The sequence below is a fragment of the Rhodanobacter sp. DHB23 genome (assembly GCF_014842975.1).
GTDB lineage: Bacteria > Pseudomonadota > Gammaproteobacteria > Xanthomonadales > Rhodanobacteraceae > Rhodanobacter_A.
On the sequence record NZ_JACYXK010000028.1, the window covers coordinates 508,839 to 621,933 of the forward strand.

Sequence of the window (113,095 nt, forward strand, 5' to 3'; positions counted from 1 at the left end):
TGCATCACGCGCACGCCGATCAGGCCCAGCATCTCCAGCAGCATCACCACCGCCACCACCAGGCCCACCGGCAGGAAGCGCACGAAGCCTTCGCGCAGGTGCTCCATGTCGATGTCCAGCATCATCACCACGAACAGGAACAGCACCATCACCGCGCCCACGTAGACCACGATCAGGGCGATGGCGAGGAACTCCGCCTCGGCCAGCATCCAGATGCAGGCCACGCTGAAGAAGGTCAGCACCAGCGACAGCACCGCGTGCACCGAGTTGCGCACGCTGATCACCGCCAGCGCGGAAAGCACCGCCACCGCACCGAAGGCGTAGAAACAGACGAGTTGGAACAGGTTCGGATCAATCATGGCGTTCCGTCCTCAGCGATAGGCCGCGTCTTGCGCACGGTCGGCGGCGATCTCCGCCTCGAAGCGGTCGCCGATGGCGAGCAGCTGGGGCTTGGTCACCACGTTCTCGCCGCGGTGTTCGAAGTGGTACTCGTGGATGCTGGTCTCGACGATCGAGTCCACCGGGCAGCTCTCTTCGCAGAAGCCGCAGAAGATGCACTTGAACAGGTCGATGTCGTAGCGCGTGGTGCGGCGCTGGCCGTCGCTCTCGCGCGGCGCGGAGTCGATGGTGATCGCCAGCGCCGGGCACACCGCCTCGCACAGCTTGCAGGCGATGCAGCGCTCCTCGCCGTTCGCGTAGCGGCGCAGCGCGTGCAGGCCGCGGAAGCGGTTCGACTTGGGGATGTGCTCCATCGGGTAGCGCATCGTGTACTTCGGGCTGAACAGGTAGCGCCAGGTGAGCGCCAGGCCCTTGAGCAACTCGATCAGCAGCAGGCTGTTGAAATAGCTGATTACGCGTTTCATCGGAACCTCAGACCCCCGCGATGCCGTAGAACTTCATGCAACCGGCCACCAACACCCACACGATCGCGATTGGAATGAACACCTTCCAGCCCAGCCGCATGATCTGGTCGTAGCGGTAGCGTGGGAACGTGGCGCGCAGCCACAGGAACAGGAAGGCGAAGACGAAGACCTTGGCGAACAGCCACAACGGATTGCCGTGGCCGATCAGGCCCCAGCTCTCCGGGAACGGGCTGAGCCAGCCGCCGCAGAACAGGATCGAGGCGAGGAAGCTCACCAGGATCATGTTGGCGTACTCGGCCAGGAAGAACAGCGCGAACGCCGAGCCGGAATACTCCACGTGGAAACCGGCGACGATTTCCGACTCGCCCTCCGCCACGTCGAACGGCGCGCGGTTGGTCTCGGCCACGCCGGAGATGAAGTAGATGATGAACACCGGCAGCAGCGGCCACATGTACCAGCTGAGGATGCCCTTGCCGCCGGCCTGCGCGTTGACGATGTCGGTGAGGTTCAGCGAGCCGGCCAGCACCAGCACGCAGACCAGGCACAAGCCCATCGCCAGCTCATACGAGATCACCTGCGCCGCGGAACGCATCGCGCCGAGCAGCGCGTAGCGCGAGTTCGACGCCCAGCCGGCGAGGATGATGCCGTACACGCCGATCGAGGTCATCGCCAGCAGGTAGAGCAGGCCCGCGTTCGCGTTCGACAACACCAGCTTTGTGCCGAACGGGATCACCGCCCACGCCGCCAGTGCCGGCACCAGCGCGATCAGCGGCGCGAGGTAGTACAGCGCGCGGTTCGCGTTGGTCGGCAGGATCACTTCCTTCAGCAGCAGCTTCACCACGTCGGCGAAGGCCTGCAGCAAGCCGAACGGGCCCACCTTGTTCGGCCCCATGCGCACGTGCATCCAGCCGAGCACCTTGCGCTCCCACCACACGTACAGCGCCACCGTGACCACCAGCGGCAGCACGATGCACAGGATGTGGATGACCGGCCAGATGACCTGGTTGAGTAGCTGTTCGCCCATGTGCCTTACGCCTTGCTCAAGGTAATGGCTGCGCCGTAGGGCGGCAGCGTGGCGGTGGAATCCTGCGCGGCCTCGATCCACACGGCGCCGTCCGGCACGCTGTGATCGATGGCCAGCGGCAGCGTGGCGTCGCCGACGCGCACCGCGGCGCCATCGGCCAGGCCGAGGCGGGCGGCCACGTCCGCGTTGATGCGAGCGGCGGGCGCGCGGTTGAGCGGATGCGCGTTGAGCGCGGTGGCACGACGCAGCACCGCGTCGCTGCGGTAGATCGGCCAGGTGGCGATGCGCGCCAGGCCGGCCACCGGCTTGCGCGCGGCCAGCGAATCGCGCGCCACCACGGCACGCGCCGCGATGCCGTCGCGCAGGCCGGCGAGGTCGTCGAACTCGAAGCCGGCGAACTTCATCAGGCCGCCCAGCGCACGCAATACCTTCCAGCCCGGGCGGGTTTCGCCCGGCGCCTTGGCACCGGCCTGTACCGCCTGCGCCACGCCGTCGACGTTCACCAGCGTGCCGTCGGCTTCCGGCAGCAGCGCGATCGGCAGGATCACGTCGGCCACTTCACGCAGGGCGTCGCTGGCGTAGGCGCTGAACGCCACCACCTGCTGTGCGCCGCGCAATGCCTCGAGCACCAGCGTGCCGTCGGCGAAATCCTGCGGCGGCTCCACGCCGTACAGCACGTAGGCCTTGCGCGGCTGCACCAGCATCGCCTGCGCATCCAGCCCGCCGTTGCCCGGCACCACGCCGAGCTGGGCGAGGCCGACCGCGTTCGCGCCCACCGGCAGTTCGTTGTAACCCGCGCCGGTGGCCGTGGCGACGAAGCGCGCGATGGCGCGCAGCCACGAGGCCTCCGGATGGGTGGCCGCGGCTTCACCGAGGATCACCACCGCCTTGCCCGCCTTCAGCGCGGCGATCGCGGCGTGGTCGCCCGCGTCGCTGGCGGCGGCATTGATCGCATCGGCCAGCGCGACCGGTGCGGCGGAGCCCTCCGCCACCGCGGCACGGGCCAGCGCCAGCAGCGCGTCGACCATGCCCTGCGGCGGCACGATGGCGGCCCCGGCCAGCTTGTAGTTGAAGTCGAACGCGGCCGGGTTGACCGCATATACCTTGGCGCCCTTCTTGGTCGCCTGGTGCAGGCGATGGTTGAGCAGCGGCATTTCGCGGCGCAGGTCGGAGCCAACCAGCAACGCGGCCTGCACCTGCGACACCTCCGCCACCGGCAGGCCGAAGCGGGTGGCCACGGCGTTGTCGGCGAAGTCGAGCTGGCGCAGGCGGTGGTCGACGTGGGCGCTGCCCAGGCTGCGCGCGAGACGCAGCAGCAGGTCGGCTTCCTCGTTCGTGGTGGCCGGATGCACCAGCACGCCCAGCTCGCTGCCCGGCACGCCCTTCAGCGCTTCGGCGGCGACGGAAAGCGCGTCGTCCCACGTGGTCTGCTGCCACTGGCCGTTGCGCTTGACCTGCGGCGCGCTGACGCGGTCGGCTGCGTACAGGCCCTGATGGCTGTAGCGGTCGCGATCGGACAGCCAGCATTCGTTGACCGATTCGTTGTCGCGCGGCACGGTGCGCAGCACGTCGCCGCGGCGCGTGTGCAGCCACAGGTTGGAGCCCAGCGCGTCGTGATAGGCCACGGACGGCCTGGCGATCAGCTCCCAGGCGCGCGCCTGGAACTGGAACGGCTTGTTGGTCAGCGCACCCACCGGGCAGACGTCGATGATGTTGCCGGAAAGCTCGGTTTCGACGGTTTTTCCGATATACGTGCCGATCTGCAGGTTCTCGCCGCGGCTCATGCCGCCCAGCTCGTAACTGCCGGCGATCTCGCTGGTGAAGCGCACGCAGCGCGTGCACTGGATGCAGCGGGTCATCTCGGTGGCGACCAGCGGCCCGATGTTCTCGTCGGCGATGGTGCGCTTGCGCTCGGTATAGCGCGACACGCTGCGGCCGTAGCCCAGCGCCACGTCCTGCAGCTCGCACTCGCCGCCCTGGTCGCAAATCGGGCAGTCCAGCGGATGGTTGATCAGAAGGAACTCCATCACGTCCTTCTGGAACTTCAGCGCCTTGTCCGAACGCGTGGTGACCTTCATGCCCTCGCCCACCGGCGTGGCACAGGCCGGCTGCGGCTTGGGCATCGGGCGGCCGCCCATCTCCACGTCCACCAGGCACATGCGGCAGTTGGCGGCGATCGGCAGCTTGCGGTGGTAGCAGAAACGCGGGATGGCGATGCCGACGGCGTCGGCCGCCTCGATGATCATCGCGCCCTTGCGGATCTGCACGGGCTTGCCGTCAACCTCGATGTTGACGACGTCGGGGGCGGTGCTGGTGGGCTGCGCACTCATGCAGCGACTCCACGGTTGGCGGCAAGCCGGTCCTCGGTCATCGAGCGACCATGCTGCACGTAGTATTCGAATTCGTTCCAGAACTTGGCGAGGAAGCCCTGCACCGGCCACGCGGCGGCTTCGCCGAACGCGCAGATGGTGTGGCCCTCGATCTGGCCGGCGATGGCCTTGAGGCGATGCAGGTCGTCCTGCGTGCCCTTGCCTTCCACGATGCGGGTCAGCACGCGGAACATCCAGCCGGTGCCTTCGCGGCACGGCGTGCACTGGCCGCAGGATTCGGCGTGGTAGAACTGCGAGATGCGATGGCAGGCCTTCACCATGCAGGTGGTCTCGTCCATCACGATCACCGCGCCGGAACCCAGGCCCGAGCCCAGCTTCTGCAGGCAGTCGTAGTCCATGGTGGCGGACATCATCTCTTCGGCGTTGAGCACCTTCATCGAGGAGCCGCCGGGGATCACCGCCTTGAGCTGGTTGCCGTCACGCACGCCGCCGGCCATTTCCAGCAGGTCCTTGAAGGACGTGCCGAGGCGGATCTCGAAGTTGCCCGGCTTGGCGACGTGGCCGGAGACCGAGAAGATCTTCGGGCCGCCGTTGTTCGGCTTGCCGAGGCCGAGGAACCACTCCGCGCCGTTGCGCAGGATCGCCGGCACCGAGGCGTAGGTCTCGGTGTTGTTGATCGTGGTGGGCTTGCCGTACAGGCCGAAGTTGGCCGGGAACGGCGGCTTGAAGCGCGGCTGGCCCTTCTTGCCTTCCAGCGACTCCATCAGCGCGGTTTCCTCGCCGCAGATGTAGGCGCCGGCGCCGAGCGCGCCGTAGATGTCCACGTCGATGCCCGAGCCCTGGATGTTCTTGCCCAGCAGGCCGGCCGCGTAGGCTTCCTTCAGCGCTTCCTCGAAGTGCTCGAACGGCTCGTGGTGGAACTCGCCACGCAGGTAGTTGTAGGCCACGCTGGAGCCGGTGCAGTAGCAGGCGATCGCCAGGCCCTCGACCACCGCGTGCGGGTTGTAGCGCAGGATGTCGCGGTCCTTCGCGGTGCCGGGTTCCGACTCGTCCGAGTTGCAGAGGATGTACTTCTGCATGTTGCCCTTGGGCATGAAGGACCACTTCAGGCCGGTGGGGAAGCCCGCGCCGCCGCGGCCGCGCAGGTTGCTGTTCTTGACGATCTCGACCAGCGAGGCGGGATCGGGCTTCTCGGCGAGGATCTTCCGCCACGCCTTGTAGCCGTCCACCTTCTCGTAGCTGTCCATCGCCCACGGCTTGTCGAAATGCAGCGTGGTGTAGACGACCTGGTGTTCCTGGGGTGCGGGTCCGACCGGACCGTGGGTGCTTGCCATGTCGTACTTACTCCAGCCCGTCCAGGATCGCATCGAGCTTCTCGATGGTGATCCGCTCGTGGTAATGGCCGTTCACCGTCATCGCCGGCGCGTACACGCAGGCGGCGATGCACTCTTCCTCGCGCTTGAGGTAGATGCGGCCGTCCGCGGTGCTCTCGCCCAGCTTGATGCCGAGCTTCTTCTCGCAATGCTTCACCAGGTCCACGCCGCCGTTGAGCCAGCACGAGATGTTGGTGCAGATCGCCACGTTGTTGCGGCCGACCGGCCTGGTCTCCAGCATCGAGTAGAAGCTGGCCACTTCGTAGGCCCACACCGCGGGCAGGTCGAGGTACTTCGCCACCGCGGCGATCAGCTCGTCGGTGAGGAAGCCCTGGTTCTGTTCCTGCGCGGCGAACAGCGCCTGGATCAGCGCCGAGCGCTTGCGGTCCGGCGGGAACTTGGTCAGCCAATGGTCGATGTGCTGGCGCGTGTGCTGGTTGAGCACGGCGAGCGGATCGACGTTCTTGACCTGGTCGTAATGTCCGGTGGCTTTCATGCTTTGAGTTCCGGGATTCGGGATTCGGGATACGGGATTCGGAAAAGCAGGTCATCGGATCGGCGTGCCGCTCTTGCCAATCCCGAATCCCGAATCCCGAATCCCGCGCTCCTCATCGATCCACCTCGCCGAACACGAGGTCGTAGGTGCCGATCATCGCCACCACGTCGGCCAGCAGGTGGCCGCGCACGATGGCGTCGATCGACGACAGATGGGCGAAGCCCGGCGCGCGCAGGTGCACGCGGAACGGCTTGTTGGCGCCGTCGGAAACGAGGTAGCAGCCGAACTCGCCCTTGGGCGCTTCCACCGCGGCGTAGGTCTCGCCGGCCGGCACGCCGTAGCCTTCGCTGAACAGCTTGAAGTGGTGGATCATGGCTTCCATGTCCTCCTTCATCACCTCGCGCCTGGGCGGTGCGACCTTGAAGTTCTCCACCATCACCGGGCCGGGGTTGGCCTTCAGCCACTTCACGCACTGCTTGATGATGCGGTTGGACTGGCGCATTTCCTCGACGCGCACCAGGTAGCGGTCGTAGCAGTCGCCCTGGACGCCCACCGGGATGTCGAAGTCCATCTCGGCGTACTTGGCGTAGGGCTGCTTCTTGCGCAGGTCCCAGGCCACGCCCGAGCCACGCAGCATCGCGCCGGTCATGCCCCAGGCCTGCGCCTGCTCCGGCGAGATCACGCCGATGCCGACCGTGCGCTGCTTCCAGATGCGGTTGCCGGTGAGCAGTTCCTCGTACTCGTCCACCTTCTTCGGGAAGTCGTCGGTGAAGGCGTCGAGGTAATCGAGCATGGAACCTTCGCGCCAGCTGTTCAGGCGCTTGAGGTCCTTGCCCTTGTGCCACGGCGATTCGCGGTACTGCGACATGTGGTCGGGCAGGTCGCGGTAGACGCCGCCCGGACGGTAATAGGTGGCGTGCATGCGCGCGCCCGACACCGCCTCGTAGACGTCCATCAGCTCTTCGCGCTCGCGGAACGCGTAGAGGAACACCGCCATCGCGCCGAGGTCGAGCGCGTTCGAGCCCACCCACATCAGGTGGTTCAGGATGCGGGTGATCTCGTCGAACATGGTGCGGATGTACTGCGCGCGTTCCGGCGCCTCGATCCCCAGCAGGTTCTCGATCGCGCGCACGTAGGCGTGCTCGTTGCACATCATCGACACGTAGTCGAGGCGGTCCATGTAGCCGATCGACTGGTTGAACGGCTTGGACTCGGCCAGCTTCTCGGTGCCGCGGTGGAGCAGGCCGATGTGCGGGTCGGCGCGGACAATGGTCTCGCCGTCCATCTCCAGCACCAGGCGCAGCACGCCGTGCGCAGCCGGGTGTTGCGGGCCGAAGTTCATCGTGTAATTGCGGATTTCCTGGGCCATCGAATCAGTTCCTGCGCCAGTCGTCGGCGGCTTCGGCCTTGGCCTGCATGAGGTCGGCGTCGTCGCGGATCACGCGCGGCACGCCGACGCGCGGCACCACCGAGGTGACGGGTTCGTACACCACGCGCTTCTGCTCGGCGTCGTAGCGCACCTCGACGTTGCCGATCAGCGGGAAGTCCTTGCGGAACGGATGCCCCACGAAGCCGTAGTCGGTGAGGATGCGACGCAGGTCGGGGTGGCCGTCGTAGATGATGCCGTAGAGGTCGAACGCCTCGCGTTCGAACCAGTTCACGCCCGGCCACACCGCGGTCAGCGACGGCACCAGCGGCAGGCTGTCGTCCGCGCAGAACACGCGCAGGCGCAGGCGCTGGTTGTGCTCGATCGAGAGCAGCTGCATCACCGAGGCGAAACGGTGCGGGTGGTTCACGTCGTGCGGGCGGTCGGCCCAGTCGAAGCGACCCACCGCCTCGCCTTCCACGCCGCGCGAGAAACCGGTCCACGAGACGTCGCTGGTGTCCCACTCGGTCTGGCCGTAACCGAAGTAGTCGACGCCGCACAGGTCGACCAGCTCGCTGAAGCGGAAGCCCGGCTCGTCGCGCAGCGCGGTGGCCACGGCGAGCAGGTCGGCGGCCGCCAGTTCGGCGACGGTTTCATTGCGCACGACGCTGATCTTCAGCGTGTCGCCGAACCGCGCGGCGAGGCGCTCGGCCAGCGAGGTCTTTTGCATGTCAGTCATGGGCACGCCTCAGGAACGCGCAATGGTGCTGGTGCGGCGGATCTTCTTCTGCAACTGCAGGATGCCGTGGATCAGCGCTTCGGCCGTCGGCGGACAGCCCGGCACGTAGATGTCCACCGGCACGATGCGGTCGCAGCCGCGCACCACGGAATACGAATAGTGGTAGTAGCCGCCGCCATTGGCGCAGCTGCCCATCGAGATCACCCACTTCGGCTCGGGCATCTGGTCGTAGACCTTGCGCAGCGCGGGGGCCATCTTGTTGACCAGGGTGCCGGCCACGATCATCACGTCGGACTGGCGCGGCGACGGGCGGAACACCACGCCGTAGCGGTCGAGGTCGAGGCGCGCCGCACCGGCGTGCATCATCTCCACCGCGCAGCAGGCCAGGCCGAAGGTCATCGGCCACATCGAGCCGGTGCGCGCCCAGTTCATCAGCGCATCGACGCTGGTGGTGGCGAAGCCGCGCTGCATGACGGGGTTGTCGCCGGCCGGGCGCAGGATGTCGTCAACCACGCTCAACGGCTGCGGGTTGTGCATCACCTTGTCGATGGAGGAGATCACTCCCATTCCAGTGCTCCCTTCTTCCAGACGTAGGCGAAGCCGATCACCAGCAGCAGCAGGAACAGCGCCATCTCGATCAGCGCCACGATGCCGATCTGCTTGAACACCACCGCCCAGGGGAACAGGAAGGCGATTTCCAGATCGAAGATGATGAACAGGATGGCCAGCAGGTAGTAGCGCACGTCGAAACGCGCGCGGGCATCCTCGAAGGCCTCGAAGCCGCACTCGTAGGGCGAGAGCTTGTCCGCGTCGGGCCGGTGCTTGCCGGCCAGCATGCCGATCACCAGCAGGACGACGCCAAGGCCTGCGGCCACGGCAATGAAGAGCAGTACAGGCCAATATTCGGCAATCACGGTGCAACCTACCTCCGCGCCATCGGGGCGCATCAGCGACCGCGGGGAAACGGTCCGGCAATGCGTTTCGGGCGACCATGCTCCCACTTGGTGACAACCATGGGCGCCCGACTCTCCACGATCCAAGTCGTGAACCGACGCATTGTATCAGCGCCTGCCGACACCACAACAGCTTGACGTTCGTCGGATGCGCTGAAACAGCCGCTGGGTGCGCCTACGCCGGAAGCCGGCGATCACATGGTGTGCGTGGGCCGTTCGGAATTGAGCACGCCGGCCAGCATGTTCTCGATGCGCTGGCGCGCCACCTCGGCGTCCGGCGTGTCGTTGAAATGGATGCCGATGCCCGCGGTGCGATTGCCCTGCGCGCCGGTGGGGCAGATCCACGCCACCTTGCCCACCACCGACAGGCGCTCGCTCTCGTCGGCCAGGCTCACCAGCAGTACCACCTCGTCGCCGAGCGCATAGGTCTGCGCCGTGGGCGCGAACAGGCCGCCGTTGCGCAGGAACGGCATGTAGGCGTTGTACAGCGCGGCGGCATCCTTGATCTTCAGCGAGATGATGCCCTGGCGGGCGGCAGCGGCGACGGGATTCATGCGGGCTCCTGGACGGCTCTCGGCTGTCGATGCGACGCGCCCATGCTAGCGAGGGCCGCCCGCCGCGCAAAGCCTCACAGCTCGCGCCAGCCCCAGTGGTCGAAGATCCACGGCGAAGGCAGCGCCAGCGACAGGCGCGCGAAGCACGCCTGGCCTGCCCGCGCAGCCGGCCAATCGAGCCGCCAGCCACCCTGCCCGTCGCGTTGCAACGGCGCATCGCGCCATGGCCATTGCCGTGCCTCGCCGGAAGCGGTGGCCACGGTCAGGCGCAGGCGTGGCCGCAACAGCGGCGACGGGCGCCATGGCAATGCCAGCCCCGCATCGGGCGGCACGGACGCGATCGGCGCATGGCGCTCCGGACGCCTGGCCAGCCGGCGGAGTCGCCCGCCGCTCAGGGCCAGCTGGGTTCCATAGGCGGCCAGCGCTTCCTCCTTGGCGGCCTGCTGCGCGGCGGTGCCGATAGCTCCGCACTCCGGCGCGGCATCGCCACGCCCGTGTACCAGGTAACCGAGCAAGGCCGGCGCATGCCCCTGCCGCACCAACGCCATGCGCAGCAATACATGCGCCGCGCCGTGGTCGGGATGGCGATCGGCCAGCGCCGGCATGGCGATCAGGTCGGGACGGAAATCCGCCAGCGCCGCCGCGAGTTCGGCCGGCGCCTGCCAATCCGGCTGCAACAGGCGGTCGAGCACGCCCATGTCCGGCCAGCCCAGCGCCTGCAGCGCCGAGGCCGGCACACCCAACCGCCGCAGCGCCGCCACGCACTCGGCGCGGCGACGGCGGCCCCAGCGCGCGCGCGCGTCCGCGCCGATGGACCAGCGCCGTTCCAGCCAGCGTTGCGGCCAGGGATTGTTGTCGCCGTCGGTGAGCAGCAGCACGCGCACCGCGCCGCCCGCCGCGAGCACGCGCTGGATCAGCAGGCCGTTGGCGAGGGTTTCGTCGTCGGGATGCGGCGCCAGCACCAGCAGGCGGGTTTGCGCCGTGAGGGTCGGGAAGGCCGACGCGCTCAGCGCCATTGCGCCAGCAGTTCCAGCAGCAGGAGGTCGCCGCGCAAGGGACCGCGCAAGGCATCGCGGGTGCGGTTGGCGGCGTCGTACCAGTGCGCCAGCGCCTCGCCGTCCATGCTGCTGGCCAGCGGCGGGGTCGCCTGCACGGCCTGCGCGCGGCGTTCGTCGGCCACCGCCTGCGCGGCGAACCACAGGCGCTGCGCGGCCTCGTCGTCCAGCCAGCGCCGCGCCATCTCGGCCGCCTGCCCGCGGCCGGCAGCCAGCGCGGCCAGGTCGCGGCGCACTTCAACGCGACGTTCCAGCGCGCCTTCCTGCGCCCACGCCAGCGCCAGGCCGGGATTGCCCAGCGCCGCTTCCAGCGCCTGCTGCGGTTGCGCCACGCCCTGCCCCTGCAGCCAGGCTTGCGCCTCCGCCGGCGGCGGCAGGTTGAATTCGATGCGCTGGCAGCGGCTGCGTATCGTCTGCGGCAGGCGCCAGGTCGCATCGGCCAGCAGGACCAGCATCGTGCGCGCGGAAGGTTCTTCCAGCGTCTTCAGCAGCGCATTCGCCGCCGCCGCGTTCATCGCGTCGGCCGGATCGATCAGCGCCACCTGCCAGCCGCCGAACTGGCTGCTCATCGCCAGCCGCGCGGACAGGTCGCGGATCTGCTCCACCACGATCTCGGTGCGCGGCGTGCCGTCCTTGCGCAGGCCGAAGCCGAGCATGACCACGTCGGGATGCGTGCCCGCTTCCAGCAGCAGGCAGCTGCGGCATTGCCCGCAGGCTTCGCCGCCCTGCGCACGCCCGCACAGCAGGCCGCGCACGAAGCGCCGCGCGAAGGCGCGCTTGCCCAATCCGGCCGGGCCGCACAGCAGCAGGGCGTGCGGCAACGCATCGCGCTCGCGGCGCGCCTGCAGGCGCGCCCAATCCGCCGCGTGCCAGGGCATCGCGCTCATGCCGCCGTTCCGAAGAGATGCGTGGTGGCGGCGATCGCGTCGCGCAGCACGGCCTCCGGCGATTGGCCGGCGTCGATCACGCGGAACCGCTGCGGTTCGGCGGCGGCACGTGCGCGGTACGCGGCACGCACGCGCTCGAAGAAACCATCCGCCTCGGCCTCGATGCGATCCGCCTCGCCACGGCCGGCGGCACGCGCGCGGCCATCCGCCACCGGCAGGTCGAGCAGCAGGGTAAGGTCGGACTTCAGCCCGGCGCAGGCCCACTGCTCCAGCGCGGCGATCCGTTCGGCCGGCTGGCCGCGGCCGCCGCCCTGGTAGGCGTAGCTGGCGTCCACGTAGCGGTCGCACAGCACCCAGCGGCCTGCCGCCAGCGCGGGCTCCAGTGTTTCGCGCACCAGTTGCGCACGCGAGGCGAACATCAGCAGCAGCTCGCTCTCCGCGCACATCGCACGTTGCGCCGGATCGAGCAGGATGCCGCGCACCCGTTCGCCCAGCCCGGTGCCGCCCGGCTCGCGCGCGAGCAGCAGGTCGACGCCGCGGCTTTCCAGGTGTGCGCGCAAGCCCGCCAGCAAGGTGCTCTTGCCCGCGCCTTCGCCGCCTTCGAGGGTGATGAATCGGCCGCGTCCGGTCATGGGTTGCAGTGCTTCAACTGGTAACAGGCCACGTTGCTGTTTTGCTGGTCGAGGGTATCGGCGAACACGTGCGTGCCGTCGCCCTTCGCCACGAAGTACAACGCGGTGCCCGGTTCGGGATGCAGCGCGGCCATGATCGCCGGCTTGCCCGGCATCGCGATCGGCGTGGGCGGCAGGCCCGGACGGGTATAGGTGTTGTAGGGCGTGTCGGTGGTGAGGTCGCTCTTGTGGATCTTGCCCTGGTAGCTGTCGCCCATGCCGTAGATCACGCTGGGATCGGTCTGCAGCAACATGTGGTTCTGCAGGCGGCGCACGAACACCCCGGCGATCTTCGCGCGCTCGTCGGCGCGGCCGGTTTCCTTCTCCACGATGGAGGCGAGGATCAGCGCGTCGTAGGGCGCGGCCAGCGGCAGGTCCTTGTCGCGCTGCGGCCACAGCTCGTCCAGCGTCCTGGCCATCGCGGCGTGGGCGCGCTTGAGGACGTCGAGGTCGCTGTCGCCCTTCACGTAGGCGTAGCTCTCGGGCAGGAAGCGCCCTTCCGGCTGTTCGCCCGCGGCACCGATCTTCTGCATGATCGCGGCATCGCCGAGGCCGGCGGTGTCGTGCCTTAGCTTGTCCGCCTTGGCCAGCGCCGCCAGCACATCGCGGAAGGTCCAGCCGTCGACGATGGTGAAATTGCGTTGCAACACCTTGCCCGCGGCCATGCTGGCCAGGAGCTGGCGCGGCGTGATGCCGACGGGCGTGGCGTACTCGCCTGCGTGCAACCTGCCCGTCACGTGCATCTGCACCGCCAGCAGGCGCCAGTACAGCGGCGAGGCGTTGCTCAAGCGCTGCGCGCGCAACTGGCCCACGATCTCCTTGAAGCTGCTGCCGCGGCCGATGTCGATGCTTTCGCCACTCGCCGAGACGCCCAGCGGCGCGTCGCCGAAGCGGCTGAAGTCGCGCCAGCCCCATACCGCGGCGCCGATCAGCGCCAGCAGCAGTACCAGGATGGCGTTGCGCCAGACGACACGTCCGCGCGAGGTGGTGCTTCGAGTCATGCCTGCTCCATCGGAAAGCCGAGTCCGCGCCAATGCGCCTGCATCGTGCGGGCCACCGGGCCGGGAGCGAACACCCTATCGCCCACGGCCTGAACAGGCAGGATGCCGCGAACGCTGGAGCTTAGGAAGAGCTCGCCGGCAGCGAGGCACTCGGCCAGCGGCAGATCGCGCACCTGCGCCTGCGGCAGCACAGCCAGCAATTCGGCGCGCAGCACGCCGGCCACGCCGCAGCGATCCACGCGCGGCGTCACCGGCACGCCGTCGATCACCGCAAACAGGTTGGCCGCTGTGGCCGAGATCGCGTTGCCATGCAGATCGCACAGCAGGCCCTCGGCGATCGCCGGATCGTTCCACTCGGCGCGCGCCAGCACCTGCTCCAGCCGGTTGAGATGCTTGATGCCGGCCAGCAGTGGCTGCACGGCGAGGCGCGTTTCGCACAGATGCAGCCGCACGCCGTCGCGGTACGCCGCCACGGCCACTTCCGGCATGGCGAATGCGGCCACGATGCGGGTGGGCTGCGGCGCCGCGGGCGTCGCATAACCGCGTGCACCGACGCCGCGGGTGAGCGTGATGCGCAACACGGCATCCGCCATGCCTTGCGTTGCCGCCCTGGCTTCCCGCAACAGCAATGCGGCATCGGGCGCGGGCAGGCGCAGCCGCCCGCAGCCTTGCGCCAGCCGTTGCATGTGGCGCGTCCACAACGGGGCGGCGCCATCCACGAAGCGGATCGTCTCAAACAGGCCGTCGCCGTAGAGCAGACCGCGATCCAGCGCGGCGACGTCGTCTTGCTGCCGGCCATTCACCAGCATCATGCGTCCGTCGCTCCCAGCGCGCGCAGCAGGCCGCGCGCCTTGGCGCGGGTTTCGTCGAGTTCCTTCTCCGCCACCGAATCGGCCACGATGCCGGCACCCGCGCGCAGGCTCACCGTGTCGCCGGCCAGGGTCAGCGTGCGGATCAGGATGTTGAGGTCGAGGTCGCCGTTGCGATCCAGGTAACCCAGCGCGCCGGTGTAGGCGCCGCGCGGTGCATCCTCCAGCGCGGCGATGATCTCCATGCAGCGCACCTTGGGACAGCCGGTGATGGTGCCGCCGGGGAACACCGCGGCAATCGCCTGCCCCGGCGTCACGCCTGCGCGCAGGCGGCCGCGCACGTTGGAGACGATGTGGTGCACGTGGGCATAACTCTCCACCACCATCAGCTCGTCCACCTCGACCGTACCGGGCACGCAGACGCGGCCCAGGTCGTTGCGCTCGAGGTCGATCAACATCACGTGCTCGGCACGCTCTTTGGGATGCGCGGCCAATTCGCGGATGCGCGCCCCATCGTCGTCGCCGGCGGTGCGCGGACGGGTGCCGGCGATCGGGCGCGTCTGCGCGAGACCGTCGCGCACTTCCACCAGCCGCTCCGGTGAGGAACTGGCGATCGCCCAGCCCGGTTGTTGCAGCAGGCCCGCGAACGGCGCGGGGTTGGCGCGGCGCAAGGCGGCATGCAGCGCCGCCGGTGCCGGCCGTTCGTCGTAGTGCGCACGCCATGCGCGCGACAGGTTCACCTGGAAGATGTCGCCTGCGCGCAGGTGTTCGTGGATGCGTGCCACGCCGTCGAGGAAGCGTTGCGGATCGTCCTCGACCAGTTGCGCTGGGGAAGGCAAGGCGGGAACCGACGGCGTCGCCGCCAGATCGGCTTCCAGCGCATCAAGCAGGTGTTCGTTGCCCCGCTCGGCCACCAGCACGGTGCAGTCGCGCGCGTGGTCGACGATCACCGCCGCCGGGCAGCGCAAGGCCAGTGCCACCGGCAGCACGGCATCGGCGAGCAGCTGCAGCTTCGGTTCGATCTCGCCCGCCAGCTCGTAGCCCAGCAGCAGCGCCCAACCACCGTGGAACGGCAGGCCGTCGTCGTCGCGCGGCAGGCGTTCCGCCCGCCATGCGTCATCCAGCGCATCGAGGAAACGCGTGCCCACCACTTCACCGGCGGCATTGCGCACGACACCGTCCGCGGCCAGCGTCAGGCTGCCCTGAGGAAACGCGAACAGAATGTCGAAGCGTGCCTGCGGCGTACCGTGCAGCACGCTTTCGAGCAGGCAGGGATAGCGCTGCGGAAATGCAGCGGCCGGCGCGAGCAGATCGCGCCGGCCGTCGAGGATGCGACGATGCGTCACGTCAAACGCGACGGAACGCCAGCGTGCCGTTGGTGCCGCCGAAGCCGAACGAGTTGGAGATCACCACGTCGAGCTTGGCCTCGCGCGCGGTGTGCGCCACGAAGTCGAGGTCGCAGCCTTCGCCCGGCTCGTCGAGGTTGATCGTGGGCGGCAGCACCTGGTCGCGCAGCGCGAGGATGGAGAAGATCGCCTCCACGCCGCCGGCTGCGCCCAGCAGGTGGCCGGTCACCGACTTGGTCGAGCTCATCGCCAGCTTGTACGCGTGGTCGCCGAACACGCGCTTGGCGGCCAGCACTTCGCCGAGGTCGCCCAGCGGCGTCGAGGTGCCGTGCGCGTTGATGTATTGCACGTCGGCAGGGTTGAGGCCGGCGTCCTTCAACGCGCTTTCCATGCAGCGCGCCGCACCCTCGCCACCCTCGCTGGGCGCGGTGATGTGGTAGGCGTCGCCGCTCATGCCGAAGCCGACGAGCTCCGCGTAGATGCGCGCGCCGCGCGCCTTGGCGTGTTCGTACTCTTCCAGCACCAGCACGCCGGCGCCGTCGGACAACACGAAGCCGTCGCGGTCCTTGTCCCACGGACGGCTGGCCTTGCCCGGCTCGTCGTTGCGGGTGGACATCGCCTTGGCCGAGCAGAAGCCCGCCATCGCCGTGCCGGTGGTGGCGAACTCGGCGCCGCCGGCGATCATCACGTCGGCATCGCCGTACTGGATCATCCGCGCGGCCAGGCCGATGTTGTGCGTGCCGGTGGTGCAGGCGGTGACGCAGGCGATGTTCGGGCCCTTCAGGCCGAACATGATCGACAGGTGGCCCGACACCATGTTGATGATCGACGAGGGCACGAAGAACGGTGACACGCGGCGCGGGCCCTTGTCGTGCAGTTCGATCGAGGTGTGCTCGATGGTGTGCAGGCCGCCGATGCCGGCCGCCACCGCCACGCCGATGCGCGGCGCGTTGGCCTCGGTCACTTCCAGCCCGGAATCCTTCAGCGCCTGCGTGCCCGCGGCGATGCCGTAGTGGATGAAGGGATCCATCTTCTTGATCTCTTTCGGCGCGATCCACTGCGCCGGATCGAAATCCTTCACCTGGCCGGCGATGCGCGTGGCATAGGTGGCCGCATCGAAATGGGTCACCGGGCCGATGCCGCTGGCACCCTTGAGGATGTTGTCCCAGGCCGTGGGCAGGTCGTTGCCGACCGGCGAGATGATGCCCATGCCGGTGACTACCACGCGTCGCTTGCTCATGCTGTTTTCCTTCGTGTTGCGGGGAGCCGGCTCGCGGCCGTCGCCCTTCGTTCGCGGATGCACGCGGCCAGGCCGCACCATACGGGATCGGACGTTACAGATTGCAGAAACGAAAACTGCGCCATGTCGGCGCAGCTTCCGGTACCGCTTGCGAAGCAGTGGCGCATCGCGCCCGCCTGCGTCGCCCGATCAATCCTTGGAGTGGGCCTTGATGTAGTCCACGGCCTGCTGCACGGTGGTGATCTTCTCGGCGTCTTCGTCCGGGATCTCGGTCTCGAACTCTTCTTCCAGCGCCATCACCAGCTCGACGGTGTCGAGCGAGTCGGCGCCCAGATCGTCCACGAACGAAGCGTTCGCCGTGACTTCATCTTCCTTCACGCCCAGCTGCTCGACGACGATCTTCTTGACGCGCTCTTCGATGGTGCTCATTGCAAATCTCCCACGGGGAATGTGTTGTGCGCCGGCTTGCGGCCGGCAAAGACCGGCGGATTGTAGTGGCTAAGCCGCAGGGCCGCCATGCATCCCGCCAATGTTGCGGTACCGGCCTTGCGGCCGAAACGAAAACGCGATTGTCGCCGAAAATTCGACCATGCGCGACAGTTTTGGCATGCGTTGCCGTATGGACTCGGCGGCGTTTGAAACTGCCGCATCGCCTCCATCAGGGCATGTACATGCCGCCGTTGACGTGCAGCGTTTCGCCGGTGATGTAGGCCGCGGCGGGCGACGCGAGGAAGCCCACCGCCTTGGCGATGTCGCTGGCATCGCCCAGCCGGCCCAGCGCGATCTGGCCGAGCAGGCCTTCCTTCGCCGACTCCGGCAGCGCGCGCGTCATGTCGGTGTCGATGAAGCCCGGCGCCACCACGTTCACGGTGATGCCGCGCGAACCGATCTCGCGCGCCAGCGACTTGGAGAACGCGATGATGCCGGCCTTGGCCGCCGCGTAGTTGGACTGGCCCGGGTTGCCGGTGAGGCCGATCACCGAGGCGATCGAGATGATGCGCCCCTTGCGCGCCTTCATCATGCCGCGCATCACCGCCTTGCTGGTGCGGAACACCGAGCTGAGGTTGGTGTCGAGGATGGCCTGCCAGTCCGCCTCCGGCATGCGCATCAGCAACTGGTCGCGGGTGATACCCGCGTTGTTGACCAGGATGCTCACCGCGCCGAACTCCTTGGCGATGCCGTCGATCAGCGCTTCCACCGCGGCGGTGTCGACCACGTCCAGCACGCGGCCATGGCCGCCGCGCGCAGCCAGCCGCTCGCCGATGGCGGCCGCACCGTTTTCGCTGGTGGCCGTGCCGATCACGGTGGCGCCCATCGCCGCCAGCTCGTCCGCGATCGCCGCGCCGATGCCGCGGCTGGCGCCGGTGACCAGCGCGATTTCACCTTGCAGAATTGCACTCATGTCAGTTCTCGTGGGTTGTGTGATGCGACGGCCAGACCACGGCCTGCGCGACAATGACCGACTTGCCGTCGAAGGTTGCGGCAGGGGATCCGTACAGCGTATAGCCCAGCGCCAATGCTTCGCTCACCCTCCGGCAGAACGCGGAGTCGTCCGGGCCGGTAAGCAATCGATATGCAGGCAGCCCCTCGGGTGGCGATGATTTCACGCGTACGACTCCGGATCAGGGGTTCTGCCAGTCGCCTTGCGTCTGGGCAAGTTCGGCAGGCATACCGATGGCGCGCGCTTCCAGCGATTTGTCGATGCGCTTGACCAAGCCGGCCAGCACCTTGCCCGGGCCGCACTCGGCGATGCGCGTGGCGCCGCCGGCGGCCAGCGCCTGCACGCATTCGGTCCAGCGCACCGGCAGGTAGAGCTGGCGCTGCAGCGCGCCGCGGATGTCTTCGATGTTGTCGTAACGCTTCGCCTCGGCGTTCTGCACCACCGGGATCGCCGGCAACTGCCACGACAGCGCAGCCATGCGCTCGCCCAGCCTGTCGGCGGCATCGCGCATCAGCATGCAGTGCGAAGGCACCGACACGGCGAGCTTCACCGCCTTCTTCACGCCCAGCTCGGCGAGCCTGGCCAGCGCGCGATCCACCGCCTCGGCGTTGCCCGCGATCACCAGCTGGCCCGGCGAGTTGTAGTTGGCCGGCGCCACCACCTGGCCTTGCGCGACTTCTTCGCACACCTGTGCGATCTGCGCGTCGTCGCCACCGAGGATGGCCGCCATCGCGCCGGTGCCCGCCGGCACCGCCGCCTGCATCAGGCGACCGCGTTCAGCCACCAGCGCCGCCGCATCGTGCAGCGACAAGGCACCTGCGCAGACCAGCGCGCTGTACTCGCCGAGGCTGTGGCCGGACAACTGCACAGGCTGCGCGCCACCGAGCTTCTGCCACACGCGCCACACCGCCACGCTGGCGGCGAGCAGCGCGGGCTGCGTGTTCTCGGTGCGGTTGAGCTGGTCTTCCGGCCCCTGCTGGCTGAGCTCCCACAGATCCACGCCCGCGCCCTGCGAAGCCTCGTCGAAGCTCGCCTTCACCTCGCCATGCGCGGCGGCCAGTTCGGCCAGCATGCCGACCGATTGCGAACCCTGGCCGGGGAAGACGAAGGCGAGATGGGAATGGGCGGCAGTCATGCAGGTTTCTCCAACGGAAAAGCTCAAGGCCTCCGCCCCGGGTCCGCACCCACATTGCTGGAGATGGGGAAACCCGGGCTGGAGGTTTCGGACGAATCGCGAGTCGATCAGTAGCGCAGCAGCGCCGAGGCCCAGGTGAAGCCGCCGCCGAACGCTTCCAGCAGCAGGTTCTGGCCGCGCTGCACCTTGCCCGAGCGCACCGCGTAATCCAGTGCCAGCGGCACCGAGCCGGACGAAGTATTGGCGTGCTGGTCGACGGTGACGATCACGCGGTCCATCGGCATCTCCAGCCGCTTCGCGGTGGCTTCGATGATGCGCAGGTTGGCCTGGTGCGGGATCAGCCAGTCGATGTCGGCCTCGTGCATGCCGGCGGCTTCCAGCGTCTCGCCGACCAGCGAATCCAGCGTCTTCACCGCGACCTTGAACACTTCGCGGCCGGCCATCTTGATGCGCACGCCGTGGTTGGGCTCGTCCTTGAAGCCGACGGACACGCCCACCGGGTTCCACAGCAGTTCCTTGTAGCCGCCATCGGCGTGCATGCAGGTGGCGTAGATGCCGGGCTCGCTGGAGGCTTCCAGCACTACCGCACCGGCGCCGTCGCCGAACAGCACGCAGGTCTCGCGCTCGTTCCAGTCGACCATGCGGGTCAGCGTCTCGGCGCCGATCACCAGCACCTTCTTCGACTGGCCGCTCTTGATGAACTTGTCGGCGATGCCCAGCGCATACATGAAGCCCGAGCAGGCGGCATTGACGTCGAACGCCGCGCAACCGTTCGCGCCAAGGCGCTGCTGCACCAGGCAGGCGGTGGACGGGAAGATGATGTCGGGCGTGGTCGTGCCGAGCACGATCAGGTCCAGTTCGGCGGCCTTCACGCCGGCCGCTTCCAGCGCACGCTGGGCGGCGAGGAAGGCCAGGTCGCCCGTGGTCTCACCGTCGGCGGCAATGTGACGCTGGCGGATGCCGGTACGGGTGCGGATCCATTCGTCGCTGGTGTCGACGATCTTCTCCAGATCGGCGTTGCTGACGGCGCGCTCGGGCAGTGCGCTGCCGGTGGCGATGATGCGGGAGTAGATCGGGGCCATTCCGTTTTCCGTGGTACGCAAACCGTGCATTGAACGCCCTGCGCGGCGCATGCGCAACCGTCCGGACGGCGGGAGTCCGGGCGACGGGAAGCGCCCGGCGTGCCGAAACGCGAAACGGCGCGTCGCCGCGCCGTTTCGTTCGATGCCTGCAGCCGGATTCCGCGCAGGGAACCCGCGAGCGCGATCAGTCCTCGACCGACACGGCGCCCTTGGTCTCGATGACCTTCTTGCCGCGGTAGAAACCGTCGGCGGTGACGTGGTGGCGCAGGTGCACCTCGCCGCTGGTCGGGTCGGTGGACAGCTGCACGGTCTTCAGCTTGTCGTGCGCGCGACGCATGCCGCGGGTGGACGGGGTACGGCGGCTCTTGGCAACGGCCATGGTAGTTCTCCAACTGAACCTGTTTCGATGTTCACATGATCGGGGCCGCATGCCCCGACCGGCTTACTTCTTCAGTTCGCGCAACACCGCGAACGGATTGTTCTCGCGCGACTGCGCCTCGTCCTGTTCCGGCTCGCCGCCATCCACCAGCGCGTCGGGCAGGCTGCTGTCCGGGTTCACCGGCACCAGCGGCAAGGCCAGCAGCAACTCGTCCTCGATCACGTCCGCCGGATGCAGGCGACCGTCCTCGGGCACCAGCAGCGGCTCGCAACCCGGCGGCAAACCCGCCTCGTCGCGCTCCTGCCGGATCAGGCCGAGCCGGCTGTCCACCGCCACCGGCAACACGAACGGCTCAAGCGTACGCTGGCAGATCATCGCCAGCGACGCCTGTGCATGGACATCCACGTAGTCCGTGCCCAGCCCGTCGCGGCCGAAATCCAGCCGGTAACGCACCTCGCCTTCGTCGCCGGCCAAGGCGCTGCACAAGCGCCCCAGATCGGCTACCGGCATCGATCCTTCGAACGAACGCCGCGCCGAAACCATGCGCCAAGCGTCCACGGACTCTGGCAGTGTCACGGACATAATCGGCGAATGGTAAGTTCGTGGACGACCGAAGTCAACCGACAATCAAGCGCTTGCGTCGTCCGTTTCGTGCATTTTGCCTGATCCGCCCCGCATGCGGCAGACTGCACGCCCATCCCGTCCGAAGCCTTGCCGCGTGAACCTTCCCCTGACGCTGGGCGTGCTCGCGCTGCTGATCCTGGTCGCCGCGTCGATCTGGGCGCTGACCTCGCGCCGCTGGCAGAACCGGCGCGCCGCCGACCTGCAGCAGTTGCTGGACCTCGCCGATCGGCTGGAAAACGACCTGAAAAGCTGCCGCGCCGGCCTGCAACAGGCCCACGCGGTCATGGCGACCAACCCCGACCTGCCTGCCGCCAGCGAACAGGACGCCCGCCATGCGATCGACGCCGGCCTGCAGGCACTGCTGCGCCAGCGCATCTGGATCCGCGACCGCGCCGCCCGCGCCAGCCAGCAGGAACTCGACGAGACCGCGGCCGCCATGCGTGCCAGCCGCGACCGCCTGCAACCGCTGCAGCAGGCGCTGGACGCCGCCCAGCGCGACCTGGACAGCGCGATGCGCGAACACATCCACCGCGACGTCGAATGAACACTCCCGCGCCCCGCATCGTGCTCGCCTCCACCTCGCGCTACCGCGCCGAACTGCTGCGCCGCCTGCTGCCGGAGTTCGAGCAGCGCGCCCCCGGCACCAACGAGGCCGCCCTGCCCGGCGAAGCGCCGGCCGCGCGCGCGGCACGGCTCGCCCTCGCCAAGGCCGTGGCTGCCGCAGGCGATTTCCGCGATGCGCTGGTGGTCGGCTCCGACCAGGTCGCCGAGCTGGACGACGAGACGCTGGACAAGCCGGGCAGCGCGGCGAACGCACGCGCCCAGCTCGCCGCCAGCTCCGGCCGCGTGGTGCATTTCCACACCGCGTTGTGCCTGCTCGACACCCGCAACGGCCACCACCAGTCGCATGTCGACCGCACCCACGTGCACTTCCGCACACTCGACGCTGCGGAAATCGAACGCTACGTGGCACACGAACAACCGCTGGACTGCGCTGGCAGCTTCAAGTGCGAGGGACTGGGCATCAGCCTGTTCGAACGCATCGAGAGCGAGGACCCCAGCGCGTTGATCGGCCTGCCGTTGATCGCACTGGCGCGGATGCTGCGCTCGGCAGGCGTTGCCGTGCCCTGAGAGCCTGTTCACGGTCTCCCCATAGCCCGCGCGAGGAGCTGTTTGCACGCAGGCCCAGCCAAGGAAGAGTGAAGGTACGCGGGGAGAGTCCATGGATGGACTCGGCTTTGAGGAGCGAGGAGTGGACGTCCGTCCACGACTGAGTGATGACGCCGGCATGCCGGCAAGCTGACCCGGCCCTCCGGGTTGCCTGGCCATGGGGAGATCGTAAACAGGCTCTGAAGCCGCGCGTACCGCAAACCGGGTACGCTGCTGCATTCGCCGCCGCAGGGCGGCCACCACCCACGAACTGCCGCGAGTCCGCTTGATGAGCCAGCCCCTGCCCGCCATCCCGCCTGCCGACGAACTGCGCCAGCGCCTTGTCGCCGCCGAGGCACAGCTCAACCAGGTGGTGTTGGGCAAGGCGCGGCAGGTGAAACAGGCGCTGGCCTGCCTGATCGCCGGCGGCCACCTGCTGCTGGAAGACGTGCCGGGCGTAGGGAAGACCACGCTGGCGCACGCGCTGGCGGCCAGCTTCGCGCTGGAATTCCAGCGCGTGCAGTTCACCAGCGACCTGCTGCCCTCGGACATCCTCGGCGTCAGCGTGTACGAGCGCGAGACTGGCCAGTTCCGCTTCCACCCCGGCCCGATCTTCGGCGGCCTGCTGCTGGCCGACGAGATCAACCGCGCCACGCCCAAGACGCAGAGCGCGCTACTGGAGGCGATGGCCGAAGGCCAGGTCACCGTGGATGGCCAGACCCACGCGCTGCCGCAACCGTTCTTCGTGGTGGCGACGCAGAACCCGCTGGACCTGGCCGGCACCTTCCCGCTGCCTGATTCGCAGCTCGACCGCTTCATGCTGCGGCTGTCGCTGGGCTATCCCGACCCGGCCGCCGAGCGCGAGCTGCTCACCGGCAGCGACCGCCACGACCTGCTGGCCAGGCTGGCGCCCGCGCTGGACGGCACCGCCCTGCTCGCGCTGCGCAGGCAGGCGCAGGCCGTCACCACCAGTCCCGCCCTGCTCGACTACCTGCAGGCACTGCTCGCCGCCAGCCGCCGCCATGCCGACATCCGCAACGGCCTGTCGCCGCGCGCCGGACTGTCCCTGCTCGCCGCCGCGCGCGCATGGGCCTTGCTGCACAAGCGCGCCTACGTGCTGCCGGAAGACCTGCAGGCGTTGTTCGTGCCACTGGCCGCGCACCGGCTGGTGGCCATGCGCGGCGCCAGCGGCGATGCGCTGGCGCGCCAGCTCCTCGCCGAGGTGGCGGTGGACTGATGCGCGCCGCCCTGCGCCGGCTCGCGCAACGCGCCGAACGCCGCCTGCCCGCGCTCACCCGCCTGCGCCAGCCCGAGCCGTTGCCGATCGAACTGGACCGGCGGCGCATCTACATCGTGCCCAGCGCCTTCGGACTCGCCTTCGGCGTGCTGCTGCTGGTGATGCTGGTCGGCGCGCTCAACTACGCGAACAACGCCGCCCTGCTGCTGACCTGCCTGCTCGGCGCGGCCTGCGCGTCCAGCATGCTGCTCGCCTTCCGCACGCTGGACGGGCTGCGCCTGCGCGGCATCCGCGCCGGCCATGCCTTCGCCGGCGAACCGCTGGAACTGACGCTGGATTTCTCCGCGCCACGTCCGCGCCAGGCGGTGCGGCTGGACTGCGCGGGCGAAACGCACGCCTTCGCCGTGGACGGCAGCACCGAATTGAAACTGCACCTGCCCACCAGCTGGCGCGGCTGGCAGGAGCTGCCCCGGCTGCGCATCTGGAGCACCTGGCCGCTGGGCCTGTTCCGCGCCTGGAGCTGGCTGCGCCCGCAGCAGTCCGTGCTGGTGTGGCCGCGTCCGGAATCCGGCGGCCCGCCGCCGCTCCTGCCCTCCGGCGCCCAGGAACGACTGCGCCCGCAGCCGGGCGAGGAACTGGCCGCCCTGCGCGACTACCGCCGCGGCGACGCGCCCCGCCACATCGCATGGAAGGCCAGCGCGCGCCACCACGACCTGCTGGTGAAGGACTTCGATCGCCCCGCGCCCCGCGAAGCCTGGCTGCTGGATTGGAACGCCCTGCGTTCGTTCGACGCCGAGACACGCATCGCCCGCCTCGCGCGCTGGCTGGGCGAGGCGGAGGCGCAGGGCCGCCGCTACAGCCTGCAATTGCCGGGCGGACGCATCGACGTCGGCAGCGGTCCCACGCATTACGCGCGCTGCATGGACGCGCTGGCATTGTTGCCATGAACGCGACCGCCGCCACGCCGCTGGATACGCGCAGCTTCGATCTCGTGGCGCTGGCCTTCGCCGCCGCGCTGGCACTGCAGATGCCGCACCAGCCATGGTGGCTCGGCGCGCCGCTGGCGCTGGTCATCGGCCTGCGCTGGTGGCAACGCCGGCAACGTCGCGCGCACACGCCCATGTGGCTGAAGCTGCCGCTGCTCGCATTGCTGGTGCTGGCCGTCGTCGGCCGCTATGGCAACGTGTTCGGGCAGGCGCCCGGCACCGCCCTGGCGGTGGGCCTGCTGGCGCTGAAGCTGCTGGAAACCGAAACCATGCGCGACGCCCGCGTGGGCATGGGCTTCGCCTGCTTCACCCTGATGGCGGCGTTGCTGTCCGACCAGAGCCTGCTCGCCACCATCGCGGTGGCGCTGGGCCTGCTGCCGCCGCTGGCGGCGCTGCGCTCGCTGGAGCCGGGACGACGGGTGCCCGCCGCGCTGTGGCGCGAACTGCTGCCCGGCATGGCCCTGCTGGCGGCGGCGCTGCCGCTGGCCGCGCTGGCCTTCCTGCTGGTGCCGCGGCTCGGCTCGCCGCTGTGGGGGTCTCCGAACAGTGCCGAACAACGCAGCGGCCTTGCCGACAGCATGACGCCGGCCGGCTTCACCCAGTTGCTGATCGACGACAGTCCCGCGCTGCGCGTGAGCTTCGACGGCCCGCCACCGCTGCCCGAACAGCGCTACTTCCGCGCCTTCGTGATGGGCGATTACGACGGCGCCAGCTGGACGTATGGCGACGTGGCCGACCAGCCGCCGGTGGCCATCGAGGTCGCGCACAGCGTCCGCTACCACATCAGCCTGGAACCGACCCGCGGACGCGTGCTGCCCACGCTGGACGTTCCGCTGGCCGCGCCGCCCGAAGCCAGCCTGCGCCGCGATCGCGTGGTGATCGCCGACAAGCCGGTGGACACGTTGCGCGACTACACGCTGGCCTCCGCCACCGTCTACCGGCTGGAACCGCAACTGGGCCGCCACCGCGCGCGCTGGCTGCAACTGCCCGACGGCTTCAACCCCCGCACGCTGGCGCTGGGCCAGTCGTGGCGCCGGCAATACGGTGACGACGCTGCCGCCATCGTGCAGGCCGCGCTGACCTTGTTCCACGACGGCGGCTTCCGCTACACGCTGGCACCCGCGCCGCTGGGCCGCGATGCGATGGACGACTTCCTGTTCGACACGCACGAGGGCTTCTGCGAGCACTACGCGTCCGCCTTCACCGTGCTGATGCGCGCCGCCGGCATCCCCGCCCGCGTGGTCACCGGCTACCAGGGCGGCTACTGGAACGCGCTGGGCAACTACCTGCTGGTGCGCAACGCCGATGCGCATGCATGGAGCGAGGTATGGCTGGCCGGCCGCGGCTGGGTGCGCGTGGATCCCACCGCCGCCGTGCGCCCGCAGCGCATCGACCTCGGCGCCGCCGCCGCGGCCCCCGGCGGCCAGTTGCCGTGGTACCAGAGCGGCTGGCTGCAAGCGCTGCGCAACCACTGGGACATCGTCAACCGCTGGTGGAACCTGGGCGTTAACGGCTTCGACGCGTTGCGCCAGCGCGGCCTGCTGAGGCCGTTCGGCGTCAGCGAGACGGAGACCTCCACGCTGGCCGCGCTGCTCGCCGCATCCTGCGTGCTGGCCATGCTGGCCGGACTGGCGTGGGTGTGGCGGCGCAGCGAACCGGAAGACCCCGCACGCGCCGCGTTGCGCAGGCTGGAACGCAAGCTGGCACGCATGGGCGTGACGCGTGCGAACGGCGAAGGCCCTCGCGATTTCCTGCAACGCGCCGCGCGCAGCTTGCCGGCGCAGCGCGGCAGGCTGGTCCAACTGATGCAGCACTACCTCGAACTGCGCTATGCCCATGCCGAACCCACTGCTGAATCCCTTCGCGCACTGCAACGTGCGGTCCGGGATTTTCCTGTCAGCCGCGTGGTCAAATGAACGTTAACCGGATAGCCCCACAATCACGTGATGGAGAAAGCGCCATGTCCTCCCTGTATCGCCCTCTCGCACTAGTCGCAGGCGTCGCCCTGCTGGGTGGCTGCGCGACCATGCCGCAGCCGCTGCAAGGCAACTACGCCAACGTCACCAGCACCTCCGCCCAGCAGGGCGGCGCCAGCGGCACCCGCGTGCGCTGGGGCGGCGAGATCATCAAGACCGAACCGGGTGCGCAGGAAACCTGCTTCTACATCCTCGCCCGCCCGCTGGACGGCCAGGCCCGTCCCGAACCGGGCAGCGCGGGCGACAGCCAGGGTCGCTTCGTCGCCTGCCACAGCGGCTTCTACGATCCCGAAGTGTTCACCCGCGGCCGCGAGATGACCGTGACCGGCACCATCAACGGCACGGTGTCGAAGAAGGTGGGCGAATACAGCTATCCCTATCCGCGCGTGGAGGCCGACGTGGTGTACCTGTGGCCGAAGCGCCCGATCTACGTGGGCACGCCCTACCCGCCGGGCTTCTACGATCCGTTCTGGGGTCCGTGGGGTCCCTGGGGCTATGGCCCGTACTGGGGCGGCGGCCCGCGCGTGATCGTGGTACGACCGGCGCCCCCGCCGGCCAAGTGATCGGCATGCACACGAAAAAGCCGGCCCGCGTGGCCGGCTTTTTCGTGTGCCCGGGGCCACCGGCCGTCAGCCGGGCGGCCACCCCAGGTGCCGCCCGGCCAGCAGGTGCACATGCAGGTGGTACACGGTCTGGCCGCCGTATTCGCGGCAGTTGTTCACCACGCGATAGCCCTGCTCGGCATAGCCCTCGCGCCGCGCGTATCCGGCGGCGGCCAGCAGCAGGCGGCCCAGCAAGGCGGCATCCTCCGGCTTCGCATCGTCCAGCGTGGGGATGGCCTTCTTCGGGATGAACAGCACGTGCAGCGGCGCCTGCGGATTCAGGTCGCGGAACGCCAGCACCTCGTCGTCCTCGTAGACGATGTCGGCTGGGATTTCGCGCCGGATGATCTTGCCGAAAATCGTATCGCCCATGTCATCGTCCCGATTTTTTGAAGAGTGCGGCCAAGGATGGCCGCCCGTCTGATTTTCGCGATCATGGATGATCGCAAGGTCAGAGCAAAGTGCGGCCAAGGATGGCCGCCTGTTTGATCTTCGCGATCACGGATGTTCGCAGGGCCAGAACAAAGTGCAGCCAGGGATGGCCGCCCGTTTGATCTTCGCGATCACGGATGATCGCAGGGCATCCTTCCGCCGAACGCATGCGCCAGCGTGCCGCGGTCCACGTATTCCAGCTCGCCCCCCAGCGGCACGCCGTGCGCCAGCCGCGTGGGCCGCACGCCGCCGGCACGCGCCAGTTGCGCCAGGTAGTGCGCGGTGGCCTCGCCTTCCACGGTGGGATTGGTGGCGATGATGAGCTCTTCCACCTCGCCCTCGCCCAGGCGTTGCGCGAGTTGCGCCAGGCCCAGCTCCTCCGGCCCCAGCCCATCCAGCGGCGACAGCCGGCCATGCAGCACGAAGTAGTGCCCGCGGTAGCCGGTGGCCTGCTCGATGGCCGCGAGGTCCACCGGCGACTCCACCACGCACAGCAGGTGGTGGTCTCGCGTGCTGCCGGCGCAGGTCGCGCACAGCGGCTCCTCGCTGAAATCGCGGCAGCGCGCGCAACGCCCGATGCGCTGCATCGCCTCGCGCAAGGCGTCGGCCAGCTTCAGCCCGCGCTCGCGGTCGCGCTCCAGCAGATGGAAGGCCATGCGCTGCGCGCTCTTGCCGCCCACGCCGGGCAGGCAGCGCAGCGCTTCGATGAGGCTGGACAGGAGGAGGGAGGTCATTTGCGACGGGATTCGGGATGGCGGGATCAGGGATACGGAAAAGCGGAACTTGGCTGGATTGCGGCTCTTTCCGAATCCCCAATCCCGAATCCCGATTCCCGGCTCTTCAGAACGGCATCTTGAAGCCCGGCGGCAGGCTCATGCCGGCGGTGACGTTGCCCATCCGGTCGCGGCTGGCCTGGGCCACCTTGTTCACCGCGTCGTTGATCGCGGCGGCGACCAGGTCCTCGGCCATCTCCGGGTCGTCGGCGAAGGTCTGGCGGTCGATCGCCACCTTGCGCACCTCGTGTGCGCCGCTCATCGTCACGCTGACCAGGCCGCCACCGGCGCTGCCGGTGACTTCCAGCTTGGCGATCTCTTCCTGCGCGCGCTTCATGTCTTCCTGCATGCGCTGGGCCTGCTGCATCAGCTGGCCGATCTGACCTCTCATCGCACTACTCCGTCATCAACTGCCAAAGGGTTTCACCGACTGCGGCACCACGCGGGCGCCGAAGTCGCGTTTCATGGATTGCACGAAGGGATCGTCGGCGATGGACTGCTCGGCCGCCGCCTGCGCCGCATCGCGCGCCTGCGTGGCGCGCGCGGCCGGCGTGGCGGACGCCGCCGACTTGTCGATGTCGACGAAGCGCAGCTTGATGCGTTCGCCCAGCGCGCTGCTGATGCGTTCTTCCATCTGGCTGAGCATCGGCTCCACCGCCATGCCCATGTGCGCCGGCTGCAAGGCCAGCACCAGGGTGTTGCCATCGCGTTCGCGCAGCACCGCGTTCTGCGCCAGCACGCCGAACGGGCCGCGCAGGCCGGCCTGTTCGATCAGGCTCTCCCAGTGCGGCAAGCCGTTGGCGTCACGCAAGGGTGCAGCCGGGGCCGGTTCGCGCACGGCGGGTGCCGGCGTAGCAACAGGTGGCGCAGCGCGATAGGCCGGCGCCGGTGGTGCGGCCGGCGCCACGCTGCGCACGGGCGCCGCCGCAGGTCGGGGAGCCGGCGCCGCGCGCTCCGCCATCGGCTGCGCTGCCTCGTCGCCGGGACGGAACGCCAGCATGCGCAGCAGCGCCATCTCGAAGCCGGTGCGCGCGTCGGGCGCCAGCGCGAGGTCGCGGCGGCCGCCGATGGCGATCTGGTAATAGAGCTGCACGTCCTCCGGCGCGATGCGCGCGGCCAGCGCGTGCAAGGCCTCGCCGTCGGATTCATCGTCGCCCCGGTAGCCGGGGATCAGCTGGATCAGCTGCAGCCGGTGCAGCACGCCGGCAAGGTCGTCCAGCACGCCGCCGAAATCCGGCGAGTACGAGGCGATCTGCGCGCACTCGGCGAGCAGGCGCGCGCCGTCGCCGTCGGCCAAGGCATCCAGCACGCCCAGCACCTGGCCGCGCGCCACGCTGCCCAGCATGGTGCGCACGTCGTCGGCGTGCAGCGAACCACCACCGTAGGCAATGGCCTGGTCGAGCAGCGACAGGCCGTCGCGCAGCGAGCCGTCGGCGCCGCGCGCCAGTTCCTCGATCGCGGCGTCCTCGTAGGCGATGTTCTCGGCGCCGAGGATGTGCCGCATCTGGCCGGCGATCTGCTCGGGCAGCAGGCGTTTCAGGTTGAACTTCAGGCAGCGCGACAGCACGGTCACCGGCAGCTTCTGGGGGTCGGTGGTGGCGAGCAGGAACTTCACGTGCGGCGGCGGCTCTTCCAGCGTCTTCAAGAGCGCGTTGAACGCCGGTTTGGAGAGCATGTGCACCTCGTCCACCAGGTACACCTTGAAGCGGCCGCGCGACGGCGCGTACTGCGCGTTCTCGATCACCTCGCGCACGTCGTCCACGCCGGTGTTGCTGGCCGCGTCGATTTCGAGCAGGTCCACGAAACGGCCTTCGTCCACCGCCGTGCACACCGCGCACTCGCCGCAGGGATCGGCCGACTCGCCGCGCTCGCAGTTCAGCGACTTGGCGAAGATGCGCGCGATGGTGGTCTTGCCCACGCCGCGCGTGCCGGTGAACAGGTAGGCATGGTGCATGCGTCCGGTGTCCAGCGCGTTGGTGAGCGCGCGCACCACGTGCTCCTGCCCCACCAGTTCGGCGAACTTGCGCGGGCGCCATTTGCGGGCGAGGACTTGATAGGACATGGGCGACGTTCACCGTAAAGCGAATGGCGATTGTGCCAAGGTGGGGGCTACAAGTCAGTAAAGCCATTGTGTGTCGCGAGCACCCGCCCCTCGTCCCAACCTTCTCCCCGGCAAGGAGAAGGGGCAAGCGTGCCGTGCGGATTCGCCTTTGCCAGCCATCGGCCTGCGGATGGACCGAGGCTCTCGGAAAGGCCGACTCTAAATGGCGGCGGCCCCGCCAGCCACACCCCGGCACCCGAATCATCCACTACCGTTGCTTCCTTCCGGACCTGGCGGGGTTTGCGGACTATCGTCGCGGGGGGACCGACGGGGCCACCATGAAAATGTCGATGCGCATGCCTGCTGCACGACGCGGATCGAACCGGCACGGGAGGATCGGCGAGAGGCCATCCGTCCGTTCGGGCCGCGCATTGTGCCCCAGATCGGACATGCAACTCAAGGCGTGCTTCCGGCGCGCGCAGGCAGGTGTTTACCGGCATGGACGCCGGCGCGCATCCGCGTGCCATCCTGCGGCAAGGCCGGGCACGACGGCAGCCGTCCCTGCACGCTGTTTCCGGCGCATCGGGAACTGCGCCCGATGCATTTCCGGCACATCGCATTTATGCCGAATTCCGCATCGCGTATCGGCAAGCTTCTCTAGACCCCGCAGCCCCTGCAAGCGAGCATGCAGCCATGCCCACACTCGATTTCATCGACTCCCACACCGGCGGCGAACCCACCCGGGTGATCCTGTCCGGTTTCCCCGATCTCGGCGCCGGTTCGCCGGCGGATCGCCTGCGCGTGTTCCGCGGGCAATACGACCAGTGGCGCCAGGCGATCGCCTGCGAGCCGCGCGGCTCGGACACCATGGTGGGCGCCCTGCTGCTGCCGCCCACGACGCCCGCCGCCTGCGCCGGCGTGATCTATTTCAACAACGTCGGCTACCTCGGCATGTGCGGCCACGGCACCATCGGGCTGATCCGCACCCTGCAGCACCTCGGCCGGCTGTCGCCAGGCCAGCATAGTCTGGAAACGCCGGTCGGCACGGTCGGCGTGATCCTGCACGACGACGGCCGCGTCTCGGTGGAGAACGTGGAGAGCTACCGCCACCTGCACGATGTCGCGCTGGACGTGCCCGGCCATGGCGTGGTGCGCGGCGACGTGGCGTGGGGCGGCAACTGGTTCTTCATCACCCGCGACACACCGTTGCCGTTGACGCTGGCCAACCAGCGCGCGCTCACCGCCTATTCCGAGGCGATCCGCGCCGCGCTGGAGCAGGCCGGCATCACCGGCGCCGACGGCGCCGAGATCGACCACATCGAGATCAACGAGCACGGCGACCAGGCCGGTGCCGACGCGCGCAACTTCGTGCTGTGCCCCGGCATGGCCTACGACCGCTCGCCCTGCGGCACCGGCACCAGCGCCAAGCTGGCCTGCCTCGCCGCCGACGGCGCGCTGGCGCCCGGCCAGGTCTGGCGGCAGGCCGGCATCCTGGGCAGCGTGTTCGAGGCGCAGTACCAGCCCGGCGCGCGCGGCGTGCTGCCGCGCATCACCGGCAGCGCCCACGTCACCATGCAGGGCCGGTTGCTGATCGACGACGCCGATCCGCTGACCTGGGGCATAGGCGCGGCGTGAGCGGCGACGTGCTCATCGTCGTCGGCGCCGGCATCGTCGGCGCGGCCTGCGCGGAACGCGCCAGCGCCGAGGGTTTCGACGTCACCCTGGTCGAGCCCGGCACGGTCGGCGGCGGCGCCACCGCGGCGGCGATGGGGCATCTGATCGCGATGGACGACGACCCCGCCGAACTGGCGCTCTCGCATTACTCGCTCGGCCTGTGGAACTCACTGGCCGACCTGCCGCAGGCGCAGTTCAGCCGTTGCGGCACGCTGTGGGTGGCCGCCGACGAACGCGAACTGGCCGGCGTGCCCGCCAAGCTCGAACGCCTGGCCGCGGTCGGCATCCACGCCGAAGCGGTGGACAGTGCGGCGCTCTACCAGTTGGAGCCGGCGCTGGCACCCCGCCTCGCCGGCGGCATGCTGGTGCCGCGCGACGCCGTGGTGTACGGGCCGGCCGTGGCCATGCACCTGGTCGAATGCGCGCAGGCGCGCGGGGCACGGCTGCTGCGCGATCGCGCGCTGCGCCTCACCCGCGACGGCGTCGAGCTGCACGGCGGCCGGACTTTGCGCGGCACCGTGCTGGTCGCCACCGGCTGCGCCCTGCGCGAGCTGCTGCCGGCCCTGCCGATGCGCGCGCGCAAGGGACACCTGGTGATCACCCAGCGCTACCCGGGACTGCTGCGGCACCAGACCCTGGAACTCGGCTATGCCGACAGCGCGCACGGCAGCGACGACAGCAGCGTGGCCTTCAACGTGCAGCCGCGACCGACCGGGCAGATCCTGATCGGTTCCTCGCGCGAATTCGACGACGCGATGGATCCTGCCGTGTCGATGCCCATGCTGCGCCGCATGCTCGAGCGCAGCTTCCGCTACCTGCCCGCATTGCGCGGACTGGACGCGCTGCGCGTGTGGACCGGCTTCCGCCCGACCAGCATCGACGGGCGGCCCTACATCGGCCGCGTGCCCGGCATGGAACACGCGTGGGTCGCCGCCGGCCACGAAGGCCTGGGCATCACCACCGCCCTGGGCACCGCGTGCCTGCTGCTGGACCAGTTGCTGCAGCGCCCCACCGCCATCGACGCCGCACCGTTCGACCCGGCGCGCCTCGCAGCCACGGTGGCCGCATGAACGACGCGACGGTCCGCATCACGGTGAACGGCCAGCCGGTCGAGGTGGCGGAAGGCTGCAGCGTGGCGGCGGCCATCGCCCGCCTCGGCGTACCGTTCCGTCGCTCGGTGCGCGGCGAACCGCGCCAGCCCTTGTGCGGCATGGGCGTGTGTTTCGAATGCCGCGTGTGCATCGACGGCGTCGCCGGACAACGCGCGTGCATGCTTCAGGCGCGTACCGGCATGCAGGTGGTCACCGATGGCTGAGCGCTACGACGTGCTGGTCGTCGGCGCCGGCCCCGCCGGGCTGGCGGCCGCCCAGGCCGCCGCCGGGCAAGGCGCGCGCGTGGCCGTGCTCGACGCGCAGCCGCGCGCAGGCGGACAGGTCTGGCGCCACGACGTGCGCCACGCGCCATCGGCCGCGGCGGCACGGGGCATCCACGACGGCTTGAAGCCACCCATCGAATGGCTGGCCGGTACCAGCGTGGTCGCCGCCCAGGGCGATGCCCTGCTGGTGCAGACGCCGCAGGCCGCGCGATGGCTGCACTACGGCAACCTGGTGCTCGCCACCGGCGCACGCGAACTGCTGCTGCCCTTCCCCGGCTGGACGCTGCCCGGCGTGGTCGGCGCCGGCGCCGCGCAGGCCCTGGCCAAGCAGGGCTGGCCGCTGGCCGGCAAGCGCGTGGTGGTGGCCGGCAGCGGCCCGCTGCTGCTCGCCGCCGCGACCACGTTGCGGGCGCATGGCGCCCACGTGGTCGCCATCTGCGAGCAGGCGGAGGCCTCGGCGTTGCGCGGCTTCGCCGCCGGCCTGTGGCGCTGGCCGGGCAAGCTGCTGCAGGCAGGGCGACTGCGCCTGCAACTGGCTGGCGTGCCCTATCGCGGCGGCACCGTGGTGCAACGCGCCCTGCCCGCCGCGGACGGCTGCCTGCTGCGCGCCGTTGGGATCGCAGGCCCGCGCGGCACCGAACGACTCGCCTGCGACATGCTGGCCGTCGGCTATGGCCTGATCCCGAACATGGAACTGGCGCGCCTGCTCGGCTGCGCCACGCAAGCGTTCGGCGCGCACGCCGCCGTGCAGGTGGACGCGCGCCAGCACACCAGCCTCGATCACGTGTACGCCGCCGGCGAAGCCTGCGGCATCGGCGGCGTCGATTGCGCACGCATCGAAGGCGCCATCGCCGGGCTCGCCGCGGCCGGCGCCGCGGTTCCCGCCGGACTGCTGCGCCGACGCGGCCATGCCCGCGCCTTCGCCGCCGCGTTGCGGCGCACGTTCGCCCTGCGTCCGCAGGTGCATGCGCTGGCCAGCGCGGACACCCTCGTCTGCCGCTGCGAGGACGTGACGCTGGGCATGCTCGATGGCCATGCGGATTTCCGCAGCGCCAAGCTCGCCACCCGCTGCGGCATGGGCGCCTGCCAGGGACGCATCTGCGGCGCCGCGCTGGCCGAACTCGGCCGCTTCCCGCATGCCGGCAGCCGCCCGCCGCTGTTCCCTGCCCGCCTTTCCACCCTGGCCCACGCCGAACCCGCTTCCTGACCTTCCCACCAAGGACCAAACGATGAGCAAGACTTCCCTCTGGCACGGCGTCATCCCCGCCATCACCACGCCGTTCACCGCCGACGGCCAGGTCGACCACGGCTTCCTCGCGCGCCACGCCAACCAGATGATCGACGCCGGCTGCACCGGCATCGTGCCGCTGGGTTCGCTGGGCGAGGCGGCCACGCTGGACTTCGACGAGAAAGTCGCCATCGTGCACACCCTGGTGAAGGCGCTGGCCGGCCGCGCGCCGGTGATCCCGGGCATCGCCTCGCTGTCCACCGACGAGGCGGTGCGGCTGGCCAGGGCATGCCAGGAAGCCGGCGCCAGCGGCCTGATGGTGCTGCCGGTCTACGTGTATTCCAGCGACTGGCGCGAGATGGGCGCGCATGCCCGCGCCGTGCTCGGCGCCACCGACCTGCCCTGCCTGCTCTACAACAACCCGGTGGCCTACAAGACCGACATCACGCCCGCGCAGATGGCCGAGCTGGCCGCCGAGTTCCCGAACCTGCAGGCGGTGAAGGAATCCTCCGCCGACGTGCGCCGCTTCGCCGGCATCCAGGCCCTGCTGGGCAACCGGCTGCAGTTGCTGGTGGGCATGGACGACGCCATCGTCGAGGGCATCGCGATGGGCGCCACCGGCTGGATCGCCGGCCTGGTGAATGCCTTCCCGCAGGAATCGGTGCGGTTGTTCGAACAGGCCCGCACCGGCGGCTACGCAACGGCCAAGCCGCTGTACGACTGGTTCCTGCCGCTGCTGCGCCTGGACACCGTGCCGACCTTCGTGCAGCTCATCAAGCTGGTGCAGGAGCAGGCCGGCATGGGCAGCGAACGCGTGCGCGCGCCGCGCCTGCCGGTGGCCGGCGCCGAGCGCGAGCATGCGCTGCAGGTGATCGGGCACGCGCTCGCCAACCGCCCGGCCGCCTGACATGGGCGCGCTCGAATCCGTGCTGATCGACGGCGCCTGGCGGCCGTCGATCGACCCGCAGGGCAGCTTCCGCGCCAGCGATCCCGCGCGGGCCGAACCTATCGGCCCGCATTTCCCGGTCAGCGGCCCCGCCGACGTGGAAGCCGCCGTGCAGGCGGCGGCCCGCGTGGCCGCCGAACTGGCCGCCACGCCCGCCGCACGCATCGCCGGTTTCCTCGAGGCCTATGCCGATGCCATCGCCGCGGACGGCGACGCACTGGTCGCGCTGGCGCATGCCGAAACCGCGTTGCCGGTGGAGCCGCGCCTGCGCTCCGGCGAACTGCCGCGCACCGTCGACCAGTTGCGCCAGGCCGCGCGCGCCGTGCGCAACCACGCGTGGACCGATCCGGTGATCGACAGCAAGGCCGGCCTGCGCACGCACCGCGCCCCGCTGGGCAAGCCGGTGCTGGTGTTCGGTCCCAACAACTTCCCGTTCGCCTTCAACGCCGTCGCCGGCAGCGATTTCGCCTCGGCGCTGGCCGCGCGCAATCCGGTGATCGCCAAGGCGCACCCGCTGCACGCGGCCACCTGCCAGCGGCTGGCGACGCTGGCGCATCGCGCCTTGCTGGCCAGCGGCCTGCCGGCCGCCGCGGTGCAGATGCTCTACCGCTTCGACTCCGCCACCGGCCTCAAGCTGGCCGGCGATGCGCGGCTGGGCGCGATCGGCTTCACCGGCGGCCGGCATGGCGGCCTGGCGCTGAAGGCCGCCGCGGACAAGGCCGGCGTGCCGTTCTACGCCGAGCTGTCCAGCGTGAACCCGGTCTTCCTGCTGCCCGGCGCGCTGGCCCAGCATGGCGGCGAGGCGCTGGCGCAGGAGTTCTTCGCCTCCTGCACGATGGGCAGCGGCCAGTTCTGCACCAACCCCGGCGTGGTGATCGTGCCGACCGATGCCGCCGCGGGCCGCGCCTTCCTCGATGCCGCGGTCGCGCTGTTCGAAGCCGGCGCGCCGAAGATCCTGTTCTCGCGCGACGGCCAGCACGGCGTCGAACGCGCCGTCGCGACGCTGCGCGAAGCCGGCGCCCAGGTGCTCGCGGGCGGCGATCCCGGCGCAGGCGAAGGCTTCCGCTACCGTCCCACCCTGCTGGGCGTGGACGCCGCCGACTTCCTGCGCAACGCCGCAGCCCTGCAGACCGAGGCGTTCGGGCCGGTGAGCCTGGTCGTGCGCACGTCCGGCCTTGCGGACAGGGTGGCCGTGGCCGCCGCGTTCGAGGGCAACCTCACCGGCACGATGTACCGCGCCGACGACGGCGGCGACGACGCGGCCTGGCAGGCCATCGCCGCGGAACTGCGCCCCCGCGTCGGCCGCCTGATCGCCAGCAAGATGCCCACCGGCGTCGCGGTGAGCCCCGCGATGAACCACGGCGGCCCGTTCCCCGCCACCGGCCACCCGAGCTTCACCGCCGTGGGCATGCCCGCGGCGATCCACCGCTTCACTGCCCTGCACTGCCACGACGGCGTGCCGGACGCGCTGCTGCCGGTGGAGTTGCGCAACCGCAACCCCGGCGGCGTGCAGCGGCTGGTGGACGGGCAATGGAGCACGGCGGACATCGGCTAGCCGACCGGCCGGAATGCAAAAAGCCCCGCATCGCGGGGCTTCTTGTTTCGATCAATTGGCGGAGAGAGCGGGATTCGAACCCGCGATACGGGGATAAGCCGTATACACACTTTCCAGGCGTGCTCCTTCAACCACTCGGACATCTCTCCGCACGCAAACTGTCCACGACCCGCAACCGCGGGTGGTGAAGAGGCGAAAGGATACCGGCCACCACGGCCACTGACAAGCTCAGCCGGCATCCGCACGTGGCGGCAACGGCGCCGGCAGGGCGATGCGCTGCCCCGTGACGGCGACACGGTAGCCACGTTCCGCCAGTGCGGCGCCATCGGCCGCGCTGCCGTAGTGGTAGAGCAGCAGGCGTGCGCGCAATGCCGCGTCGTACTCGCGTTCGACGTCGGCGACGCCGGTATGCGACGGATTGCCGTGCAGGCCGCAGTCGTGCGCGACCAGCGCCTCACCGCCGGCGTATCGGCCCAGCGCTTCGGGAATCGGCCGCGTGTCGCCGGTGTAGGCGAAGCTGCCAGCCAGGGCGAGGCCGAACGCGGTGTCGGGTCGGTGGTGGCGCGTGGCGAACACGTCGAACCACAGGCCGTCCAGCCAGAAGCCGCGCGTACACGGCACCAGGCGGAACGCCTCCCAGTAGTTCGCGCCGCCCTCGGCGAGCACGCCGGGATAGTCGGCCACGCGCGCCTGCAGCCACGGCACCAGGGCGGCGTGGCAGAACACCCGGATGTTCCCGCGCAGCGCCTCGTCGAACCACGCGCGGGTGAACAAGCGCTCCATGCCGCCGATGTGGTCCATGTGCGTGTGCGTGATGTAGATCGCGCGCGGCAGGTCGCCGTAGGCGGCGCGGTAGCGGTCCAGCGTGTCCGGCCCGCAGTCGACCAGCAGCAGCGGTTCGCCGTCGCGTTCCAGCACGACCGCCGACGAGCCCAGCTCCACCGCGTGCGCCGCGCCCGTCCCGAGAAAGTGCAGATGCCAGTTCATGCGCCGAACGTCGCCTCGTAGGCTTCGATGAGGGGTGTCCACACGGTCGCGCGGAACGCCGCTTCACCCTGCGCGGCGGCGCCGAGCTTGAGCAGCGAGCGGTGCAGCCGTGCAAGGTTGGCGAGCCGCCATGCCTCGGCCGGTGCGCGCAGGCGCCCGCGGTCGAAGTCGATCAGGTACAGCGCCGCGGGCGCGACCAGCACATTGTGCGCATTGAGGTCGGCATGCCAGATGCCGGCGCGATGGAAGCGCGCCACCAGCGTGCCCGCTTCGCGCGCCAGTTCCGCATCGAGGCGTCCGGCGGCGAGGCATTCGGCGAGTGTCAGCGCGTCCCCGATACGTCGCGTGATGAGGTCGGCGCGATAGAACAGGCCATGCCGTCGGTAACGCGCGGCCACTGCGGCAGGCCCCGGCAAACCCAGCCGCGCGATCTCGGCCAGCAGGCGGAATTCGGCGAAGCAGCGCGTGGCATCCGCGCCGCGCCAGAGATAGCTGTCCCCCAGCAGCTTCGCCACCATGCCGCCGCGGCGGTAATGCCGCAGCACGCACTCGCCGGCCGGCGTGGCGATGACCTGCACGCCACCGCGGCCGCCCGCTTGCGCACGCAACGCACCGCGTTCGCGCCAGCGCTCCGGCGCGAACCAGTCGGCATCGACTTGTGGCGAGGCCGCGGCGTCGAACAGAATCGCGCCATCGGCCTCTTCGCGCAGTTGCTCTTGCATCGGTGAGGGTGCGTCTTTCGTAACGTCCGGCGATTCTACATGTCCCCTCCTGATTCCATCTGCCTGCTGCGCACCTCGGCCATCGGCGACGTCACCCACGTGGTGCCGCTGCTGCGCACGCTGCAGGCGGCCTGGCCGCAGGCCCGGCTCGCCTGGGTCGTGGGCAAGCTGGAGCGCAGGCTGGTCGGCGACCTGCCCGGCGTGGACTTCGTCACCTTCGACAAGGCGGCCGGCTGGTCCGGCATGCGCGAAGTGTGGTCGACGCTGCGCGGCCGGCGCTTCGATGCGCTGCTGCAGATGCAGGTGGCGTTGCGCTCCAACCTGCTGAGCCTGGGCATCGGGGCGGACCGGCGCATCGGCTACGACGCGGCGCGCGCGAAGGACCTGCACGGCCTCGTCGTCAACGAACGCATCCCCGCACGCAGCGGCGAGCACGTGCTCGATGCGATCGGCAGCTTCTGCGAACCGCTGGGACTGAAGCAGACCGCGGTGCGCTGGGACATCCCGATTCCCGATGAAGCCCACGCCTGGGCCGCGGAACAACTGCCGGGCGACACGCCCACGCTGCTGGTCAGCCCCAGCTCCAGCCACACGCTGCGCAACTGGTGCCCGGAGCGCTACGCGGCGGTGATGGAGCATGCCGCCGAGCGCGGCTGGCGCGTGGCGCTGGTGGGCGGCCCTTCGGCCAGCGAGCGCGCAATGGCCGATGCGGTGCTTGCCGCATGCAAACAGGCGCCGCTCGACCTCACCGGCAAGGACACACTGAAGAAATTGCTGGCCCTGCTCGGTCGCGCGCAGCTGCTGCTGACGCCGGATTCCGGCCCCATGCACATGGCCAACGCGGTGGGCACCAAGGTGCTAGGCCTGCACGCGGCGAGCAATCCGAACCGGTCGGGACCCTATTCCGACCGCCGCTGGTGCGTGGACAAGTACGACGAGGCCGCGCGCCGCTTCCTCGGCAAGCCGGCCAGCGAACTGGCCTGGGGCACGAAGATCGAGAAACCCGGGGTGATGGACCTGATCGCGGTGGACGACGTAATCGAACGCTTCGAGGCCGCCGCGAGTCATCTCGGCCTGGCCTGAAAGCCCCTCTCCCATCGGGAGAGGGATTGGGGTGAGGGTTCGGCGAAATCTCGACGCCACGCTCCGCCCGTACCCTCACCCGCCTGCCGGCACCCTCTCCCAAAGGGAGAGGGAACGACACATCAAACGGCGCGGTAATCCTGGTAGGACTTCTCTTCGACCAGCTGCGAGCCGAGCTTCACGTTGATCTCGCGCTTCACTGCCGCGCGCTCGTCGTTCCTGAAATACACCGAACGCGCCAGCTCGACGAACTCGGCGTCGAAGGCCTGCGCCTTTTCCTTGAGGCGGATGTCGTCCTCGATCACCCACAGCGCCTCGTTCACCGCGAGCAGGCGCGCGCGCTCGGCGCGGATATCGACCTTCGAGGCGGGGTGCGCTTCCCACGTGGCGTTGAGCAGGTCGAGCTCGGTGCGCACGTTGGCCAGCTTGGCGGGATCGCCGATGCGCTGCGACTTGATCTCGAGGATGGTGATCTTGTCGATCAGCTCGCCGTAGGACACCGGGGTCTGGATCAGGCTCATGTCGTACTCCAAGTTCAGGCGGCGTGGGCAGGATGGAAAGCACCCTGGCGCACGAGTTCGCAGATGGTGCGCACGTCGCCGTCCAGCGCGCGGTCGCGATGCAGGAAGGCGATGCTCTTGCGCAGCGTGGCGTGGGCGCGGCGCACGTCATTGCCGGCGTGGAAATCGCTGCTGGCGGCCAGCGCCTCGGCCAGCTGGCGCGCCTCGGCGACGAACTGCTCGTGGTGCGGCTGGCCTTCGCGCGGTGCATTCGACACCTTCGCCGCCAGCGCCTGCCAGCCACCGCGCTGCGCGAGGCGACGCGCGGCGTTGAGCATTTCCTGGCGGTAATCCAGCGCCTGCGCCGCGGTGTACAGCTCCAGCGCGATCACGTGGCTCAGGTCTTCGATCATCTCCAGCACGTGGCGCGCCTCGTTGGCGCCCATCGAGACGTGGTCCTCGGCGTTGGCGCTGGTCGGCACCGAATACACGCTGGCCGGATGCGCGCGCGTGGCGAGGTCGTTGACCAGCGCCGCGGCGGTGTACTGCACGATCATGAAGCCGGAATCGGTGCCGTCCTCGTTGCCGCTGAGGAAGGCCGGCAGGCCGTCGTTGGTGGCCGGGTCGACCAGCTTGTTGAGGCGGCGCTCCGAGATCGAGGCCAGCACCGGGATCGCCGCCTTCACGTAGCTCATCGCCAGCGCCAGCGGCATGCCGTGGAAGTGGCCGGCGGAGATCACCTGCTCCTCGATGAAGCGCGCGCCCTCGGCATCGGGGAAGATCAGCGGGTTGTCGGTGACCGCGTTCAGTTCGATGTCGAACACGCGGCAGGCCTGCGCCCACGCGTCGCGCACCGCGCCATGCACCTGCGGCATGCAGCGCAGGCAATAGGCGTCCTGCGGCTGGTGCTTCTTGCCGCCCTTGAACGGCAGGAAGCGCGCGTAGAACGCCTCGCGGCCGTGGCGCTGGTTGGCCGGCACCCAGTCCCAGCCGATGTCGAAGCTGAGCGCCTGGTCGTCCGGCTCGCTCCACGATTCGACCGTCCACGGCTTGAAGCGCGGCACGAGGTGATAGGGAATGTCGAGCAGGGTCGAACCCTGCAGCACTTCGCGCACGTGCGCGGCCACCGCCACCTGCCCCGGATGCGGGCGCAGCTCGTGCACTTCGGGTCGCAGCGCGCCGCTGCGGCCGGCGAAGGCGTCCAGCGTCATCCCCGCGGCGAGATCAGCGGCGTCGAGCAGGCGCTCCAGGTCATGCAGCGCCAGCGTGCCGGTGGCCAGCATCTGCGCGGTGCCGTTGTTGAGCGCCAGGCCTTCCTTGAACGACAGGCGCACGGGATCCAGGCCCGCGCGCTTCAGCGCCTCGCCGCCCGGCAGACGCTCGCCTCCGTAGAACGCCTCGCCGCCGCCCAGCAGCACGATGGCCAGGTGCGAAAGCGGCGCGAGGTCGCCGCTGGCGCCCACCGAACCCTTCTCCGGCACCACCGGCACCACGCCCGCATTGAGCATCGCGGTGAGCGCTTCCAGCGTCTGCACGCGAATACCCGAGTGGCCGCGCATCAGGGTGTTGATGCGGATGACGAGCATCGCGCGCACCACGTCCGCGCCGAACGGCTTGCCCACGCACACCGCGTGGGTGGTGATCAGGTTGTGCTGCAGCTCCTCCAGCAGCGTGCCTTTCGGCACCTCGGTGCGGCTGCCCGGCAACTCGTCGCGCACGCGGTGCGCGCCCAGCAGCTTGTCGGCGTTGCTGCCGAAGCCGGTGGTGACGCCATAGGTCGGCTCGCCGCAATTGACCTTGTCGGCGAGGAAATCCGCCGCGCGCTGCACGCGCTCCAGCTGCTTCGCATCCAGCGCGACCTTCGCGCCCTCGCGCGCCACCGCCACCAGCTGCGCCCGGGTGAGGCTACTACCGTCGAGAATAATCTTGTCCACTACCGTCTCGTCCTATGTGCTTTCTCCCATCGGGGGAGGGGCCGGGGGTGAGGGTTCGGACTTGCCGCAACATTGCGCTTCGACCGAACCCTCACCCGGCTATCGCCACCCTCTCCCGATGGGAGAGGGATTCACTCAGCCGTTCTTTCGTAAAAATGCGACCTCAACCCATCGCCGCCGCTTGCTCCAATTCCACCCGCAGCGTCTTGACCAGCTCGCCGCGCGCCACCTCGAACTGGTCGCCGCGGCGCAAGTCCTTCACCGTGACCACGCCCTTGGCCAGCTCGTCCTCGCCCAGCACCACGGCGAAACGGATGCCGGCGCGGTCGGCGTACTTGAACTGCTTGCCCAGCTTGCCGCCTTCCAGCACCACCTCGGTGGCGATGCCGGCGCCGCGCAGCTCGCCGGCCAGCGCGAGGTAGGCGGGCAACTGCGCCTCGTCCATCTGCGTGACCAGCACGTCCACCGTGCTCTGCGCGGTGCCGACCAGGCCGGCCTCGCGCAGCTGCCAGTACAGGCGACTGAGGCCGATGGAGATGCCCACGCCCGGCAGGTGCGACTTGGTGTACTGGCCGGCGAGGTTCTCGTAGCGCCCGCCCGAGCAGATCGAGCCGATCTGCGGATGCTCGTTGAGCGTGGTCTCGTAGACGGTGCCGGTGTAGTAGTCCAGTCCGCGCGCGATGGAGAAGTTCAGCACGAAGTGCGATTCCGGCACGCCGAAGGCGTGGATCAGGCCCAGCACCTCCTTCAGCTCCGCGCGGCCCTGTTCCAGCGCCTCGCTGCCCGAACCCAGCGCGTCGAGCTTGTCGAACGCATCCTGCAGCGAGGTCGAACGCCCCTGCGAGAAGTCGAGGATCTTCTGCGCCGTTTCCGCGCCCAGGCCGAATTGCGGGCCGGTGAGGGTGTCACGCAGGTAATCCGCGCCGCGCTTGTCGAGCTTGTCCACTTCGCGCAGCACCAGCGTCTGCATCTCGCCATCGACGATGCCCAGGCTTTCGTAGAAGCCGCGGATCAGCTTGCGGTTGTTGATCTGGATGGTGAACGCGCCGATGTCCAGCTCGCGGAACACGCTGTAGATCACCGCCGGCAGCTCGGCGTCGTAACGCACCGACAGGCTGTCCTTGCCGATCACGTCGATGTCGCACTGGTAGAACTCGCGGAAGCGGCCGCGCTGCGCGCGCTCGCCGCGGTATACGCGCTGCATCTGGTAGCGTCGGAACGGGAAGCTCAGCTCGCGCTCGTGCTCGGCCACGTAGCGCGCCAGCGGCACGGTGAGGTCGAAGCGCAGCGCCAGGTCGGGCTTCTCGCCCTGCTCCAGCGCGCCGGTCGACTGCACGAAGTACACCTGCCGCTCGGTCTCGCCGCCGGTCTTGGTGAGCAGCACGTCGGCGTACTCGATCACCGGCGTTTCCACCGGCAGGAAACCGAAGCGCTCGTAATTGCGGCGGATGGTGTCGAGCATGCGCTGGAACGCGATCTGGTCGAGCGGCAGCAGCTCGAGCACGCCGGGCATGGTGCGGGCCTGGGTAAGCGCCATGGAAACCTCTGTGGGCGGGGATGGAATCGCCACGTGGCGACAGCCGCCAAGATTAACAGATGGCCCCACGGCCTCCGCGGTCCGCCGGGATGGCGGCGGCACCTGTTGCCAAGCCCCGTCGTCGCCACTAAGATACGCGGCTCCCACGGGGTGTAGCTCAGCCTGGTAGAGCGCTACGTTCGGGACGTAGAAGTCGCAGGTTCAAATCCTGTCTCCCCGACCAGTAATCAAGCACTTGCGTTGCTTGACGATGAAAGGCCCGCCTTCAAGGCGGGCCTTTTTCGTATCCGACTGTCCTGAACGTGTCTCGCTTAGCCCGCGCATGGCGGAGAGGGCTACGGCGTCGTGCCATGTATGAACCTACCGCACCGCCATATCGCAATCCTATTTCTAGTAGCCAAAATCATTCACTTGTTCGTCATCGCCAATGCAAGCCAATGCTCCGTAATCAATGAAGGAGGAGCTTACGCTTTAGCATGGTAATCTAATCTCTATTGCCATCAGCCAGCCTTACAGAAAGCGTCAGCTATATCAATCAAAAAACCCAAGATTTGGCTTGCAGGAGCTGGCAGCAAGGGTTGAGCAGCGACTATTACTGGCCTCCATTTATTCTGCCACTGCGCGCAAAAATCTTTGGTAGAGTTAATTGCACTAAGCTCTTGCGACATAACCTCTGCATGAGTTGCCATGATATGTCTCCTCGTCGGATTGCGGGTTAGATTTTTTGGATCTACACGACAAAAAAAACACACGCCCATCACCAGGAACCAGTCACGCATCGAAATCTCACTTACGATTTAGACACCTCATAAGGCTATTGTTCAACCTATCCCTGCGACTCGCATTTGTACTGAGAAACGTTTGTGGTGAACACATGACCATTACCATCAACAGGAATGGAATTGGCTGGGCAGACGTAGAGAAGCATACCTCCTGCATTGTTCACATCAGCGGCAGAATCACCCGTGTTCTGATGAGCACCAGGCGCCAATGTCATACCGCCGCTCATGGCCCAGCCCGTAGGCTTCCGGAATATATATGTCACATAGATAGCTTGACCACAGGTATTCTGCAAGGATAGCCAATTGTAATACTGTTGGTCCGGGTAGGAATGCACGCAGCTTGCAGGCAAGGGAGAAAGAAAATTTAACTGTGATACCGACGTCGCCGTGCCACTCTGGGCCACGGATGCTTCGGATGTGGCCGCACTTTCATTTGCAGCGACAGGAGTGACGGAAGCCAAAGCACCCTGTACTTGTGTCGCAAGATTTGGTGGCGAAAGGGGTGTGGTGCGCCCTGCATTTGCATTACCTATGGCTCGAATTGCTGCCGCCTGTCGGTTCCCTTCATCCAGAATAGCCGTGGGACTGCCGCCTCCGGCATCGCGGAGTGCACCTATTATCGCATCAAAGCGAGCTTGATGTTCTTCGTCTTGTTGGTGAATCTGATTGAGGTAGCCTCTTACGGCCTCCCGATTCGCTTCATCATTTTCCTTGGCAAGCGCCATGACGTCGCTCATATTGATGTGCACGCCGCGACTAATCAGAAAATTCGCAGCCCACTCGTCCGATGGATCGTACAACAAAGCATCCCTTGCCAAGGAATACAATTCATCATCAGAAAAAACATTTGCTACCAAGACGCCACCAAAACCCGTTACTCTAGTGATATTACATTTGAAGAGATGATTGCCAGCCTGATCTACACTTTTGCACCCCGGAGCGTGAAAAATGATTGCTCTCGCTGCCTGCAAGTTGCCAGCATCAGCAAAACTTTCAGCAAGCAACGCGCAGTAGCCGAAACCACCCGCCATTGCACTGTTGGGCAAATAATGCTTCAAATCAGAATTTGACGTATCAGCGTCATTGGCACAACCAATAAGCAGCTGTTTCATCAAACTAATATGCAGCGACCAATCGGGTTGCCCAATCACCACTGTCGACGCCTTGTCATCATGGGCGGCGACACAGGTATTGTTCTCAAGGCAATACTTTTCGTCCCAGCCATGCGACTCTTCCGAGTCGTAAACTAACTGGCGACTACCGGGCTGAACCAGCTGTAGAACGACATCGGGCGCCATGGCGCGAAAGTCATCCTGCGTTTCCATAGGCGGACCCATAGTGGCACATCCAGCGACCAGGAAAGCAGAGACGAGGATGAGGTGATGTTTGAACACGCCCATGGTTACTCCCTTAGGGAAGGTCTGAATGTGCGACACGTGCTGCTGCCCATACGCGCCGTAAGTAGTAAGTGAAATGGGCAGCAAAGCTCGCTCCTGTCTTGTCGCCTTCCGAATGAAAAGAAGGAATCAGGAACGACGACCGGTTGTGCGACCAACCGTTGTCTATCTTCGGGGGCCACGTTTTCGGAAGGAGGCGCGGCTACCCTCTGTGCGACCTCTTGCTCGTCGTTCCTTGGGGCGACGAGCGAAATCAGATGCTCCTTAGTTACCCGCCGACATAGAACTCAGTCGCGCATTCATTTCAGAGAGCCTGTTTTGAAGATGCCTGATCTCTTCCCGATCTGAATTTGCCTGCCGCCTCTCGTCCCTGGCCTTGCTCTGAAACTTGGATACGCCGAATTGCCCTATGGCATTGCAGGCAGCAGCGGCAGCACCGGAGCAATTGTTGCCGCTGGACTGAAGATTCTCAGCTTGTTCATCATCTTGTTCTGCAAACGAATTCTGTTGATCAGCATCATCCTGAAGATTCTCGATCTTGTCCTGTACATCTTGAATCTCCTGCTCCAGGTCTGCACGTTCCTTGGCGACCGATGCCGCCTGTTCACTCCGCGCCTGGTTATAGCTCGTTGCCGAGGCACCGCCAGAAGCCGACACTTGTTGAAGGCACTGGTTCCTTAGGTTTGTCAAACCCGCCCTCTTGCTCGCAGGCGCCAACCGTATTGCCTCAGCAAATTCATCAATGGCTGTATTGCACTCATGCGTGTTTTTCATGGCGCCACCAACGATCACATAAGCCTCCCAACGATTACTGTCTAATCGCATTGCCTGCGCCGCCAAGTTCAGCGCTTGAGCGTTGTCCCCAGCTCGCAATTCGTCATTACCGCGCTGGATCAATGCATTGTAATCACCAGAAATATTTATTCCTTGGGCATTGGCCACCGCCTGCAGCACCATAAGAGAAATGGAAAACGTTACAAACATATAGCGCCATTTCATTACACGCCCCCCTTGACGTTGCACCTTAGTCACTAAAGATGCTCTGATTTTCCTCATCACCCAGGCAAAGACCGAAATCCAATACCCGCAAGCCGTTGAATACGGAGGCGCTAGATCACTTCTTTCGCAAGAATAAAGAGCAAGAAGCCAATTGATCAGAGCACCCCTGAACTGTGACAACACCCATCCATTAATTGGCAACGTCACATTGCCGTGTAGACAATCTCAACGCGACGATTTCTGCTCCAGCAGCTTTCGTCATGCTCTTTGCATATCGAATTCTTCTGGCCGGAAGAAACGACGCTCAGCTGATTCGCCGAACCGCCGTCAGCCTGGATGGCACTGGATACGGAGTTGCCGCGACGTTCACCAAGGTCATCGCTCAATTCGCGCTCGTCGGTATTGCCGATCAATCGGATCCTGGCTTCCGGATGCTCTTTCAGATAGCGGGCATGGCAGGCGACGAGCGACTGGAATTCCGGCTTGATGTCAAACTTCCCAGCATCAAAATACAGGACACGCTGATACATGCATTTGTCTTCCTGGGATGCCAATGGGCGCCCAGCCTGCGAAAGGACAGCTTGCAGCTTTTCCCGTTTCCCGGTTGGCGCCCGGCTAATGGCCATATCGCGGAATTTGGCTGCCTCGGCCGACTTCCCCTGTTTTGCCATGCAGAGGGACACGACGGCATAGGCTTCCCAGCGGGTTTGATCCACCGACAGGGCGCGGGACGCCTCCAGGATGGCCTCGCGGTAATACCCATGGGCGAGGAAGACACGGGCGCGCTGGATGGCGGTGTCATAGGTGGCACTGCGCTGCATGGCCGGCGTGATGGCACCGTCCTGGTATTTGGCAAGCAGCGTCAATTGCGCACGCGCGCGGTCGGCGTCCGGGCCGGTGGGGTTCAGGGAAAGGTAGTGCTTGAAGTAGTAGCCGGCTTTTGCCCAGTTCTTGTCGCCTTCGTCCATCACAGCGATGTCGAACCATGCCGGAGCATAGGCCGGGTCTATCCGGGTGGCCTGGAGAAAGCCATCCCGCGCCTTGGCGTGATCGTGCTTGAGGATGAATGCCGCTTCGGTTTGCAGCACGACCAGCTTGGCGTGATCCCGCGGCGACTGTGGCTTTGGGGTAGCCGGTGGCGTCCCGGCTTGTGCATGGCAGGCCAGGCCCAACATGCTGGCGAACAACAGTCGGCGGGACTGGCGATGGAGGCGGGAGGGGCGTTGACCTTTCATGGCGTTGGTCACTGCGCCTGATTGTTTTGCTGGTTTTGCGGGTTGCCTAGGATGTCCTGATTAGCGAGATCCAATTGGTTGCTGATGCTGTTGACCAGGCTCACCCCCGATAAATAATAGGTACGGGCACCGTAGGCCATGCCGATTGGGCCTGCGGTGACGATTCCCGCAACGCCCTTGATGGCACCGAGAACCGACAAGCCGCCTTGTTGGAAAGTCATGTTGGCGGCCGCCTCCGGGCTGTCGCTGGCGGTCGGCAAGGGCGCCGTCGTCAAACTGCCATTCCATCCGTGGACTCCCAGCCATTGCATGGCCGGGTCATCTGTCGTGTTGGCGATCCAGTTGACGATAGTCTGCCCGGAAGCCTGTACAAGGGTGCTCAGCTCGTCCTTGATTTGGATCGCCCCGTCGATGCCCGGCTGCATGTAATCGGCCAAGGTGGCGGCCGAAACGTCCGGGACATCAGCCGTATCATTCATGTCTGACGCCACGGAGGGATCGGCAGGCTCCGGTAGGTTCGCCGGATCGCTGGGGAACGCCGAGGCCGAGGAATCCGCCTTGCCCGGATCAATCAGCCAGCCGGCCGGGGCATTGTTGGCAGGAGCGGATGGGCTCGCCGGAGGTGGCGTTCCAGCATTGCCGATCAGGCTGGAGACGGCACTGGCCGTGGCGGCTTGGTCAGTCGCCGATGCAGGTTGTTCCGCAGGCTGCTGGCTTGGCGTGCCTTCATCGCCCAGCAGGTTGCTTACCGCTGCGGCCGTGCTCGGCTGGTCATCCGGCGCGGTGTAGGTGGCTGCCGGCGGTGGAGCCGGCGCAGGATCGGGCTCGGGAGCCGCTGCCGTACCGCTGTTGTCATCATCGTCCGAATCATCCGCATGGCTGTCGGACGCGTTGTTGTAGCTGGCCGCATTCCGCTGCTGGAGGACATTGATCAACGCGTTGGCCGCGTTGTTCAAAACCTGATTCTCGTTTTGCAGGTTGTTCTGGATCGCCGCAGCCTGGGCTGCCAAAGCCGCCTGCCTCGCATTCTGCAATGCCTGCGCTCTCGAAGTGGCATTCGATGTGCTACTCGAATTGTAACCGCAGGGCCCCGTCGTACCCGGGGCGGGAGCATCAGCCGGGCAAGCGGAAGCAGACTGTGCATGTACGGATTGGCACACGATTGCCAAGACGGCACACAGAGTAAGAAAAAGAATCCGGATCATGTGCCCCCCGTTCACAACCAGAAAAATAGAGAAACAATCTGGCGGATCGCCCTGCCCCAATCTTAAAAAGATTGGTCCACGGGAAGACAACTACCAAATGGTATACACGGCTATGCCTCATGACGAGATCGGCACAGTCGTCCTTGGCAAGGTCATGAAAAGCCTCACCATATCGCTCTGGCGACAGGTTCCCGTCTTGGCAAGCATGCTCTTGATCTGTTGGCGGACGGTACCAATCGCTACACGCCGCAGGCAGGCGATCTCCTGTGCGGAATAGCCCATCAGCAAACCGTTGGCGACCTCAATCTCGGCAGGCGTGAAATCGTACAGTGCACGCAATAAATCATCGTAAAAATGTGCAGGCGCAACCGGATCGGTAGCCAGAAGCAGTACTTCACCGCCGGTGCGCTGGCGCCGATCATCCGGAAGCGGCGTGGCGATCAGCTGCAATGGCCGCTTGCCACTGCCTCGCTGCATCGACAGGACACAGCATGGTTCCCGTCCGGGAGGTAGAAAGCTTGTCCCCACATCGGACAGAAGCTTTTCCAAAGCCCGTTCCGCATGCAAATCGTCAGCAGCCAGTTGGCCATGTTTCGAACGAAGTCCATCGCCTGCCCTGAGCAAGGATTCCGCCGCTGCATTGCATTGCCGGATCGTACCGTCCGCAGTGAGCACGAACGTTGCCGTCGGACAGGCATCGGCCATGACTTCGGCACCTGCAAGGCCCTGCTCCGAAGCTCTGATCCGGCGATTCACCTCCAGGGCGATTTGGACATGCGGAATCAACAACTCAAGCAGGCCCCTGGATCCGGCATCGACCGGCCCCTCATCGGGAGTGCGCCACAGACTGATCGCGTCCAGGCAGCGCACCGATAACGCCAATATGGTGATGGCGGCATGACGAAGATTGGCGGGCACCAGCAAATCGCGATAGATCGGCGTCTGCAGCAAGCCATCGTCCGGCAGCAGGTCATCTTCTGTATAAACACCGACCGGATTGCGGGTGCGCGCGTACCGGATTATGGCTCCCCTGAAAGGGTCGCTTTGCGCATACGCCTGGTTATAGGTCGATACCAACTTTCCCTGCGATTGCCCACCCTCCGCCAGAACGGCTGGCTGCAATCGATCATCGGTGGAAATGAAGAAGCCGGTGCTGGATCGCGTGTAATTGCTTACTAGTCCAAGAAATCGCTGCCATTGCTCTTGTTGAAGCGGCGCCGAATACAGAATCTGCAGCAGTTCTGAAAACGCATCCATGGAGATCATGACCTACCCCCGGATATGCTTTCGAGGAGCTCAATTACCAAACGGCATATGCGTCTACGCATCGAGTACGGACGACGCATTGGTCTGCGGCAGGCGCATGAAGAGTCGCACCATGTCGGCCTGCCGGCGGGTATCGGTCTTCGCCAGCATGCTCTTGATCTGCTGCCGTACGGTGCCGGCGGACACGCGCCGCAGGCAGGCGATCTCCTCGACGGCATATCCCAGCAGCAGCCCGTTGGCCACTTCGATCTCGGCGGCTGTCAGTCCATAGAACTGGCGCAACAGGTCATCGGGAAAGGTGGTAATGGCCTCGGGGTCGGTGGCGACCAGCAGTACTTCTCCGCCTGAATCCACCCGCTGGTCTTCGGGCAGGGGAGATGCCACCACCTGCAGGGGACGCTTGCCGGAAGCGCGGTGCAGCAACAGCGCATGCGACGACGGCGGGAGAACAGCCGTGCTGCAGACCATGGCGGCGCTACCAATCAATCGTTCCAGTTCATGTGATGACGACGCCTTGCCCGGTACGAGGCGACCCTGCCTCACCATCAAGCCGTCGCCGACCCGCGCCAGCGATTCGGCTGCAGCATTGCAATGGCGCACGGTGCCATCGGCAGTCAATATGAAGATGGCGGCCGGATTGGTGTCTGCCAGAATTTCGGCACCGGCCCGCTGCTGCCCGGCAACCTTCAGTCGCCGGTGCATCTCCAGCGCCGTCTGGACATGGGGCAGCAGAAGTTCAAGCAAGCGCCGGGAGTCGCTGTCCACCGGCCCCTCGTCGGGAGTGCGCCAGAGGCTGAACACGTCAAGACGACGCACGGACATGGCCAGGACAGTGAACGCGCCATATCGCAAATTGGCCTTGGTCAGCAGCTCGCGATAGAACGGCGTCTGCAGCAGGCCATCGTTCGGCAGGAGGTCGTTTTCGCTGTACACGCCTGCCGGATTGTGTACGCGCGCCTGACGCGCTGCGGCGCCTCTGAAAGGATCCGTTTGCGCATATTCCTCGTTGTATGACTCGACCCACGGTTGATCAAGAAAAGCCCCCCCTGCAGCCAGGGCTGACAACCGCAGATGGTCGTTGGCGGAGATAAAGGCACCACTGCTTGATCCGGTGTAGCCACAAAGCAGCGTCAGGAAACGTTGCCACTGTTCCTGTTCCAATGGTGCCGAATACAAGACCTGCAACAACTCCGAAAAGGTGTCGAGTGAGATCACGGCCTAGACGCCCCCAACGTCTTCGCACAAATCCGGACCGACCACGTGCGCACTTTCACATCGGCAGCAGGATGGGGCAATAGCCAACCGTACCTGGTTCGTCTTGCAATAATTTGCGCCTACAGCAAATTCTTGTGATGACAGGAAGCTCGAATTGCAATGCAATGCCAGTCGGTCATGGGCCGCACTTCGCACAAACTGCTGGCGAGGTAATGGCCCGCTTCGGCGTATTGAAATACCCCGGCCAGGTTCAAACTCCAGAATCCGCTGGTTCCGGGAACGGAAAAGCCGCCATCCCTGGCGGCTTTTCCTGCGTCATGGTGCCTCGCGTGAACCGATCGTGCCACGCAAGGCGCCGTCTCAGGACTTGGAAGCCGCATCGTTCGGCATGAGGCCGAAACGCAGCATCACCAGTTGCCCGGCCGGGCTGCAGGCGGCCTCTGCGCCCACCTGCCCCTTCTCGAATTGCATGGGGACCAGCACGACGACGTCGCCCTGCATCATCTGTCCCTTGCCAGCGTCGCCGATCGACTTGGCGTTGCCGTACTGCTTGGTCAGCGAGCCCCAGGCCTGCTGCAGCTTGTCGGTCGTCGGCGAGAGCTTGGGATCGAACGCCTGCTTCGCACCGTCGAAATCCCCCTTGTTCATGGCCGTGATCGCCTTGTTGGCCACGCCGCCGCAGCTTTTCATCTGGGCTGCCGAAATCGCCGTCTGCTCTTGCTGCGATTGCTGCGGCGAAGGTGGTGGCTCCTGCTGCGAAGGCCGCGGCTGCGGGCTTTGCGGCGCGGGGGCCATCTGCTGCGCATGTGCGCTGCCGAAAGCCATCAACATGGCCGGAAAAATGAAATGCATGGCTTGTTTCATGTCGTCTCCTCCTCGGGGGAATGGGAGCGCGACGGCGAACATGTCAGCAGGGGGATTGCATCAGGCCGGAGCACCGAAAGATGCTGACGACGAAATAGCCAGGGCCGTCGCGGAGGGAGCGCCGTCTATGCAGCGCGTCCCCATCCTCGCGAGCGAGGATGGCCCTGTCAAACCAGTGCGTCGCTAGCGTTCAGCAAGGTGAGCATCCGGTGTCCGCGGATCAGGCTTTCGATCCGCGACGGCCAGCGCCGCCAACCGATCCAGTTCGGCTTCGACGAAGCCGGCCTCCAGTCGCGCCGGGCGGTTGAACGGGCCGCGCAGGCTGACGCCGAGGTAGTCGCGCAGCAAATCGAAAAATGTATCGAAGGGATCGATGCCGTCGCGCTCGCAGCACCAGCGGTACCAGCGCGTTCCGGCAGCCACGTGGGCGACTTCCTCGCGCAGGATCACTTCCAGCACGGCAATGGTGCGTTCATCGCCAGCGTGGCGCAGGCGCTCGATCATGCCGGGCGTCACGTCCAGCCCGCGCGCCTCCAGCACCCGCGGCACCAGGGCCATGCGCGCGGTGTCGGCATGCGCGGTTTTCTCGGCCATTTCCCACAGGCCGTTGTGGGCGTCGAAGTCGCCGTAGACGTGATCCAGCTCGGCCAGTCGCGCGGACAGCAGCGCAAAATGGCGCGCCTCATCGTGGGCGCAGCTGGCCCAATCGCGATAGTAGGCGTCGGGCATGCCGCGGAAGCGGTACACCGCATCCCAGGCCAGGTTGATCGCGTTGAACTCGATGTGCGCCACCGCATGCACCAGTGCGGCGCGGCCTTCAGCGCTGCCGAGGCCACGCTGCGGCACCTGGCGGGCGCTGACGAGTTGCGGCCTGGCGGGGCGACCGGGTGCGCCGATGGATTCAGGTGCCGGTGCCGCGTCATCCGGCTGCAGGTCGCCGGCCAGCAGGGCCTGCCAGGTTTCGCGGGTGAGGCGCAGTTTCTCGGCCGGGTCGCTGGCATCGAGGCAGCGCCTGGCGGCTTGGTGCAGATCGCTCATGGCACGCAGTGTAGAACCCGCCGGGTAACCGGCCGAATTGCCGCTGTCACGCGCGGCATGCATAGTCGATCGCAGTCCCTCGCAAGGAATCGACCATGACCGGACTCGACGCGATCGAAATCAAGGCCTTTGTACCCGCCCGCGACTACGAGGTGTCGCGACGTTTCTACGTCGATGTCGGCTTCGAGGAAAAGTCGGAGTTCAAGGGCATCGCCTACTTCGCGCTTGGCAGCTGCAGCTTCCTGCTGCAGCAGTTCTACCAGCAGGCGCACGCCGACAATTTCATGATGCACCTGCTGGTGGACGATGCGGATGGCTGGCACCGGCGGCTGACCGGAGAGGACATCTTGGGCAGGTACGCCGCGCATGGCGTGCGCATGAGCGAGCCCGGCGACCGCGAATGGGGCATGCGCGACTTCCATCTGGTCGATCCCAGCGGCGTGCTGTGGCACATCGGCCACAACACGCGCTGAGCACACCGGGCATCACGCGCTGCGGCGCGCGGCCTTGGCGTCGTCGGAGCGCAACATCTCGATCTGCTCGAGGTAGTGACGATCGAGGCCGGTGATGTATTCGCCGTTGAAGCAGGAGGAGTCGAAGTGCTCCAGCGACTCGTTGCCATCCTGCACCGCCCACACCAGGTCCTTGAGGTCCTGGTAGATCAGCCAGTCGGCGCCCAGCAGTTGCTGCACTTCGTGTTCGGTCTTGCCGGCGGCGACCAGCTCGGTGGCCGAGGGCATGTCGATACCGTACACGTTGGGGTACCGCACCGGCGGCGCGGCGGAGGCGAAGTACACGTTCTTCGCGCCGGCGTCGCGCGCCATCTGGATGATCTGCTTCGAGGTGGTGCCGCGCACGATGGAGTCGTCCACCAGCAGCACGTTCTTCTTGCGGAACTCCAGCTCCACCGGGTTGAGCTTGCGGCGCACGGATTTCACGCGGTCGCCCTGCCCCGGCATGATGAAGGTGCGGCCGACGTAGCGGTTCTTGACGAAGCCCTCGCGGAACGGCACGCCCAGCGCCTCGGCCAGCGCGCTGGCGGCGGTACGCGCGGTGTCGGGGATCGGGATCACCGCGTCGATGCCGTGGTCGGGCCGCTCGCGCAGGATCTTCTCGGCCAGCTTCTGGCCCATGCGCAGGCGCGCCTTGTACACGGACACGTTCTCGATCATCGAATCGGGGCGCGCGAGGTAGACGTATTCGAAGATGCACGGCGCGTGCGTGGCGCCGTCGGCGCAGTGGCGCGTGTGCAGCTGGCCATCGTCGGTGATGAACACCGCCTCGCCTGGCGCCACGTCGCGCAGGCGCTTGAAGCCCAGCACGTCCAGCGCCACCGATTCCGACGCCACCGCGTACTCGCGGCCCTCGGCGGTGATCCGCTCGCCCAGCACCAGCGGGCGGATGCCGTTGGGGTCGCGGAACGCCAGCAGGCCGTAGCCGAGCAGCAGCGCGATGCAGGCATAACCGCCACGGGCACGCGCGTGCACGCCGGCCACGGCCTTGAAGATGTGGTCGGGGGTCAGCGCCATCCGCTCCTGGATCTGCAGCTCGTGCGCGAGCACGTTGAGCAGCACCTCGGAATCGGAATCCGTGTTGATGTGGCGGCGGTCGTCCTCGAACATTTCCTTGCGCAGCGCTTCGGTGTTCACCAGGTTGCCGTTGTGCGCGATGGCGATGCCGTAGGGCGAGTTGACGTAGAACGGCTGCGCCTCCTCGGCGCCTTCCGAACCCGCGGTGGGGTAGCGGCAGTGGCCGATGCCGATGCGGCCGCGCAGGCGGCTCATCGACGCCTGGTTGAACACGTCGCGCACCAGGCCGTTGCCCTTGTGCAGGCGCAGGCGCGCACCGTCCACCGTGGCGATGCCGGCCGCATCCTGGCCGCGGTGCTGCAGCACCGTCAGGCCGTCATAAAGCGCCGATGCCACTTCGGTGGTACCGACGATGCCGATGATTCCGCACATGATGGATGGCCTGCTAGGGGTTGTTCGAAGGGAGAACGGAGGTGGCCGGCGCGGGCACCGCAGCCGGCGTGGATATGGTGGCGGGCAGCTGGCTGCGCAATGCCGGTGGCAAGGCCGCCGGGTCCAGGTGCCCGTGCAAGGCGTTCGACAGTTCCGGCGACCCCAGCTGTCCGCGCAAGGTGCTCGACACCGTCGCCGGGTCCAGGTGGTCGCGCAACGCATTCGACGCAGCCGCGGCATTGAGGTGCTGGCGCACGCCGGGCGGCACCTGCTGGCCCAGCCAGATGGTGGCGCTCTGGAACGGCGGCAACAGTGCCGACTGCCGCCACACCGGCTCGCGGGTGAAGCCGGTGAGCTGGCACAGGAACACCAGCACGCACACGATCAGCGCACCGCGGGCGAGTCCGAACAGCATGCCGAGCAGGCGGTCCGTGCCCGACAGGCCGGTGCTCACCAGCAGCCGCTGCACGAAGAAGCGCAGGATCGCCCCCAGCACCAGCACCAGCACGAAGCACGCGGCGTACCCGGCGGCCACGCGCAACATGGGCAGGGTGATCGCCCCCAGGTGCGCGGACACCGCCGGCCCGAACAGCCATGCGATCCAGAACGCGGCGATCCAGATCGCCAGCGCCAGCACTTCGGATACCAGGCCGCGGAACAGGCCGATCAGCACCGACAGGCCCAGCACGCAGAGGATGGCGAGGTCGATCCAGTTCATGGGCAGGCCCGGGACGGTACCCGGCTCAAGGCACGCGGACCACGTTGCCGCCGACGCCCAGCTTCGCCTGGATCTGGTCGCGCACGCGTTCGGCATCGGCGCGCTGCGTCTGCGGGCCGGCGCGCACGCGCCACAGCTGCTTGCCGTTCACGCTGACGGTGTCCACGTAGCCGTCGAAACCGCCGGCGCGCAACTTGTCGCGCAAGGCATTGGCGTCGCCCTGGTTGCCCATCGCGGCCAGCTGCACGGCATAGCCGCCGGCCCGGGGCGGCGCGGCAGCGGCAGGGGGCGCCGTCACCGGGGTAGCCGCCGGGGCGGCGCGAGCCGCGGTGGTCGTCGCCACCGGCGTGGAAGCGATGTTGGAATCGGCGTGGCCCAGGCCTTCCACCAGCTTCGCCGGCACGCCGGGGATGGTCTGGGTGATCTTCAGCCGCGCCGCCTCGGCGCTGGTGCGCGAGTCGAACGGGCCGGCGGTCACCAGGGTGAGCTGCTTGCCCGCCTGCGTGATGACGCGGGTGAGCACCGGGTAGCCGAAGCCGCGCACGCGGCGCACCAGCCGGTCCACGCTGTCCGCGTTGGCGTAGGCGCTGAGATTGAGCACGTAGAGCGCGTGGTCCGTCGCCGCGGCAGCCGCCGGCGACGCCGTTGCCGGCATGGCCGTGGCGGGCGCAGCGGCCTGGGCCGGCGATGAAGCATGCGTTGCAGCCGCCACCGCGGCCGCGCCCACCGCCACGGCACCGGCCGCCACCGCAGTCCTGGTCGCACTGGAAGCACCGCCCTGCAGCGGGATCACCGGCTGCGACGGCGAGGCACCGGAACCCATCGTCGGCCCGCCCGGCGGCGCCTTGGGCGCCGCGGCATCGGTGCCCACGTCGGCGGGACGGTTCGAGGCAATGTTCACCGAAGCAAGCTGGTCGCCGCTTGCCGGCGCCTGGGCGGTAGCTGTCGCGGCAACGCTGGCGACGCTGGCCGCTGGCGCCACCGTGCCGGAAGCGGCCGGCGCGCCCGGCGCGAGGCTCATGGTACGGGTCTGCAGGTTGCTGTCCTGCGCGGGCGGGATCGCCAGGCTCACCGCCTGGTCGCCCGCCGAGGCCGGCGACGGATTGCTGGAGAAAAACATCGGCACGAAGATGACAAGCAGGGCCACCAGTACGCAGGCCCCCAGCAGACGTGTTTTCAAGAGTTCGCTCCGAGACGGCCGGCGCGGCCCGCGATCCGGCGATTATACCTGCCCCGCCCCGCGCATCGCCCGCCTTCACCCGCTGCGTTCAGCCATCACCACCGCGGCCACGAAGAACGAACCGAACGCGAGGATGCGTTCGCCCGGCCTTGCCGCGGCGCGTGCAGCTGCCAGCGCTTCCGTCACGTCGGCGTGGCGGTCGAAGTCCGCCTGCGGCAGGACCCGCTGCAGGACGTCCACCAGGGCATCCGCCGCCAGTCCGCGCGCGGTGGCGCCATCCAGTCCGGCGAGATGCCAGTCGGCGATGCGCGTGCCGAGCGCGGCGACCACGCCGGCCACGTCCTTGTCCGCCAGTGCGCCATACACCGCATGGGTGCGCGCGTGCGGTTGCGCATCCAGCCATGCCGCCAGCGCGCGCGCGGCCTGCGGGTTGTGGCCCACGTCCACGATCAGCGCCGGGTCACCGCCCAGCGATTGCAGGCGCGCCGCCACCCGCGCATGGCGCAGGCCATGGCAAACCGCGGCATAGGCTTGCTGCGGCGCCGGCAAGTCGCCCGCCGTCCACAGCCTATGCAGTGCGGCGATGGCCGCGGCGGCATTGGCGATCTGCACCGGCGCCGCCAGCGCGGGCAACGGCAGCTCCATCGCGGTGCCGTCGCGGTGCCGCCAGCACCAGCTGTCCGCCAGCCGTTCCGCGCCGAAGTCCACGCCGGCGCGCTCGACGTCCGCGCCGATGGAAGCCAGCGCATCGAGCAGGCCTTGCGGCGGCTCGTGCTCGCCCACGATGGCCGGACGACCGGCGCGCGCGATGCCGGCCTTCTCGCGGCCAATGCTGTCGCGGTCCGGGCCCAGCCAGTCCATGTGGTCGAGATCCACCGTGGTGACCACGGCCACGTCGGCGTCGACGATGTTCACCGCATCGAGGCGGCCGCCGAGGCCGACTTCGAGGATCGCCACGTCGAGCTTCGCGCGCGCGAAGAGATCCAATGCCGCCAGCGTGCCGTATTCGAAGTAGGTCAGCGGCGTGTCGCCGCGCGCCGCTTCGATGCGCTCGAAGCTGGCGACCAGCGCGGCATCGTCCACGTCCGCGCCATCGATGCGCACGCGCTCGTTGTAGGTCAGCAGGTGCGGCGAAGTGAACGCGCCGGTGCGCAAGCCCGCACCCTGCGTCATCGCCTCCAGCAGGGCCACGGTGGAGCCCTTGCCGTTGGTGCCGCCGACGATGACCGTGCGGCGTGCCGGCGCCGGAGCCCCCATCCGCCGCCACACGCTGCACACGCGATCCAGGCCCAGCTCGATGCTGCGCTGGTTGACGTGTTCCTGGTAGGCCAGCCATTCGGCAAGGGAGCGTGGCATGCTTTGCTTCGCATATGGAAAGAGTGCGCGAAGCTTAGAGTCTGCCCGGCATCTCCGCACCATGCGGTTGCCTCCTCGACCGGGAAGGCGACGGCCAAGAGCGCAAATGCAGAACCGTGCACGCGCCGGGCTGGCTCTCAAGCCAGCGGATGCATGAATCCATGCAGCGACCAGACAAGAATGGACATGATGAGCGCGCTTGAAAACAACGCCAGCAGCAGCGGCGCAAGACGGTCTATGGCTGCGCGGATCGGGGCAATCGTGTTCATGAGGCATCTCCTTCGACCCATGATTGGGTGCGGGGGAAATACTCCTCGGCCGGCTCGCCGCGCGGCAGAACCGTCCGTCAAGCATCGCCGGTGACAACCGTCACAGCGCCCTGCGGCGCAACCTCAACGCATTGCCCACCACGGACACCGAACTCAGGCTCATCGCCAGCGCCGCGATCATCGGCGACAGCGTGATGCCACACACCGGATACAGCAGGCCGGCCGCCAGCGGCACGCCGATGCCGTTGTAGGCGAAGGCGAAGAACAGGTTCTGGCGGATGTTGCGCACGGTGGCGCGCGACAGCATGCGGGCACGCAGGATCGCGGCCAGGTCGCCCTTTACCAGGGTCACCTGCGCGCTCTCCATCGCCACGTCGCTGCCGTTGCCCATCGCGATACCGACGTCGGCGGCCGCCAGCGCGGGCGCGTCGTTGACGCCGTCGCCGGCCATCGCCACCTTGCGGCCTTGCGCACGCATGGCGTTCACCGCCGCCGCCTTGCCCGCCGGCGAAACCTCCGCATACACTTCGCCGATAGCCAGTTCCCGCGCCACGACCTGCGCGGTGGCGGCGTTGTCGCCGGTGAGCATCACGACACGCAAGCCGGCTGCCTTGAGCGCCGCCACGATCCGTGGCGCGTCGGGCTTGATGCGGTCCGCCACCGCGAACAGCGCGAGCAGCGAACCGTCCACGGCGAGATGCATCACCGTGGCGCCCTGCCCGCGCAACGCGTCCGCCTGCCGGCTGGCCGGCGCGTCGATCGCGATGCCGAGTTCGCCGAGCAATGACGCGTTGCCCAGCGCCGCGCGGACGCCATTCACCGTGGCGACCACGCCGCGGCCGGCGCGCGCATGGAATCCGGCCGCATCGAGGGCAGCCACGCCTTCGTTGTCCGCCGCAGCCACGATGGCGCGTGCCAGCGGATGCTCGCTGGGACGCTCCAGCGCGGCGACCAGCGCCAGCAGCCGTTCGCGCGGCAGGCCAGTCAGCGCCACCACCTCGGTGAGCGCGGGCCTGCCTTCGGTGAGCGTGCCGGTCTTGTCCAGTGCCAGGGTGTCGATGCCCTGCAGCGCCTCGATGGCAGCGGCGTCCCTGAACAGCACGCCAAGCTGCGCACCGCGCCCGCTGGCCACCATGATGGAGATCGGCGTGGCCAGGCCCAGCGCGCAGGGACAGGCGATGATCAGCACCGACACCGCCGCGACCAGCGCATGCGCGAAGGGCGGCGATGGCCCGAGAATCATCCATGCGACAAACACCAGCACGGCCACCGCGACCACGCCAGGCACGAACCACGCGGCCACCTTGTCGGCCACGCGCTGCAGCGGCGCCTTGCTGCGCTGCGCCTGCGCGACCAGGCCCACGATCTGCGCCAGCAGGGTCTCGCCGCCGACCTTGTCCGCGCGCATCAGCAACGCGCCGTCGCGGTTCAGGGTACCGCCGGCCAGCGCGTCGCCCGCACCCTTCGCCACCGGCATGGCCTCACCGGTGAGCATGGATTCGTCCACGTGGCTGCCGCCCTCGATCACCTCGCCGTCCACCGGCACCTTCTCGCCGGGGCGCACGCGCAGGAGGTCGCCCACGCGCACCGCGTCCAGCGGCACGTCGGATTCGCCGCCGTCGGCGGCCAGGCGCCGCGCCGTCTTCGGCGCCAGCCCGAGCAGCGCCTTGAGCGCCGCACCGGTGCGCCGGCGTGCGCGCGATTCGAGGAAATCGCCCAGCGCCACCAGGGCGACGATCACCGCCGCCGATTCGAAATACACGCCCACGCGACCGTGCATGTCGCGCATGCCCGCCGGGAACAGGCCGGGCGCGAGCAAGGCCACCGCGCTGTAGGCCCATGCCACGCCGGTGCCCAGCGCGATCAGCGTATACATGTTGGGCGACCATGGCCTGAGCGAACGCCAGCCGCGCGCGAAGAACGGTGCGCCGCCCCACAGCACCACCACGGTGGAAAGCAGCGCTTCGATCCAGTCCGCAGGCGTCGGCGGATGCCAACCGAACAGGTGCGGCCCCATCGCCAGCAGGAATACCGGCAGGGTCAACGCAAAGAGGGTCCAGAAGCGACGCGCCATCGCACGCAGTTCGCCATCGTCGTCCCCGTCCAGCATGGGCATCATCGGCTCCAGCGCCATGCCGCACTTGGGGCAATCGCCGGGACCGATCTGCTGCACTTCGGGATGCATCGGACAGGTGTAGACGGCACCCGCCTGCACCGGCGACACGAGTTTGCGTTCGCCCAGATATGCCGCGGGATCGGCCTCGAACTTCTCGCGGCAGCGTGCGGCGCAGAAGTGGTAGTCGTGGCCATCGTGCGTGGCGTGATGCGCAGTGGTTTGCGGATCCACGGTCATGCCGCAGACCGGGTCCTTCACCAGCACCGCACGACTCCCCTCTCCCGCCTGCGGGCACGCGGAGAGGCGCCATGGATGGCGCCGGCTTTGGGGAGCGAGGAGAGGGGCCGGGGGAGAGGGCTGCACATGCAACGCCAACGGCACGACCCGCGACGGACAACAACCGCCCGCCATGCCGACCCCACCGCCAAGATAGCGTCCCGGCTCGGCATCGAACTTCGCCTTGCAGCCGGCGCAGCAGAAATGCACCTCGCCACCGTCATGCATGCTGCGATGCTTCGACGTGGCCGGATCGACCGTCATCCCGCACACCGGGTCGCGCGCCGCGGCCCTCGCTTCGCCTGCCGACGTACAGCCATTCCCGTTCATGCGCGCACCTCTTCGTCGCTCAACGCGCGCAGGATCGGGCACTCCTCCGGCTTGCCATGGCCCGGGCACGAGGACACCAGTTGCGCCAGCCCGTCGCGCACGCGCTGCAATTCCGCGATGCGTTGCTCGATCGCCGCCAGCCGCTGCTCGGCGCGCTTCTTCACCGCCTTCACGCCGCGCTGGCGATCCGCCGACAGCGCCAGCAGCTCGCGGATTTCCTCCAGCGTGAAACCCATCTCCTTGGCGCGGCGGATGAAGCGCAACTGGGCGACGGTGCCTTCGCCGTAGCTGCGGTAGCCGGAGGCCCGCCGCAGCGGCTCGGGCAGCAGGCCTTCGCGCTCGTAGTAGCGGATGGTGTCGATGGCCACGCCGGCGCGCTTGGCGACGGTACCGATGGTGAGGGGTGCGGTTTGCGGGTTCATCGGCCAAGTCTAGAGCCTTGATCAAGGTCCAGAGTCAAGCGGTAGGCCGCAGGAACTTCAGCGGACTGCGCGGCCGCCGATAGCGGGACGACACCCATCCGATGCCCAGCATCCAGCCGCCGGACAATCATGAGCCCATCGCCCGCCCGTCGACTCGCCCGCTGCTGCATCCTGATGCTCGCCCTCGCCGTCGGCGCCGCCCGGGCCGCCGACTGGAGCGACCTGGCCATCGACTGGAGCGGCGGCGAGCGCTTCCGCGAGCCGTACAACAGCAATGAGATCCACAAGAACATCCTCTCGCTGACCTGGGTCAGCGGCTACCGCTACGGCACCCAGTTCTTCGACCTCGACGTGCTGAAGTCCGATCGCAGCGATCCCGCCTCGCCCGGCAGCAACCACGGCGCGGTGGAAACCTATGCCACCTACCGCTACACGCTGGACCTGGGCAAGGTCACCGGCAGCAATCTCGGCTTCGGCCCCGTGCGCGGGCTGGGCCTCACCTCCGGCTTCGACTGGAACATGAAGCACGACGTGGGCTACAACTCGCGCAAGCGCATGCTGGTGTTCGGCCCCAGCCTGATGTGGAACGTGCCGGGCCACTTCAACACCGCCGTGCTGATGGCCTGGGAAAGCAACGCGCCGCACGGCCCCTACCCGCCCATCTCCGAAGTGCAGGGCCGCTACTACTACAAGGCGCACCCGATGCTGGCGATGGACTGGGGCATCCCGCTGGGCGCGCACTGGTCGTTCACGGGCTACGCCAACTACATCGCCGCCAAGGGCCGCAACGAGATCGGCCTGCCCACCGGTCCCGAAACCGATGTCGACATGCGCCTGCTGTTCGATGCTGGCGAACTGCTGGGCACGCGCACGCACGCCTTGCTGGCCGGTTTCGAATACCAGTACTGGCGCAACAAATTCGGCAACACCCGCATCGGCACGGATGGGCAAGGCTACGTCGCCAGCACGCCGATGCTGCGGGTGGAGTACCACCTCTAGATCGGCAAGCCGCCCTGCAGCCGGTCACACCGGCAACTCCGTCGTGCGCTTCACCGTGCGCAAGGCCAGCGTGGACTGCACGCGCACCACGCCGGGAAGCTGGGTGAGGATGTCGGTGTGGATGCGCTCGAAGTCGGCGGAATCGGCATAAGCCACGCGCACCATGTAGTCCGCCGCGCCGGCGAGCAGACAGCATTCGGTGACTTCGGGGTGGCGCTGGATCGCCGCTTCGAAGGCATCGAGCGCGGTGCGGCCCTGCTGGTCCAGGGTCACCAGCACGAAGGCCGTGCCCGGCAGGCCCACGGCCTTTTCGTCCAGCAGCATCACGTAGCGCGAGATCAGCCCGCGCTCCTCCAGCAGCTTCACCCGGCGCAGGCAGGCCGAGGGCGAGAGATTGATCTGCTGGGCCAGCTCCAGGTTGGTCAGGCGGCCGTCCTGCTGCAGCAGTTTGAGGATGGCGCGGTCGCGCTCGTCGAGGGCGGGATCCGGATGTTGCATGAAATTTCAATCCTCATGGATTTTCCACGTGACAAATTCTACATGGAAGCCATGACGCCACTTAAATTGGCGAGTAATTGCGCAACACAGTCGTCATACTGCCGCCCCGTCGGCAGGCATTCCGCCGATCCGCCTTTCACTCCAGCCAGAGAGTCATCGCCATGCGCATCGGTGTGCCGAAAGAAATCAAGAACCACGAATATCGCGTGGGCCTCATCCCCTCGTCCGTGCAGGAACTGGTGCACAACGGCCACCAGGTGACGGTGGAAACCGGCGCCGGCCTGGGCGCGGGCATCAGCGATGCGGATTACGTCGCCGCCGGCGCCACCATCGCGAACGGCCCCGATCCGATCTTTGCCGAAGCCGACATGATCGTGAAGGTGAAGGAGCCGCTGGCCGTCGAGCGCAAGAAGCTCCGCAAGGGCCAGATCCTGTTCACCTACCTGCACCTCGCGCCCGACCTGGAGCAGACCAAGGACCTGATCGACTCCGGCGCGATCTGCGTGGCCTACGAAACGGTGACCGCCGCGAACGGCACGCTGCCGCTGCTGACGCCGATGTCCGAAGTGGCCGGCCGCCTCGCCCCGCAGGTGGGCGCGCATTCGCTGGAGAAGGCCCAGGGCGGCCGCGGCGTGCTGCTCGGCGGCGTGCCCGGCGTGCCGGCGGCGGAAGTGGTGATCCTGGGCGGCGGCGTGTCCGGCACCCACGCGGCGACCATCGCCGTGGGCATGGGCGCCAAGGTCACCGTGGTCGACCGCTCGGCCGACGCGCTGAAGCGCCTCGCCGCGCAGTTCGGCACCGCGATCTCCACCGTGTTCTCCACCCGCGCCGCGATCGAGGAGCTGGTGCGCCGCGCCGACCTGCTGATCGGCACCGTGCTGATCCCGGGTGCCGCTGCGCCGAAGCTGGTCACCCGCGACATGCTGAAGACCATGAAGCCGGGCTCGGTGATCGTGGACGTCGCGATCGACCAGGGCGGCTGCGTGGAGACCTCGCACGCCACCACCCATGCCGAACCGACCTACGTGGTGGACGGCGTGGTGCACTACTGCGTGGCCAACATGCCGGGCGCCGTGGCGCGCACCTCCACCTTCGCGCTCAACAACGTCACCCTGCCCTTCGCGCTCTCGCTGGCGAACCACGGCTGGAAGAAGGCGCTGGCGCAGGACGTGCACCTGCGCAACGGCCTCAACGTGTGCGAAGGCAAGGTGACCTGCGAGCCGGTGGCCGAGGCGCATGGCCTGCCGTACGTGAAGGCGGAAACCGCGATCGGGATGTAAAGCCGCCGAAAGCCCCTCGCCCGCTTGCGGACGCGGGGAAGGGCCATGGATGGCCCTGTTTTGAGGAGCGAGGAAGAGGGGTTGGGGAGAGGGTGAGCTCTTGCTTCGCCCGCGCCCTCTCCCGCCCTTCGGGCACCCTCTCCCGCAAGCGGGAGAGGGGATTGGCAGACGGCATTTTCGAAGTGCTCAGACACCAGGGCCGGATGCGCAAGCATCCGGCTTTCCTGCTTCAGGCCGACTCGTCCTCCACCGCCACGAAGCCGCCCGTCTGCCGCTTCCACAGCCGCGCATACAGGCCGTCGCGCGCGACCAGCTCGGCATGCGTGCCGGTTTCGACGATCTGCCCCTTGTCCAGCACCACTAGCCGGTCCATCCGCGCGATGGTGGACAGGCGATGCGCGATGGCGATCACCGTCTTGCCCTGCATCAGCAGGTCCAGGCTTTCCTGGATCGCCGCCTCGGCTTCGGAGTCGAGCGCACTGGTGGCTTCGTCCAGCACGAGGATCGGTGCGTCCTTCAACAACACGCGGGCGATCGCGATGCGCTGGCGCTGGCCGCCGGAAAGCTTCACGCCGCGCTCGCCCACCAGTGCCGCGTAGCCGGTGCGGCCCTCGCCGTCGACCAGGGTGGGGATGAACTCGTCGGCGCGCGCCTTGCGCACGGCCTCGGCGATCTGCGTCTCGCTGGCGTCGGGACGGCCGTACAGGATGTTGTCGCGGATCGAGCGGTGCAGCAGCGAGGTGTCCTGGGTCACCACGCCGATCTGCGAGCGCAGGCTTTCCTGCGTCACCTGCGCCACGTCCTGGCCGTCGATGGTGATGCGGCCCTCCTCCAGGTCGTAGAGGCGCAGCAGCACGTTCACCAGGGTGGACTTGCCCGCGCCGCTCGGCCCGACCAGGCCGATCTTCTCGCCGGCGCGCACGGCCAGCTCCAGGCCCGCGATCACGCCGCCCTGCTTGCCGTAGTGGAAATGGATGTCGTGGAAATGCACGGCGCCGTTGGTCACCTCCAGCGGCATCGCGCCCTCGCGGTCCTGCACCGCGCGCGGCTGCGCGATGGTGGTGATGCCGTCCTGCACCGTGCCCACGTTCTCGAAGATGCCGTTGACCACCCACATGATCCAGCCGGACATGTTGTTGATGCGGATCACCAGCCCGGTGGACAACGCGATCGCGCCCACCGTGACGTGGCCCGTGCTCCACAGCCACAGCGCCAGCCCGGTGGTGCCGGTGATCAGGAAGCCGTTGAGCGTGGTGATGCTGGCGTCCATCGCCGTGGTGACGCGGGTCATCCGGCGCAGCTTGTCGGTCTGCTCGCCCATCGCCTCGGCCACGTAGGCCTCCTCGCGCCGGGTGTGCGCGAACAACTTCAGCGTGAGCACGTTGCTGTAGCCGTCCACGATACGGCCCATCAGCTTCGAGCGCGCCTCGGATGCCTTCCACGAGCGCTGCTTGATGCGCGGTATGAAGAACCACAGCAGGCCGACGTAGGCGAACACCCAGACCACCAGCGGCACGGCCAGCCAGAAATCCGCATGCGCGAACAGCGCGATCGCGCTGCCGGTGTAGATCACCACGTACCAGATCGCGTCGACGATCTGCACCGCCGACTCGCGCAGCGCGCTGCCGGTCTGCATGATGCGGTTGGCGATGCGCCCGGCGTAGTCGTTCTGGAAGAAGGCCAGGCTCTGGCGGATCACGTAGCGGTGGTTCTGCCAGCGGATGCGGTTGGTGAGGCTGGGCACGATGGCCTGGTTCACCAACAGGTCGTGCAGGCTGTTGAACACCGGCCGCCCCACCAGCGCCACCAGCGCCATGCCCAGCAGCTCGCGCCCGTGCCGGTGGAAGAAATCCGCGGCGGGCGCGCCCCTGGCCAGGTCCACGATACGGCCGATAAAGCCGAACAGCGACACCTCGACCACGGCCACGCAGAAACCGACCACGATGGCCGCCGCGAACACCGGCCACGCCTGCCGCAGGTAGAACGCGTAGAAGCGCCACACCGGCTTCGGCGGCATGCCGTCGACCGGCTCCTTGAACGCGTCGATCAGGGATTCGAACCAGCGGAAGATCATGGCGTGCGCACGTCTTGCGGGGGAGGTCCCTAGCGTGGATGCGCACCCGCCGGTTCGCAAGGGCGCCCCTTATTTCTTCGTGCGTTTCCTGCGCGCCGCATAGCCACTGGCGACGGCGACGAAAATCACGATGAAGACGACGATGGCAGCCGACATGGTTGGTTCCCCTTGGTTGATGGATGGCAAACCGGGCGGCAGGCGCTTACTTCCGCTTCGCCGCGACGCCAGGCGCCGGCAACTCCTGCACCACCATGGCGAGGCTCTGCCGGTAGTCGGCCAGCGCCTTGCGGCCGGCGGCGGTGATGCGCAGCTCGGTGAGCGGGCGCTTGCCGCGGAAACTCTTCTTCACCTCGACCAGGCCGCCCGCCTCCAGCTTGCCGACATGGCTGGAAAGGTTGCCCTTGCTGAGTCCGCTGACCTGTTCGAGGAAGCCGAATTCCACTTCCCTGGCGTTGACCAGCACGGCGAGTATCAGCAGCCGCGCCGGCTCGTGCACCAGCCGGTCCAGCGCCATCACCGCGCCGATGCGCGACGGGGCGTTCATGCCGCGCCTGCCTTGCCGCGGAGCTGCAGCAAGCGTTCGCACAATGGCCGGAAGCGGCGGTGGTCGGCCACGCCACGCGCGATCAGCAGCAGCGCCGCCAGCGGAAACAGCAGGGCCAGCAGCGCCATCGGCGGATCCAGGCCCGCCGCGACGGTGCCCATCACCGGATAGGCGAACCCCGCGCAGGACACCGCCGCCTGGCAGAACAGGAACGTGCCCACCACGAAGTCCAGCGGGCTGCGCAACCAGCGCCACCCCGCCAGCACCAGCAACCAGGCCAGCGCGAGGTAGGCGACCACTCCCATCGACAGGCGCGCCCCATGCGACAGCGCGGAAACCGTCACCGACACGGCGACCAGCAGGGCCGCGCCGATGCACAGGCGATGGGTGCGGCGTTCGACTGCTCCTTCCTGCTCCTCCACGTGGCCGAAGCGCTGGTAGTAGTGACGCTCCATGCCCCGCCTGGCCAGCAGCCACGTCAGCGGCAACGCCACGAGCACGATGCGCAATGCCGGCGTCGGTGGCAGCAGGCCCCCAAGCAGATAGGCGAGCAGGCAGCACGCTCCGCCCAGCACCGACGACAGCCCGCCCGCACTGCGCGAATAGCGCGCGTATTCGCGGGTCAGGGATTCCAGCTCGTCCAGTTTTTCCCGCATCCCGTTCGGCAAGGCACGACTCCATGACCACCATCATGCAAATAGGTTTGCACTGCAAACCTGTCTGTGTCAACCAAGGAAACGCTCCATGCCGGCTGCGCACCGGCCTGAACGCCAGCACCGCACGCATGCCCCCGCCGGTTGACCCCCTGCGACGCGGCCCGGATCATTGCCGGGATGCCTACCCTGATCCGTCGCCTGCCGGCGCTGCCGGCCATCCTGCTGGCCCTGGCCCTCGTCGCTACCCCCGCCTGGGCGCGTGCCGATGCAGATGCCGCCGCGGCCACGCCCGCGCAAACCCTGCAGCAGCTGGGCGACCAGCTCGGCGCCGTGAAGTCCACGCTGGCGAATGCGCAGCAGGGCAAGCTCGACGGCGCCGCGCTGTCCGACCTGCGCACGCGCGCGACGCAGGTGCAGGACCAGGCGCAACAACTGTCCGACAGCCTCGCGCCGCAGATGAGCGCGCTGCAGGCGCAGCTCACCGTGCTGGGTCCGGCGCCCGCCAAGGGCGCGCCGCCGGAGGCGCCGGAGGTGGCCGCGCAGCGCCGCCAACTGGACAAGGCGCAGGCCGGCCTCAACGCGCAGATCGTGCAGGCGAAATCATTGAACCTCGACGCCGCGCAGGTGATGACGCAGATCAGCGGCCTGCGCAGCGACCAGTTCCAGGCGCGGCTGGCGGAGCGCACCGGCACGCCGCTGGGCCACCCGTTCTGGGCCGACCAGGTGCGCGCGCTGCCCGGCGACGCGACGCGCCTGCGCCGCTTCGCCGCGGACTGGGCCGAAGGCCTGGGCGACGCGTGGCAGCCGCCGAACCGCACGCCGCTGCTGCTGTGCCTGTGCGCCGCCGTGCTGCTGCTCGCCGGCGGCCGCTGGTCGCTGCAGCGGCTATGGCATTTCGTCGCCGCGCGCTGGCTGCCGGACGGCCACCTGCGCCGCAGCGCGACGGCGGCGGTGATGGCGTTGTCCACCACGCTTGTGATCGGGCTGGCGGCGAAGCTGGTGCACCTGGGCATCAACTGGAACGACACGCTGGACACCGATCTCGACACGCTGGCCACGTCGACGATGCGCGCCGTGATCTTCGCCTCGCTGATGGCCGGGCTGGGCAGTGCGCTGCTGTCGGCGCAGCGCGCGTCGTGGCGGCTGCTGCCGCTGTCCGACATCGCGGCGCGGCGGCTGCGGCGCTTCCCGTGGCTGCTGGGCGGTGCCGCGCTGTTCACCGGCGTCGTCGAGCGCATCACCCGCAGCATCGGTTCCAGCCTGCCGGCCACGGTGCTGCTGCACGCCCTGCTGGCCCTGCTGCTGAGCAGCCTGGTCGGCTCGCTGCTGCTGCGCCTGCGCCATGCGCGGCACGAGGCGGATTCGCAGGGCGATGCCCGCCCGCGCCGGCCGCTGTGGGTGGGCCTGCTGAGCTTTGCCGTCACGCTGGGCGTAGTGGTGTGCTGGCTCGCGGTGTTCACCGGCTTCATCGCGCTGGCCTTCTTCGTGGCCGTGCAGATGCTGTGGTCGGGGCTGGTGGTCGCCAGCCTGTACCTGCTGATGCAACTGGCGCGCGATCTGTTCGACACCTTGCTGTCGCCGCATGGCCGCAGCGGCCAGCACCTGCAGGCCGGCTTCGACATCTCGCCGGAAACGCTGGAGCAGGCCGCCACCGTGCTCACCGGCGTCAGCCGCGTGCTGCTGACGCTGGTGGCGCTGGCGCTGGTGCTGGCGCCGTTCGACGCCGGCCCGGACGAGCTGGCGCAGCGCCTGCAGCAGCTGTTCAACGGACTCCAGCTGGGCCAGTTGCCCATCAGCCTCGACACCATCCTGGGCGCCATCGTGGTGTTCGTGCTCGGCCTGGTGGCGTTGCGCGTGCTGAAGCGCTGGCTGCGGGACCAGTTGCTGCCCACCACCGGCATGGATGCGGGCATGCGCGAATCCGTGGTCACCCTGCTCGGCTACCTGGGTGGCGTGCTGGTGCTCGCGCTGACGCTGGTCGCCCTCAACGTGAACCTGCAGAGCATCGCCTGGATCGCCAGCGCGCTGTCGGTGGGCATCGGCTTCGGCCTGCAGCAGATCGTGTCCAACTTCTTCTGCGGCCTGATCCTGCTGGTGGAACGGCCGGTGAAGGTGGGCGACTGGGTGAGCCTGTCCAGCGACGTGGAGGGCGACATCCGCCGCATCAACGTGCGCGCCACCGAGATCCAGCTGGGCGACCGCTCCACCCTGATCGTGCCGAACTCGCAGCTGATCGCCCAGACCGTGCGCAACGTGACCCACGGCAGCGCGCAGGGCCGCGTGCGCATCATGCTGCCGATGCCGCTGGACACCGACGCGGACCGTGCGCGCCAGCTGATGCTGGACGCGCTGAAAGCGCACCAGGCCACGCTGGGCACTCCGCCGCCGGTGGTGCGGCTGGACAAGATCGACGCCAGCTCGATGACCTTCAGCATCACCTCCTACGTGCGCAGCCCGCGCGACGTGGCGGCGGTGAAGAGCGACGTGCTGTTCGACATCCTCGCCCGCCTGCGCGCGGCGAACTTGCCGCTGTCCACGCCGACGAGCATGGTGGTGCGCAACCTGGGACCGCTGGGCGAGGACAGCCCCGCGGCGCCGTCGTCGGAATAGCGCTTCGCTTGCTTGTCATCCCGGCGAAGGCCGGGATCCGGTTTCAATACGCCGTGCGAAGCGCTCAAAAGATTTTGTGTCCTGCGGACGCGGTACTTGCACTGGACCCCGGCCTTCGCCGGGATGACCAGCCAGAAATCGCCACCCGGACAAGACGAAGGCCGGCTTGCGCCGGCCTTCGCATTTCTCCCGGTGATGCAGCGCCAGGATTACGGCGTGCAGGCCTTGCCGTGCTCGGCGCGGTTGCCCTTGGCCTTGGCGTCGGCTTCGCTCATGTACTCGCCGTGCTTGGTCTTGCCGTACCACTTGTCGCCAGGGCAGTGGTAGACCTTGCTGCTGTCGTTGACCCACACCATGCCCGGGCCACCGCCCGGCGCGGCGGCGGCGGCCGGAGCGGCCGCGGATGCCTTCTTCGCCGGAGCCGCGGCTGCGGCCGGAGCGGCGGCAGGTGCGGCAGGTGCGGCGGCGGCAGGCGCAGCCGCCTTCGACGACGCGGCGCCGCCGGCGGCGTACCACTCCTTCACGCCCTTGTGGCCCTTGCAGGCGCCGCGCTTGGTGGCGGTGCTGGTGTAGCTGCCGTCCTTGCACTGGCCGGTGGAGCCGGCAGGCGCGGTGGCGGCAGGGGTTGCGGACGCAGCCGGTGCGGCGGACTGCGCGAACACCGCCGGCACGGCCAGCACGCAGCCGAACGCCATGGCGAACACGATCGATGCTTTCATCTTCAAACTCCCTCTTCCGCGATGGTTGCCCGATGGCGGCCGGCCCTGCCCTCGCCCCAGTGCGCCGTGCCGCTCGCCCGTCGCATGCAACGCCCCTGCAGGATGCTGCCGGTTGCATGCTTCGTGGCGTCCGGACGCGGGTAACTCCGCGTCGGTGGCGCCACTATGCCGTAAAACCATGTCGATGCGATGCGAAGCGCGCAGCGCATTCATCATCCATGTTGCGCCGGCGGCTTCAGCGTGGAATGCGGGCGTGCAACCTCGTACATCTGCCAGCTGATGTCCTTCAGCAGGCCCTGGCGGTCGTCGCCGATGCGGTACAGGTCGAAGTGGGTGCGGTCCGGGATGAAGCGGATGTCGGACTTCGCGTGCAGGCCGTCCAGCACCGTCTTGAGCCGGTGCGCGGCGCCGTCCAGGTAGAACGTGTCGGCCGTGCCCACGTAGAGGTGGATCCGGCCGTCGAGGTCGCCCGCAAGTTCCTGCCAGTGGTGCTGCAGGCGATAGGCGATGTCGTAGTGATCGCGCCAGTAGTCCACCACGGCCGCATCCACGTCGCCGCTGTCGCGGTCGAACATCGGCTGCGGCCGGCCGTCCTTGCCCTTGGGCGAGAACACCCACTCGAACGAGGCCATCTGGCCGCCGTACGGCCCCATCACGCGTTCGAGCCGGGCGAACTGCTCGAACGTCGCCAGCACCTTGCCGTGGTCACGCACCAGCGGGTACGGCGTGCCGTCGGCCTTGCGGTAGACGTTGGCGTGCGGCGCGTACAGGTCCACGCCGGTGAAGTCGTGGAAGTCGCTGGGATCGGGCGAGGTGGACCAGGTGCCGCCGAAGATCTTCGGATAGCGCGTCTGCAACCACAGCGTGGCCCAGCCGCCGGAGGAATGGCCCTGCAGGAAACGTCCGCTGGACTTCGCGTCCATGCGGTAGGTCTTCTCCAGCTGCGGGATCAGCTCGGTGGTGAGCGCCACGCCCCACGGGCCGTTGTTCACCGAGTCGGCGAACTCGGTGGTGCCGGTGGGACTGGACTGGTCGAGGAATACCCAGATCATCGGCGGCATCTGCTTTTCCGCGGTGGCGCCGTAGACCATCGCGGCACTGCCCGCCAGCGTGTCCGCGTCGCCGCCGTAGCCATGCGTGTAGTACACCGTGGGATAGGTCGCCTTGGCCTTAACGTCATAGCCCGGCGGCAGCATCACCCAGCCGCGCAGGTGGATGGGCCGGCCCCAGAACGCGCTCAGCGCGGGGCTGACGAAGTCGATGGCCTGCGTGTGCTGGCGCGCCTCGTCGAAATGCTTGAGCGTGGTCTCGCTGAGGTAGCGCTTCGGAATGTCCCACGCCTTGCGCTCGGGCAAGACATCCGTCAGCGCCAGGTCGGGCATGGCCGCCGCCGGCAGGTGCAACTTCACCACCTTGCTCGCCAGGTCGCCGCCGTCGCGGCCGTGGTAGTTGTAGTCGTGGTGCACGTCGAGCACGGCCTGCACGTAGTAATCGCCCGCCGGCAGCCGCGACCAGGCCTGCGGGAAGGCGATCTCGTCGGCGTCGACGTCCACCGCCTGGCCCGGCGCCAGCCGGCCCACCTCGCGCGCGGCCACCGCCGTCTGGGTGGGGAAGAACGGGCTGGTGTCCACCTCCTCCACCTTGCCGTCGCCGCCATGCTCCTTCGCCGCCGCCTCGGCGTCCTTCGCGGCGATGGCGAACAGCAGCAGGCGGCCGGATACCGGCTGCGCCGCTGCCCCGCCCAGTTGCACACGGAAGAAACTCTGGGCCGGCGCGCTCGGCGCGGTGTCGCGTGCGAGCGTGGCGACGGAGAACAGCAGGCCGCAACCGAACAGCGCGGCAACTACGGGACGATTACGCATGGTGATCCCCTTCTGGTTGACGGTTTGTCGCCCCTCTCCAGCTTGCGGGAGAGGGGTCGGGGGAGAGGGCGGACAGATTTGCGAAATCCAAAGCCCCTCTCCCCAACCCCTCTCCCACAAGTGGGAGAGGGGCTTCAAGGCTCAATCCTGTTTTTCGGCGACTTTCACCGGCACCGGCCGCAGGTCCTGGAAGTCGAAGCTGAAGTCGGTGAGCGGCGAGACCGGCTGCATGCGCATCTCGCGCACGTGGCCGTCGTCGTCCAGCGCGAAGTTGACGAAGGCGTCGGCGTCGAGCGAGCGGTCGTCCCAGCGCACGATGAAGGTGTCGTGCTGCCACGGCGTCATCGTGCCGACCAGTTGCTTCGTCTTGCTGAAGCGCAGGCGCAGCTTGCCGCCCTCGTCGCCGACCACGATGTCGCCGTACCACGGGTCGCGGTAGGTGCCGGCGTAGCCGGACAGCGGCAGCGAAGGCTTGCTGTCCTTGTCGCGCGCGGCTTCGTGCTTCGCCCAGCTCTTGTCGGCATTCGCTTCGCCTTTCTTGACCGCCTTGTCGTACACCGCCACCCAGTCGGTCTTGTGCGCGGCATCCAGGTACGCGTCGAGCACGCGGTAGGTGATGGCGTTGAACGCGGCGCCGGACTGCTGGTTGGTGAGCACCACCACGCCGAGGTCCTGCCCGGGTACCAGGGTGAGGCGCGAGACGAAACCCGGCCAGCCGCCGGTGTGCCACACCAGCTTGCTGCCCTGGTAGTCGCTGAGGAACCAGCCCTCGCCGTAGCCGGAGAACTGCGGGGTCAGCGGCGCCAGCTCGGGAATCGGCGGCTTGCCGATCGGGATCGGCGTGAGCATGGTCCACATCTCTCGGTGGCTCTTCTCCGAGAACAGCCGCTTGCCGTCCGGCAGCCTGCCGCCGGCGAGCTGCACGTTCATCCACTTGGCGAGGTCGTCGACGCTGGCGTAGATGCCGCCCGCGCCCGGGTCGTTGAGCCAGGCCATCGGCGGCACCGGCTTGATGTCCTTGAAGTTGTAGGGCGCATGGCCGGTGGCCGCGTCCATGCCGGGCTTCAGGTAGGTCATGTCCACCAGCGTCCCGCCCATGCCCACCGGCCGGAAGATGTGCTGGCGGATGAAGTCGGCGTAGCGCTGGCCGGACACCTTCTCGATCACCAGCGTGGCCACCGCGAACAGGATGTTGTCGTAGGCGTAGTGGCCGCGGAAGCTGTTCTGGATCGGCACGTCGGCGAGGCGCTTCACCACATCAGCCGTGGTGTAGCTGGTCGGCGGCCAGTACAGCAGGTCGCCCGCGCCGAGGCTGAGGCCGCTGCGGTGCGCCAGCAGGTCGCGGATGCGCATCTCGTGCGTCACGTAGGGGTCGGACATGCGGAACCCGGGCAGGTAGTCGATCACCCGGCCGTCCATGTCCAGCTTGCCTTCGTCGGCCAGCATCTGCAGCGCCGCGGCGGTGAACGCCTTGGTGTTGGAGGCGATCGCGAACAGCGTGTCCGCGTCCACCCGGTCCGGCTTGCCCAGTTCGCGCACGCCGTAGCCCCTGGCCAGCACCACCTTGCCGTCCTTGACGATGGCCACCGCGATGCCGGGCACCTTGAAGGTCTTCAGGGTATCGGCCATGTAGGCGTCGAAGTCCTGCAGTTGCGCCGGCAACACGACCGGCGCGTCGGCCGGCACGGGCGACGATGCGGACACCGCCTGCTCGGGTGCGGTCTGCGCCACCGTCGCCGTGGCGAAGGCAAGCAGCGCGGCGCACAGCGCCGGACGCAGGGGATGGGGACGCTGTGGCATCGCGGGCTCCGGGAACATGAATCGCGCCACTATCACGGCAAATCCGCGGCAAGGCCAGCGCTGGAAGTCATGCCGGCCATGCGGCAATCTTTCCGTTTCGTTACACGCGGACGCAACGAGTCTTCATGGAATCCCTGTTCTCCTGGATCGGCCAGCACGTCCTGCTGCTGTGGGCCATCGTGCTGATCCTCGCCCTGCTCGCCGGCGACCGGCTCTGGTACCTCGCGCGCCGCCGCAGGCTGGCCGCCACCGGCAGGAACGACTACCTCGCACTGCAGCCGCACACCGCCGCGACCCTGCTGGCGCTGTTCGGCACACTGTTTGTCCTGCTGTGCTGGGCGGTATGGACGCATACCGCCCTGGTCCGCTTCGACGCCGCGCTGGCGCAGGCGCTGCACGAGCAGCTCCGGCCCGACGTGCTGGGCGTGGTTGCACTCGTCACCGGCATCGGCCAACCCGCGCTGCTGATGGTCGCCGCGGCGGCAGTGGCACTGCTGCTGGCACTGGGACGCGACTGGCGCTCGTTCGTGCCATGGTGCGTGGCGCTGGGCGGCACCGCGGCCTGCGGCGAAGCCGCGAAGCAGTTCGTGAAACGCGCCCGCCCGTTCGGCGGCCACGCCTTCGTGGCGGAGACCGGTTACAGCTTTCCCAGCGGCCACGCCATGATGAGCATGGCGTTCTTCGGCATGCTGGCCTATCTGCTGCTGCACCGCCTCCCGCCCCGGCGCCACCGCGCCACCGTCGCCATCGCCGTGGCGCTGGTCGCCAGCGTGGGCATCAGCCGCGTGGTGCTGCAGGCGCATTACCTCAGCGACGTGCTGGCCGGCTATGCCCTGGGCGCGTTCTGGCTGGTGCTGGGCATCGCGCTGGCCGAACGGCTGCGACATGACGCGCGGGCACGCTAGGCACACTTGCTAGACTGGCTCCCCGCCCGACTGCCGATAATTGATGCGCATGCGCTCCTGGAAGCCGCTGCTCACGCTTGCGATCGTCCTCCTCGCCATCCTGTGGAACCGGTTCGCGGCCACGCCGCCATCGTCCGTTCCGGTTTCCGCACCGGCTTCCGCGGCGAACGCCGGTACCTCTGCCGTCCTGCCCGCCTTCCTACCGCCCGAAGCGCGCGACACGCTGGTGCTGATCGCGCGCGACGGCCCGTTCCCGCACGACCAGGACGGCGTGGTGTTCGGCAATTACGAGCACCTGCTGCCCGAACAGCCGCGCGGCTACTACCACGAGTACACGGTGGAAACGCCCGGCGCGCGCACGCGTGGCATGCGGCGCATCATCACTGGCGGTACACCGCCCGCGGTGTACTACTACACGGACGACCACTACCGCAGCTTCCGCCAGTTCACGGTGCCCCGATGAACAGCGCGCATCCGCTCGACCCCGACCTCACCCGCCCCAGCCAGAATGGCGTGTATTTCGTGGACGATGGCGACCTCGCCCGGTTCGCCGCCGCGGCCAGCCGCGACGAGCTTGCCGTATGCCGCACCGACCTCGCAGGCTGCGCCGACAAGGCCGGGTTGCTGCAACGCCTCGCCGCCTCGCTGTCGCTGCCCGCCGACTTCGGCCACAACTGGGACGCTCTGGCCGACTGCCTGCGCGACCTCGGCTGGCTGCCGGGCTGGGGACACGTGCTGCTGTTCGCGCATGCAGGCGACCTGCAACGCGATGCCGTGCAGGATTTCGACGTGCTGCTGGGCATGCTCGACGACGCCGCCACCTTCGCGCAGGACGCGGACCGCCCGTTCTTCGCGTTTCTTGCCTGTGCGTTCGTCCATGTGGGTGGAAGCCAGGCGGGTGGCCATCCATGGCCGCACTCCTGAATACTTGTGCGTTCATCCCTGGACGCGAAAATCAAACGGGCAGCCATCCATGGTTGCACTCCTGGATACTAGTGCGTCCATCCCTGGACGCGAAAATCAAGCGGGCAGCCATCCATGGCTGCACTCCTGGATACTAGTGCGTCCATCCCTGGACGCGAAAATCAAACGGGCAGCCATCCATGGCTGCACTCCTGGATACTAGTGCGTCCATCCCTGGACGCGAAAATCAAACGGGCAGCCATCCATGGCTGCACTCTTCAAAGAGCGATCACGCATGGGCAAGCATCTCCATCACTTCGAACTCGACCGCGACTACGTCAAGCTCGACAACCTGCTCAAGCTGGTGGGCCTGTGCGACAGCGGTGGCGCCGGCAAGCACCTGGTCGCCAGCGGCGCGGTGACGGTGGACGGCGTGCAGGAGCTGCGCAAGACCTGCAAGGTCCACGCGGGCCAGCTGGTGCGCGTCGGCGACGAGGAAATCCTCGTGCTGGCCGATCCGCGCCAGCCCGTCATGCGTTGAGTTCGCGCCAGCGCCGGTACACCGCGATCGCGCCATCGTCCTTCCGCTGCACCATGGGCAGGCGCCGTTCGGCCACCGGCCTGGCGTATTCGGCGTAGAAAGTGTCCAGCTCGAAGTACTTGCGGTCATCGCGGTAGAACGGCGCGTAGTCCTCGCGGGTGGTGACGTAGATCACCTGGCGCGGGCTGCAGTAGTACAGCGAGCCCAGGCACATCGGGCAGGGGCTGGCCAGGATGTAGATGTCGCAGTCGTCGAGGTGTTCCGTGCCCAGCTTCCGGCAGGCCTCGCGGATCGCCAGGATCTCCGCATGTGCGGTCGGGTCCCTGGTCTGGGCCACCTGGTTCGGGCTTTCGGCGAGCACTTCGCCGTTGCGGACGATCACGGTGGCGAAGGGGCGGCCGCCCTCTTCCACGTTCTTCATGGCCAGGGCGATGGTGCGCTTCACGAAATCCATGGGTTCCTCGTTTGCATGCGTCGGAATGGATGCCCGTGCGGATGCTCGGGCCACCGGCACAGGGTAGGCACCCGCATCCATAATGCAAAAGACTCATTTGCTATGCTTGCGATCGTCCCTGCTTATGGTTGAAACGCCATGCTCCTGCGCCACATCAGGTACTTCCTGGCGGTCGCCGAGCACGGCAGCTTCACCCGCGCCGCGGCGGCGCTGCATGTCTCGCAGCCGGCACTGTCGCAGCAGATCCGGCAACTGGAGGAAACCCTGGGCGCAGCGCTGTTCGACCGCAGCGGCCGCAGCACGCGCCTGACCGACGCCGGCACGGCCTACCTGCAGCACGCGCGCCGGGCCCTGCTGGACCTCGAAGCGGGCCGCCGCGCCCTGCACGACGTGCGCGACCTGAGCCGAGGCACGCTGCGCCTTGGCGTGATGCCCACGCTGGCTTCCTACCTGGTCGGCCCGCTGGCCGCAGCCTTCCACCGCAGCCACCCGGGCATCGCCCTGGACATCCATGAAATGCCCCAGGAACGGATCGAGGCCCTGCTACTCGACGACCGGCTCGACGTGGGCATCGCCTTCGACCGGGCCGGCTCTCCCGAGGTAGCCTCCGAGGCGTTGCTGACGGAAACACTCGCCCTGGTGGTCGGGCGGGAACACCCGGGCGCGGGCAGGCGTTCCACGGCACTGCAGGCGCTCGAACGCGAATCCCTGGCGCTGCTTTCCGGTGAGTTCGCCACGCGCAGGCAGATCGACCTCTGCTGCCGCCGGCATGGCCTGCGCCCGCACGTGGCGATCGAGGCCAACGCCGTCGACGCGCTGCTGGAAATCGTGCGGCGCACGCACCTCGCCACCTTGCTGCCCACCGCCGTGGCCTGCGGCGACGACCTCCACGCCATCGCCCTGCGTCCCGCCCTGCTCGAACGGACGGTGGTGCTGCTGCAGCGGAACGGTGCCTACCAGGCCGCAGCTGCGCGGGCCTTCGTCGAGCTGGCCCGGGCCTGGACGCACGGGAAGCGGAAGGCGAACGGCCCCCGGGCTCGCGCGGCAAGTCATTCACAAGATCACTGAAGCCCATCCAATCATTTAATTTGTAAATGACTTATCCATCCCGATAGGGTGAAGGACATCCCTGCAACCGTGGTCGCCGCATCCGCCGGACGCCGTGCGACCCATCGGAGTCCCCATGTTCGACCGACTGTTCGAGAACGCCGTGGATCTCCACGGCAACATGCTGTGCCTGGCCGTCCGCGACGGACGCTTTGCCGGCCTCGCCGCGACCGGGGACGCCTTCGCCGCCGCCGAGACGATCGACCTGGGCGGGCGCCTGGTGCTGCCCGGCTTCGTCGACGGCCACATCCACCTCGACAAGAGCTTCGTGGGCGACCGCTGGCAACCGCATCTCCCGGCGGCCAGCCTGCGCGAGCGGCTGGCCAACGAGAAGCGCCAGCTGGCCCGGGCGCGCCCCATGGTGGAACGTGCCGGCGCGTTGATCGCGCAGGCCGCCGCCTTCGGCACGATCGCCATGCGCTGCCACGTCGACGTGGACGCCAGTACCGGCCTGTCCCATCTCCACGCGGTGCTGGAAGCGCGCGAGCAGTGGCGCGACATCGTGGACATCGAGATCGTCGCCTTTCCGCAGGCGGGCGTCGTCTCCTGCCCCGGCACCGCGGACATGCTGGAAGCCGCCGTGCGGGAAGGCGCCGCGGTGGTCGGCGGCATCGATCCCGGCACGTTCGACGGCGACACCGAGGCCCAGCTCGACGTGGTCTTCGGCATCGCCGAGCGGCATGGCAGCAAGGTCGACATCCACCTGCACGAACCGGGTGCGCAGGGCGTCGAGCAACTGCTGCGCATCGCCCGGCGCACCAAGGCGTTGGGAATGGAAGGACGCGTGGCCGTCAGCCACGCCTATTCGCTGGGCGAGGTACCGCCCGAGGTCGTCGACCGCGCCGCGCACGCGCTGGCCCACGCCGGCGTCGCCATCATGACCAACGCACCCGGCGACCACTCCTTCCCGCCCGTGCTGCGGCTGCGCGAAGCTGGCGTGCGCGTGTTCGCCGGCAACGACAACATCCGCGACGCCTGGTGGCCCTACGGCAACGGCGACATGCTGCAGCGGGCGATGCTGGTCGGCTACCGCTCAGGCTTCTACACGGACGAACACCTGCACGTCGCGCTGGACATGGTCACCTACGCCGGCGCCGGCGCCATCGGCAAGGGCGGCTACGGACTGGCGATCGGCAACGAGGCCACCTTCGTGGTGCTCGACGCCCCCAACGGCGCCGCAGCCGTGGCGGGCGCCCCGGCCGAACGCGTCGTCGTGCGGCGTGGCGAATACGAAGGACAACCGTTCGCCCCGGCCTCCCCGGCGTAGGCGCGGCTTCAGCCGCGATGCCCCTGGCTGGGCGCCTGGAAATCCTGGAGGGCATCGCGGCTGAAGCCGTGCCTACCTCCGGTGGCGCGCCAGCATGCGGGACAGCTCGTCCGCCAGCTCCCGCGTGAGCGGGTCCGCCATCGGCCGGTGCAGCAGGGCGATGTCCATCGCGTCGATCGTGGGCAGACCCTGCCGCTTCGTCAGCACCCGGTGCTCCGCGGTGGCCGCACGGGCGGGGATCAGGCTGATGCCCAGCCCGCCGGCCACCGCCGCCTGCACGCCGAACAGGCTGGAACTGGTGAAGCTGATCCGCCAGTCGCGCCCCTGCCCCTCAACCACCTTGATCATCTCGTCGCGATACAGCCCGCGCGGCGGGAAGGTCACCAGCGGCAGGGGATCCAGGCCGATCGCGGGATGCCTGGCGCTGTCGATCCAGACCAGCGTCTCGGGCCAGCGGGCCACGGCCTCGCGGCTGTTGCGCCGCTGCTTGACCAGCACCAGGTCCAGCTCGCCGTGGTCGTAGGCCTGGGCCAGGTCCCGGCTCAGGCCCGTGGTCACCTCGAGCTTGACCTGCGGATGCCTGCGGTTGAAGCCGGCCAGCAGGCGCGTGGTGCGCCCGGCGATGAAGTCCTCGGGCACGCCCAGGCGTACCGTGACCGACGCCGTTCCCGCCAGTGCATCGAGCATCTCGTCGTTGAGCGCCAGCATGCGCCGCGCATAGGCCAGCAGCTTCTCGCCCTGGTCCGTCGGCCGCACGTCGCGCTTGCCGCGCACCAGCAGCGCGTGGCCCGCCATGTCCTCCAGCCGGCGCACCTGCTGGCTCACCGTCGATTGCGTCGAGTGCAGCCGCGCCGATGCCGCGGTGAAGCTCCCGCAATCGGCCACCGCCTGCAGCGCACGCAGCAGGTCGAGATCGAACAGCAGCCTATTCGATTTTCCACTGGAACTCATTTGAATATTTACCTTATCAATGGATGCGGCAGCTTCTAGCATGACCCCTTCCCAGGGACAACGCCCACCCGCGCGACCGCCGCACGACCGCGTCCGCGCCCGAACAGAAGTCCGACGAGGCAAACCCGAGCATGATGCATCCCCTTTCCTGCGCGATGGCCGCGCTGTTCGCCATCGCACCCGCGGCATTCGCCGCCACGTCCGGCGGCGACGTGATGATCCGCCACGCGACGGTGGTCGACGTCGAACACGCCAGGACCGTGGCCGACCAGGCCATCGTGCTGCGTGGCGAGGACATCGTCGCGGTCGGCGCGGACGACGACATCGCCAGGGCCTGGCAGGCCAGGCTCACGGTGGACGGCAAGGGCCGCTACCTGATCCCCGGGCTGTGGGACATGCACGTGCATTTCGGCGGTGGCCCCGACCTGGTCGAGGAGAACAAGGCCCTGCTTCCGCTTTACGTCGTGCATGGCATCACCACCATCCGCGACTGTTCCGGCGACCTGCCGCAACAGGTGCTCGCCTGGCGCGGGCAGATCGCCGAAGGCAAGCTGTTCGGCCCGCAGCTGTTCAGCTCCGGCGCCAAGCTGGAGGGCATCCACCCGGTCTGGAAGGGCACCATCGAGGTCGGCAGCCGGGCCGACGTGGACGCCGCCTTCGTCCGCCTGCAGCAGGACAAGGTGGACTTCGTGAAGATCACCGACAGCACGATCGACCCGCAGCTGTTCCTCTACGCGGTCGAGCGCGCCAGGAGCCTCGGCCTGCGCTCCTCGGGACACATCCCCATGGCGCTCACCGTCGAGCAGGCGTTGGATGCCGGCATAAGTTCGATCGAGCACATCGACTACGCCTACAAGGCCGGCGTGAAGGACGAGGCCGCCATCGTCGCCGACCTCGCGGCCGGACGGATCACCCGCGCCGAAGCCAACCGCCGCCTCGACCAGGGCTTCGACCGCGCCACCGCGATGGCGGCCTACCGGCGCATCGCCAGGCAGGGCGTGTTCGTCACGCCGACCCTCAACGGCGGCCGCATCATCGACTTCCTGGACGTCGACGACCACGCCCACGACCCCTACCTCGCCTACATCGGCCCCAAGCTGCGCAAGACCTACGAATGGCGGATCGAACGCGCGAACAAGGCCGACGCCCGGGCCATCACAGCGCGGCACGCGCATTTCGAGCGCCTGGCGGCCGTGCTGCCGATGCTGCAGCAGGCCGGCGTGACGATCATGGCGGGCACCGACGCGGGCTTCCTCAACTCGTTCGACTACCCCGGCATCGGCCTGCACCAGGAGCTGGGCCTGTTCGTCGAGAAAGGCCTCACGCCGGCCCAGGCGCTGGCCTCGGCGACCCGCGCCGGCCCGGCCTGGTTCGGCAGGCTCGACCGCTACGGCGGCGTCGCGGCGGGCAAGGCCGCCGACCTGGTCCTGCTGAAGCGCAACCCGCTCGAGGACATCGGCGCCACGCGCGACATCGACACGGTGATCATGCGCGGGCAGGTCTACGACCGCGCCGCGCTGGACGGCATGCTGGCGAAGACCAGGGCGCAGGTGGCGGCCTGGAATGCGGAGGCCGCGAAGTAATTCCCTGCCCTCGCCTGTTTCCCGCGCAGGAGCGCACCCTGTGCGCGAATGCACCGGTGTCTCGATCGAAGCCGAAAGCATTCGCACACGAGGCGCGCTCCTACACCGGCCGCATGGGCTCGAGGCTCCCTGCGGAAAGGTCGCAGACAGGCGCTCAGGCGGCAGGCAGGGCCGCCAGCTTTAGCTCCAGCACCGCATCGTCGGGCACGCGCAGCAGGAACTCCTGCTGCAGCACCCGGCGGATCTCCGCCGTGTCGCGCAGGCTGCGCCGCTCCGGCTCGGCGCCTGGCCGGCGCACGGTGAATTCGCGGTCGCGCAGGGTCAGCCGGCGATCGCGCACGGTGCGCGCCACGATCAGGTGCTGCACGAAGTTCGACGCCGGGTACGTGGAAACGTAGTGGTTGGCCACCACGTAGTCGATGAATCCGCGCGGTTCCAGGTCGAAGCGGTACAGCGTCAGCCAGTTGCCGTGCACGCAGGCCTGCATGCGCCATTCGCCACCCTGCTCCAGCAGCCGGAACGGCTCCAGCCCGGTGGGCTGCACCACGTCGGGCTCGAGGCGCAGGGCGCCGGCGAGGTTCATGCTGCCGAAGCCCACGTCGGTCAGCCAGCTCTCGCCGTTCGCCTCCACCCGGAGCAGCATGTGGGTCTGTGCGGTGACCGCGTCCTCCGGCTGGTTCCACAGCACGCGCGCGATCAAGCCATGCACCGTGTAGCCGATCGCGCGCAGCGCGGCGGCGAACAGCAGGTTCTGTTCGAAGCAGTAGCCACCGCGCCCCTCGTGCAGCAGCTTGCGTTCCAGCGCGCCGGGTTCCAGTTGCACCGGCACGCCGCGCAACGGGTCGAGGTTCTCGAACGGGATCGCCGCCGCATGCGCCGCCGCCAGCGCGCGCAGTGTCGTCAGATCGGGCGTCGGCGCATCGCGGTAGCCGATGCGCCGCAGGTAGGCGTCCAGGTCGATCGCGTCGGACATGCAGGGATTCCCGGTGGAGGAGGCCACGGTAGCAGCGGGCACGGCGCAGGGGTAACCGGGCAAGCCCCGCCGGCGAATAACGGGTGAACCCAACCCGCGAGGCCGGTCATGACCACCCGACGCCATCCCCACCGCCTGCTGCCCGTCGCGCTCGCCCTCGGCCTGCTCGGCGCCTGCACCTTGCCGCCTGCCGCCGCAGCCGCCACGAAACTGCCGGCGCCGCTGCTGGATGCGCCTCCCACCAGTACGCACGGCGAACAGGTCGCGGTATTCGCCGGCGGCTGCTTCTGGGGCGTGCAGGCGGTGTTCGAACACGTCAGGGGCGTGCGCAGGACCTGGGCCGGCTACAGCGGCGGCAGCGCCGCCAGCGCGCATTACGACCGGGTCAGCGAAGGCGATACCGGCCATGCCGAATCGGTGAAGGTGCTGTTCGACCCGGCCCAGGTCAGCTACGGCCAGTTGCTGCAGGTGTTCTTCTCGGTGGCGACCGATCCCACCGAGCTCGACCGGCAGGGGCCGGACAGCGGGACGCAGTACCGCTCGGTGATCTTCTATGCCACTCCCGAGCAGCAGCGCATCGCCGGCGCCTACCTCGCCCAGCTCGGCAGGGCCCGGGTCTACGCCGCGCCCATCGTCACCCAGCTGGTGCCGCTGCGCGCCTTCTACCCCGCCGAGGGCTGGCACCAGGACTACGCCAGCCAGCATCCGGACGATCCCTATATCGCGATCAACGATGCGCCCAAGCTCGCCAGCCTCAGGCAATGGTTCCCGGCCTTGTATACCAGGTAGCCCGGGCGCTCAGGGCTGCTGCTTGGGCGGCACCAGGCTCAGCCGCGCCGATCCCGGACGCGGATTCAGCAGGCGTTCCAGCGCGGCTGCCGGCAGCGGATAGGAATACAGGTAACCCTGCCCCTCGTCGCAACCGGCCTTGCGCAGGAACGCGTGCTGCCCCTCGCGCTCGATGCCCTCGGCGATGGTGCGCAGGCCCAGGCTGCGCGCCATCGCCAGGATGGCCTCGACGATCGCCACGTCGTTGGCATCGTGCGGCAGGCTGGTGACGAAGGAGCGGTCGATCTTCAGCCAGCTCACCGACGGCAGCTTGAGGTAGGCCATCGACGAGTAACCGGTGCCGAAGTCGTCGATCGCCACCTCGATGCCCAGCTGGTGCAGCGCGCGCATGGTGTGCTGCGTCTCGTCGCCCAGCCGCAGCATGGCGCCCTCGGTGATCTCCAGCGCGATGCGCCGGGGGGCGATCTGGAACTCGCGCATCGCCTTGCCCAGGCCACTGATGAAAGCGGGATGGGCCAGCCAGCGCGCGGACACGTTCACCGCCACGCGGAACTTCGGCATCCCCGCGCGATCCCATTCGCGGATCTGCGCGCAGGTGGCCCGCAGCACCCATTCGTCGATGTTGCGGATCAGGCCAAGGCTTTCGGCCACCGGGATGAATTCGCCCGGCGACAGCTCGCCGCGCTCCGGATGTTGCCAGCGCAACAACGTCTCCACCGCCTCGATGCGCCCGCTGCGCAGGTCCATGCTGGGCTGGAAGCGCAGGCTGAACTCGTCGTTGGCCAGGGCACGGCGCAGCTCGGACACCAGTTGCAGGCGCTGGCGTGCGTTGGCCTGCATCAGCGGCGTGTAGAAACGCAGCGTATTGCGCTCGCTGCTCTTCGCCGCGTACATCGCGGCATCGGCATTGGCGATCAGCGTGGCGGCATCGGCGCCGTCCAGCGGATAGCCGGCGATGCCGATGCTGGCGCTCAGCACGATCTCGCTCTCGTCCACCATGATGGGTGCGGCCAAGCTGGCGAGCAGGCGCTCGGCCACGATGCCGGCGTCCTCGCGCAGCTCGAGCCGCCCCAGCAGCACGGTGAACTCGTCGCCGCCGATGCGGCCGGCCACATCGTTCACGGAGATCTGCTTCCTGATCCGCTCGGCGATCTTGCACAGCACGCGATCGCCCATCGCGTGGCTGTAGCTGTCGTTGACGATCTTGAAGGCGTCGAGGTCGATGAACAGCACGGCCGCCGCGATGCGCGCCCGCCCCGCGGCGGCGATCGCGGCATTGCACTGCCGCTCGAACGCGGCCCGGTTGGCCAGCCCGGTGAGCGGGTCGTGCGTGGCCAGGTGCTCCAGCCGCTGCCGTTGCGCCTTGGCCTCGTGGATGTTGCTGAACACCGCCACGTAGTGCAGCACGCGGTGCTGCGCGTCGCGGATCGCGCTGATGCTCAGCTGCTCGGGGTAGGTGCTGCCGTCGTGACGCCGGCTCTGCACCTCGCCGCTCCAGTGGCGGCCTCCGGCCAGCGCCGACCAGATCGATTCCAGCAAGGGCTCGCCGTCGGGCATGCGGCGTATCTCGTCGAAGCGGCGCCCCAGCATTTCCTGCGTGTCGAAGCCGGTGATCTCGGCATGCGCGGCGTTGACCGAAACCACGCGGCGTTCCGCATCGGCGATGATCACGCCCTCGGCGATGCCGGCCAGCGCCTCGGCCGCCACGCGGCGCTCGCGCTCCATCGCCACGCGTTCGGAGATGTCGCGGATGATGGCTTGCCGCACCTGGCGACCGCCCCAGTCGACCAGGTTGCTCTCGATCTCCACCGGACGCTGGACGCCGCTGCCGTCGGCCCGCAGCATGCCGGTGGCACCGCCCTTCGCCTTCGACTGCAGCCCGTCGGCGAACAGGTCCTCGAAACGGCGCCCGCTCAGCGGTGCGCGCGCGCCGTTGATCCACGCCCTGGCCGTGTCGTTCGCTTCGAGGATGCGACCTCCGCTTTCGTCAATCATCATGATCGCGTCGTTCGCGCTGTCGAACAGCAGGCGATAGCGCTCCTCGCTGTTGCGTATGCCCTGCAGGATGTGGCGCGCCATGCGCAGCCACAGCAACGAGGCGACGATGGCCGCGGCAAGCACGGCAAGGAACAGCACGGTGCCGATCCAGGCCGCGCCATCCGCGATCTGCGCAGAGAACACGTCGGTACGCGGCCCGACGAACCGGTTGGCTTCCGCGATGCGCGCACGCGTGGCCGCCACCATGGCCGGCGTGATGCTGCCGTCGGCATAGGCCCGCTGCAGGTTGCCGGCGATGTGCTCCAGCTCGTCGATGGTGTCGTCGGTCGAATACCACGCGTCGATGGCCGGCTTCATGTAGGGCGCCGAGGAGAAGTGGCGCATGATGAAGATCATGCCGTTGATCGCCTCGGGGATCACATGGGCGCTGCGGAACGCCTGCCAGACGGCGGCATGGTCGTAATGGCCGCTGGCGATGGCGTCGCGGGCCCAGCGATCCGCGGCCAGCACCTTCATGTTCTTGCGATAGTCCGCCAGCACCTCGGCATGGCCGCCCTGGGCGTAGATTTCCAGGTCGATCACCGCCTGCTTCTGCGCCTTGGACCAAAGACTCTCGCCGTTGAGGAAACCGGCGAGAGTCACCTGGATCTGCAAGGCCCCCCAAGTCAGGCTCAGGATCAAGCCAACCACGAACGCCAGCGCGATCGCCAGCGGAAGCAGGTGTTGCGACACTGACTTTGGTCGGCTTGGAATCATGCCCTGCCTTGTCGTGACCCTGAGAACGCGCCGGAAGCACTCACGCACCCCGGCTGGCCGTCGCCGGGGTCAGGCTGCGACGTCCGCCCACACCCCCCGCCTCCCCGGGCCCCTCATGCAATGGTCGAGGGTGATGGCCATGCTGGTGTAACTGCGACGCACGCATTCGCCCAGGTGCTGGACCTGGTCCACCCCTGGCGCCATGCCGACCAGGGTGCAGACGATTTCCAGCGCCTCCCACGGATGAGTATCGTCATAAGCCGCGTGAAGTTGAAGCCAACGCAGGCCCTTGGTACGCCCCGGTTCGGGCAGACTCTCGGCGTAGACCGCACTTTCGTAGATCCGCTGCGACCACTCGCCGGTGGCGCCCTCCACCGCGTAGTTGGTGGCCGCGATGCCCGCCGCCAGCCCGCCGCCACGGCTCACCTCCTCGCACCACGAGGCCAGCACCTGGCTGCCTGCCGGGGGCCGCCCCATCGTCACCTCCTCCTGGCGCACACCGGCGCTCTCGGCCCAGTTCAGCCAGTACTCGGCGTGGTTCTGCTCGACGCGGATGTTGCGCACCAGCCAGCGCCGGGCGAGGTTGTCGCCCGGGCTGCGGCCATAGCTGGTCTTCAGCAGGTTGTGGGCCATGTAGGCCGGGAAACGCTCGATCACCGGCCATACGCCCACCATGAAGTTGCGCGTGGATTCCTGGTCGAGGCGCGCCTCGCTCATCCTTGCCCACAATTCGTGCTGGACCACGCCCTGCTTCGCCTGCTCGCACTCCGCCACCATGTCCTGCGCCCAGTGCGGATAGCTGTCCAGTTCGGTCAGCGGGCCGGTGCGTTCAAAACGGGTATTCATGTGATTCTCCTGAGTCGGTTGGGATGCCCGGCGATATGTCGCTGCGGGATGGCCGCCTCGGGGGCCGGGCGCCCGCGAATCGGCCGCCGTCCATCGCCATGCGCGATGGACGGCCGAGTATGCTGTCGTTCGATCGCGGCGCGGACCGGGCAACACCCATGCCCCCATGCGCCGCGCCGGGGCGAGGCGGCGGCGGATACACGCGTCCCGCGGCCCGGTTCACTCGCCGTACGGAAAGCCGCCAACCCTTGCCGCGCAAGGCTTCCGGGACGAGTGCCGGCATCCACGCGCTGAACCCAGCCCAACGCGACGCCGCGCAGCAGTCGCCGCAACCGCTGCGGCTGCGTTATTGATGCCCACACTGCAACCGGGAGGACGCCATGCAAGCCCACACCACCACGACCAACCTTTCCCTTCGCCGCCACTGGCTGGCGAAGGGTGCGGCAGCCCTGCTCGCCGCAGCCGTCGCCGTCGCCATCCCCAGCCGTGCGCATGCCGGCGTGTTCGTCTCGGTGAACATCGCGCCGCCGCCGCTGCCGGTCTACGTGCAGCCGCCCATCCCCGCGCCCGGCTACATCTGGACGCCGGGCTACTGGGCCTGGAACGGCGTCGCCTACTACTGGGTGCCGGGTGCCTGGATCCTGCCGCCCTACGTCGGCGCGCTGTGGACCCCGGGCTACTGGGGCTGGAGCGGCGGCGTGTATCTCTTCCACGCCGGCTACTGGGGTCGCACCGTGGGTTACTACGGCGGCATCAACTACGGCTACGGCTACGGCGGCCACGGCTACGACGGCGGCTACTGGCGCGGCGGCGGCTTCTACTACAACCGCTCGGTGAACCACATCACCAACAACATCACCAACGTCTACAACAGGCCGGTGGCGGCGGGTGGTGCCGTCGGCCGCGCCAGCTTCAACGGCGGACCCGGCGGCGTCCGTTACGCACCGCGGACCAATGCCGAGCTGCGCTCGGCCAACTACGCGCCGCGAAGCAGCGCCGCGGGTTACCAGCCGGCAGGCAACGGCGGCTACCGTCCCACGCATTACCAGCCGCAAAACTACTACCACGAGCAGCCGGCCTACCGTCCCGCGCAACAGGCGTATCGTCCGCCGCAGGGCGGCGCCGCCCAGCCCGCCGCGCGTCCGGCGCAGAGCGCACGCCCGGCGCCACGCAGCGGCGGCAATGGCGGCGGCGGCGAGGACCGCCATCACCACAACTGACCTGCCGCCACGGCATGCATGACGAACAGGCCCGCCACATGGCGGGCCTGTTCGTCGGGGATAGGCCATCCGTCGCCTTGCCGGATCATGACGGCGGCCGCAAGATGCCCCGATGTCCACCTGCAGCGGTGCCGCACGCATGCCCACCCGCCGTCCGACCTCCGGCCTGCGCCGTACCCGCGCGTGGCCAGTCCTGGTCGCCCTCGCCATCGGCATGCCGGCTGCGGCATCGGCGCAAACCGCCGAACACGCACGCCTGCAACATGAGGCCGCCGCGGTGACCATCACCCGCGATGACTGGGGCATCGCCCACGTGCACGGCCAGAGCGACGCCGACGCGGTGTTCGGCATGGCCTATGCCCAGGCCGAGGACGACTTCAACCGCGTGGAGACGAACTACCTCACTGCGCTGGGCTGGACCGCGCAGGCCGAAGGCGAATCCGCGGTCTGGCAGGATCTGCGCCAGCAGTTGTGGACCGATCCGGTCGAGCTGAAGAAGCTTTACGCGCAAAGCCCCGGCTGGCTGCAGAAGCTCATGAACGCCTGGGCCGACGGCCTCGACTGGTATCTAGCCACGCATCCGGACGTCCATCCGAAAGTGATCACGCACTTCGAACCGTGGATGGCGCTCTCCTTCACCGAGGGCAGCATCGGCGGCGACATCGAACGCGTGCCGCTGGAAAAGCTTGCCGCGTTCTACGGCGACGAGCACCCGGCGCTGGCCGCGGCCAATCCGCCGAGCTGGGCCGAGCCCACCGGTTCCAACGGCATCGCCATCGCGCCCAGGCTCACCACCGACGGCCATGCGCTGCTGCTGATCAACCCGCATACCTCGTTCTATTTCCGCTCCGAGCTGCAGATGTCCAGCGACGAGGGCCTGGACGCCTACGGCGCGGTGACCTGGGGCCAGTTCTTCGTCTACCAGGGTTTCAACCGGCACATCGGCTGGATGCACACCTCCACCGGCCTCGACGCCGTGGACGAGTTCGCCGAGACCATCGTCCACAAGGACGGCGGGACGTACTACCGCTACGGCAAGGAACTGCGACCGGTGACCGAACGCGAGATCGCCGTGCGTTACCGCGCCGCCGACGGCTCGATGAAGACGCGCAGCTTCACCGCGTACTTCACCCACCACGGCCCCGTCGTGGCAAGCGACGGCGGCAAGTGGATCGCCGAGGCGCTGATGGACAGGCCCGTCGCCGCGCTGGAGCAGAGCTGGCTGCGCACCAAGGCGCACGACTACGCCAGCTACATGAAGGTGGCCGAGCTCAAGGCCAACTCCTCCAACAACACCCTGTTCGCCGACGACAAGGGCGAGATCGCCTTCCTGATGCCGCAATTCGTGCCGAAGCGCGACGACCGCTTCGACTACACCAGGCCCGTGGACGGCAGCGACCCGGCCACCGACTGGCACGGCCTCACGCCCCTGGACGAACTGCCGCAGGTGGTGGACCCGCCGAACGGCTGGGCGATGAACACCAACGACTGGCCGTATTCCGCCGCCGGCCAGTACAGCCCGAAGCAGGCCGACTTCCCGCGCTACATGGACACCTTCGGCGAGAACCCGCGCGGCATCCACGCCACCGGCATGCTCACCGGCGCCAGCGGTTTCAGCATGCCCAGGCTGATCACCGACGCGTTCGACTCCTACCTGCCCGAGTTCGCGAAGCTGGTCCCGCTACTCACGAAGGACTATGACGCCCTGCCCGCCGGCGATCCGCTGAAGGCGAAACTGGCCGGACCCGTTGAACTGCTGCGCCACTGGGACTACCGCTGGGGCATCGCCTCCATGCCCACCTCGCTGGCGGTGTTCTGGGGCGACACGCTATGGGACGAGAGCGTGGCCAGGGCGAAGGTCGCCGGCATCTCGCCCTACGACTACATCGCACGCGACGGCGGCGCGCGGGATCGCCTGCACGCGCTGGACGAAGCCGTGGACCGCCTTGTGCAGGACTTCGGCAGCTGGGGCGTGGCCTGGGGCGGGATCAACCGTTTCCAGCGCCTCGACGACGCGATCAAGCCGCACTTCGACGACGGCAGGCCCAGCATTCCGGTGCCCTTCGTGTCCTCGCGCTGGGGCTCGCTGGCCTCGTTCGGCGCGCACCGCTGGGCCGGCACGAAGAAGTACTACGGCTCCAGCGGCAACAGCTTCGTGGCGGTCGTCGAGTTCGGCCCGCGCGTCAGCGCGCGTGCCGTCACCGCCGGCGGCGAAAGCGGCCAACCCGGCTCCCCGCACTTCACCGACGAGGCCGGGCGCTACGCCAGCGGCAACCTGCGCACCGTGTACTTCTGGCCGGACCAGCTCAAAGGCCACACCGAGCGGGTGTACCATCCCGGCGGATGATCCGAAGCCGGCCGTGCAATGCGGCCGGCTTCCATCGCAAGGGGGCCGAAATGAAACGTGCAGTCGTTTTGCTCGCCGTTCTGCTTGCGCCCGCATCAGCATGGGTGCTGCAAACGGCGGCGGCAGCGTCGCCGGATGCCGCGATCCATGCGGCCGAGGCATGGGCGTTTCCCAAGCCGCATTCGCCGGACACGAGCTTGCCGAAAGCCTCGCAGGTAGCAAAGCCGGACCCGCACGCACCGATGCACGTACCCGGCAGCACGCGCACCTACACGCGCGCGGAATTGGCGGGCGGCTTCGAGGTCGCGGACTGGTTTCCGCAGAACCATCCGCCCATGCCGCACATCGTCGCGTTCGGGCGCAAGCCTGCCTATGCGTGTGCGGCGTGCCACAACGCCGGCGGCGAGGGCTATCCGGCGAGCGCCTCACTGTCGGGGTTATCCGTCGCATACCTGCGCGAACAGTTGCAAGCGTTCCGCGATGGCCAGCGTTACAACGACGTGATGGCGAAGGAGGCCCGCAACCTCGACCAAGCCGATGAGCAGGCCGCCATCGCGTATTTCTCGGGGCTGAAGTTCACGCCGCACGTCAGGATGATGGAAGCGGCAAGCGTGCCGAAAACGCATTGGAGTGGTGATGTGCTGGCGCCGAACAAGAACGGCGCGCGCGAACCCATCGGCGAGCGCATCGTCGAAGTCGCGCCGGAAGACGGCGAACACGGCAGCGAACATGTCGTCTATACCGCTTACGTGCCGCCGGGCAGCATCGCGGCGGGCGAGCAAATCGCGGCGCACGGCGCGGGGACGGCGCCGTCCTGCGAGTCCTGCCACGGCGCAGCCCTGCAGGGCGTGGGCGACATTCCGTATCTGGCAGGCCGCTCGCCGACTTTCATCGTGCGCGAACTGATCCTGTTCCGCCTGGGCAAGCGCACCAATGCCGGCGCCGCGCCGATGGTGCAGGAAGTCTCGCATCTGACGCTCAAGGACATGATCGATGTCGCGGCGTATGCCGCGTCGCGTGCGGGATCGAAAAATGATGCCGTTCGCCTCTCCGCCGATGAAGCGGTTTGCGCGCAGGGTAGCGTCACCGGTGCCAGGGAATGCGTCGCCCGCCCCCTGGCATCCGCTCGGCCCCTTGCCTTGCGGGGAGAGAAAACAAACCGCGAGCTGACCATGCTGTCCGGCGTGCCGGCCCCCCGGCCTGCGACTGCCCAGACCGTGGCAATACCAATCAAAAGTGCATCGGAGGGTTCATGAAGACGCTCACTGCGTGTGCGGTTGCGGCACTTGCGGTTTCCGGCATCGCCAGCGTGCATGCGGCGAATGCCGGCAAGACGTTGGTCACCATCGATTACACCGACATCATCGCGCCTGCCGAGATGCAGGCGTACGTGGCAGGCATCAAGGCCTACACCCGGTGCCTGCGCGAGCACGGCGTCACGTTCAGCGAATACGCCGTCAGTCACGAAACCGGCCGCAACACTTACGAGATTTCGTTCGAGCGCGAACCCATGACGTGGGCACAGCGGGACGAACTGGGCAGTGAATCCAGGCCATGCAAAGCGGTCTTCAACGCGCAAGTCGATCCGCACCTCGAAAGCGAGAGCGGCGCGGTCATGACGGAGGAACCGGAGCTGAGCCACCTGCCCGCAGACGCGAAGAACCAGGCGCCGCCGCAATTCCTGCACGTCTTCAACTACACCCTGAAGTCCGGGCCTGCTGCACATGCCACCTTCGCCGACGCCGTCAAGAAGATTGCGGCGGCAGCCGCCAGGACGAAGTGGCCGTATTACTGGAACGTGGTGGCCGTCGAGGGTGGTGGCGAGGGGGCGCCGGACTATCAGCTGGCGTTCGGCGGCAAGGACTGGGCCGGCGTCGCGGCCGAACCTGAGCCGTCGTTGTGGAAGATAGTCGCGAACGCCTACGGGCAGTCTGAGGCGGGAGCGATTCGCAAGTCACTCGACAATGCGATTGCAAAAATTTTCGATCACTTTGATCGCTACAACGCGGAGCTGAGCTATATCGCCGGCATCAACAGTAACGGGCCTGTTTCTCGCATTTCCGGCACACCGGTGGGTCAATGAACGCACCGGAAGCCGGGCTTCACCTGTCCTGGCGGGACCAGGACGCGGTCATCGCGCTGTGGCACGAGCTGACGGAGTTTCCGGCGTCCGATCCGCAGAATGCCCTTGACCACTGCCTGCGTGCGCTGGCGCGGCAGATCGGCGCGGTCAACGCCACGTGGGTTGGCGCGATCCGCGAGAAGAACTGGGAACGCAAGAATCCCCACGATCCACTGCTTGGCTGGCGACCGAACGTCTGCCTGACCCTCAATCCCACGGACGAGTGGCAGCGCGCCCACGAAGTAGCCATGGATGCCGTGCGGAACAACTACATGGATCCGCAGACGGTCGCCCTGGCAAGCCGTTCCGGGCAGAACCGCTGCTTCTTGCGCGATGAAGTCGTCAGTGACCGTGACTGGAAGCGGGACCGGATCAATCGGGAAGTGCTCGCGCCGCTGGGTATAGGCCACCGCCTGATCGGCGCCTCGGCGACGGCGCCGGGAGCCGAATCCTATTTGATATTCGACCGCGGGGACGGGCGGGGGTTCGGGGCGCGCGAGCGCGACTTGCTGGCATTTTTCCTGCGCGGCAGCACGCTGCTGCATCGGGAGATGTTGCAGATGCACGGATTGCTGAATGCCTTTCGGCCGCTCAGCCCCCGCGAACGCGACGTGCTGCGTCTGCTGCTGACCGGGGCTTCGGAGAAGGAGCTTGCCTGCGCGCTGAAGCTCACCCCGGCCACGACGCACCAATACGTCGTGGCAGTGCTCCACAACTTCGGCGCGCACAGCCGCGCCGAACTGATGGCGCAATGGCTGCGCCGTCTCACGCCTGCTCCGATCGCCCCTACTGATCAGTAGGGTTGTGTCGTTTCTGCGGGAGACGAAGAATCCTTCAATAGTGTCCCCTCATGACCCGGCAGTCAGTAGGTCGGCACATATTCTGGCGGTTGCATGGGAGCTGCCCACCCCACTTCGCCCAACCGGGTAGCCGAGGATGGCTGCACGTTGGCCTCAATCATTGTTCGGAGGACGTATGAAGATCCTGACTGTGTGTGTGGTTGCGGCGCTCGCAGCGAGTGCTGTCGGAAATGCCGTTGCGGCAGATTCGGGCAACGCTGTCGTCTGGCGAGATTTCACCGATACCGTTGCCCCCGCCCAGCAACTGGCGTACGAAGCCGGCATCAAGGCTTACAACCAGTGTCTTGCCGAGCATCACGTCAAGTTCAGTGAGCCGACCGTGACCCATGAAACCGGCAACGACTACATGTATTCGTCCGACGTGGGACCGATTACGTGGGCCGATATGGACACCCTCGACGCCGAGGCCAAGGCCTGCGACGCGACTTGGCGTGCGCAGGGCAACCCGCACCTGAAGAGCGAGACCAGCGCGTTCATGATCCTTCAACCAGACATGAGCAATTTGCCCGCCGGTTGGCAAACGCATGCCGCGCCGCCGATCCTGCGCGTGATCGACTACACCTTGAAGCCGGGGCGTGAAGCCGAGACGGCATTCAGCAGTTCGATCAAGAAGATCGCCGCGGCAGCCGCCAAGGCCAAATGGCCCTACTACTGGATGACCGCGCAGATCGAGGGCGGCGGCGACGGCGCACCCGATTACATCCTGGTGATCCGGAGCAAGAGCTGGGCCGAGGTCGGCGCCGAGCCAAACCCCGCGCTGTGGAAGATGGTCGCGGGCGTATACGGCCAGGCCGACGCGGACGCGCTTCGCAAATCGCTCGACGATTCGATCGCGAAAGGATCCGACCACTTCGACAAGTACAACGCCGACCTCAGCTATACGGCCGGCAAATAAGCGCAACGCGAAACTCCGGGTGACCGACCAGCCACCCGGATGTTTTGCTTGCCCCGCCATCGAACGACCGTCCGGGCGGGCCGTATCGGGGTGTCCGGACGGTCGTCCCTGCCAGCAAATTCCTGCGCACGGTGTATTTCTGGCCGGGCCAAATGAAAGCCCATGTCGAACGGGTATACCATCCCGCCGATTGAGTTTCGCAGTTCGGCGACCGCGCCGCTCGCGGCCTGGAAACTCTCGTCACAGGGGAATTCCGCCGTGAAACGTTCGCTCCTTTTCGGTGCGACGCTGCTCGCGTCCGTTTCGTCCGCCCACGCTGCCCCGGGAAACCAGGTCGCCTACAGGCAACCCGTCATCGCCTTCACCCACGCCACCATCGTCGACGGCACGGGCGGCGCCCCGGCCTACGACCAGACGCTGGTGATCGACAAGGGCCGCATCGCGGAACTCGGCCCCGCATCGGGTACCGCCGTCCCGGCCGGCGCGACCGTGATCGACGCCCGCGGCAAGACCCTGCTGCCCGGCCTCGTGATGATGCACGAGCATCTGTTCTATACAACCGGCAATTTTGGTGGGCCGCCGTTCGTCTATTACACCCCGATGCCACACACTTTTCCGCCGCTTTACCTTGCCGGCGGCGAGACCACCATCCGCACCACCGGTTCGATGATGCCGTATGCGGATGTGAATGTGCGCAACGACATCACCGCCGGCAAGCGCATCGGCCCCGACATCGATGTGACCGGCCCCTACCTCAATGGCGCCGAATCGCTGACGGAAGACATGCACGTGCTGGCCGACGCGGCCGACGCCACGCGCACCGTCGATTACTGGGCTGGCGAGGGCGTCACCTCGTTCAAGGCCTACGATCACATCACCCGTGCGGAATTGAAGGCCGCGATCGACGCGGCCCATGCGCATCACGACAAGATCACCGGGCACCTGTGCTCGGTGACCTATCGCGAAGCCGCGGATCTCGGCATCGACAACCTCGAACACGGATTCTTCGTGGCCTCCGATTTCGTCAATGGCAAGCAGCCCGACGAGTGCCCGGGGTACACGGCCACCTTTGCGGCGGCAGCCGGACTTGATCCCGATTCGCCTGCGGTCGAATCGCTCATCAAGCTGCTGGTTGCAAAGCACGTCGCATTGACGTCCACGCTGGCCGTGTTCGAGACCGGGGTTGCCGGCCAGCCGCAAGCCCCCGAGGCAGCGCTGGCCCTGTTGAATCCGCCATTGCGCGAGCACTACGAGAAAATGTGGTTGCAAAGACAGACGCAGAAGACGCCCTTCATCAGCAAAGCGGTTTTCCACAAGCTCGGGCAGCTGGAGAAGCGCTTCGTCGAGGCCGGCGGTCTGCTGATGGGGGGAAGCGATCCGACCGGCTACGGCGGCGTGGTCCCGGGTTTCTCGTCCAAGCGCGAGCTCGAGTTGCTGGTGCAAATCGATGGCTTCACGGTTCCGCAGGCAGTCGAAATCCTGTCGCTCAACGCGGCGAAATTCGAGGGCCGTGCAAAGGAAATCGGTTCGCTAGCGGTCGGCAAGCGCGCCGACATCGTGGTGATCAACGGCGATCCGGCGAAGGACGTCAGCGCCATCGAACACATGCCGCTGGTGTTCAAGGACGGCATCGGCTACGACACCGCTGCGATCTTCAAGTCCATGCAGGGCGCGATCGGGATGAACTGACGACCACCAGGATTTGCCGCCCCCAGCCGGCGTCGGCATCCATCAGACAGGGGAATGCATATGAAGCTCGTCGCAATGATGGCGCTCGCTCTCGTGTCCGCCGCCTCGACCGCCACCGCGCAAGCGGCGCCCGGGGACGAGATCTACGCGCAACCGGGACACCTGGTGGACGCCGGGCCAACGAAGCTCAATGTCTACTGCACGGGCTCGGGTTCTCCCACGGTCGTCTTCGACGCCGGCTGGGAAGACTGGTCCCCCGCATGGGCCACGATCCAGCCCGTGATCGCGCGCCACACGCGCACCTGCAGCTACGACCGCGCCGGTTCCGGTTTCAGCGAAGCCGGGCCGATGCCGCGTACCAGCGTCGAGATCGCGAAGGAGCTGCACGCGGCGCTGCACAGCGCGCATATACCTGGCCCGTACCTGCTGGTCGGGCATTCGTTCGGCGGCTACACCATCCGCACGTTTGCCGACCTGTACATGCCCGAGGTGTACGGCGGGGTCTTCGTGGACATCGAGGACGAAGACGTCGCATCGCCGAAGGAGCGGACCACCGACTATGGCAAGATGGACGCTGCCGTCCGGTCGCTGGCCCAGTGCCGCCATGCGCTGGCGAATCACCTGCCGTTGCCGCCCATACCTGCAACCGGCCACTCCTACTCGCCCGCGCCGGGCACGCCATGCTCGCACCAGTTCTTCCGCGGCCTGCCGATGAAGGAATGGTCGCCGCCACTCAATGCAACCGTCCTGCACATCGCCGAAACGCGCGTGGCGCTCTACGACGCGGCCATTTCCGAGATGCAGGAAATGCCGGCCGATGCGGACTGGCTGGTCGCGCACCGGCGTTCGTTCGGCAGCCGCCCGCTGCGCATCCTCACGGCGCAGAACCATTCCTACGACAACGCCAAGACCCCCCCAGCCCTGCACAAGGAGCATCTTGCCTACGAGCAGGAACACGCAAAAACCCAGGCATCGTTCCTCTTGCTCTCGACCGACGCCAGGCAAACCCTCGTACCGGACAGCGGCCACTACATCCAGCTCGACCAGCCGCAGGTCGTGATCGACGCGATCCTCGGCGAGCTGCCGGAGCATGCGGATACGACCCCATGAAACCCCGCGCACGCGCGCCGATCTGGCTGATGGGCATGACCGCACTACCGTTCGGCATGGTCGGTTTCCTTACTGCCGTCGTCGTGCCGCAGGCACTGGCCGAGCGGCATGTTCCTGAAGACGGGATCGCGTCGATCACCGCATTGGCGGCCTCCCCGATTTTCTGGGCGTTCGTGATCTGCCCGATGCTCGACGTACGCTTCACTCGACGCACTTACGCCACCGTGGGCACGGTCGTCGCGGCAGTGCTGACGCCTCTGGCATTGCTGAACCTGGATTGCCATGCATGGCTGGTCGGCCTCTCGATGGTGGCGATGTTGGCAAGCAGCTTCATGCAGAATGCGCTGGGCGGATGGTTCTCGACGGTCGTTTTGCACGAGGACGAAGGCCGCGTAAGCGCATGGATGACGGTCGCCAATCTCGGCGGCGGCGGTTTGTTTGCCATCGTCGCGATCGATATGCTCCATGCGCTGCCGCTGCTTGTCACCGCGATTCTGCTTGGCGTGGTGCAACTGGTGCCGCTGGCGATCTACCCGTTCATACCGGTCAATCCGCCTGACACGCGGCTGGCACGCGAGAGCTTTGTGCAGTTTTTCCGTGAAGCGGGACGGTTGTTCAAGCGCCGCGAAGTGCTGATCGCGCTGGCCATGTTCCTGCTGCCTTCGGCGTCCTTCACGCTCACCAATGTGCTGGGCGGACTCGGCGACGACTTCCATGCCTCGGCACAAGCCGTCGGCCTCGCGGGCGGCGCGGGATTGAGCCTGTCCGGCATCGTGGGGAGCCTCGTCCTGCCGTTGCTGGCGAAGCGCATGTCGCTGCGCCCACTGTACCTCGCGATCGGTATCGTGGGCGGATTGTTCACGCTAGGCCTGTTGCTGCTGCCGCGCACGCAGGGGGTGTTCGCGCTGGCATTCCTGGGCGAAGGTCTGTTCCAGGCGCTGGCCATCACCTGTGGCTTCGCCATCATGTTCGAGACCATCGGGCGCGACAACCCGCTGGCGGCGACGACCTTCAGCGTGTTGAACGCGGCACTGAACTTGTCCATCGACTACATGATCGCCGTGGATGGCCGCGCCTACGCGTGGCACGGCGTGTCGGGCAGTCTCATCGCCGACGCAGGGCTTGGCATTGCGTCGTGCCTGCTGCTGGCTTTGATGCTGTGGTGGATGCGGTCGAAACCGCGAGCTCCGGTTTTTCCGGAGCAGGCGTGATGGCATCGCGTCTGAAGCTGGATGGTTTATTCGGCATAGACCAGTGAGGGGAAGATCCATGGAAAAAGCCATTTCCTGTTGCGCACTGCTTCTGGCTCTGCTGTTCCCGCTGAGCGCTGCGGCATCACCGGCGTCCAGCCACTATCTTTTCGTGTGGGCGATGGAGGCGAGTCATCCTCATGTTGCCGATACGGCAATGACCCCGGCCGATATTGCTGCAAGGCGCGATCGACTCGGACTGGGCAAAGATTTCCTCGCCGTGTTCGACGTCGGTCCCGGGGCTTCGTTCGGGAAGCTCGTGGCGATGCTGCCCGTCGGCGAGGCGGTAATGGCGCACCACACGAACTACGCCGAGCCTGCGAACGACGTCCTGTATGCCAACGACTGGCTCGGGAATCTCACCTACGTCTTCGATCTTCGCGACCCCGCGCATCCGCGGCTCCTGCGCAAATTCGGCAGCGTCGGCGCTTTCGGCTATCCACACTCTTTCGTTTACCTTCCTGACGGCAACACCCTGGCGACGTTCCAGTATTCCGGAGGGTTCAACCATGCTGCGGGCGGACTGGTGGAATTCGATCCGCAAGGCAACGCCATGAGGACGTCTTCGGCCGCCGCACCCGGACATCCGAACATTCGCCCGTACAGCATGGCGGTGGATGAGAAGCTCGATCGCGTTGTCACGGGCAGCGGGGACATGATGGGTGCGCAGCACAGCGATGTTGCCCAGGTCTGGCGTCTTTCCGACCTGAAGCTGATCAAGACCATGCCGCTGCCGTCGCAGCCCGACTGGTTTTACGACACGGCTGCGGATTCGTCGGAACCCCGGTTGCTGGCCGATGGCAAGACGGTCGTCGTGCCGACATTCAACTGCGGTCTGTTCCTGGTCCGGAATCTGGCGAGCGACCACCCGACGCTGCAACATGTCTATGACTTCGGTTACCGCTTGTGCGAAGTGCCGCTGGTCGCGGGCGACTTTCTGGTGGAAGCCGCGCAAAGCGGGCACGCCATCGTGAGTCTGGACATGCGCGATCCGGAACATCCGCGCGAGGTCAGCCGCATCCTGCTGCCGCCGGACGAATATCCACACTGGCTGGCGCTCGAGCCGGGCGGCGATCGCCTGGTCATCACCGGCTACGGCGCGCTCGACACCAAGGTCCGGTTCGCCACGATCGACCACCAGACGGGAAAACTGACACTCGACCCGGCAACGATCGACATGACACGCGACTGGCCTGACGGCTGGCACGGCAGCGCGATGCCACATGGCGCCGTGTTCGGCAATCCTTGAAAGGCACGCCCGCATGAACGTCGAGTCCGCCTCCCTTGCTCCGGGTACGTATCTGCCGTGCGGCCCTCCCGGTACCGCAAAGTACGCGCAGGATCTTTCCCGCTCGCTGACTTTCAAGGAGAACATCCTCATCACGCTGTCCGGGGTGACGCCGGCGTCCAGCGTGTTCATCATCGCTCCCGCGGCGATCACCGGGATCGGTGGCGCCGCGGCCGTCGCCTTCGCCATCGCTGCGCTGATCGGCTTGGTGATTGCGTTCTGCTACGCGGAACTCTCCAGCGCGTTCCCGATTGCCGGCGGCGACTACACGATCATCGCGCGCACATTGGGCAAGCCCTATGGCCTCGCGTTTCTTTTCCTGAGCATGGTTTGCATCATCTGCATCCTTGGAGTGGTTGCGTCCGGCGTGAGCACCTACCTCGGTGTCGTGTGGAAGGGCATGGACTCCCCCTGGACCAGCATCGTCGTGATCCTTGCGACGGCCGTCGTCGCCTGTTTCAACATCAAGGCCAATGCCTGGGTGACGGGCATCTTCCTGTTCCTGGAAGTCGCCGCACTGGCCGTGCTGGCGGTACTGGGTCTTGTGCATGTCAGCCAGCCGGTTTCCGTGCTCTGGCACGCCACCACGATGGGTCCACACGGCATCCTGGTCGGCGCCTCGGCGGGTCTGGTCGTTTCATTCACCGCGACGGCGTTGTTCGCCTACAACGGTTACAACTCCGCGGTCTATTATGCCGAGGAGACCAAGCGCGCCCGTACGACCATCGGCCGCGCCGTCCTCTGGTCGCTGGCCATCACGGTCGCCGCGGAATTTATTCCGGTGATTGCGGTGCTGCTGGGCACGCCCAGCATGAGCGGGTTGCTCGGCACGGCCGACCCGATGTCGTACTTCCTGCGGGCGCGGGGCGGAAGCGTCGTGAATGAAATCGTCAGCATCGGCGTCGCCATCGCCGTCATCAACGCCCTGTTGGCAAACATCATCCTGATTGGCCGCCTGTTCTATTCGTCCGCGCGCGACCGCACCTGGCCGGACTGGATCAATCGGCCGCTGGCGAGCGTGCATCCGAAGCTGCGCACACCGGTCGCCGCTACCCTCGTCGTGGGCGTCGCGGGTGGCCTGTGCGTTTGGCTGCTGCCATTCAACGTGCTGTTGATCGTGTCGGGTGCTTATCTTCTGGTCCAGTATTTGCTGGTCGGCCTCGCCGCGCTGGTCGGTCGGATTAGTGGTTCGACCCGAAAGGCCGCGTACCGGATGCCGTGGTGGCCGATCCCGCCGATCGCGATGGTGCTAGCGACGGTGGTGGTGATCTACGAAAGCGTCATCGCCGCGTGGCTGCCCGTGGCGGTGACACTCGGCATCTTCGCGATCGGGTTTCCGTATTACTTCCTGTATCTGAAACCCCGCGCGGCGGATCGCTGGACCCTGCCGGAACCGGCCGACGAAGAGAATGCCGAGTGACGATCCACCACGAACATGCATGGACGATGGCTGGCACGGCAGCACCTTTCCGCATGGCGCGGTCTTCGGTAATCCAGAGGCGAGACTCGAGGCGACCTCCACCACCATCTGCAAGGTGCGAACATGAAAGCGTTGCGGTGCATGGCTCTTTTCGTCGGATTGCTGGACACGGGCGTCGTGCTGGCCGCGACTCCGCGGGTTGATACGGCTGTGCTGGTGCGCGAGGCGTTGGCGGCGGCGCCGCCTGCCATTGCCGCAGGAGCGGCCGTCGTCACGAACGACAGCAAGGGCCGCACGGTCGTGCTGCGGCAAGGCCACGATGGCTGGACATGCATTCCCGGGCATGGCGGCCCCGGGGCCGATCCGTTGCCGCTTCCTGCATGCTTTGACGCCAATGGAATGGTCTGGCTGGCGGCGATTGATGCCGGTCGTGTTCCCGACCCGGACAAGCCCGGCCTCTCCTACATGCTGGAAGGCGGCTCGGCATGGAGCAACACCGACCCGAAGGCCGACAAGCTGCAGCCAGGCATGAAAACCTATATCCGCATCCCGCCGCACGTCATGATCCTGGATGCGAGGACCGCCAACGCAACCGGCCTTCCATCAGGGCAAGCCGATCCGGATACGCACAAGCCGTTCGTGATGTTCGGCGGAACCCAATACGCAATCCTCATCGTTCCGGTGCATTGAGAGGAATCGGTGCGCGACCTTCCCGTTGCCGTGCCGATGGGCGCGTGCAAGGCATGACGCCGCCACATCGCGATGGCCAGGACGGTCCCGCAAAAACGATGGATCGCCGGGTCTGGGCAGCCCCGTACTCGTGCCGATTCGCCCCGCCCCCACGGGCATCACCTTTCCCGACCTTGTCGCCACGCAACCCGACTTCCATTGCCGGCACAAGGGCCGGTTCAACATCTCCACGTAACCCGCGGAGATGTTGAACCGGTTCCAAGCTGTCTCGAGGCTTTTCGAGGCAACGCTATTACGAGCCCGCTCCGCTTCCGGCGCTCATTGCCGATGCGGGTGCAGCGCTGGTCGCCGCGGGCTTCGGAGCGCTGGCCGCTGGTGTTGGCGCTGGTGCCGGCGTAGCCGCCGGAGCCTGCGTGCTCGCCGCGCTGCCGGGAGTCCCGGAAGAGGGTGTCATCTCGCCGCTCTTGCCGCACGCCGACAATGCCAGCGCAGCTGCAACCAGCAGCCCTGCCGTGACTGAACCTTTCATATGGAGGGTCTCCGTTACGGGTGGGTGCGAGCGCGGCGCGACCGCAGCCTCACGTTCCACTTCCACGGCGAAACCGGGATGCCGCGCTCGCGTACCGACCCTACCGGGGCATTTGTCGATATTCCGGAGTCATTGCATGAAGACGTGGTTAACATCGACGCGCTGACGGCGGCTGCGGATTCCTGTCGCCGTCGGACCGCGTCCCATGCGTTTCGCCTGCCGTGGAAGCCGACGGCCATCGGACCGGACTTGCGATAGTGCAAGTCGAAGCCAGCTCCCTGGCAGGGTTACGGACTCAAATCGACGCCGCGATCCGCCCCGCTTCGGCCAGCATGGCGCTGCGCCCGGCCGCATCCGCCGTCGATCCCGCCAGGTAGGCCGCCACCAGCAGCGGCTTGCGCCGCGGGGGCCAGAAGACCGCGATGTCGTTGGTCTCGTCGTAGGCGCCGCTGCCGGTCTTGTCGCCCGCCCGCCAACCGGACGGCAGGCCGGCGCGCAGCTTGTCGAGCCCGGTACGGGTGGCGCGCATCCATGTCGCCAGCCGGTCGCGCGAAGCGGCGGAGAGCGCATCGCCGAGCAACAGTGCATGCAGGTTGCCGAGCATGGCGTTCGGCGTGGTGGTATCGCGCAGATCGCCGGGCGAGCCGACGTTGAGCGCGGGCTCGATGCGATCCAGCCGGCTCAGCGGATCGCCCAGCCGCCGCACGAAGGCCGTCACCGCGGCCGGGCCGCCCAGGCTCGCCAGCAGCAGGTTGGCCGCCGTGTTGTCGCTCACGGTGATCGCCGCCTGGCACAGCTCGGCCACGCTCATGCCCGGCGCGCCCACGCGATGGCTGGTCACCGGCGCCCAGGACAGCACCGCATCGCGGCCGAACACCACGCGCCGGTCCAGCCGCTCCACTCCTTGGTCGACGTGCGCCAGCACCGCGCCCGCCGCCAGCACCTTGAACGTGCTGCACATCAGGAAGCGTTCGTCCGCACGGTGGCCGCAGCGACGTCCGTTGCCGGTGTCGAGGATGGACACGCCCAGCCGCCCGCCATGCCGCCGCTCCAGCGCGGCCAGCCGGCCCTCGACATCCGCCTCGCGGGCAGGCCGGGCAAGCGCGGGACGAAGCGCCAGCGCAGAGGCGCCCAGCACGGTGGCCTTCAACAGGGTTCTGCGGTCCATGGTGTCTCCGGTCAAGTGCGATGCAGGCAGGTCGAACGCCCCATCCTGCCCGTGCGTGCCGGCTTTTCAAGGCGGTGCGCATGGCAAAACCCGGACACGCAATTCACTCCGCGGTGCGGAAGATCGCAACGCGGTCGGTGGCCCACCCGTCGTTGCCCTCCAGCCAGGGTTCGGCAGCCAGCACGGCCGTGCAGGGCCCGAAGCTGCACACGCGGAACGCGCGTCGCCCGGCCTCGCGGCGCAACGCATCCAGCACGCTGCGCAGGACCGTGCCGGTGAAGGGCGTGTACAGGTAGAACACGCTGCCGATGGCAAAGTCCGCTTCGCGCGCATCGCCCTGCACGAACTGTGCGTTGGCCAGTTGCAGCGCCCGCGCACAGGCACGGGCACCTTGCACGTAGGCCGGCTTGATCTCGACGCCGACGCCGCGCGCCTTCGTGCAGATCGCGGCAAGCAACGGCACATGGCCCAGGCCCGACCCCAGGTCGACCAGCACGTCGTGCCTGTCCAGCGCCAGGCGATCGAGCAGGTCGAACACATGCCGTGCCGGCGTGGGCTGGTAGAACACCATTTCCGGCGGCAGCACGGAGGCTTCGCCCGGCTCCCCGAACGGCAGCACGCCGGCGACCAGTTCGTCCCGCCAGTCGTAGCCATCGCCGATGGCATCGGCCATCGCCGGTGCCTGCCGGTCTCCGTGCCAGCAGCACAGCAGCGCATCGCGTCCCTTGCCCTGCCGGATCTCGCGACGGATGGCCCGGTACCGCGCCGCATTCGCGGCTTCCATCTGCATGCGGATCGCCCGTCCGCGCCGCTGCAGTTCCGCGCCGGCATCTTCGCCATCCAGTGGCATCAAGGCATCAAGACGGTCCAGCGCATCGAGGCGCTCCCGCAGACGATCCGGAGCGTGCAGCGAGCGATCGGCTTCCAGCGTTTCGAGCAGGATCTGCAGCGCGCCCTTCATCAACGGCACCATTCCCGCCGTTGCCGGGCCGTCGCGTGCGCATCTGCCTGCCGGCCTGCGCGCCTCACGCCGACGCCAGCTCCACCAGTTTCGCGATGGTGTTGATGTTGCGCGCGGTGCCGGCCCTGGCGGCTGGAATGCGCAGGCGCGAATCGGCCATGCCGTCACCGTAGTGCACGTAGATCTCGCGCCTGCCCAACGCCATGACCTCGTTCCTATGGCCGCTGGCGTATTCCAGCGCGTCCGCCGGTGGCGGCCGGTCCAGGAAGATCGCCACCACGCGGTTGCCCGGCGCGTCGGGAAACGGGTTGGCTGCCAGCACCGCGGCCAGTTCGGCGGCGGTGCGCACCAGTACGCCCAGCGGCTTGCCGGCATGGGCCTGCAGGCGCGACTCCAACGCCGCGGCCACCTCTTGTTCCGTCAGCCCGCTGCGGAACACCACGTTGCCGCTGGCGATGTAGGTGCGCACGTCCGCGAAACCGGCCTGCCCGCACATCGCGCGCAAACCGGCCATCGGCAGCTTGCCGGTGCCGCCCACGTTCACCGCGCGCAGCAGGGCCACGTAGGTGTGCATGCCCGCCATCACCCGCCGCGCGACGGAATCGTCAGGCCACGCTGCACCGCCGGCCGCGCCAGCCCGCGCCGCAGCCAGGCATCGACGTGCCTGAAGCGCTCGTACTCCACCAGCGCGCCGGCGTCGTACCAGTCGATCAGGTTGTTCACCCAGCCCAGCGTGGCGATGTCGGCGATGGTGTATTCGTCGCCCATGATCCACTCGCGCCCGGCGAGGCGCTCGTCCAGCACGCCGAGCAGGCGCTTCGACTCGTTGACGTAGCGCGCCAGCGGCCGCTTGTCCTCGTACTCGCGCCCGGCGTATTTGTGGAAGAAACCCACCTGGCCGAACATCGGGCCGATCGACGCCATCTGGAAGAACACCCACTGGATCGTCTCCCAGCGCAAGACCGGATCGACGGGAATGAAGCGGCCGCTCTTCTCGGCGAGGTAGAGCAGGATCGCGCCCGATTCGAACAGGCCCAGCGGCCTTCCGTCCGGGCCGTGCGGGTCGATGATCGCGGGGATCTTGCCGTTCGGGTTCAGCGCGAGGAACTCCGGCAGGTGGCTCTCGTCCTTGCCGATGTCCACCAGGTGCGCCTCGTACGGCAACCCGGTTTCCTCCAGCATGATCGACACCTTCACGCCGTTCGGCGTGTTGAGCGAATACAGCTGGATGCGTGCTGGATGCTGCGCCGGCCAGCGCTGCGCAATCGGGAAGGCGGACAGCTCGGACATGGCAGGCTCTCGACAGGGCAATCCTTCGCACATGGGTATCGCCACCCCGCGCTTCAATGGCTTTGCTTTCGCGCCGCGAAGCGTAGACTCGGCCGCTTGCGCCACCCCATCCCCTTGCCCCGGAGCATCCGCATGACCCAGACCCGCGCCTACGGAGCCACCTCCGCCAGCCAGCCGCTGGCGCCGCTCAGCATCGAACGCCGCGAGCCCGGCCCGCACGACGTGAAGATCGACATCCTGTATTGCGGCGTCTGCCACTCCGACCTGCACACCGCGCGCAACGAATGGCAGAGCACGCTGTATCCCTCCGTGCCCGGCCACGAGATCGTGGGCACCGTGAGCGCGGTGGGCGACCAGGTGACGCAGTTCAAGGCGGGCGACACCGTGGGCGTGGGTTGCATGGTGGACAGCTGCCGGCATTGCGCCTCCTGCGCCGACGGCGAGGAGCAGTATTGCGAGAACGGCTTCACCGGCACCTACAACGGCCCCGTGTTCGGCGGCGAGAACACCTGGGGCGGCTACGCCGAGAACATCGTGGTGGACGAGAAGTTCGTGCTGCGCATCGCCCACCAGGCGGACCAGCTCGCCGCCGTGGCGCCGCTGCTGTGCGCCGGCATCACCACGTATTCGCCGCTGCGCCACTGGAACGCCGGCCCCGGCAAGAAGGTGGGCATCGTCGGCCTGGGCGGCCTCGGCCACATGGGCGTGAAGCTGGCGCACGCGATGGGCGCGCACGTGGTGCTGTTCACCACCTCGCCCGGCAAGCAGGAAGACGCCAGGCGCCTCGGCGCCGACGAGGTGGTGGTGTCGAAGGACCCGGAACAGATGGCGCAGCACGCCGGCAGCTTCGACTTCATCCTCAGCACCGTGGCCGCCTCGCACAACCTCGACCCCTTCCTTGCCCTGCTCAAGCGCGACGGCACGCTGTGCCTGGTCGGCGCGCCCGAGCATCCTCATCCTTCGCCCTCCGTGTTCAACCTGATCCTCAAGCGCCGCCAGCTCGCCGGCTCGCTGATCGGCGGCATCCGCGAGACGCAGGAGATGCTGGACTTCTGCGCCGAGCACGGCATCGTCTCCGACATCGAGATGATCGCGATGAAGGACATCGACCAGGCCTACGAGCGCATGCTCAAGGGTGACGTGAAGTACCGCTTCGTGATCGACATGGCGACGTTGAAGCAAGCCTGATGCACTCCCCTCTCCCTCCGGGAGAGGGTGCCCAAAGGGCGGGTGAGGGTTCGGGCGCAGCGCGCAGACGAAACCTGCGATCAACTTCAACAACCCGCTTCGCCCGAACCCTCACCCCAACCCCTCTCCCACCGGGAGAGGGGCATCGCAATCACCCACCATGAGCCCGCTGCAAGCCTTCATCGAAACCTACCCGCGCCTGTTCGTGCTGACCGGCGCGGGCTGCAGCACCGCGTCCGGCATCCCCGATTACCGCGACCGCGACGGCCAGTGGAAACGCACGCCGCCGGTCACCTTCGCGGCCTTCATGCAGGAAGCGCACACCCGCCGCCGCTACTGGGCGCGCAGCCTGATCGGCTGGCGCCGCTTCGGCCAGGCGCAACCGAACGCCACGCACCACGCGCTGGTCGAGCTGGAGCGCCAGGGCCGTGTCGGACTGCTGGTGACGCAGAACGTGGATGGCCTGCACCAGCGCGCCGGCAACGGCAACGTGGTCGACCTGCATGGCCGGCTCGATGCCGTGCGCTGCATGGCCTGCGACTGGCGCGGCCCGCGCCATGATTTCCAGCGCACGCTGGTCGAACGCAATCCCGCATGGGCGCAACTCGACGCCGCCGACGCACCGGACGGCGACGCCGACCTCGACGGCCACGACTTCAGCCATTTCGACGTGCCGCCCTGCCCGCGCTGCAACGGCATCGTGAAGCCCGACGTGGTGTTCTTCGGCGAGAACGTGCCGCGCGAACGCGTGGCCGCCGCCATGGATGCCTGCCGCAGCGCCGACGCGATGCTGGTGGTCGGCTCCTCGCTGATGGTGTACTCCGGCTACCGCTTCGCCCATGCCGCCGCGCAGGCGGGCAAGCCCGTCGCGGCCGTCACGCTGGGGCGCACCCGCGCCGACGCGTTGCTCGCGCTGAAGGTGGATGCGCCCTGCGAGGAAGCGCTGGGTTTCCTCGCCGCACAGGCGCCCGCCCGCATCGCGTGACGACTCCGCGCACCTCGCGGCGGATGGCAACGCCCAGCTAGCGCGCCCGGCAATGGCGGCCGATGTACTCGGCGTGGGTCGGCATCGCCTTCACGGCCCCCTCCATCGCCTGCCGCAGTTCGGCCAGCCGGCGCGGGGCATCGACGCTGGTGCGCAGGTCCACCAGCGGGTCGTAGCGCGCGGGCCAGACCTCCTGGCCGATCATCACCGCCAGCCAGTTCGGGTTCTGGAAAAGCTCGAGCGGCTCGGCCACGGTACGGCCGCAGCTGCGGAACTGGTCGAGCTTGTACTGCAGCGCATCGGGGATCGCCATCGCGCGGCAATCGCGCCACAACGGCGCGTCGTCGCGCGTGGTGGCGTGGTAGTGCAGGATCAGGAAATCGCGGATGCGCTCGTGCTCGGCATGCGTGATGCGGTTGAATTCGCGCGCGGCCAGGGGATCGAAGTCGCGGTCGGGGAACAAGGCCAGCAGGCGCACCAGCGACGAATGCACCAGGTGGATGCTGGTCGACTCCAGCGGCTCCATGAAGCCGGCCGCCAGGCCCAGCGCCACGCAATTGCGGTTCCAGGCAAGGCGCCGCCGCCCGGTGACGAAGCGCAACAGGCGCGGTTCCGCCAGCGCCTCGCCCTCGAGCCTGGACAGCAGCAGCGCCACCGCCTCGTCGTCGCCGATGTAGCGGCTGCCGTAGACCAGGCCGTTGCCCATCCGGTGCTGCAGCGGAATGCGCCATTGCCAGCCCGCCGCATGCGCCGTGGCGCGGGTGTACGGCACCGGCGCCTCGGCGTGCGCGCTCGGCACGGCCACCGCGCGGTCGCACGGCAGCCACCGATCCCAGCTCTCGTAGCCGGTCTTCAGGGCGCCCTCGATCAGCAGGCCGCGGAAACCGGAGCAGTCGATGAACAGGTCGCCCTCCAGCACCGCGCCACCGGCCAGCGTCACCGATTCGATGAAACCGTCGTCCCCGCGCAGCGTGACGTCCACCACCTTGCCTTCCGTGCGCACCACGCCGCGCTGCTCCGCATGGCCGCGCAGGAAGCGCGCGTACAGGGCGGCGTCGAAGTGGTAGGCATAGTCGAACGTGGACTGCACGTGCTGGCGCCCGCCCGACGGGCGCTCGAAGCGGCCCATGCGCGCGGCCACCCACGCACAGGAGTAATCCTGCAGGGGCGTCGCGTCGCCGCGGGCGCGCTCGCGCAGCCAGTACTGGTGCAGCGGCACCGCGTCGAACGGCAGGCCGATCTGCCCGAAGGGATGGAAATAGCGGTGGCCCGGGCTGCTCCAGCCGACGAACTCGATGCCGAGCTTGAACGTGCCCTGGGTGGCGGCGACGAAGGCGTTCTCGTCGATGCCGAGCGTATGGTTGAACTGCTTGATCGGTGGCAGCGTCGCCTCGCCGACGCCGATGGTGCCGATCTCGTCGGACTCCACCACGTCGATGCGGCAACTGCCCTGCAGCCCTCCCGCCAGCGTGGCGGCGGCCATCCAGCCGGCCGTCCCGCCTCCCACGATCACGATGCGGCGGATACGGCGGTCGGTCATGGGTAGCGGTCGGCATGGCGGGCGGGATTGCCTCGCGCATCTTTACCTTGAAGCGGGGAAGCCCGCAAACCCCGGCAAGCCGCTGCGCCAGGCCCGACGGATCCGGGGCGCCGAGGCACCCGCCGCCCGGACAGGCCGATCCCGCTGCCCGGCGGCACGTCCACCGCCGGCACCAGGTCGTCCGCGGTGAACGGGCTTGCCGTCCGGGCCGACGCCGCCATCGGATAGGGCGCGGGTCGTCGACGGCGGCCATCCTGGCATGGCCGAGGGTGGAACCCAGGGACGAAGTTCCCGCACGATCGCAACCCGCGTCTCCGCCACCCGCAATGAAGGCAAGCGTGCCACGCGAAAAGCACCGGGGTTGCATGCGCGACGGCGCATCCGTTGCTCCCATCGCCGGACGCAAAAGGCCCGGCAGTTTCCCGCCGGGCCTTTGCGCTTCAATCACGGCGCGTCAGCGCATCACGTGCCCGCAGGCGCTGTCGCATCGGCGACCGCGCCGCACTTGATCGTGCTGCAGTCGAAATCCACCTCGATGCCGCGTCCCACGGTCACCGGCACGTTGAGATGCTCGGCGATCGCCTGGCCGTTCTGCTCCAGCGTGACCGTGTAGCTGCCCATCTGCAGCGAGCGCGCACTGTAGCGGCCCGCGGAATCCACGGTGACCGTGCGGCCGGTGCCGTTCACGGGACTGTGCACCACGATGCTGTAGCCCGCCGGCGCCTTGCCGAACACGGAGCCCGTGGTGGCCTGCGCGCTGGCCGTGGAAATGCCGGCCACGGCGAACGCGACGGCGACGCCGGCCAGCACCAGGCCGCGCGACAAAGAGCGGATCGAGAAGACGTTGTTCATGACTTGATGTTCTCCATTGAGTAGCAGTGGGGAAAAGCGCGGACGAGCCAGGGGTTTGGCGATTGCCCGCGAAACGGGGCGGCGGATGCCGCCCCAGGCCGGCGTGTCGCCGGTGCTCGCGTGATCAGTCGTTCACGTCAGCAACATGCCGCCAACGCCCGTCACGCAAATCAGCAGGCAGGCGCCGAACAGGCTCTGCAGCATCAGGGTTTCGTACTTGAAGAATTTCATGGCGGCTCTCCATCGGGTCGGGGAAATGAAGCTTTCGAAGTGGATATGGCAAGCGCCGTGCCAACACCGGAAAACTCCCAAAAACCCTTGTTTCCAAGCCCTTTCCCGCCAATCCCGGCAACAACGCTTGTCCGTCCGCGGACACCCGCAACGGACAGCGGACGCGACACGGACACGCGCGCCGCCATGACGACGCGCGCAACCGGAAGACCCGCGCCTGCCCCATGTCGATAGGCGATCCGCCCGTTCGTCGTCATCATGAGGAACACCCCCATCCACCCGGAGACCACCATGTCCGGCACCGTTCGCCTGCTGCGCGTATTCACCGCCCCGCCCGAGCGCGTCTACCGCGCCTTCCTTGATCCCGCCGCGCTGGCCAAGTGGCTGCCGCCGGACGGCTTCACCTGCACCGTGCACGAGCTCGATGCGCGCGTCGGCGGCCGCTACCGCATGAGCTTCACCAACTTCAGCGGCGGCAACGCCCACAGCTTCGGCGGCACCTACCTGGAACTGGTGCCGGACCGGCGCATCGTCCACGACGACCGCTTCGACGATCCCGGCCTGCCCGGCACCATGGTCACCACCATCGCCCTGCGCGAGGTGAGCTGCGG

The 113,095-nt window shown here is 67.8% G+C and carries 107 protein-coding genes, 2 tRNA genes and 1 other RNA gene (2 of these 110 only partly in view); 41 read left to right on the forward strand and 69 right to left on the reverse strand.

Translation table 11 applies throughout. From position 1 onward, the window contains the following. From IHE47_RS14200 to IHE47_RS14320, 25 genes are all read right to left on the reverse strand, one after another. On the reverse strand, positions 1-359 hold the 5' portion of the coding sequence (locus IHE47_RS14200; RefSeq protein ID WP_192106917.1) for an NADH-quinone oxidoreductase subunit J. The gene continues 280 nt to the left of window position 1, outside the view; only the first 359 of its 639 coding nucleotides appear in the window; it begins with the start codon at positions 357-359; the stop codon falls past the left edge of the window. 12 nt (positions 360-371) lie between these two features. Continuing rightward, on the reverse strand, positions 372-863 hold the full coding sequence (nuoI, locus tag IHE47_RS14205; protein WP_192106920.1) for an NADH-quinone oxidoreductase subunit NuoI: 492 nt from the start codon (positions 861-863) through the stop codon (positions 372-374). A gap of 7 nt (positions 864-870) precedes the next feature. Continuing rightward, entirely contained in the window at positions 871-1,887 is a 1,017-nt protein-coding gene (gene nuoH, locus IHE47_RS14210; RefSeq protein WP_192106921.1) for an NADH-quinone oxidoreductase subunit NuoH, read from the reverse strand. A gap of 5 nt (positions 1,888-1,892) precedes the next feature. After that, the gene (gene nuoG, locus IHE47_RS14215; RefSeq protein WP_192106923.1) at positions 1,893-4,217 is read right to left on the reverse strand and encodes an NADH-quinone oxidoreductase subunit NuoG; all 2,325 of its coding nucleotides are present in this window, start codon (positions 4,215-4,217) and stop codon (positions 1,893-1,895) included. Next, positions 4,214-5,551, reverse strand: coding sequence for an NADH-quinone oxidoreductase subunit NuoF (gene nuoF / locus IHE47_RS14220; protein ID WP_192106925.1), 1,338 nt, complete (start codon positions 5,549-5,551; stop codon positions 4,214-4,216). The genes nuoG and nuoF overlap by 4 nt, the downstream gene beginning before the upstream one ends. A 7-nt stretch (positions 5,552-5,558) precedes the next feature. Continuing rightward, positions 5,559-6,086: an NADH-quinone oxidoreductase subunit NuoE gene (gene nuoE, locus IHE47_RS14225; RefSeq protein WP_192106927.1), complete on the reverse strand. Its 528-nt coding sequence runs from the start codon at positions 6,084-6,086 to the stop codon at positions 5,559-5,561. A 112-nt stretch (positions 6,087-6,198) separates the two neighbouring features. Continuing rightward, a complete protein-coding gene (locus IHE47_RS14230) occupies positions 6,199-7,455 on the reverse strand; it encodes an NADH-quinone oxidoreductase subunit D (protein ID WP_192106929.1) in 1,257 nt (418 codons plus the stop codon). A 4-nt stretch (positions 7,456-7,459) separates the two neighbouring features. Further along, on the reverse strand, positions 7,460-8,191 hold the full coding sequence (locus tag IHE47_RS14235; protein ID WP_192106931.1) for an NADH-quinone oxidoreductase subunit C: 732 nt from the start codon (positions 8,189-8,191) through the stop codon (positions 7,460-7,462). 9 nt (positions 8,192-8,200) lie between these two features. After that, positions 8,201-8,758, reverse strand: a complete 558-nt coding sequence (locus IHE47_RS14240) for an NADH-quinone oxidoreductase subunit B (protein ID WP_192106933.1) — start codon at positions 8,756-8,758, stop codon at positions 8,201-8,203. Next, entirely contained in the window at positions 8,749-9,105 is a 357-nt protein-coding gene (locus IHE47_RS14245) for an NADH-quinone oxidoreductase subunit A (RefSeq protein WP_192106936.1), read from the reverse strand. Before IHE47_RS14245 ends, IHE47_RS14240 begins: the two co-directional genes overlap by 10 nt. Positions 9,106-9,338: 233 nt before the next feature. Beyond that, positions 9,339-9,698, reverse strand: coding sequence for a PilZ domain-containing protein (locus tag IHE47_RS14250; RefSeq protein WP_192106943.1), 360 nt, complete (start codon positions 9,696-9,698; stop codon positions 9,339-9,341). A 74-nt stretch (positions 9,699-9,772) separates the two neighbouring features. Continuing rightward, positions 9,773-10,714, reverse strand: coding sequence for a PIG-L family deacetylase (locus tag IHE47_RS14255; protein WP_192106946.1), 942 nt, complete (start codon positions 10,712-10,714; stop codon positions 9,773-9,775). Continuing rightward, a complete protein-coding gene (gene holB / locus IHE47_RS14260; RefSeq protein ID WP_192106948.1) occupies positions 10,705-11,640 on the reverse strand; it encodes a DNA polymerase III subunit delta' in 936 nt (311 codons plus the stop codon). Before holB ends, IHE47_RS14255 begins: the two co-directional genes overlap by 10 nt. Continuing rightward, a complete protein-coding gene (gene tmk / locus IHE47_RS14265; RefSeq protein WP_192106949.1) occupies positions 11,637-12,272 on the reverse strand; it encodes a dTMP kinase in 636 nt (211 codons plus the stop codon). Before tmk ends, holB begins: the two co-directional genes overlap by 4 nt. Continuing rightward, positions 12,269-13,312 (reverse strand): endolytic transglycosylase MltG, encoded by a 1,044-nt coding sequence (gene mltG / locus IHE47_RS14270; protein ID WP_192106951.1) that lies wholly within the window; start codon positions 13,310-13,312, stop codon positions 12,269-12,271. The genes tmk and mltG overlap by 4 nt, the downstream gene beginning before the upstream one ends. Next, a complete protein-coding gene (pabC, locus tag IHE47_RS14275; protein ID WP_192106952.1) occupies positions 13,309-14,124 on the reverse strand; it encodes an aminodeoxychorismate lyase in 816 nt (271 codons plus the stop codon). Before pabC ends, mltG begins: the two co-directional genes overlap by 4 nt. After that, on the reverse strand, positions 14,121-15,467 hold the full coding sequence (locus IHE47_RS14280) for an aminodeoxychorismate synthase component I (RefSeq protein ID WP_192106954.1): 1,347 nt from the start codon (positions 15,465-15,467) through the stop codon (positions 14,121-14,123). The genes pabC and IHE47_RS14280 overlap by 4 nt, the downstream gene beginning before the upstream one ends. A gap of 1 nt (position 15,468) precedes the next feature. Then, the gene (fabF, locus tag IHE47_RS14285; protein ID WP_192106956.1) at positions 15,469-16,707 is read right to left on the reverse strand and encodes a beta-ketoacyl-ACP synthase II; all 1,239 of its coding nucleotides are present in this window, start codon (positions 16,705-16,707) and stop codon (positions 15,469-15,471) included. Positions 16,708-16,896: 189 nt separating this feature from the next. After that, complete coding sequence (acpP, locus tag IHE47_RS14290; RefSeq protein WP_007513179.1) at positions 16,897-17,136, reverse strand: acyl carrier protein; 240 nt, start codon at positions 17,134-17,136, stop codon at positions 16,897-16,899. A 229-nt stretch (positions 17,137-17,365) separates the two neighbouring features. Then, on the reverse strand, positions 17,366-18,109 hold the full coding sequence (fabG, locus tag IHE47_RS14295) for a 3-oxoacyl-ACP reductase FabG (protein WP_192106958.1): 744 nt from the start codon (positions 18,107-18,109) through the stop codon (positions 17,366-17,368). Between the two features lies 1 nt (position 18,110). Then, a complete protein-coding gene (locus IHE47_RS14300; protein WP_192106960.1) occupies positions 18,111-18,314 on the reverse strand; it encodes a DUF1737 domain-containing protein in 204 nt (67 codons plus the stop codon). Positions 18,315-18,329: 15 nt separating this feature from the next. Further along, entirely contained in the window at positions 18,330-19,283 is a 954-nt protein-coding gene (gene fabD, locus IHE47_RS14305) for an ACP S-malonyltransferase (RefSeq protein WP_192106962.1), read from the reverse strand. Between the two features lie 107 nt (positions 19,284-19,390). Further along, positions 19,391-20,365: a beta-ketoacyl-ACP synthase III gene (locus IHE47_RS14310; RefSeq protein ID WP_192106964.1), complete on the reverse strand. Its 975-nt coding sequence runs from the start codon at positions 20,363-20,365 to the stop codon at positions 19,391-19,393. A gap of 184 nt (positions 20,366-20,549) precedes the next feature. After that, positions 20,550-20,744, reverse strand: coding sequence for a 50S ribosomal protein L32 (gene rpmF, locus IHE47_RS14315; protein WP_192106966.1), 195 nt, complete (start codon positions 20,742-20,744; stop codon positions 20,550-20,552). A gap of 63 nt (positions 20,745-20,807) precedes the next feature. Then, entirely contained in the window at positions 20,808-21,326 is a 519-nt protein-coding gene (locus IHE47_RS14320) for a YceD family protein (RefSeq protein ID WP_192106968.1), read from the reverse strand. 136 nt (positions 21,327-21,462) lie between these two features. Between IHE47_RS14320 and IHE47_RS14325 the strand changes: the two genes are divergently transcribed. From IHE47_RS14325 to IHE47_RS14350, 6 genes are all read left to right on the forward strand, one after another. Then, positions 21,463-21,912 (forward strand): hypothetical protein, encoded by a 450-nt coding sequence (locus tag IHE47_RS14325; RefSeq protein WP_192106970.1) that lies wholly within the window; start codon positions 21,463-21,465, stop codon positions 21,910-21,912. Beyond that, positions 21,909-22,499, forward strand: a complete 591-nt coding sequence (locus IHE47_RS14330; protein WP_192106972.1) for a Maf family nucleotide pyrophosphatase — start codon at positions 21,909-21,911, stop codon at positions 22,497-22,499. Before IHE47_RS14325 ends, IHE47_RS14330 begins: the two co-directional genes overlap by 4 nt. Before the next feature lie 307 nt (positions 22,500-22,806). Beyond that, positions 22,807-23,754, forward strand: coding sequence for an AAA family ATPase (locus IHE47_RS14335; protein WP_192106974.1), 948 nt, complete (start codon positions 22,807-22,809; stop codon positions 23,752-23,754). Then, the gene (locus IHE47_RS14340; RefSeq protein WP_192106976.1) at positions 23,754-24,701 is read left to right on the forward strand and encodes a DUF58 domain-containing protein; all 948 of its coding nucleotides are present in this window, start codon (positions 23,754-23,756) and stop codon (positions 24,699-24,701) included. The genes IHE47_RS14335 and IHE47_RS14340 overlap by 1 nt, the downstream gene beginning before the upstream one ends. Further along, a complete protein-coding gene (locus tag IHE47_RS14345) occupies positions 24,698-26,656 on the forward strand; it encodes a DUF3488 and transglutaminase-like domain-containing protein (RefSeq protein ID WP_192106978.1) in 1,959 nt (652 codons plus the stop codon). Before IHE47_RS14340 ends, IHE47_RS14345 begins: the two co-directional genes overlap by 4 nt. A gap of 44 nt (positions 26,657-26,700) precedes the next feature. Continuing rightward, the gene (locus tag IHE47_RS14350) at positions 26,701-27,279 is read left to right on the forward strand and encodes a Slp family lipoprotein (RefSeq protein ID WP_192106980.1); all 579 of its coding nucleotides are present in this window, start codon (positions 26,701-26,703) and stop codon (positions 27,277-27,279) included. 66 nt (positions 27,280-27,345) lie between these two features. On the opposite strand, the gene IHE47_RS14355 is transcribed toward IHE47_RS14350, so the two are convergent. From IHE47_RS14355 to ffs, 5 genes are all read right to left on the reverse strand, one after another. Further along, a complete protein-coding gene (locus IHE47_RS14355; RefSeq protein WP_192106982.1) occupies positions 27,346-27,690 on the reverse strand; it encodes a histidine triad nucleotide-binding protein in 345 nt (114 codons plus the stop codon). Positions 27,691-27,881: 191 nt separating this feature from the next. Beyond that, entirely contained in the window at positions 27,882-28,484 is a 603-nt protein-coding gene (gene recR, locus IHE47_RS14360) for a recombination mediator RecR (protein WP_192106984.1), read from the reverse strand. 106 nt (positions 28,485-28,590) lie between these two features. Next, the gene (locus tag IHE47_RS14365; protein WP_192106986.1) at positions 28,591-28,914 is read right to left on the reverse strand and encodes a YbaB/EbfC family nucleoid-associated protein; all 324 of its coding nucleotides are present in this window, start codon (positions 28,912-28,914) and stop codon (positions 28,591-28,593) included. Between the two features lie 15 nt (positions 28,915-28,929). Further along, positions 28,930-30,585, reverse strand: a complete 1,656-nt coding sequence (gene dnaX, locus IHE47_RS14370; RefSeq protein WP_192106988.1) for a DNA polymerase III subunit gamma/tau — start codon at positions 30,583-30,585, stop codon at positions 28,930-28,932. 212 nt (positions 30,586-30,797) lie between these two features. Further along, positions 30,798-30,894: signal recognition particle sRNA small type (gene ffs / locus IHE47_RS14375), an RNA gene on the reverse strand. Between the two features lie 363 nt (positions 30,895-31,257). Here ffs and IHE47_RS14380 point away from each other — a divergent pair. The 6 genes from IHE47_RS14380 to IHE47_RS14405 are packed head-to-tail and all read left to right on the forward strand — an operon-like array spanning position 31,258 to position 37,342. Beyond that, positions 31,258-32,199: a 4-hydroxyproline epimerase gene (locus IHE47_RS14380; protein ID WP_192106990.1), complete on the forward strand. Its 942-nt coding sequence runs from the start codon at positions 31,258-31,260 to the stop codon at positions 32,197-32,199. Further along, on the forward strand, positions 32,196-33,308 hold the full coding sequence (locus IHE47_RS14385; protein WP_192106991.1) for an FAD-dependent oxidoreductase: 1,113 nt from the start codon (positions 32,196-32,198) through the stop codon (positions 33,306-33,308). The genes IHE47_RS14380 and IHE47_RS14385 overlap by 4 nt, the downstream gene beginning before the upstream one ends. Continuing rightward, complete coding sequence (locus tag IHE47_RS14390) at positions 33,305-33,553, forward strand: (2Fe-2S)-binding protein (RefSeq protein ID WP_192106993.1); 249 nt, start codon at positions 33,305-33,307, stop codon at positions 33,551-33,553. The genes IHE47_RS14385 and IHE47_RS14390 overlap by 4 nt, the downstream gene beginning before the upstream one ends. Continuing rightward, a complete protein-coding gene (locus IHE47_RS14395) occupies positions 33,546-34,820 on the forward strand; it encodes an FAD/NAD(P)-binding oxidoreductase (protein WP_192106995.1) in 1,275 nt (424 codons plus the stop codon). The genes IHE47_RS14390 and IHE47_RS14395 overlap by 8 nt, the downstream gene beginning before the upstream one ends. Before the next feature lie 22 nt (positions 34,821-34,842). Next, positions 34,843-35,748: a dihydrodipicolinate synthase family protein gene (locus IHE47_RS14400; RefSeq protein ID WP_192106997.1), complete on the forward strand. Its 906-nt coding sequence runs from the start codon at positions 34,843-34,845 to the stop codon at positions 35,746-35,748. A 1-nt stretch (position 35,749) separates the two neighbouring features. Next, on the forward strand, positions 35,750-37,342 hold the full coding sequence (locus IHE47_RS14405) for an aldehyde dehydrogenase family protein (RefSeq protein WP_192106999.1): 1,593 nt from the start codon (positions 35,750-35,752) through the stop codon (positions 37,340-37,342). Positions 37,343-37,398: 56 nt separating this feature from the next. On the opposite strand, the gene IHE47_RS14410 is transcribed toward IHE47_RS14405, so the two are convergent. From IHE47_RS14410 to IHE47_RS14420, 3 genes are all read right to left on the reverse strand, one after another. Beyond that, positions 37,399-37,491 (reverse strand) — tRNA-Ser (locus tag IHE47_RS14410). A 79-nt stretch (positions 37,492-37,570) separates the two neighbouring features. Then, positions 37,571-38,329, reverse strand: coding sequence for an MBL fold metallo-hydrolase (locus IHE47_RS14415; protein WP_192107001.1), 759 nt, complete (start codon positions 38,327-38,329; stop codon positions 37,571-37,573). Then, positions 38,326-39,051: a 3-deoxy-D-manno-octulosonic acid kinase gene (locus IHE47_RS14420; protein WP_192107003.1), complete on the reverse strand. Its 726-nt coding sequence runs from the start codon at positions 39,049-39,051 to the stop codon at positions 38,326-38,328. The genes IHE47_RS14415 and IHE47_RS14420 overlap by 4 nt, the downstream gene beginning before the upstream one ends. 39 nt (positions 39,052-39,090) lie before the next feature. Between IHE47_RS14420 and IHE47_RS14425 the strand changes: the two genes are divergently transcribed. Beyond that, on the forward strand, positions 39,091-40,134 hold the full coding sequence (locus IHE47_RS14425) for a glycosyltransferase family 9 protein (protein WP_192107005.1): 1,044 nt from the start codon (positions 39,091-39,093) through the stop codon (positions 40,132-40,134). Between the two features lie 122 nt (positions 40,135-40,256). On the opposite strand, the gene IHE47_RS14430 is transcribed toward IHE47_RS14425, so the two are convergent. The 3 genes from IHE47_RS14430 to hisS form a co-directional block, all read right to left on the reverse strand. Beyond that, the gene (locus IHE47_RS14430) at positions 40,257-40,655 is read right to left on the reverse strand and encodes a DUF6165 family protein (RefSeq protein WP_192107007.1); all 399 of its coding nucleotides are present in this window, start codon (positions 40,653-40,655) and stop codon (positions 40,257-40,259) included. A gap of 14 nt (positions 40,656-40,669) precedes the next feature. After that, complete coding sequence (locus IHE47_RS14435; RefSeq protein WP_192107009.1) at positions 40,670-42,568, reverse strand: aromatic amino acid ammonia-lyase; 1,899 nt, start codon at positions 42,566-42,568, stop codon at positions 40,670-40,672. 163 nt (positions 42,569-42,731) lie between these two features. Continuing rightward, positions 42,732-44,105 carry a histidine--tRNA ligase gene (gene hisS / locus IHE47_RS14440; RefSeq protein ID WP_192107011.1) on the reverse strand — a complete coding sequence of 458 codons (1,374 nt, stop codon included), beginning with the start codon at positions 44,103-44,105 and terminating at the stop codon, positions 42,732-42,734. A gap of 146 nt (positions 44,106-44,251) precedes the next feature. Here hisS and IHE47_RS14445 point away from each other — a divergent pair. Continuing rightward, positions 44,252-44,328 (forward strand) — tRNA-Pro (locus tag IHE47_RS14445). A 603-nt stretch (positions 44,329-44,931) separates the two neighbouring features. Here IHE47_RS14445 and IHE47_RS14450 read toward each other — a convergent pair. From IHE47_RS14450 to IHE47_RS14485, 8 genes are all read right to left on the reverse strand, one after another. Then, entirely contained in the window at positions 44,932-46,287 is a 1,356-nt protein-coding gene (locus IHE47_RS14450; RefSeq protein WP_192107013.1) for a hypothetical protein, read from the reverse strand. Positions 46,288-46,548: 261 nt separating this feature from the next. Then, positions 46,549-47,283, reverse strand: coding sequence for a hypothetical protein (locus tag IHE47_RS14455; RefSeq protein WP_192107015.1), 735 nt, complete (start codon positions 47,281-47,283; stop codon positions 46,549-46,551). A 203-nt stretch (positions 47,284-47,486) separates the two neighbouring features. Further along, positions 47,487-47,954 (reverse strand): OmpA family protein, encoded by a 468-nt coding sequence (locus tag IHE47_RS14460; RefSeq protein ID WP_192107226.1) that lies wholly within the window; start codon positions 47,952-47,954, stop codon positions 47,487-47,489. 572 nt (positions 47,955-48,526) lie between these two features. After that, complete coding sequence (locus IHE47_RS14465; RefSeq protein WP_192107018.1) at positions 48,527-49,528, reverse strand: hypothetical protein; 1,002 nt, start codon at positions 49,526-49,528, stop codon at positions 48,527-48,529. A 312-nt stretch (positions 49,529-49,840) separates the two neighbouring features. Beyond that, entirely contained in the window at positions 49,841-50,989 is a 1,149-nt protein-coding gene (locus tag IHE47_RS14470; RefSeq protein WP_192107020.1) for a hypothetical protein, read from the reverse strand. A gap of 54 nt (positions 50,990-51,043) precedes the next feature. Next, positions 51,044-52,204, reverse strand: coding sequence for a helix-turn-helix transcriptional regulator (locus tag IHE47_RS14475; RefSeq protein ID WP_192107022.1), 1,161 nt, complete (start codon positions 52,202-52,204; stop codon positions 51,044-51,046). Positions 52,205-52,564: 360 nt separating this feature from the next. Continuing rightward, complete coding sequence (locus tag IHE47_RS14480) at positions 52,565-53,068, reverse strand: DUF3887 domain-containing protein (RefSeq protein ID WP_192107024.1); 504 nt, start codon at positions 53,066-53,068, stop codon at positions 52,565-52,567. 183 nt (positions 53,069-53,251) lie between these two features. Further along, positions 53,252-54,106 carry a ferritin-like domain-containing protein gene (locus IHE47_RS14485; protein ID WP_192107026.1) on the reverse strand — a complete coding sequence of 285 codons (855 nt, stop codon included), beginning with the start codon at positions 54,104-54,106 and terminating at the stop codon, positions 53,252-53,254. A gap of 95 nt (positions 54,107-54,201) precedes the next feature. Between IHE47_RS14485 and IHE47_RS14490 the strand changes: the two genes are divergently transcribed. Next, on the forward strand, positions 54,202-54,579 hold the full coding sequence (locus IHE47_RS14490; protein ID WP_192107028.1) for a VOC family protein: 378 nt from the start codon (positions 54,202-54,204) through the stop codon (positions 54,577-54,579). A gap of 12 nt (positions 54,580-54,591) precedes the next feature. Here IHE47_RS14490 and purF read toward each other — a convergent pair whose 3' ends face one another. The 7 genes from purF to IHE47_RS14520 form a co-directional block, all read right to left on the reverse strand. Beyond that, positions 54,592-56,067, reverse strand: a complete 1,476-nt coding sequence (purF, locus tag IHE47_RS14495) for an amidophosphoribosyltransferase (RefSeq protein ID WP_192107030.1) — start codon at positions 56,065-56,067, stop codon at positions 54,592-54,594. A gap of 13 nt (positions 56,068-56,080) precedes the next feature. Further along, the gene (locus tag IHE47_RS14500; protein ID WP_192107031.1) at positions 56,081-56,785 is read right to left on the reverse strand and encodes a CvpA family protein; all 705 of its coding nucleotides are present in this window, start codon (positions 56,783-56,785) and stop codon (positions 56,081-56,083) included. 25 nt (positions 56,786-56,810) lie between these two features. After that, positions 56,811-57,965, reverse strand: coding sequence for an SPOR domain-containing protein (locus IHE47_RS14505; RefSeq protein ID WP_192107033.1), 1,155 nt, complete (start codon positions 57,963-57,965; stop codon positions 56,811-56,813). A gap of 75 nt (positions 57,966-58,040) precedes the next feature. After that, the gene (gene folC, locus IHE47_RS14510; RefSeq protein ID WP_192107035.1) at positions 58,041-59,321 is read right to left on the reverse strand and encodes a bifunctional tetrahydrofolate synthase/dihydrofolate synthase; all 1,281 of its coding nucleotides are present in this window, start codon (positions 59,319-59,321) and stop codon (positions 58,041-58,043) included. A 137-nt stretch (positions 59,322-59,458) separates the two neighbouring features. Continuing rightward, positions 59,459-59,590 (reverse strand): hypothetical protein, encoded by a 132-nt coding sequence (locus IHE47_RS17915; protein ID WP_255523503.1) that lies wholly within the window; start codon positions 59,588-59,590, stop codon positions 59,459-59,461. A 100-nt stretch (positions 59,591-59,690) separates the two neighbouring features. Beyond that, positions 59,691-62,312, reverse strand: coding sequence for a heavy metal translocating P-type ATPase (locus IHE47_RS14515; RefSeq protein WP_192107037.1), 2,622 nt, complete (start codon positions 62,310-62,312; stop codon positions 59,691-59,693). Beyond that, on the reverse strand, positions 62,309-62,734 hold the full coding sequence (locus IHE47_RS14520; RefSeq protein WP_192107039.1) for a MerR family DNA-binding protein: 426 nt from the start codon (positions 62,732-62,734) through the stop codon (positions 62,309-62,311). The genes IHE47_RS14515 and IHE47_RS14520 overlap by 4 nt, the downstream gene beginning before the upstream one ends. A 129-nt stretch (positions 62,735-62,863) precedes the next feature. Here IHE47_RS14520 and IHE47_RS14525 point away from each other — a divergent pair, with 129 nt between their 5' ends. Beyond that, positions 62,864-63,733: an outer envelope protein gene (locus tag IHE47_RS14525; RefSeq protein WP_192107041.1), complete on the forward strand. Its 870-nt coding sequence runs from the start codon at positions 62,864-62,866 to the stop codon at positions 63,731-63,733. Positions 63,734-63,757: 24 nt separating this feature from the next. Here the strand turns inward: IHE47_RS14525 and IHE47_RS14530 are convergent, their stop codons facing one another. Continuing rightward, on the reverse strand, positions 63,758-64,231 hold the full coding sequence (locus tag IHE47_RS14530; RefSeq protein ID WP_192107043.1) for an Lrp/AsnC family transcriptional regulator: 474 nt from the start codon (positions 64,229-64,231) through the stop codon (positions 63,758-63,760). 161 nt (positions 64,232-64,392) lie between these two features. On the opposite strand from IHE47_RS14530, the gene ald reads away from it, so the two are divergent. Further along, a complete protein-coding gene (gene ald / locus IHE47_RS14535; protein WP_192107045.1) occupies positions 64,393-65,511 on the forward strand; it encodes an alanine dehydrogenase in 1,119 nt (372 codons plus the stop codon). Positions 65,512-65,740: 229 nt separating this feature from the next. Here ald and IHE47_RS14540 read toward each other — a convergent pair whose 3' ends face one another. The 3 genes from IHE47_RS14540 to IHE47_RS14550 form a co-directional block, all read right to left on the reverse strand. Then, positions 65,741-67,582, reverse strand: a complete 1,842-nt coding sequence (locus IHE47_RS14540) for an ABC transporter ATP-binding protein (RefSeq protein ID WP_192107228.1) — start codon at positions 67,580-67,582, stop codon at positions 65,741-65,743. 205 nt (positions 67,583-67,787) lie between these two features. Continuing rightward, positions 67,788-68,129, reverse strand: a complete 342-nt coding sequence (locus IHE47_RS14545) for a transcriptional regulator (RefSeq protein WP_192107047.1) — start codon at positions 68,127-68,129, stop codon at positions 67,788-67,790. Further along, positions 68,126-68,797: a hypothetical protein gene (locus IHE47_RS14550; RefSeq protein WP_225561893.1), complete on the reverse strand. Its 672-nt coding sequence runs from the start codon at positions 68,795-68,797 to the stop codon at positions 68,126-68,128. The genes IHE47_RS14545 and IHE47_RS14550 overlap by 4 nt, the downstream gene beginning before the upstream one ends. 165 nt (positions 68,798-68,962) lie before the next feature. On the opposite strand from IHE47_RS14550, the gene IHE47_RS14555 reads away from it, so the two are divergent. Next, positions 68,963-71,395: a DUF3772 domain-containing protein gene (locus tag IHE47_RS14555; protein WP_192107049.1), complete on the forward strand. Its 2,433-nt coding sequence runs from the start codon at positions 68,963-68,965 to the stop codon at positions 71,393-71,395. Positions 71,396-71,604: 209 nt separating this feature from the next. On the opposite strand, the gene IHE47_RS14560 is transcribed toward IHE47_RS14555, so the two are convergent. The 3 genes from IHE47_RS14560 to IHE47_RS14570 form a co-directional block, all read right to left on the reverse strand. Then, complete coding sequence (locus IHE47_RS14560; RefSeq protein ID WP_192107051.1) at positions 71,605-72,114, reverse strand: DUF3761 domain-containing protein; 510 nt, start codon at positions 72,112-72,114, stop codon at positions 71,605-71,607. 212 nt (positions 72,115-72,326) lie between these two features. Then, positions 72,327-73,976: an alpha/beta hydrolase-fold protein gene (locus IHE47_RS14565; RefSeq protein ID WP_192107053.1), complete on the reverse strand. Its 1,650-nt coding sequence runs from the start codon at positions 73,974-73,976 to the stop codon at positions 72,327-72,329. A gap of 141 nt (positions 73,977-74,117) precedes the next feature. Then, positions 74,118-75,776, reverse strand: coding sequence for a serine hydrolase (locus IHE47_RS14570; protein ID WP_192107055.1), 1,659 nt, complete (start codon positions 75,774-75,776; stop codon positions 74,118-74,120). A gap of 125 nt (positions 75,777-75,901) precedes the next feature. Here IHE47_RS14570 and IHE47_RS14575 point away from each other — a divergent pair, with 125 nt between their 5' ends. The 4 genes from IHE47_RS14575 (at position 75,902) to IHE47_RS14590 (ending at position 78,125) form a co-directional block, all read left to right on the forward strand. After that, positions 75,902-76,681, forward strand: coding sequence for a phosphatase PAP2 family protein (locus IHE47_RS14575; protein ID WP_192107057.1), 780 nt, complete (start codon positions 75,902-75,904; stop codon positions 76,679-76,681). 49 nt (positions 76,682-76,730) lie between these two features. Then, positions 76,731-77,144, forward strand: coding sequence for a ribonuclease (locus tag IHE47_RS14580; RefSeq protein ID WP_192107059.1), 414 nt, complete (start codon positions 76,731-76,733; stop codon positions 77,142-77,144). Continuing rightward, on the forward strand, positions 77,141-77,605 hold the full coding sequence (locus tag IHE47_RS14585; protein WP_192107061.1) for a barstar family protein: 465 nt from the start codon (positions 77,141-77,143) through the stop codon (positions 77,603-77,605). The genes IHE47_RS14580 and IHE47_RS14585 overlap by 4 nt, the downstream gene beginning before the upstream one ends. A gap of 274 nt (positions 77,606-77,879) precedes the next feature. Further along, complete coding sequence (locus tag IHE47_RS14590) at positions 77,880-78,125, forward strand: RNA-binding S4 domain-containing protein (RefSeq protein WP_192107063.1); 246 nt, start codon at positions 77,880-77,882, stop codon at positions 78,123-78,125. Here the strand turns inward: IHE47_RS14590 and IHE47_RS14595 are convergent. Next, complete coding sequence (locus IHE47_RS14595; RefSeq protein ID WP_192107065.1) at positions 78,115-78,579, reverse strand: nucleoside deaminase; 465 nt, start codon at positions 78,577-78,579, stop codon at positions 78,115-78,117. The two genes, IHE47_RS14590 and IHE47_RS14595, sit on opposite strands and share 11 nt — an antisense overlap. A 138-nt stretch (positions 78,580-78,717) precedes the next feature. Here IHE47_RS14595 and cynR point away from each other — a divergent pair, with 138 nt between their 5' ends. Both cynR and IHE47_RS14605 read left to right on the forward strand, forming a co-directional pair. Next, entirely contained in the window at positions 78,718-79,647 is a 930-nt protein-coding gene (gene cynR / locus IHE47_RS14600; protein ID WP_192107067.1) for a transcriptional regulator CynR, read from the forward strand. 115 nt (positions 79,648-79,762) lie between these two features. After that, complete coding sequence (locus IHE47_RS14605) at positions 79,763-80,953, forward strand: amidohydrolase family protein (RefSeq protein WP_192107069.1); 1,191 nt, start codon at positions 79,763-79,765, stop codon at positions 80,951-80,953. 72 nt (positions 80,954-81,025) lie between these two features. On the opposite strand, the gene IHE47_RS14610 is transcribed toward IHE47_RS14605, so the two are convergent. Beyond that, positions 81,026-81,904, reverse strand: a complete 879-nt coding sequence (locus tag IHE47_RS14610; protein ID WP_192107071.1) for a LysR family transcriptional regulator — start codon at positions 81,902-81,904, stop codon at positions 81,026-81,028. Between the two features lie 131 nt (positions 81,905-82,035). Between IHE47_RS14610 and IHE47_RS14615 the strand changes: the two genes are divergently transcribed. After that, positions 82,036-83,487, forward strand: a complete 1,452-nt coding sequence (locus IHE47_RS14615) for an amidohydrolase family protein (RefSeq protein ID WP_192107077.1) — start codon at positions 82,036-82,038, stop codon at positions 83,485-83,487. A gap of 154 nt (positions 83,488-83,641) precedes the next feature. On the opposite strand, the gene IHE47_RS14620 is transcribed toward IHE47_RS14615, so the two are convergent. Then, positions 83,642-84,460: an arylamine N-acetyltransferase gene (locus IHE47_RS14620; protein WP_192107079.1), complete on the reverse strand. Its 819-nt coding sequence runs from the start codon at positions 84,458-84,460 to the stop codon at positions 83,642-83,644. A 108-nt stretch (positions 84,461-84,568) separates the two neighbouring features. Here IHE47_RS14620 and msrA point away from each other — a divergent pair, with 108 nt between their 5' ends. Beyond that, entirely contained in the window at positions 84,569-85,249 is a 681-nt protein-coding gene (gene msrA, locus IHE47_RS14625; RefSeq protein WP_192107081.1) for a peptide-methionine (S)-S-oxide reductase MsrA, read from the forward strand. Positions 85,250-85,258: 9 nt separating this feature from the next. On the opposite strand, the gene IHE47_RS14630 is transcribed toward msrA, so the two are convergent. Continuing rightward, positions 85,259-87,979, reverse strand: coding sequence for an EAL domain-containing protein (locus IHE47_RS14630; protein WP_343227488.1), 2,721 nt, complete (start codon positions 87,977-87,979; stop codon positions 85,259-85,261). A gap of 93 nt (positions 87,980-88,072) precedes the next feature. After that, on the reverse strand, positions 88,073-88,849 hold the full coding sequence (locus IHE47_RS14635) for an iron-containing redox enzyme family protein (RefSeq protein WP_192107085.1): 777 nt from the start codon (positions 88,847-88,849) through the stop codon (positions 88,073-88,075). Between the two features lie 380 nt (positions 88,850-89,229). Between IHE47_RS14635 and IHE47_RS14640 the strand changes: the two genes are divergently transcribed. The 12 genes from IHE47_RS14640 (at position 89,230) to IHE47_RS14695 (ending at position 103,740) form a co-directional block, all read left to right on the forward strand. After that, positions 89,230-90,069, forward strand: coding sequence for a YXWGXW repeat-containing protein (locus tag IHE47_RS14640; RefSeq protein ID WP_192107087.1), 840 nt, complete (start codon positions 89,230-89,232; stop codon positions 90,067-90,069). Between the two features lie 214 nt (positions 90,070-90,283). Further along, positions 90,284-92,416 (forward strand): penicillin acylase family protein, encoded by a 2,133-nt coding sequence (locus tag IHE47_RS14645; protein ID WP_225561977.1) that lies wholly within the window; start codon positions 90,284-90,286, stop codon positions 92,414-92,416. A gap of 50 nt (positions 92,417-92,466) precedes the next feature. Next, positions 92,467-93,672, forward strand: coding sequence for a cytochrome C-binding protein (locus IHE47_RS14650; protein ID WP_192107089.1), 1,206 nt, complete (start codon positions 92,467-92,469; stop codon positions 93,670-93,672). Then, complete coding sequence (locus IHE47_RS14655) at positions 93,669-94,499, forward strand: hypothetical protein (protein ID WP_192107091.1); 831 nt, start codon at positions 93,669-93,671, stop codon at positions 94,497-94,499. Before IHE47_RS14650 ends, IHE47_RS14655 begins: the two co-directional genes overlap by 4 nt. Further along, positions 94,496-95,338 carry a helix-turn-helix transcriptional regulator gene (locus tag IHE47_RS14660; RefSeq protein WP_192107093.1) on the forward strand — a complete coding sequence of 281 codons (843 nt, stop codon included), beginning with the start codon at positions 94,496-94,498 and terminating at the stop codon, positions 95,336-95,338. The genes IHE47_RS14655 and IHE47_RS14660 overlap by 4 nt, the downstream gene beginning before the upstream one ends. Before the next feature lie 175 nt (positions 95,339-95,513). After that, positions 95,514-96,293: a hypothetical protein gene (locus IHE47_RS14665; RefSeq protein ID WP_192107095.1), complete on the forward strand. Its 780-nt coding sequence runs from the start codon at positions 95,514-95,516 to the stop codon at positions 96,291-96,293. A gap of 258 nt (positions 96,294-96,551) precedes the next feature. Then, positions 96,552-97,982, forward strand: a complete 1,431-nt coding sequence (locus tag IHE47_RS14670) for an amidohydrolase family protein (RefSeq protein WP_343227489.1) — start codon at positions 96,552-96,554, stop codon at positions 97,980-97,982. A gap of 60 nt (positions 97,983-98,042) precedes the next feature. Beyond that, a complete protein-coding gene (locus tag IHE47_RS14675) occupies positions 98,043-99,092 on the forward strand; it encodes an alpha/beta hydrolase (RefSeq protein ID WP_192107099.1) in 1,050 nt (349 codons plus the stop codon). Further along, the gene (locus tag IHE47_RS14680; RefSeq protein ID WP_192107100.1) at positions 99,089-100,303 is read left to right on the forward strand and encodes an MFS transporter; all 1,215 of its coding nucleotides are present in this window, start codon (positions 99,089-99,091) and stop codon (positions 100,301-100,303) included. The genes IHE47_RS14675 and IHE47_RS14680 overlap by 4 nt, the downstream gene beginning before the upstream one ends. 58 nt (positions 100,304-100,361) lie before the next feature. Continuing rightward, positions 100,362-101,591: a hypothetical protein gene (locus IHE47_RS14685; protein ID WP_192107102.1), complete on the forward strand. Its 1,230-nt coding sequence runs from the start codon at positions 100,362-100,364 to the stop codon at positions 101,589-101,591. A gap of 13 nt (positions 101,592-101,604) precedes the next feature. Further along, entirely contained in the window at positions 101,605-103,050 is a 1,446-nt protein-coding gene (locus tag IHE47_RS14690) for an APC family permease (protein ID WP_192107104.1), read from the forward strand. A 123-nt stretch (positions 103,051-103,173) separates the two neighbouring features. Next, positions 103,174-103,740, forward strand: a complete 567-nt coding sequence (locus tag IHE47_RS14695; protein ID WP_192107106.1) for a hypothetical protein — start codon at positions 103,174-103,176, stop codon at positions 103,738-103,740. Between the two features lie 824 nt (positions 103,741-104,564). Here IHE47_RS14695 and bla read toward each other — a convergent pair. From bla to IHE47_RS14715, 4 genes are all read right to left on the reverse strand, one after another. Further along, complete coding sequence (bla, locus tag IHE47_RS14700) at positions 104,565-105,437, reverse strand: class A beta-lactamase (protein WP_192107108.1); 873 nt, start codon at positions 105,435-105,437, stop codon at positions 104,565-104,567. A gap of 103 nt (positions 105,438-105,540) precedes the next feature. After that, positions 105,541-106,398: a methyltransferase domain-containing protein gene (locus IHE47_RS14705; RefSeq protein WP_192107110.1), complete on the reverse strand. Its 858-nt coding sequence runs from the start codon at positions 106,396-106,398 to the stop codon at positions 105,541-105,543. 64 nt (positions 106,399-106,462) lie between these two features. Next, positions 106,463-106,972 carry a DUF1697 domain-containing protein gene (locus tag IHE47_RS14710; RefSeq protein ID WP_192107112.1) on the reverse strand — a complete coding sequence of 170 codons (510 nt, stop codon included), beginning with the start codon at positions 106,970-106,972 and terminating at the stop codon, positions 106,463-106,465. An 8-nt stretch (positions 106,973-106,980) separates the two neighbouring features. Further along, entirely contained in the window at positions 106,981-107,688 is a 708-nt protein-coding gene (locus IHE47_RS14715) for a glutathione S-transferase N-terminal domain-containing protein (protein WP_192107114.1), read from the reverse strand. 132 nt (positions 107,689-107,820) lie between these two features. Between IHE47_RS14715 and IHE47_RS14720 the strand changes: the two genes are divergently transcribed. Next, on the forward strand, positions 107,821-108,876 hold the full coding sequence (locus IHE47_RS14720) for an NAD(P)-dependent alcohol dehydrogenase (protein WP_192107116.1): 1,056 nt from the start codon (positions 107,821-107,823) through the stop codon (positions 108,874-108,876). Positions 108,877-109,036: 160 nt separating this feature from the next. Continuing rightward, positions 109,037-109,861 (forward strand): NAD-dependent protein deacetylase, encoded by an 825-nt coding sequence (locus IHE47_RS14725; protein WP_192107118.1) that lies wholly within the window; start codon positions 109,037-109,039, stop codon positions 109,859-109,861. A 37-nt stretch (positions 109,862-109,898) separates the two neighbouring features. On the opposite strand, the gene IHE47_RS14730 is transcribed toward IHE47_RS14725, so the two are convergent. Next, complete coding sequence (locus IHE47_RS14730; RefSeq protein WP_192107120.1) at positions 109,899-111,401, reverse strand: tryptophan halogenase family protein; 1,503 nt, start codon at positions 111,399-111,401, stop codon at positions 109,899-109,901. A gap of 462 nt (positions 111,402-111,863) precedes the next feature. Beyond that, complete coding sequence (locus IHE47_RS14735; RefSeq protein WP_192107122.1) at positions 111,864-112,253, reverse strand: carboxypeptidase-like regulatory domain-containing protein; 390 nt, start codon at positions 112,251-112,253, stop codon at positions 111,864-111,866. 522 nt (positions 112,254-112,775) lie between these two features. Here IHE47_RS14735 and IHE47_RS14740 point away from each other — a divergent pair. Beyond that, on the forward strand, positions 112,776-113,095 hold the 5' portion of the coding sequence (locus tag IHE47_RS14740; RefSeq protein ID WP_192107124.1) for an SRPBCC family protein. The gene runs 124 nt beyond the window's last position; only the first 320 of its 444 coding nucleotides appear in the window; the start codon lies at positions 112,776-112,778; its stop codon lies beyond the right edge, outside the window.

Coding starts and splice junctions, on each gene's coding strand:
- nuoI (WP_192106920.1), bottom strand. CDS start 863: ATGAAACGCGTAATCAGCTATTTCAACAGCCTGCTGCTGATCGAGTTG.
- nuoH (WP_192106921.1), bottom strand. CDS start 1,887: ATGGGCGAACAGCTACTCAACCAGGTCATCTGGCCGGTCATCCACATC.
- nuoG (WP_192106923.1), bottom strand. CDS start 4,217: ATGAGTGCGCAGCCCACCAGCACCGCCCCCGACGTCGTCAACATCGAG.
- nuoF (WP_192106925.1), bottom strand. CDS start 5,551: ATGGCAAGCACCCACGGTCCGGTCGGACCCGCACCCCAGGAACACCAG.
- nuoE (WP_192106927.1), bottom strand. CDS start 6,086: ATGAAAGCCACCGGACATTACGACCAGGTCAAGAACGTCGATCCGCTC.
- IHE47_RS14230 (WP_192106929.1), bottom strand. CDS start 7,455: ATGGCCCAGGAAATCCGCAATTACACGATGAACTTCGGCCCGCAACAC.
- IHE47_RS14235 (WP_192106931.1), bottom strand. CDS start 8,191: ATGACTGACATGCAAAAGACCTCGCTGGCCGAGCGCCTCGCCGCGCGG.
- IHE47_RS14240 (WP_192106933.1), bottom strand. CDS start 8,758: ATGGGAGTGATCTCCTCCATCGACAAGGTGATGCACAACCCGCAGCCG.
- IHE47_RS14250 (WP_192106943.1), bottom strand. CDS start 9,698: ATGAATCCCGTCGCCGCTGCCGCCCGCCAGGGCATCATCTCGCTGAAG.
- IHE47_RS14255 (WP_192106946.1), bottom strand. CDS start 10,714: ATGGCGCTGAGCGCGTCGGCCTTCCCGACCCTCACGGCGCAAACCCGC.
- holB (WP_192106948.1), bottom strand. CDS start 11,640: ATGAGCGCGATGCCCTGGCACGCGGCGGATTGGGCGCGCCTGCAGGCG.
- tmk (WP_192106949.1), bottom strand. CDS start 12,272: ATGACCGGACGCGGCCGATTCATCACCCTCGAAGGCGGCGAAGGCGCG.
- mltG (WP_192106951.1), bottom strand. CDS start 13,312: ATGACTCGAAGCACCACCTCGCGCGGACGTGTCGTCTGGCGCAACGCC.
- pabC (WP_192106952.1), bottom strand. CDS start 14,124: ATGATGCTGGTGAATGGCCGGCAGCAAGACGACGTCGCCGCGCTGGAT.
- fabF (WP_192106956.1), bottom strand. CDS start 16,707: ATGAGCAAGCGACGCGTGGTAGTCACCGGCATGGGCATCATCTCGCCG.
- acpP (WP_007513179.1), bottom strand. CDS start 17,136: ATGAGCACCATCGAAGAGCGCGTCAAGAAGATCGTCGTCGAGCAGCTG.
- fabG (WP_192106958.1), bottom strand. CDS start 18,109: ATGAGTGCAATTCTGCAAGGTGAAATCGCGCTGGTCACCGGCGCCAGC.
- fabD (WP_192106962.1), bottom strand. CDS start 19,283: ATGACTGCCGCCCATTCCCATCTCGCCTTCGTCTTCCCCGGCCAGGGT.
- IHE47_RS14310 (WP_192106964.1), bottom strand. CDS start 20,365: ATGGCCCCGATCTACTCCCGCATCATCGCCACCGGCAGCGCACTGCCC.
- rpmF (WP_192106966.1), bottom strand. CDS start 20,744: ATGGCCGTTGCCAAGAGCCGCCGTACCCCGTCCACCCGCGGCATGCGT.
- IHE47_RS14320 (WP_192106968.1), bottom strand. CDS start 21,326: ATGTCCGTGACACTGCCAGAGTCCGTGGACGCTTGGCGCATGGTTTCG.
- IHE47_RS14330 (WP_192106972.1), top strand. CDS start 21,909: ATGAACACTCCCGCGCCCCGCATCGTGCTCGCCTCCACCTCGCGCTAC.
- IHE47_RS14335 (WP_192106974.1), top strand. CDS start 22,807: ATGAGCCAGCCCCTGCCCGCCATCCCGCCTGCCGACGAACTGCGCCAG.
- IHE47_RS14340 (WP_192106976.1), top strand. CDS start 23,754: ATGCGCGCCGCCCTGCGCCGGCTCGCGCAACGCGCCGAACGCCGCCTG.
- IHE47_RS14345 (WP_192106978.1), top strand. CDS start 24,698: ATGAACGCGACCGCCGCCACGCCGCTGGATACGCGCAGCTTCGATCTC.
- IHE47_RS14350 (WP_192106980.1), top strand. CDS start 26,701: ATGTCCTCCCTGTATCGCCCTCTCGCACTAGTCGCAGGCGTCGCCCTG.
- IHE47_RS14355 (WP_192106982.1), bottom strand. CDS start 27,690: ATGGGCGATACGATTTTCGGCAAGATCATCCGGCGCGAAATCCCAGCC.
- recR (WP_192106984.1), bottom strand. CDS start 28,484: ATGACCTCCCTCCTCCTGTCCAGCCTCATCGAAGCGCTGCGCTGCCTG.
- IHE47_RS14365 (WP_192106986.1), bottom strand. CDS start 28,914: ATGAGAGGTCAGATCGGCCAGCTGATGCAGCAGGCCCAGCGCATGCAG.
- dnaX (WP_192106988.1), bottom strand. CDS start 30,585: ATGTCCTATCAAGTCCTCGCCCGCAAATGGCGCCCGCGCAAGTTCGCC.
- IHE47_RS14380 (WP_192106990.1), top strand. CDS start 31,258: ATGCCCACACTCGATTTCATCGACTCCCACACCGGCGGCGAACCCACC.
- IHE47_RS14390 (WP_192106993.1), top strand. CDS start 33,305: ATGAACGACGCGACGGTCCGCATCACGGTGAACGGCCAGCCGGTCGAG.
- IHE47_RS14395 (WP_192106995.1), top strand. CDS start 33,546: ATGGCTGAGCGCTACGACGTGCTGGTCGTCGGCGCCGGCCCCGCCGGG.
- IHE47_RS14400 (WP_192106997.1), top strand. CDS start 34,843: ATGAGCAAGACTTCCCTCTGGCACGGCGTCATCCCCGCCATCACCACG.
- IHE47_RS14405 (WP_192106999.1), top strand. CDS start 35,750: ATGGGCGCGCTCGAATCCGTGCTGATCGACGGCGCCTGGCGGCCGTCG.
- IHE47_RS14415 (WP_192107001.1), bottom strand. CDS start 38,329: ATGAACTGGCATCTGCACTTTCTCGGGACGGGCGCGGCGCACGCGGTG.
- IHE47_RS14420 (WP_192107003.1), bottom strand. CDS start 39,051: ATGCAAGAGCAACTGCGCGAAGAGGCCGATGGCGCGATTCTGTTCGAC.
- IHE47_RS14425 (WP_192107005.1), top strand. CDS start 39,091: ATGTCCCCTCCTGATTCCATCTGCCTGCTGCGCACCTCGGCCATCGGC.
- IHE47_RS14430 (WP_192107007.1), bottom strand. CDS start 40,655: ATGAGCCTGATCCAGACCCCGGTGTCCTACGGCGAGCTGATCGACAAG.
- hisS (WP_192107011.1), bottom strand. CDS start 44,105: ATGGCGCTTACCCAGGCCCGCACCATGCCCGGCGTGCTCGAGCTGCTG.
- IHE47_RS14450 (WP_192107013.1), bottom strand. CDS start 46,287: ATGGGCGTGTTCAAACATCACCTCATCCTCGTCTCTGCTTTCCTGGTC.
- IHE47_RS14455 (WP_192107015.1), bottom strand. CDS start 47,283: ATGAAATGGCGCTATATGTTTGTAACGTTTTCCATTTCTCTTATGGTG.
- IHE47_RS14460 (WP_192107226.1), bottom strand. CDS start 47,954: ATGGCAAAACAGGGGAAGTCGGCCGAGGCAGCCAAATTCCGCGATATG.
- IHE47_RS14470 (WP_192107020.1), bottom strand. CDS start 50,989: ATGATCTCCATGGATGCGTTTTCAGAACTGCTGCAGATTCTGTATTCG.
- IHE47_RS14480 (WP_192107024.1), bottom strand. CDS start 53,068: ATGAAACAAGCCATGCATTTCATTTTTCCGGCCATGTTGATGGCTTTC.
- IHE47_RS14485 (WP_192107026.1), bottom strand. CDS start 54,106: ATGAGCGATCTGCACCAAGCCGCCAGGCGCTGCCTCGATGCCAGCGAC.
- IHE47_RS14490 (WP_192107028.1), top strand. CDS start 54,202: ATGACCGGACTCGACGCGATCGAAATCAAGGCCTTTGTACCCGCCCGC.
- purF (WP_192107030.1), bottom strand. CDS start 56,067: ATGTGCGGAATCATCGGCATCGTCGGTACCACCGAAGTGGCATCGGCG.
- IHE47_RS14500 (WP_192107031.1), bottom strand. CDS start 56,785: ATGAACTGGATCGACCTCGCCATCCTCTGCGTGCTGGGCCTGTCGGTG.
- folC (WP_192107035.1), bottom strand. CDS start 59,321: ATGCCACGCTCCCTTGCCGAATGGCTGGCCTACCAGGAACACGTCAAC.
- IHE47_RS17915 (WP_255523503.1), bottom strand. CDS start 59,590: ATGAACACGATTGCCCCGATCCGCGCAGCCATAGACCGTCTTGCGCCG.
- IHE47_RS14515 (WP_192107037.1), bottom strand. CDS start 62,312: ATGAACGGGAATGGCTGTACGTCGGCAGGCGAAGCGAGGGCCGCGGCG.
- IHE47_RS14520 (WP_192107039.1), bottom strand. CDS start 62,734: ATGAACCCGCAAACCGCACCCCTCACCATCGGTACCGTCGCCAAGCGC.
- IHE47_RS14525 (WP_192107041.1), top strand. CDS start 62,864: ATGAGCCCATCGCCCGCCCGTCGACTCGCCCGCTGCTGCATCCTGATG.
- IHE47_RS14530 (WP_192107043.1), bottom strand. CDS start 64,231: ATGCAACATCCGGATCCCGCCCTCGACGAGCGCGACCGCGCCATCCTC.
- ald (WP_192107045.1), top strand. CDS start 64,393: ATGCGCATCGGTGTGCCGAAAGAAATCAAGAACCACGAATATCGCGTG.
- IHE47_RS14545 (WP_192107047.1), bottom strand. CDS start 68,129: ATGAACGCCCCGTCGCGCATCGGCGCGGTGATGGCGCTGGACCGGCTG.
- IHE47_RS14555 (WP_192107049.1), top strand. CDS start 68,963: ATGCCTACCCTGATCCGTCGCCTGCCGGCGCTGCCGGCCATCCTGCTG.
- IHE47_RS14560 (WP_192107051.1), bottom strand. CDS start 72,114: ATGAAAGCATCGATCGTGTTCGCCATGGCGTTCGGCTGCGTGCTGGCC.
- IHE47_RS14565 (WP_192107053.1), bottom strand. CDS start 73,976: ATGCGTAATCGTCCCGTAGTTGCCGCGCTGTTCGGTTGCGGCCTGCTG.
- IHE47_RS14570 (WP_192107055.1), bottom strand. CDS start 75,776: ATGCCACAGCGTCCCCATCCCCTGCGTCCGGCGCTGTGCGCCGCGCTG.
- IHE47_RS14575 (WP_192107057.1), top strand. CDS start 75,902: ATGGAATCCCTGTTCTCCTGGATCGGCCAGCACGTCCTGCTGCTGTGG.
- IHE47_RS14580 (WP_192107059.1), top strand. CDS start 76,731: ATGCGCTCCTGGAAGCCGCTGCTCACGCTTGCGATCGTCCTCCTCGCC.
- IHE47_RS14585 (WP_192107061.1), top strand. CDS start 77,141: ATGAACAGCGCGCATCCGCTCGACCCCGACCTCACCCGCCCCAGCCAG.
- IHE47_RS14590 (WP_192107063.1), top strand. CDS start 77,880: ATGGGCAAGCATCTCCATCACTTCGAACTCGACCGCGACTACGTCAAG.
- IHE47_RS14595 (WP_192107065.1), bottom strand. CDS start 78,579: ATGGATTTCGTGAAGCGCACCATCGCCCTGGCCATGAAGAACGTGGAA.
- cynR (WP_192107067.1), top strand. CDS start 78,718: ATGCTCCTGCGCCACATCAGGTACTTCCTGGCGGTCGCCGAGCACGGC.
- IHE47_RS14605 (WP_192107069.1), top strand. CDS start 79,763: ATGTTCGACCGACTGTTCGAGAACGCCGTGGATCTCCACGGCAACATG.
- IHE47_RS14610 (WP_192107071.1), bottom strand. CDS start 81,904: ATGAGTTCCAGTGGAAAATCGAATAGGCTGCTGTTCGATCTCGACCTG.
- IHE47_RS14615 (WP_192107077.1), top strand. CDS start 82,036: ATGATGCATCCCCTTTCCTGCGCGATGGCCGCGCTGTTCGCCATCGCA.
- IHE47_RS14620 (WP_192107079.1), bottom strand. CDS start 84,460: ATGTCCGACGCGATCGACCTGGACGCCTACCTGCGGCGCATCGGCTAC.
- msrA (WP_192107081.1), top strand. CDS start 84,569: ATGACCACCCGACGCCATCCCCACCGCCTGCTGCCCGTCGCGCTCGCC.
- IHE47_RS14635 (WP_192107085.1), bottom strand. CDS start 88,849: ATGAATACCCGTTTTGAACGCACCGGCCCGCTGACCGAACTGGACAGC.
- IHE47_RS14640 (WP_192107087.1), top strand. CDS start 89,230: ATGCAAGCCCACACCACCACGACCAACCTTTCCCTTCGCCGCCACTGG.
- IHE47_RS14645 (WP_225561977.1), top strand. CDS start 90,284: ATGCCGGCTGCGGCATCGGCGCAAACCGCCGAACACGCACGCCTGCAA.
- IHE47_RS14650 (WP_192107089.1), top strand. CDS start 92,467: ATGAAACGTGCAGTCGTTTTGCTCGCCGTTCTGCTTGCGCCCGCATCA.
- IHE47_RS14655 (WP_192107091.1), top strand. CDS start 93,669: ATGAAGACGCTCACTGCGTGTGCGGTTGCGGCACTTGCGGTTTCCGGC.
- IHE47_RS14660 (WP_192107093.1), top strand. CDS start 94,496: ATGAACGCACCGGAAGCCGGGCTTCACCTGTCCTGGCGGGACCAGGAC.
- IHE47_RS14665 (WP_192107095.1), top strand. CDS start 95,514: ATGAAGATCCTGACTGTGTGTGTGGTTGCGGCGCTCGCAGCGAGTGCT.
- IHE47_RS14675 (WP_192107099.1), top strand. CDS start 98,043: ATGAAGCTCGTCGCAATGATGGCGCTCGCTCTCGTGTCCGCCGCCTCG.
- IHE47_RS14680 (WP_192107100.1), top strand. CDS start 99,089: ATGAAACCCCGCGCACGCGCGCCGATCTGGCTGATGGGCATGACCGCA.
- IHE47_RS14685 (WP_192107102.1), top strand. CDS start 100,362: ATGGAAAAAGCCATTTCCTGTTGCGCACTGCTTCTGGCTCTGCTGTTC.
- IHE47_RS14690 (WP_192107104.1), top strand. CDS start 101,605: ATGAACGTCGAGTCCGCCTCCCTTGCTCCGGGTACGTATCTGCCGTGC.
- IHE47_RS14695 (WP_192107106.1), top strand. CDS start 103,174: ATGAAAGCGTTGCGGTGCATGGCTCTTTTCGTCGGATTGCTGGACACG.
- bla (WP_192107108.1), bottom strand. CDS start 105,437: ATGGACCGCAGAACCCTGTTGAAGGCCACCGTGCTGGGCGCCTCTGCG.
- IHE47_RS14705 (WP_192107110.1), bottom strand. CDS start 106,398: ATGAAGGGCGCGCTGCAGATCCTGCTCGAAACGCTGGAAGCCGATCGC.
- IHE47_RS14710 (WP_192107112.1), bottom strand. CDS start 106,972: ATGCACACCTACGTGGCCCTGCTGCGCGCGGTGAACGTGGGCGGCACC.
- IHE47_RS14715 (WP_192107114.1), bottom strand. CDS start 107,688: ATGTCCGAGCTGTCCGCCTTCCCGATTGCGCAGCGCTGGCCGGCGCAG.
- IHE47_RS14720 (WP_192107116.1), top strand. CDS start 107,821: ATGACCCAGACCCGCGCCTACGGAGCCACCTCCGCCAGCCAGCCGCTG.
- IHE47_RS14725 (WP_192107118.1), top strand. CDS start 109,037: ATGAGCCCGCTGCAAGCCTTCATCGAAACCTACCCGCGCCTGTTCGTG.
- IHE47_RS14730 (WP_192107120.1), bottom strand. CDS start 111,401: ATGACCGACCGCCGTATCCGCCGCATCGTGATCGTGGGAGGCGGGACG.
- IHE47_RS14735 (WP_192107122.1), bottom strand. CDS start 112,253: ATGAACAACGTCTTCTCGATCCGCTCTTTGTCGCGCGGCCTGGTGCTG.